We start from the raw sequence: 115,343 nt of genomic DNA on the forward strand, positions 1-115,343 counted from the left end.
CAGCCGTCACCCTGCTGGGCGATGCCGATGTTCGCGCTCTTGGATTTTTCCGGGTCCAGGGTCGGCACGCCGCTCCACGGATCGTAGAGGTCGCTGAAGGTCGGGGCCTTGAACGCGGTGCCGTAGCTGGCGTTGAGGCGGAACCCGCTGCCCAGCTCCAGGCCCCAGCCGAGGCTGCCGGTGGTGTGGTTGCCGAACTGCTCGTTGTCGTCGTTGCGCACGCTGGCCTGCAGGTGGTGCGCGCCGAAGCGGCCCTGGTACTGCGCGAACACGCCGGTGTTGTCGCGGCTGTCCACCAGATAGCCGGCACTGCTGCCATCGAGGTTGTCCTGGCTCCAGTCCACGCCGGCGCTCAGCAGCTGGCCATCGGCGATGCCGATGTCGGCCTGCACCGAGGCACTGTCGCGGTGGGTCTGTGCATTGCCCAGCCAGGTATCACCGTTGTAGTTGTCCGATTCGTTGTCGGCGCGGCCGACGTTCACGGTCAGGTTGAAACGCTCGCTCGGCGTGTAGCGCACCTTGCCGCCGAGCACCTGCTGCAGGGTCTCGGAGTAGTTGTAATAGCCGTCGTAGTGGTTCTCGCCTTCGGCACGCAGCGCGGTGCCTTCCAGGCTCAGCGTGTCGGCCAGCGCATAGCCGCCGCGCAGGCTCATCGACAGGTTGCGGTAGCCGTCGCGGTCGGGCTCATCGGCACCGCAGCCAGCGAAGGTAGCGGCGTCGCCGCGGCAGGCGTTGATGCCATCGGTGTGCTGGTAGGCGATGTCGGTGCCGAACCAGCCACGCTCCCCGCTGCCGCCGAAGCCACCGCTGGCCTCGCGCAGGCCGTTGCTGCCGCCACCAAGCTGCAGGTGCGGCGCGAACTGGCCGGCGTTGCGGCGGGTGAAGATCTGGATCACGCCACCGATCGCATCGGCGCCGTACAGGCTGGACTGCGGGCCACGCACGATTTCGATGCGTTCGATCTGCGCCAGCGGCAGGTCCTGGATCATCGCCAGGCCGAGGTCGCCGGTGTTGATGCGCACGCCATCGACCAGCACCAGGGTGTGGGCCGAGTTGGTGCCGCGCAGGAACAGCGAGCTCTGCTTGCCCAGGCCGCCGCTGTTGTTGAGGTTGATGCCGGCACGGCCGCGCAGCAGATCCTGCAGCGACGGTGCCTGGCTGCGCTCGATCTCGGCGCGGTCGATCACCTGCGCCGGTGAGATGCTGTCTTGCAGGGCGATCGGGGTGCGCGTGGCGGTGACCAGCACCTGGTCCAGCGCGGTGGCGTCGTCCTGTGCGGAGACCAGCAGGGGCAGGGCCGACAGAACGGCCAGGGAAAGAACGCGGGTTTGCAGCTTCATCGATGACTCCATGCACCGCGCACGCCCGCGCGGCAAGGGGTGGGGATGATCACGCTGCAGGGAGGTTCGACGGTGGGCGGGCGCACGCAGGCGCCTGCTTGCCGCCGCCATGCCCGCCGCATCGCAACCAGTCGTCTTCCAGGCCGGTCTCCGGGCTCGCGGGTCGATGGCCGTGCCATCGTGCCAGGCGCCTTCCCATGCCGGAGCACAGTGGCGTATTGCCTGGTGTTTCCACGCTTACCGTTGCGGGGGCAGCGCCGGAGTGGCGGCGTGGCACAGGGCCCGACGCGTCACCGGCTTCCCGTTTCAACCTGGCGGCATTGCAGCCCCAGGTCACCTGAAAGTGGGCGCAGTCTAAGCCATCGGCCGGGCCCATGGAGCGCACCGGTTAGAATGCGCCTCGCTTTTTCGATGTGATCTCCATGACCCCAACGTGGTTGCAGCACCCCGGCACCGACGCCCGTGACCCGCACCGGCCGGCCGCAGCGGGCAGCAGACGGGGCGCGGCATGATTCTCGATCTGATCCGCCACGCCAGCACCAGCCGCGACGACCATCTTGATGGCCGCACCGATCCGCCGCTGCACGAGGGTGCGACCGAGGCCCTGTGCGCGCGCTACGCCGGGCTGTCCTGGCAGCGTGTGCTGTCCTCGCCACGGCAGCGAGCGCTGTTGACCGCCGAGGCATTGGCCTTGCCCCACGCGGTGGACGTGGAGGCCGATGAGGAATGGGAAGAACTGGATTTTGGCGACTGGGACGGGCTCGCGCTGGAGGCGCTGCCGATGGCTGCGCTGTCAGCCTTCCATCTGGACCCGCATGCCAATCCACCGCCGCATGGCGAAAGCTGGGGCCATTTCGAGCGGCGCATCGCGCGCGGCCTGCATCGGTTGCTGGATGACCCTGAGCCGGTCCCGACCCTGATCGTCAGCCATGGCGGTCCGCTGCGGATGGTGCTGTCGCAGGTGTGCGGCCTGCCGATGGCGATGTGCTGGGCGCTGCGCATTGATCACGGCACACGGCTGCGCCTGCGCGTGGAGCGCGAGGATGAGCGGCTGTGGGGCGAGCTGCTGGAGCTGCAGCAGCTATGAAGCGCGCGGGTACCGACGGTGTGTCGGTACGCGTGGATCAGCGGTTGTCGTCATCCATCTCGAACGGCGGTGCTTCGTCGCCGTCATCATCGCGATGCTCCACGGTGCGGTCGTAGACCGGGCCGGAGGCGGGCGGCGCCTTCTTCAGCGGCTGGTCGGCGATGATCGCTTCATACTCGGCCACCAGTATGGTGCGGCGCGCCTCCGGCAGTTCCTGCCAGTGGCAGTCCTGCAGTGCACCCTCCAGCGAGTAGAGCAGGTTCAAGCTGGGCTTGAAGCCGGCGCGGCGCACTTTGACGAAGGCACCGACCGCGCCGACCGCCACCAGATCTTCCGGCGTACGCAGACCGACCTGGCGCAGCCATGCTGCGCTCTTCGGGCCGATGTTGCGCAGCTTGACGCCACTCATCCCAATGCCTCGATGAACACCGCGGCGATGGCTTCCAGCCCGGCCTGGTCCTCGGCATCGAAGCGCGCCAGCGAGGGGCTGTCCAGATCGAACACGCCGACCAGCTCGCCGTTGTGGACCAGCGGCACGACCAGTTCCGAGCGCGAGGCCGAGTCGCACGCGATGTGACCGGGGAACGCATCGACGTCTTCAATGCGCTGGGTCACCCGCTGCGAAGCCGCGGCGCCACACACGCCCTTGTCGAGTGGAATGCGCACGCAGGCGGGCAGACCCTGGAACGGGCCGACGACCAGCTCCTTGCCGTCGAAGAAGTAGAAGCCGACCCAGTTCAGGTGCGGCAGGGCGTGGTAGACCAGCGCCGACAGGTTGGCCGCATTGGCGATGCGGTCGCGCTCGCCATGCACCAGGGCGCGGGCCTGGGCCAGCAGCTGGCCGTACTGTTCCGGCTTGCTGCCGGTGAGCGTGGAGGTATCGAACATGGCCGCAGTCTACCAAGCGCGGCGGTTGCTTGCCCCCGGGGCTGGCGGAACGCAGCGGACCGCACCGCAATGCTGCCGGGAGGGCGGATAATGACGCGATTCCGCTCCCGGTCGTTCCCATGTCCCTGCCTGCGCCGCGCCCTGCCGCCCTGTTCGTCACCGGCACCGATACCGGCATCGGCAAGACCTTCAGCAGCTGTGTGCTGCTGCATGCCCTGCGCCGCCACGGCGGCTCCGCAGTGGGCATGAAGCCGGTCGCCAGTGGCTGCGAGCGCACGCCCGAAGGCCTGCGCAACGAGGATGCCACGGCCCTGCTGGCCGCCAGCATGCCGATGCCCGCGTATGACGACCTCAACCCGTTCGCGCTCGAGCAGCCGCTGGCGCCGGAGATCGCTGCCGCCGAGGCTGGCGTGCAACTGTCGCTGGCGCCGATCGAGGCCGCCTTCGCGCGCCTGCGCGCCAGCGCGGACACGGTGGTGGTCGAGGGCGTCGGCGGCTGGCTGGCGCCGCTGTCGGCCACGCTGGACCAGAGTGATCTGGTGCACGCGCTGGCGCTGCCGGTGGTGATGGTGGTCGGGCTGCGGCTGGGCTGTCTCAACCATGCGCGGCTGACTGCCGAGGCGATCGCGGCCCGTGGCGCGCGCTGCATCGGCTGGATCGCCAATGAGGTGGACCCCACCATGGCACGCCGCGACGAGAACGTCGCACTGCTCACCGCGCGGCTGCCGATGCCGTGCTGGGGGCGCCTGCCGTATGCGCCCGGCGCGGACCCGGCCCGCCTGGCGGACCGGCTGGTGTTCTGAGCGTCAGCCGCCTGCGCGCACCTGCAGCGCGCTGGCGAGCCGGCCGACCGTGGCAATCGCGCCGGCGAAGCGCTCGTCCAGTTCCTGGCAGCACGACAGGCGCAGGCAATGCCGGTAGCGTGCACCGCGCGAATACACCTGGCCGGGCATGAACACCACGCCCTCGGCCAAGGCCTGCTCGAACAGCTCTCCGACATCGATCGCGGCGGGCAGTTCCACCCACAGCAGGAACCCGCCGGTCGGCTGGGTGGCCGACGTGCCAGGCGGGAAGTGCTGCGCGATCAGGCCACGCACATGACTGACCTGATCGCTGTAGAGCCGACGCAACTCCCGCAGATGATGCTCGTAGTTGCCCGCTTCCAGGAACGCGGCAACCGTGTCGCCGAGCAGGCGTGATTCGGCACCGGAGGAGTGGAACTTCAGCAGCTGGATATCGGCGGCGAAGCGGCCACCGTCAAGCCAGCCGATGCGGTAGTCCGGTGCCAGCGTCTTGGAGAAGCCGCTGCAGACCATGATCCAGCCATCGCGGTCAAAGCTCTTGGCCAACGGCTCCAGCGGTTCCTTGAACTGCAGTTCGGCGTAGACCGCGTCTTCGATCAACGGCACCTGGTAATGGTTCACCAGCGCGGCAAGGCGCTGCTTGTTCGGCACCGGCATGCTGCCGCCGAGCGGATTGTGCACGGTCGGCATGGCCATGATCGCGGCGATGCCGCCGGCGGCGAGCAGCGCTTCCAGTGCGTCCAGATCGAGTCCGTCGCGCGGATGGGTGGGTAGCTCGATCGCGCGCAGGCCCAGGCTGCGCAGCAGCGGGTAGATGTTGAAATACGAGGGCGCTTCGATCGCCACCGCATCGCCGGGTTGGGTCACCACGCGCAACGCCAGTTGCAGGGCTTCCATCGCGCCATGCGTGAGCACCAGCCGGTCCGTGGTGGTGTGCAGCCCCAGCCGTGGCCCACGCTGCACGATCTGGGTCAGCAGCCGTGCCGCACCGTTGGGACGCGCGTAGGTCTCCACCGTGGTGGCGGCCCGGCGCAGTACCTGCGCGGTGGTGCGTGCCAGCTGCGCACCGGGATAGAAACGCTTGCCACGCGGGCCGGCGAACGCCAGATCGACGATGTCCGGTTGCTGCTGTGCGGCCAGCACGCGCGCCATCATCGCGTGCTGCGCGGGTGCGGTCGGAGGTGAGGGTGCCTGCCGCAGCGACTGTGTCGGTTCGGGCAGGCGTGGGCTGACCACGAAGCCGGCCTTCGGCCGCGGCAGCACCAGCCCGGCATCCTCCAGCTGCCGATAGGCGGCGATCACCGTGTTGAGGCTGAGGCTGCGCTGCGTCGCCAGGCCGCGCAGCGAGGGCAGGCGGGTGCCCACCGGCAGCCGTCCGCTGCGGATCGCATCGGCCATTTCATCGGCCAGGGATTGATAGAGGTTGCTCGCCATCGGTCTGTGCATCCACGGGCATCTGTAACCGTGCGGATGCCAGTCATCTGCATCTGTACCCGCCTCAGGACGCAGCCTACCATGGCCGTGATGACTTCCCTCGCGCACGGCAGAGCGATGTGTGCCGTGCGTCTTTTCTTTTTGTTCCCCGCGTGATCAGCGCGCCGAAATGGAGGTACTCACCAGGCGCGGCTGCTCGCGGTACAGGGCCGGATACTGCTGCTTCAGTGCGGCCACCTTGGGCAGGTCGTTGATCCGGATGTACAGCGAGTCCGGATGCAGCGTGAGGTAGTTCTGGTGATACCCCTCGGCGGCGAAGAACGGCTTGCCACCATCGACCTGGGTCACCACCGGCGCGGCGTAGGTCCTGGCCTGCTGCAGCTGGGCGATATAGGCGCGGGTGGCATCGCGCTGCGCCGCGTCGTCGGCATAGACCGCCGAGCGGTACTGCGTGCCACGGTCCGGGCCTTGCCGGTTGAGCTGGGTCGGATCATGCGCCACCGAGAAGAACACCTGCATCAGCTGGCCATAGCTGACCTGCGCCGGATCGTAGGTGACCTGCACCGCCTCGGCATGGCCGGTACCACCGCCGCCGACGCGCGGGTAAGTGGCATTCGCCGCACTGCCGCCGATGTAGCCGGAGAGCGCGTTGTCCACGCCCTTGATGTGCTGGAACACGCCCTGCACGCCCCAGAAGCAGCCACCGGCGAACACCACCTGGGCGCGCTTCACGCCGGGTTGGCGCAGGTCTGCCTTGCCGGTAGGCGCAGGCACGGCCACGGTCGTGGCGGCGGCAGCATGTGCCGGCCGATCAAGGCCGACCACCACCACGCTGGCGGTGAGTGCCGCGATGGCGACAGCGATGCCGCCTGCAACGAGTTTGTCGACTGCGATCTTCATGCGATAGCTCCTCACCCAAACGTAAAGGCGTAGGCGTGCACGCCGGGATCGAGGAACTCGATCTCGAAGGTGCGCTCCTGCACGGCGCCGGACTGGCGGATCAGCTGATACAGACGGTTTTCATCCACGCGGCCCTCGCCGTCGGCGGAGATGTCTCCACCAGCCGCAGCGCCGGGTGCCTGCCCGTCGATGCGCACGCGGAACCGGACCGGCTTGCCGTCCTCGCCCGGTGCCAGCACCAGGTGCAGGTCACGTGCATGGAAGCGGAAGGCGATACCGCCGCCGCGTGTCTCCAGCCGGGCGTCTTCGTTGCCCACGGTCCAGCGTCCGGCCAAGGCCCACTGGTTGTGTAGAAGCGTGGCAGGCACGGTGTAGTCGGCAGGCTGGTCCTGGCGTTGGCCACCGGGGGAGGCGAAGTTCTCGGCACGCGCATGGCCGAGGTAGGTCTCCGGTGATTTGAGGTTGCTCATGTCGGCCTGGCGCGCCACGCCGTCCAGCGTCATCGCGACCGGTGCATCGTCACCGGGCAGGGTGTTGCCGGCCTCGCGCAGCAGCTGGCGGATGATCTGCTCGGACTGCGCGTAGTTGCCCTCGCCGAAGTGATGCGCGCGGATCCGGCCCTGCGCATCGATGAAGTAATGCGCCGGCCAGTACTTGTTGTTGAAGCCGCGCCAGATGGCGAAGTCGTTGTCGATCGCGACCGGGTAGGTGACCTTCAGGTCCTTCACCGCCCGCTGCACGTTGGTCAGATTGCGCTCGAAGGCGAACTCCGGCGCGTGCACGCCGATCACCACCAGCCCGTGGTCGCGATAGCGCTCGGCCCACTCACGCACGTAGGGCATCGCGCGCAGGCAGTTGATGCAGGAGTAGGTCCAGAAATCGACCAGCACCACCTTGCCGCGCAGCGCCGGTGCATCCAATGGCGGGCTGTTGAGCCAGCCGGTCGCACCGGCCAGCGAGGGCAGGGTGCCCTCCACCGGCAGCGGTTGCCCGGGGGCACCGGCGGTGCTCATCATCGCCGCGCCGGCAACGGGCTGCTGCCCTGGCAGCACGTCGAGCAGGCCCTGCTCCAGCTTGGCGGTGCTGACCGTGGACAGCCGGGTCAGCACGCCGGTATCCCAGCCCATCGCGATGGCGACCACCGCCAGCAACGCGGCGATGCCGAGCCCGCGGCGCACCCACTCGCCCACGCCAAGGCGGCGCTTGAGCGCGGCGAACACCCGCCCGCCGATCCAGATCGCCAGGGCCAGCGAGGTGGCCGCGCCCAGTGCATAGGCCAGCAGCAGCCCGCTGGTGCCGACGCTGGCGCCCTGCAGCGCCGCGCCGGTGAGGATCAGGCCGAGGATCGGCCCCGCGCACGGCGCCCACAGCAGGCCGGTGGCGATGCCGATCAGCAGCGAGGTGCCCACGCCCCCCCGCCCCGCGTCACTGGCCGCATCGGCCGTGGCGCTCAGCCGCGCGCCCAGCCGCTGGAACGGCGACAGCAGGCGGTCGGCCAGCGCCGGCCACAGCAGTGCGAGTGCGAACACCGCCATCACCACCAGCGCGATCCAGCGCCCGATCTGGTTGGCCTGCGCCACCCATTGGCTGCTCACCGCCGCCAGGCTGGCGACCACGGCGAACATCAGGGCCATGCCGATCAGCAGCGGTAAACCACTGCGCAGGAACGGGCGGTCCGAGCGGGCGAACACGAACGGCAGCACCGGCAGGATGCAGGGGCTGAGGATGGTGAGCACGCCACCGAGGTAGGCCAGCACGAGCAGAAGCATGGAGAGGTCCTTCTATGACGCAGGGGAGTGCGGCGCTCAGGCCGCGACGAAAGTCATGGCCACGCCGTTCATGCAGTAGCGCAGGCCGGTGGGGCGCGGGCCGTCATCGAACACGTGGCCGAGATGACCGCCGCAGCGCCGGCAGTGCGCTTCGACACGGACCATGCCCAGGGTGGTATCGCGGTCTTCGCCGACGGCATCGTGCAGCGGCGCCCAGAAGCTGGGCCAACCGGTGCCGCTGTCGAACTTGGTGGAGGAGGAGAACAACGGCAGCGCGCAGCCGGCACAGCTGAAGGTGCCACGCCGATGCTCTTTGTTGAGGGGGCTGCTGAACGGACGCTCCGTGCTCTGCCGGCGCAGCACGCTGTACTGGGCAGGCGTGAGCTGTTCGCGCCACTGCGCATCGCTGCGCATGACCTCGAACGAGCGTGCGGGGGCGGCGGGCGCCGCCGGGGCAGGGTTGCTGCAGGCAGTCAGGCCAAACAGACCGGCGGCGGCCGTCATGCCACCCATTCCAAGCACTTTGCGACGTGTGAAGCGCATGACCGATCTCCGGGCACGGGGACGATGCGGCCATGCTGCGCCCGGCCCGGTCAACGAATCCTCACGCAGGGTTAAATTTTCCGTGACACATTCAGGTCGCGATCCGTCGACAATGCCGCCATGCCCTCCTGCCGCCCCCTGAGCCGATGAGCAGTGCCAAGCGTGTCCTGATCGTCGAAGACGATGTCCACATCGCCAATCTGCTGCGCATGCACCTGCGCGATGAAGGCTATGAGGTCACCCATGCCGCCACCGGCGACGAGGGCCTGGCCCTGCTGGAGGCGCAACCGTGGAGCGCACTGGTGCTGGACCTGATGCTGCCCGGCGTGGACGGCCTGGAGATCTGCAAGCGTGCCCGCGCGATGACGCGCTACACCCCGATCATCATCACCAGTGCGCGCGCCAGTGAAGTGCACCGCATTCTCGGTCTGGAACTGGGTGCGGACGATTACCTGGCCAAGCCCTTCTCGATGCTGGAGCTAGTGGCACGCGTGAAGGCGCTGCTGCGCCGTGTCGAGGCCATGGCCCAGAACGCACGCATCGATGCCGGCGAGATCGAGGTGGCCGGGCTGCGCATCGACCCGGTCGCCCGCACGGCGATGGTGGAGGGACGACCGCTGGAACTGACCCCACGCGAGTTCGACCTGCTGTACTTCTTCGCCCGTCATCCGGACCAGGTCTATTCGCGGATGGACCTGCTCAACCAGGTCTGGGGTTACCAGCACGACGGCTACGAGCACACCGTCAACACCCACATCAACCGGCTGCGCAACAAGATCGAGCGCGATGCGGCCAACCCGCAGCGTATCCAGACAGTATGGGGGCGCGGCTACAAACTGGTCGATGGCAACGAAGGGGCAGGCGCATGATCCGGCTCACGTTGTCCCAGCGCTTGTCGGCCGTCTTCTTCGCATTGCTGTTGCTGTGCGGCGGTGCGCTGCTGTGGATCCAGATGCGCAGCACCACCGTGCATGAGCAGGAAACCGTGCAGCGTCTCTCGCGCGGGCTGGCCGAGCACATCGCGCGTAGTGGCGAGCTGATGGATGGCCGCGGCATGCGCAATGGCGAAGTGCGTGCGCTGTTCGGCAAGCTGATGGCGGTCAACCCGAGCGTGGAGGTGTACCTGCTCGACGACCAGGGCCGCATCCTTGGGCACGACGCGCCGGAGGGGCATCTCAAACGGGCCCAGGTCGATCTGGCCCCGGTGCAGGCGCTGCTGCGCGATGAGCCGTTGCCGATCCTCGGCGACGACCCCCGTAGTGCGACCGGCCGCAAGGTGTTCAACGCGGCGCCGCTGTGGGTGCAAGGCCGGCAGGCCGGGTACATCTACGTGGTGCTGGTCGGCGAGCAGCGCGAAGCGCTCGCCGCCAATATCGCGGCCAACAGTACGCTGCGCACCACGTTGTGGTCGCTGGCGATCGTCGCCATGGTGGGGCTGCTGGCTGGTCTGGTCGCGTTCCGCTGGGTGACCCGCCCGTTGCGCCAGCTGACCCGGCGCATCCAGTCCTTCGATGTGGATAGCGCTACCCCGGACGCCGCGCCGCCACCGGCACCGGTGCGTCCCGGCGAGCGCGACGAACTGGCGATCCTGCAGCACAGCTTCGGGCACATGGCCCAGCGCCTGGGCGAGCAGTGGCAACAGTTGCGCCAGCAGGATCTGCAACGGCGCGAACTGGTCGCCAACATCTCGCACGATCTGCGCACGCCGCTGTCGTCGCTGCACGGCTACCTGGAAACCCTGGCGCTCAAGGACGCCACGCTCAGCGCCGACGAGCGCCAGCGCTATCTGTCCATTGCCCTGTCGCAGAGCCACAAGGTTGGCCGGCTTGCCCAGGCACTGTTCGAGCTGGCTCGCCTTGAACACGGCGGCGTGGTGCTGGACCGCCAGACCTTCTCGCTGCCCGATCTCGTGCAGGACGTGTTCCAGAAGTTCGAGCTGGCCGCGCAGTCGCGCCGGCAGACGTTGAGTGCCGACATTCCGCCTGGGTTGCCGCCGGTGGTTGCGGATCTGGCGTTGATCGAGCGGGTGCTGACCAACCTGCTCGACAACGCCATCCGCCACACGCCCGAAGGTGGCCGTATCGCGGTGACGCTGCACGCGGCCAGTGGCGAGGTGCAGATCGGCATCGCCGACAGTGGGCCGGGCATCGCCCCGGAGAGGCGCGACACATTGTTCACCGCCATGCCGGCACTGGGTAGCCAGCGTCCGGACAGCGGCGGGCTGGGCCTGCTGATCGTGCATCGCATCCTGCAGCTGCACGCCCGTGACATCCGTCTGCTGGAGAGCCGGGAAGGGGCGTTGTTCGTGTTCTCGCTGCCGGCCACGCGCTGAGCGCCGGCGGAAGCGCGTCAGGCATCTGGCAGCAACAGCCGGAACCTTGCACCGCCGAGAACCGAGTCGCAGACGTCCGCGCGGCCACCGTGTTTGATGGCGATGATATGGACCAGGGCCAGCCCCAGTCCGAAGCCATCGGGGTGCCGCTGCAGCTGCACGTACGGCTGGAAAATGCGTTCGCGGTCTGCCGGGGCGACGCCAGGTCCGTCATCGTCCACGGCGATGACCACCCATTGCTCGACCGTGGATGCGCTTACCACCACCTCGCTGGCCGCATGGCGGCACGCGTTGCCGATCAGGTTGCCCAGTGCCAGCAGCAGCGCATCGCGGTTGGCGACGAGGGTGCGTTGATGCGAGGGCAGGAAGCGCAGGCGCCGCACCCTGCCGCCGGGCGGAAGACGCTGGTCGAGCGCGTCGAACACCTCGGCAACCTCCAACCGTTGGGTGCTGATCCGCAGGCTGCGCCCGAACTGCGCATAGGTCACGCCAGCCGAGGCAAGTTGCTCCAACCGGGTGACATCGGCTTTCAGACCTTCGAGCAGCTCAGTGCCTTCCGGGTCCTCGTCACCTACCTGCATCATGGCCAGTGCGAAACGCATCCGCGCCAGCGGGGTGCGGGTTTCGTGCGCAACCGCCTGGGACAGGATCCGCTGCCCTTCCATGACGTCCTGCAGTTGGGTGGCCATCCTGGACAACGCTTCGCGCAGGGGTCGCACCAGGTGCGTGCCGACCGCCGGTGCACCGACGGCGAGGTCGCCCTGCTGTATCGCCAGCGCCATGTGGCCCAGCGCATAGACATCACGCCAGAGCCGATACACCAGAAAATAGAGCGGCAGTGCGATGGCGATGACGAAAATGCCGACCATTACCAGCGTGTCCACGCTCGGGCTGTCGTACCAGGCGACATCGGCCTTGTCGGGTTTGGAGAAATCGCCCAGCACCAGCACCTCGCTGGAGCCAGGCAGCCGCTGATAGCTGAAATGAGCATCGTCGGTCACCACGAGTCCCCCCTGTTCGAGATGTTGCAGCGATTGGGGATAGAGCGTGTGCGGTGCCTCGGCCATTGGTATCACGCGCACTGGGTAGGCGAACTGCGTCTGCAGCAGCCGGGTCAGTTGCGGCCACTGCGCCTGCGGGGTATCGGCATAGCGAGCCTGCAGGAGATGATGGATGCCTTGCAGCTGTGTGCGGATCTGCTGGTCTTCGCCCTGCTCGGTGAGCGCGGCCCATAGGTACAGTCCGGAGCCGATAAGGATGAGGTAGGCCAGTACGAAGCCCAGGCAATAGCGCAGGAAGAGGCGGAAATGCCCGGCGTGGTGAATGGCCGTACCAGAGGACGCCATCGGGTCAGTCCCACCCGGCCCGGTTGAACAGATAGCCCTTGCTGCGGATCGTTTTGATGCGATCCGGCACCTCGCCCAGGTCGCCGAGCTTGCGGCGCAGCCGTGAGATGCGGGCATCGATCGAGCGATCCAGTCCGTCGAATCCGATGCCGCGCAGGTCGCGCAACAGATCGTCCCGGCTGAGTATCGTTCCGGCGCTCTCGGCCAGGCACAGCAGCAGATCGAATTCGGCCGTCGTCAATTCGATGCGTTTGGACTGCAGGGTCACCTCGCGGATATCGCGCTCGATGCGCAGCTGCCCGAAGCACAGCGTCGGCCGGGTCTGTCGTTGGCCGCTGTCGCGACGCAGATGCGCGCGGATACGTGCCAGCAGCACGCGCGGCTCGATCGGCTTGCCGATGTAATCGTCGGCACCCAGCTCAAGCCCCAGGACCTGATCGATATCATCGGTACGGGCGCTCAGCATGCATATCACGCCGGGATAGCGGGGACGCAGCGCTGCGCACACCGCAAAGCCATCGATGCCCGGCAGGGTCACGTCGAGCAGCACCACGGCCGGATCCAGCGCAGGAATCCGCTCCACGGCACGCTCGCCAGTGAGTTCATGCAGTACGTCATAGCCGTGTCTGGCCAGATAGCCGCTCACCAGCCTGCCCAGACGCTCGTCATCCTCCACCAGTACGATATCGACCATCGCTGCATCGCCTGCCTGACCTGACGCGATCGTAAAGCAGTACGGCAAGGCATCGCCCGTCACACGCAGTGCGGTGGGCCGTTCGTGAGCCGTGGTGCCGCCACGCTGAAACAAAGGACGTCAATTGGTGCAGACAACGACTGCCCGTGGCGTATACAGCAGCTTCAGTGGTGCGGCGATGGATCCGGGACGGACACTGCTGCGGTGTCGCATTCTGCACGTTGTCACGCGCGGTTACACACAGTCGACAACGGTTTCGACAGGCACACGCGCACGCCACTGACATGCGGCCGGCAGGGATCCACGCTGTGTACTCCCAACCACGGAGTCACCCATGTACATCAAGCGTTCCCTCATTGCCCTGTCGCTCGCCCTGGTCGCCACCACCGCCCACGCTTCTTCCCCTGATCGCGAAGGTGCCTATGTTTACGGTGGTATCGGCAAGACGCACCTCAAGTCGAAGACCCCTGCAGCAGACGTGGTGCCCGGTGAAAAGCGCAAGCAGAGCGATTCGGGGACCAGCTACGCCAGCGGCGCCGGATATCGCTTCGGGCCATTCCTGGCCGCAGAAGCTTCGTTCGAGAACACACTCAAGAACAGCCGCAGCAAGGACGTGTCGCGACTGACGAACCGCTCGCTCAATGTCGGCGGGCTTGCATTGCTGCCGATTGGCGACCGTGTCGAAGTGTTCGGCAAGGCAGCGGTCGGCAGTCGCCAGCAGAGCTTGGCCCCGCCCAAGAACGCGGTGGGCGATACCAAGCGAATCCGCCAGAGCAAGTTCGGCGTCACGCCCAGCGTCGGCGCCAACGTGTACCTGACCGAGGCACTTGCCGTGCGTGCGGAGTACAGCATTCCACAGTCGGTCAACAAGAAGGTGACGCAGGCCGCGGGGGACGAAAAAATGCGCCTGAACACCTGGAACGTGGGTATGTCCTACCGCTTCTGATTCGAGCGACCGCCGCCGATCCGTGCGGATCGGTGGCGGCTTCCCAAAGTGAGCGGGTGCAGTGCCGCGCGCTCACATCCCGGTAGGAGAAAGACCCATGAGTGGTATCTGTGGCGCGGTCCTGCGTCCTGGACGGTGCGCAGCGGAACTGTCGCAGCACGTGCAAGCCATGAGTGTGACACCACGCCATCGTGACAGCTTGCCACCTGCGCCCTGGTGTGAAGAGGATGACGGCGTGGCACTGGCCCAGTTGCACGCCGGCCCGGCGCGGCATGGCTCGCCCCGCAGGTCCCGGTGCGGGCGCTACGTGCTGTGCATGGATGGCAGGTTGAACGTGCGCACCGCCCTTGAGCGCGAGTACGCCACGAGCGTCCATCCAGGTGCGGATGATGCGACCCTGCTGTTGCTGTCCATCGCGGCGCGCGGGGTGCAGCGTACGCTGCACGATTGCGATGGCACGCTTGCGCTGGCGGTATGGGACTGCCAGGACAAGGTGCTCTGGCTGGCCCGCGACCGGGTGGGGGCCCGTCCGCTCTATTACGGGTGGTGCCATGGCGACGTGTTGTTCGGCTCCAGTGTTACATCGCTGCACGGCTATCCCGGCTTTCAGGCGCCCATCAGTCGCGATGCACTCACCCTGTTGCTTCGCTATGGCTACATCCCCGCCCCGCACAGCATTCAACAGGGCATTTTCAAGGTTTCAGCGGGCTGCGTGGTCCGTCTCAACCTGGCCGCGCGCGAAGCCGGCGCAACTGCGCATGTCGATCACGCAGGAGGTCGCCGCTACTGGGATGCCCGAGAGGACATGTGCGCTGCGATCGACGAGCGGGCCTACTCAACACTGAGTTTCGACGATGCGACGGGAAAACTGGAGCTGCTCCTGCACCAGGCTGTCTCGCGATGCAGGCCTCACGGCGCTCCGGCGGCCGCATTTCTTTCCGGCGGGACCGATTCATCGCTGGTGACCGCCGTGCTGCAGTCCCAATCCACGCTGCCGGTGGAGACCTTCACGGTCGGCTTCGATGATCCGCGTCATGACGAATCGGACTGGGCGGATCAAGTTGCTGGACGCCTGAGGACGCGGCATACCCGGCACATCCTGCGTTGGAACGAGGCTGCGGCGCTGGTGGCGTCCCTGCCGGACGTCTGGTGTGAGCCCTTTGCCGATGCCTCCCAGATGCCGACGCTGCTCGCGTGCGCGCTGGTCGCCAAAGACCACAGCAGCGTGTTCACCGGCGATGGGGGCGATGAACTGTTCCATGGCCATGGGGCCTATCAGCGGGCCCTGCGTAATGCGGCCTGGACGGCGCGCATGCCTGCGCCCTTGCGGCGGATGCTGCAGCAATGGCCGCAGCGTGACGGCGAGCGTGCCCGGCTGGGTGGATGGCCCGCGCTGCGCTCGGAGCTGCAGGCAGACAGTCTGGAAGCACATTACCTGCTGCGCGTATCGCGTTGGCGCGATCCCTCCCGCGCCGTGCTGCATGCAAGTGAACCTCTTACGCTCTTTACCGACTGCCAGCGCTGGCTCCCTGCGGGCGATCCGGCCGACCGCGTCCAGTACCTGGATTTCATGATGGATCTCGGCAACGGGATCATGACCAAGATCGATCGTGCCGGTGCCGCGCATGGGCTGGACACGCGCTCGCCACTACTCGATGCCGCCGTCGCACGCTTTGCCTGGTCGCTCCCCAGTCCGCTCAAATACGCCGGTGGCGAGCACAAGCGCATCCTCAAGCGGCTGTTGTGCCGGCATCTGCCGGAGCACCTGGTCCACCGTCCGAAAATGGGCTTCGGGCCACCCGTGGCGGCCTGGCTGGCCGGCCCACTGCGTCCGTGGGCCGACGCGCTGCTCGATGAGGAACGCCTGCGCCGGGAGGGGTACTTCGATGCGGCCGTGGTCGGGCGTATCTGGGCCGAATTCCGTGAGGGGCGGCGCAAGTGGCACACCCACCTGTGGCCGATCCTGATGTTCCAGGCGTGGCTGGAGCGCCATCGGCGCGCCATTGCCGAGGCCTGATCGCCGGCCAAAAAAAGACCCGACAGAGGGAGGGTTCTGTCGGGTCTGGGATTGCGTGGGGGGAGGGACCCACGCAAATTCGATGTTGTCCGGCTCAGCCGCGCGTCTTGCCTGCGCTGGGCGTGGCGGCCGCGAACGGCTGCCGGGCGAGTTCGCCGAAGGCTTCGGAGGCCTTCAGCCCCAGGCCGGCCACTTCCTGGCTGGCGCTGGTCCAACGGGCGAGGTTGTCACGTGCCAGTTGCGCGCCTTTGGGCAGCAGCGACTGCAGCGTGCCAGCATCCTGTGACTGCACGATTTCACCGAAGAACCCGCTGGTGGCGGTGATGTTCTTTTCCAGCGTCTTCAACTGCACCCCGAACATGCTCTCGGCATTCTCCAGTGCGAGCCGGTTGGCACGCGTGGCCGTGGCGGCCAGCTGGCGGGTGTAGTCGCTGAAGGAATCGGTGAACGCGGACGCCATGGTCAGGACGGCTCGAGAACGTTGATGCAATGCAGCATACGCCGAAAATATTGCATTGCAACATTACGTTGCCGGGCGTTGTCCGGATTCAGTCGAATGGTTTACATATCAATGGGTTGCGCAGTGTTTCGGGCGGCAGCTTATGGCCCGGAGCCGGCCAGGGGCCGGCACTACCGCGCCGCATGATGCCCGCGCGCCATCGGATCAGCCCCGGTAGCGGCAGCCGGAGGTGCAGGTTTCGTGCACGGTGACTTCGCTCAGCGCGGGCAGGGCCGGCTTGAGTTCGTCCCAGATCCACATCGCCAGGCGCTCGCTGGTCGGGTTTTCCAGGCCGGGGATGTCGTTGAGGTAGTGGTGGTCCAGACGGTCGTAGATCGGCTGGAAGGCAGCTTTGACGTCGCCGAAGTCCATGATCCAGCCGGTCTGCTCGCCGGGCTCGCCTTCCACTTTGAGTTCCACCCGGAAGGAGTGGCCGTGCAGGCGCGCGCACTTATGGCCCACCGGGACGTTGGGGAGGTGGTGAGCGGCTTCGAGGGTAAAGACTTTGAAGATTTCCATGGCCGCATTGTAGCGGTGGGCTGGGGCTCCAGCAGGGGTCGGGCGTTAATTGTTGCTAACGAAAACATTTCCATCCGGATGAAGAGATGGTAGTTTCTCTTATATCCGTATGAAGAGATGTTATTGGCCGTGGTTCAGCCAGGCATGGACTACTGCGGAACTTGTCGTCCACCACCCCACTGAAGTTCATGCCCAAGCACACTCTTCTTGTAGCGGCGTTGTCCGTCGCTCTGGCAACGCCTTTGACCGCGTTCGCCGACGCCGCCCCCGATGCCGCCGCCGCCGGCGACAGCAAGACCCTCGCCGCCGTGCGGGTCACCGGGTCCAACATCAAGCGCACGGATACCGAGTCGGCCAACCCGGTGCAGGTGATCGAGCGCCAGCAGCTGGAGGAGACCGGCAAGGCCACCGTCGCCGACCTGCTGCGCTCGATCTCGGCCAATACCGGCAACGCCGCCAACGAAACCACCAACAACGGCTGGGCGTCCGGTTCGGCCGGCATCGGCCTGCGCGGCCTGTCGCAGAAGAACACGCTGGTGCTGCTCAACGGCCGCCGCCTGGCCAACTACGGGTTCCCGGCCGGCGGCCTGTCGGACACGTTCGTCAACCTCAACGCGCTGCCGCTGGTTGCGGTCGAACGCATCGAAGTGCTCAAGGACGGCGCCTCGGCCGTGTACGGTTCGGATGCCGTGGCCGGTGTGGTCAACATCATCACCCGGCAGAATTTCGAAGGTGCCGAACTCGGTGGCAGCCTGGGCACCGCCGATCAGGGCGGGCTGGACGAGCAGAACCTGAAGTTCATCGGCGGCATCGGTGATCTGGACACGGACGGCTACAACATCCTGGTCAGCCTGGAGGGCTACAACCGCGAGCGCCTGGACCAGGACGAGCGCGACCTGACCAAGTCCGGCATCTACACCGACAAGCCCGGCGGCCGCTGGAACGGCTGGTCGGCCAAGGGCGCACGCTATCTGGTCAACGGCACCTCGGTGCCGATGCTCGATGCCAGCGGCAACTGCCCGGACGGCACCACGCTGGTCGCCAGTGCGCCGATCGACGGCCTGGCCGGCAACACCTGCGGCTTCAACCAGGCGCCTTACACCACCCTGATCCCGTCGACCAAGCGCTACCAGGCCTACGTCAACGGCACCTTCCGGGTGAACGACAACGTCGAAGCGTTCGGCGAAGTCCTCTACAGCGACATCAAGGGCGTCTCCTGGTTCGGCAGCAGCCCGTTCTTCACCCTGGAAAGCGGCCGCTTCGCGCTCAACGCCGATACGGGGCTGGCCGAGCCGGTGTCGTCCAATCTGCCCGCCAGCAGCCCGTACAACCCGTATGGCCGCGCGGTGCCGATCGAGTACACCTTCTTCAACCTCGGTGCGACCATCAAGACCAACCGCTCGCGGGCCTACCGCGGCCTGGTCGGGCTGCGCGGCAGCCTGCAGAACTGGGATTGGGAAGTGGGTGCGTTCGGCGCACGCAGCAGCGAGCGCGAGACCGTCTCCGGCGGCTTTGCCAACCGCTATGCACTGGCCGATGCACTCGCCACCGGCAGCTACAACCTGCTCAATCCGTCGGCAACCTCGCAGGACGTGCTCAACGCGATCAACATCAGCACGCTGCGCCCGGCCGAGTCGGTGCTGCAGGGCGTGGATGCCAAGATCTCCGGTGCGATCGGCCACACCTGGGCCGGCGAGATCGGGTTCGCCGCCGGTGCCGAATGGCGCCGCGAGAAACTCGATTCCAACAACCCCTGGCAGATCGACGCGGGTCTGCAGATCCGCCCGGCGATCGCCGAGGTGCATGGTGAGCGCAAGGTCACCGCGGCCTATGCCGAAGTAAACGTGCCGCTGGCCGAGCGTCTGGAACTGCAGGCGGCTGCGCGCGCGGATCACTACAGCGACTTCGGCGATGCGTTCTCGCCCAAGCTGAGCCTGCGCTGGCAGCCGTGGGACATCCTGCTGGTGCGCGCCGCCGCCTCCAAGGGCTTCCGTGCGCCGTCGCTGTCGGAGAACTCCAACAGCACCAGCATCGCCTACGGCAGCGTGATCGATCCGCGCGACCCGGACGTGCCGGGCTCGCGGCAGAACCCGACCTTCTTCACTGTCGGCAACAACGATCTCAAGCCCGAGCGCACCAAGAGCTTCAATGCCGGCATCGTGCTCTCGCCGTGGTCCAACACCAGCCTGAGCGTGGATTACTACCGCATCGAGCTGGAAAACCTGGTGGGCACCAACAACACCCAGACCCTGGTCACCGACAACGTGCCGGGTGCGGTCAGCCGCGATGAGCGCGGCAAGCTGCTGGCGGTGTTCAACCGCTACCAGAACCTCAGCGAGCTGAAGACCTCCGGCTTCGATGTCGAACTGCGCCAGCGCTTTCCGACCACGCAGGCCGGCGACTTCGGCCTGAGCACCGCCTTCACCCACGTGCGCAACTACAGCCGCCCCACTGTGGTCGGTGGTCCGCTGGTGGACTACGCCGGCAGCAACCTCGGTGCCACCCTGCCCAAGAACAAGGCCACCACCACCGTTGAATGGAGCTACGGCGACTTCCGCACCGCGCTGACCTGGTACTACACCAGTGGGTACGACCAGAAGGCCAGCGCCGCGGCCACTGCCGTGCAGGATCGGGTGGATGCGTACAACCAGTTCGATCTGTACCTGGGCTACACCGGTATCGACAAGCTGACCGTGTACGCGAAGATCCAGAACCTGGCCGATGAGGAACCGCCGTACGACGCCTCTTTCCCGGGCATCCGCGCGCCGTATGACTTCAGTCAGTACGACCTGCGTGGTCGCTACTTCACGGTCGGCTTCGACTACCGCTTCTGACCTCATCCAGCGCATCGGAGCGTGCGTATCCACAGGGCCGGAAGGAACCGGCCCGTCTTTCGGGGAATTGCTGTGTCTTTGCAACGTCGTCTGTTCTCTCCCATCGCCTGGGTGGCGCTGGTGCTGTCTGTGTTCGCTGCGCCTGCCTCTGCGCAGAGCGCGTACTTCTTCCCGGCCGGCGGTGATTTCGATCCGGCCGTGCCCACGCCCCAACAGTTTCTCGGCTATGAGATCGGCAGCCGTTACACGCGGCACGATCAGCTGGTGGCCTACTTCAACGAACTGGCCAAGCGCTCGGACAAGATCAAGGTCGAAGAGATCGGCCGCAGCTACGAAGGCCGCCCACTGTTGATCGCCACGGTGACCTCGGCGCAGAACCTGCAGAACCTGGACACGCTGCGTCGCCAGCACGTCACCCTGGCCGATCCTGCGCAGCCGCTCTCGGCCGCCGGCAGCAGCCCGGTGGTGGTGTGGCTGGGCTACAGCGTGCATGGCAATGAAACCTCCAGCGGCGAAGCGGCGATGCTCACCGCCTACTACCTGGTCGCCAACCGCAGCACGGAGACCGCGCAGTGGCTGCAGCAGGCGGTGGTGCTGTTCGATCCGGCGCAGAATCCGGATGGGCGCGACCGCGCGGCAAGCTGGCACAACGCCTATGCATCCTCGCCTGCCTCGGCCGATCCGGCCGACAAGGAACATGTCGAACCGTTCCCGCAGGGCCGTACCAATCACTACTTCACCGATCTCAATCGCGACTGGCTGGCGCTGACCCAGCAGGACACACGGCCGAAGATCGCCTATTTCCACCAGTGGTATCCCAACGTCCAGATCGATTTCCATGAGATGGGCAAGGACAGCACTTACTACTTCGAACCGTCGCCGGCGAGCATGCACAGCCCGTTGATTCCGGCGGCGTCGTATGACTTCAACAAGACCTTGGCCAAGTACCACGCCCAGTCGCTGGATGCGCTGGGCTCGCTGTATTACACCGGGGAGAACTTCGACAACTTCTCGCCGGTGTATGGCTCGACCTACCCGGACTTCCACGGTGCGGTCGGCGTGACCGTCGAGCAGGCCAGTTCGCGCGGCCGCGTGCAGGAATCGGTCAATGGCCTGCTGACCTTCGGCTTCACCATCCGCAATCAGATTGCCACCGGACTGGGGACGGTGCGTGGTGCAGTGACCGAGCGCGACGGGCTGCTGAAGCTGCAGAAGGAGTTCTTCCAGTCCGCACTGAAGCAGGCCAACCAGCAGCCGGTGACGTCCTTCGTGTTCGGTGATGCCGCCGATCCGGGCCTCACCCAGCGGCTGCTGGATCTGCTGCTGCAGCACCAGATCACGGTGCAGGCGTTGAGCGCCCCGGTCACCGTAGATGGGCTGCGCTTCGAGCCGGGCAGCGCGTACGTCGTCCAGGCCGCGCAGCCGCAGTTCCGCCTCGTGCATTCGATCTTCGCCGACACCCCACCGATCAAGGGCGATGTGTTCTACGGCAGCACCTCCTATGCGATCGCGCCGGCCTACGGCATCGCCTTCGCCGCCAGCCGCAGCCGGATTGCCGGTGGCGAGCGCGTGGCCAGCGTACCGGCCGCCAACGGTGGCGTGGTCGGCGGTCAGGCGGGCTACGCCTACGTGTTCGATTGGCGCGATTACAACGCCAGCCGCGCGCTGTATGCGCTGCAGGCCAAGGGCGTGGTGACCCGTGCGGCCTTCCAGCCGTTCACCGCAGCCACCGCCCAGGGCGAGCAGTCATTCGGCTATGGCAGCGTGGTGGTGCCGGTCGCGGGCCAGCCGCTGGCCGGTGCCGAGCTGCTTGCCGCGGTCGATGCGGTCGCACGCAGCAGTGGGGTGCACATCCAGGCGCTGTCCAGCGGGCAGAGCCGCGGTGGCATCGATCTGGGCAGTGACAGCGTCAAGGCACTGCGCAAGCCGGCGGTGGCGCTGGTCATGGGCGAGGGCGTCAGCGCCACCGAAATCGGCTCGGCGTGGTTCCTGCTCGACCAGCACCTGCAGCTGCCGGCGAGCAAGATCGACCCGGCCCAGCTGGGCAAGATCACCCTGGATCGCTACACCACCATTGTCCTGGCCGGCGGTACCTATGCCGGCGTGGACGCCACCGCCGTGGCGGCGCTCAAGCGTTGGATCAACGCTGGTGGCTCGCTGATCACCTACGGCACGGCCGCGCGCTGGGCGATCGAGCAGAAGCTCAGCGACGAAGTGCTGGGGCCGGAGGAGAAGGAGCCGGAAGGCGCCCGACGTGCGTTTGGCGACCAGCGCGACATCGCAGCCATCGAGCGGGTGAGCGGCAATATCCTCAGCGCGGACGTGGACAACACGCATCCGCTGGGCTTCGGCGTACCGCGTCGGCAGCTGGCGGTGAACAAGGAAAACGGCCTGAGCTTCCAGCCCAGCCGCAACCCGTTCTCCACCGTGGTGCGCATCGACGAGGCGCCCAAAGTCAACGGTTACCTCTCCGAGCGCAACCGCAGCCGGGTCGCCGGTGCCGCGTGGCTGGTGGTGTCGCCGCAGGGGCAGGGCAATGTGGTGCTGTTCGCCGATGATCCGGCGCACCGCAAGTACTGGCACGGCACCGAGCGCCTGCTGTTGAACGCGATCTTCTTCGGCAACCAGCTCAACCCGACCAAGCCGCGCGGCTGACACCCCGGGTACCGGTAGTGCCGGCCGCTGGCCGGCTCCCGACCGTTCCCACCGCAACGCGCAGCTCCGCCACACTCACCTGATGGCGGGGCTTCCACCCCCAGGCAACAGCCGACCCACGTCGGCTGTTGCCGTTTGTCAGACACCCATCACACCCCCTGTGAAATTTCCGTATTGCGAATCATTCGCAATACGAATAGGATGGCGCCCGCCGGCTCGACCCGCAGCCGTCCTTCCAGGGGAACCACCATGAAGATCGTTCCGCTCACCGCTGCCCTGATGGCACTGGTGCTGGCCCCGGCCGTCCTCGCGCAGCCGTCCAGTACGACCCCCACCGCCTCGCCGACTGCGGCCGCCTTCCTCGCGCAGTTCGCCGCCGAGGGCACCGACAGCGTCAGCTGGGCGCAGTTCGAGGCCTTCCGCAAGCAGCGTTATGCCGACACCGACCGCAACCACGACGGTCATGTCGACGCACAGGAATACGTCGACGAGTACCTGCAGCGCTTTGATGTGCGCCTGGCCGACGCGCGCGCCGGTCACCTGCGCCAGACCGACACCCGCTTCAAGGCGTTGGATCGCGACAAGAACGGGGCGATCAGCCGCGCCGAGTACGATGCCGCCGGCGAACGCACCTGGGCCGGCTACGAGACGTCGCAGAACGCCACGCAGGAGACCGCCGCAGCGTCTTCGCGCGATCCACTGAAGATGCCGACGTCGCATACCGCCAACGGCATGCTCGAACTCTACGACCGCAACAAGGATGGCGCGGTTGATCGTGAGGAGTTCGATGCGGTGCGTGCTGCCAGCTTTGCGGCCACCGATACCGATGGCAACGGCAGCTTGTCGCTGGCCGAATACACCAGCGAGTTCGAAGGCCGCCTGGACCAGCAGCGCCAGCGCGTGCGCGCCGATGCCGAGCGCCAGGCCCGCGTGCGCTTCGCCTCGCTGGACAAGGACGCCGATGGCCGCATGACGTTCGCCGAGTACCAGCTCTCGGGCAAGCGCATGTTCGACCGTGCCGACAGCAACGGTGATGGTGTGGTCGATGCGCACGATCCGGAGCCGGTCGCCGGCGCGCACTCGGCCAACGGCAACCGCTAGCGGTCTCTGGGCGGCCCGGACGTGCCGTGCACGTCCCACGTATCAGCCAACGATGATTCCGGCTCGCGATTCCCCGCGGGTCCTTGCGCCTCCCAGCCCCGCTCGATCCACCGATCGCCGCAGCCAGGAACGGCCCGCCGCCAACCGCGGCGCTCACGCCATTCCCTACCTCTCCTGCGGAGCTTGATCATGAAGTCGTCCTTCACCCTGCTGGCCATGGCGGTTGCCGCCAGCCTGTCCGTCACCGTGCACGCTGAAACCATCAACGATGCCAGCACGCTCGATACCGTGCGTGTCCAGGCCGAGCGCGCCAAGAAAACGCGTTCGGCCAACCAGAATGTCACCGTGCTCACCTCGGCCGATCTCGACAACGAGATGGCCAACACCATGGAAGAAGCGATCCGCTACATCCCCGGTGTCAGCATCGTGGACATGGGCCGTTTCGGCGATAACGGCTTCAACATCCGCGGCCTGGAAAGCGATCGCGTGGCGATCACCGTCGATGGCCTGAGCCTGGGCGAATCGGTGGAAACCGCGCGTTCCTACGAGTTCTTCCGCGGTGGCCGCGGCGATGTGGACATCGATACGCTCAAGAGCCTGGCCGTGATCAAGGGCGCCGATTCGATCAGCGCCGGCAGTGGCGCGCTGGGCGGCGCGGTGGTGTTCACCACCAAGGACCCGGCCGACTATCTCAAGGCGATCGGCAACGATACCCACCTTGGATTCAAGGCGGGGTACTCCGGTGCCAACGACGAAACCATGGGCACGCTGACCTTCGCCAACCGCACCGGCATCGTCGAATCGATGCTGGTCTACACCCGTCGCGAAGGCCATGAATCCGAGTCGTGGTACGACACCACGAACGATCGCATCGGGGTCGGTCGCCGCACGCCCGATCCGGTCGACAGCGCCCGCGACAACCTGCTCGGCAAGCTCGATCTGCAGCTCGACGAGGCCAATACGTTGGGCTTCCTGTACGAGCGCGGCCGCGCCACCAACGACGTGGACAACCTGTCGCGCGTTTATGCACCGGGTTACCTGTCGCGCAAAGGCCATGACACCAACGACCGCGACCGCTACGGGGTGAACTACCAGTGGCGGGCCGACACCGCGCTGTTCGATACCCTGGATGCGCAGGTGGACCGCCAGGTCACCGACAGCCGTGGCATCACCACCATCGTGGCCGGCAGTGGCTGCCCGGGCGGCGCCACGCCGTGCCTGCGCAGCGAGAACCGCTCGACCAAGCAGACGCTGGACCGTGCCGCGGCCGATTTCAGCAAGGTGTTCGCCGCCGCGGGCGCACGCCATGATGTGGTGTACGGTCTGGCCTGGCAGCAGCGGGACATCGACTTCACCGCTGTCGATACCCGCTGGAATGCCGCCGGCGCCGTGGCGTCGGTCGAGATCGATCCGCGCCAGGTTCCCAAGACCGATGTGACCGCCTGGAACCTGTACCTGCGCGACAGCGTGCAGCTGCTGGACGAGCGCCTGACCCTCAGTGCCGGCGCCCGCTATGACCGCTACGACTATTCGCCGGAGGTGGATGCCACCTTCGTGGATCGCACCGGCAGCGTGCGTGATGTGAGTTTCGCCTCGCCGAGCTGGCAGGCCGGTGTCGAATATCGCTTCCTGCCCGACCACGCGCTGTGGGCGCAGGTGGGTCGCGGCTTCCGGGCGCCGACCGTGGCGGACATGTATTCGCCAACCAGCGCCACCCAGGTGATCAATGCGCAGAACGGCCAGCCGCTGCTGCTCAATGACACCGTGTCCAATCCAGACCTGGAGTCGGAAAAGAGCCTGAACCTGGAACTCGGTTACCGCTGGAGTACCGAGCGTGCGCAGCTGGGCCTGTCGGTGTTCCGCGACCGCTACGAGAACTTCATCGAGTACACCAACCTGGCGCAGTCGGTGCCGGGTGGCTTCCGCACGACGGCGACCGGTCCGGTGCTGTACTCGCGCAACTACACGATGCCGACCAACGCGGGCGAAGTGACGGTCAAGGGGGTGGAACTGGAAGGGCGCTGGCAGATCAGCGATGCGTGGTCCTCGCGCTTGGCGGCCTCGTACAGCGAAGGCGAGAAGCGCAACGGCGATCCGCTGGAGAGCATCGTGCCGGCCAGTGCCGTGCTGGGCGTGCGCTATGCACCGTCGCCGGTGTGGAACCTCACCGCCAGCGTGACCCACGCCGTGGCCAAGAAGGCCAAGGATGCCTACACCACCGATGCCACCACCGGCAGGGTCACCACGCCGGCCTTCGTCGACAAGGCCGACGGCTACACCGTGCTGGATCTGTACGGCACCTGGAACGTCACCCCACAGTGGAAGCTCAGTGCCGGCCTCTACAACCTGACCAACGAGGAATACTACCTCTGGCAGCGCGTACGCAACATCAACAAGGGGACCAACACGCTGTACGGCTACGTCAACGATGAAGGCATCGGCCGCTACAGCGAGCCCGGCCGCAATGCGCGGATCACGGTGGCCTACAGCTTCTGAGGCAGAGACACAAAAAAAGGGCGACGCAGATGCGTCGCCCTTTTTGCATTTCAGCGATGCCCGAAGGAATCAGCTGGCGCGACCGCCACCGCCGCCCTGGCTGCGACCGCCGCCGGTGTTGCCACCGCCACGGCGCTGGCCCTGCGGCTGGCCACCGCGCGGTGCACCGCGGCCGGCGCCATCACGCTGACCGCCACCGGCCTTCTTCGGGCCGGCATGGGCGTGGCGCGGGGCCTCGGCGTGCGGGCGACGCGCGTGCTTGCGCGGCGAACGATCGCCACCCGGCAGTTCGGCCTTGCCCGGCGCGCTGTTGCCCCAGCGGATCGGGGTCTGCGGCTCGAAGCCCGGCACGTCGCGGATGTCCATGTCCTTGTCGAGCAGGCGCACGATCTGGCGCAGCAGCTTGGCTTCGTCCTGCGCCACCAGCGAGATCGCCTGGCCGGTCGAGCCGTTACGGCCGGTACGGCCGATGCGGTGCACGTAATCCTCGGCCACCATCGGCAGGTCATAGTTGATGACCTTCGGCAGCTCGTTGATGTCGATACCACGCGCGGCGATGTCGGTGGCGACCAGCACGGTCACGCGGCCGGCCTTGAAGTCACCCAGAGCACGCAGGCGCTGGCCCTGACTCTTGTTGCCGTGGATCGCCGCGGTCTTGATGCCGGACTTGTCCAGGAACATGGCCAGCTTGTCGCAGCCGTGCTTGGTACGGCCGAACACCAGGGTCTGCTCACGGCTGTCCTGGGCCAGAAGATGCAGCAGCAGCTCGCGCTTGCGCGGGCCATCGACCGGGTGAACGCGGTGGCTGATGTTCTCGGCAACGGTGTTCTTCGGCGTGACCTGGATCTGCTCCGGGTCGCGCATGAACTCCAGCGCCAGCTGCTTGATGCTCTCTTCGAAGGTCGCCGAGAACAGCAGGGTCTGGCGGTTCTGGCGCGGCAGCTTGGCGAGGATCTTCTTGATCGACGGCAGGAAGCCCATGTCGAGCATGCGGTCGGCTTCGTCCAGCACCAGGATTTCGATGCCGGAGAGGTCGACGCTGCGACGCTCGATGTGATCGATCAGGCGGCCGGGGCAGGCGACCAGCAGGTCCACGCCACGGCGCAGCACATCGAACTGGTTGCCCATGCCGACGCCGCCGTAGATGCAGGCGCTCGGGATGCGCAGGTACTTGCTGTAGCCGCGCAGGCTGTCATGCACCTGGGTGGCCAGCTCGCGGGTCGGGGTCAGTACCAGTGCACGCGGACGGCGCGGGCCATCGACGGCCTGCGGGTTGGTGCCCAGGTGCTGCAGCAGCGGCAGGCCGAACGCGGCGGTCTTGCCGGTACCGGTCTGTGCGCCGGCCAGCAGGTCGCGGCCTTCCAGGGCGAGCGGGATGGCCTGCTCCTGGATCGGGGTGGGGGTTTCGTAGCCCTGCTCGGCCAACGCGCGCAGCAGGAACGGGGCAAGGCCCAAGGATTCAAAAGACATCGGGTGGAAGCTCCAAAGACAAAGTAACGCCAGGCCGAATGGCCGGACGCGAGGCAGATCAATGTGATCGGCTGACTCGGAGCGTTCCCGTAAACCGCGCTGCGAGAATTGGGTGCAGTCGACGCGGTGCGCAGACTGGAATGCATGACGAATGGCGTCGGAGTGGGGGCGGGCGACGGATCAATGATCCATATCGCCGGCGATCCCGAAGGGAAACGGACGGCCGCTGCAGACCCGGATAGTCTAACGGATGTTTGAGACCCATACCAAATCCCCCTGTTCAGCTTGGGAGAGGTTACGGTAAGGCGATGCGGCGGTGCAGCTGGTAGGCCAGCCAAGCATTTGATTACACTTGAAACCTATTTTCGCGATCCCGGATACCCACCCATGAAGCTTGGTTCTTTGAAGGAAGGCGGCCGCGACGGCACCCTGATCGTGGTCTCGCGCGATCTGCGCCAAGGCGTGCGCGCCACCGGCACCGCCGTGACCCTGCAGCAGGCACTGGAAGACTGGAGTCACCTGGCGCCGCGCCTGAACGCCCTGTACGAATCGCTGAACGACGGCGACGCCGACGGCGTGTTCGATATCGACCTGCAGGCACTGGCCGCCCCGTTGCCGCGTTCGTATGAGTTCGTCGACGGCAGCGCCTACCTGCCGCACGTGGCCCGCGTACGCCGCGCCCGTGGCGCCGAGGTGCCGGAGAGCTTCTACACCGATCCGCTGATGTACCAGGCCACCAGCGCCGGCTTTTACGGCCCGCGCGATGCGGTCAAGGTGGTCAGCGAGGACTACGGCATCGATCTGGAAGCCGAGCTGGTGGTGATCACCGACGACGTGCCGATGGCGGTGACTCCGGAGCAGGCCGCCGGCCACATCCAGCTGATCGGCCTGGTCAACGACGTCTCGCTGCGCAACCTGATCCCGGGCGAGCTGGCCAAGGGCTTCGGCTTCCTGCAGTCCAAGCCGCGCTCGGCGCTGTCGCCGGTGTTCGTCACCCCGGATGAGCTGGGTGATGCCTGGCAGGACAGCAAGGTCCACCTGCCGCTGGTCACGCATATCAACGGTACCTGGTTCGGCGCGCCGGAAGCCGGCGTGGACATGCAGTTCAACTTCGCCCAGCTGGTCGCGCACGCGGCCAAGACCCGCCCGCTCGGCGCCGGTGCGATCGTCGGCTCGGGCACCATCGCCAACGAGGACACCAGCAAGGGCGCCTCCTGCTTTGCCGAACAGCGCACGGTGGAAACCCTGCGCGACGGCAAGCCGAGCACCCCGTTCATGTCCTTCGGTGATGTGGTGCGGATCGAGATGTTCGACGCGGCCGGCGAAAGCATCTTCGGTGCGATCGAGCAGCGCATCGAGCAGGCGGCCAAGCCCTGATCGCGGGGGCGGAGACCGTCATGGAACCGATCGAGCTCTTCAGTTACTGGCGGTCCAGCGCCGCCTACCGCGTGCGCATCGGTCTGAATCTCAAGGGTCTGCCGCACCGGATCACCCCGGTGCACCTGGTCCGTGAGGGCGGGGAGCAGCACAGCGCGGCCTATGCCGCGCTCAACCCGCAGGAACTGGTGCCGACCCTGCGCCATGGTGATCGCGTGCTGCAGCAGTCGATGGCGATCCTGGAATATCTCGACGAGGTCTTCCCGGCTACACCGTTGCTGCCCGGCGATGCGGAGGGCAGGGCGCGCGTCCGCGCGCTGGCCCAGCTGGTGGCCTGCGACATCCACCCGCTCAACAACCTGCGGGTGATGCAGTATCTGGAGCGCACCCTGCAGGCCAGCGCCGAGGCGCGCACGCAATGGACGCTGCACTGGATGGCGGAGGGCTTGGCAGCGTTGGAAACGCTGCTGGCCGGCCATGCGGCGACCGGTACGTTCTGCCATGGCGACCAGCCCGGGCTGGCCGATGCCTGCCTGGTGCCGCAGCTGTACAACGCGCACCGGTTCGGCCTGGCGCTGGCGCCGTACCCGACCCTGCAGCGGATCGAGACGGCGTGCCTGGCGCTGCCGGCGTTCGATGCGGCGCGGCCGGAGAACCAGATCGACGCAGGGTGACGGGCAGGCATCGACCGTTGGTCGATGCGCCTGGCCCATTGCCCCCACCAACGGTGGGAGCCTACACCGTCAGAACCCGTGCGTGATCGCCGGAGCCGAGGCGGCCGAGTAATCCGCGTACGGGTCGTGCTCGTTGCCGCCCTCGGACAGGCGGAACTTCAGCGCCAGGCCATCGCGCGAATCGGCTGCGCGCAGCGCTTCTTCCTGCTCGATGATGCCGTTCTTGGCCATCCGGAACAGGCACTGGTCGAAGCTCTCCATGCCTTCTTCCAGCGAGGCTTCCATCGCGGCCTTGATCTCGTGTACCTGGCCGCGGCGCAGCAGGTCGCGGATCATCGGCGTGTTGATCAGCACTTCGGTGGCCGGCAGGCGACGCCCGTCCTTGCCCTTGACCAGGCGCTGGGACACGACCGCGCGCAGGTTCAACGAGAGGTTCATCAGCACGTTGCGGTGCGCGCTCTCGGGGAAGAAGTTGAGGATGCGCTCGATGGTCTGGTCGGCGTTGTTGGAATGCAGGGTGGCCAGGCACAGGTGCCCGGTTTCGGCGAAGGCGATCGCCGCCTCCATGGTTTCCGCATCCAGGATTTCGCCGATCAGGATCACATCGGGCGCTTCACGCATCGCGTTCTTCAACGCGTGGTGGAAGGTGTGGGTGTCCAGCCCGACCTCGCGCTGGTTCACGATCGACATCTTGTGCTTGTGCAGGTACTCGATCGGATCCTCGATGGTGAGGATGTGCCCGGTCGTGGTGCTGTTGCGGTGGTCGATCATCGAGGCCAGCGAGGTCGACTTGCCCGAGCCGGTCGAGCCGACCACCAGCACCAGCCCGCGCGGGGTCATGATGACGTCCTTGAGCACCTGCGGCAGGTTGAGCTCTTCGATGCTGGGGATCTTGCTGCGGATCGCACGGATCACCATGCCGACCTCGCCGCGCTGCTTGAACACGTTCACCCGGAAGCGCCCAGCGTCGGGCAGGGCAATGGCCATGTTGAGCTCGAGCTCGCGCTCGAACTGCGGGGCCTGGCCCTCATCCATCAACGAGTAGGCGATCTTCTTGACCATCCCGGGCGGCAAACCGGTATTGCCGAGCGGATAGAGTTTCCCCTCGATCTTGATGTATACCGGTGCTCCCGTCGTCAAGAACATGTCCGACGCGTTCTTTTCGGTCATCAGCTTCAGGAAATAGCCGATATCCATGCGAAATGTTTCCCCAACAATCAGCGGCTTGCCATTGCAAGCGCACCGCAGGCTTCCGACAATGGCCGCGCACACAACTCTGGCGACGGCACCCCCAATGAAACCTAGCTTCGCACAAATACGACGGGCCCTGTATGTGACGGTGTGCGCATTCGCGCTCTCTGGTGCCGCACAGGCGCAGGATGGCGCCCTGGAACTGATGCAGGCCCGCCAAGCGGTCGACAAGGCCACCCAGGCCGATGCCGACCAGTACGCTCCGGATCTGATCGCCGTGGCCCGCCAAGGCTTAGAGCAGGCCCAGCGCGCCGCGGGTGACCGCCGCGAGCGCAAGAACGCGCCGATGCTGGCCGTTCGCGCCACGGTCGATGCCGATCTGGCCCGCGCCCGCAGCGAGGAAGCCACCGCCACCGCGCAGCTGCAACTGCGCCGCAACGAAGTCAGCCAGCTGCAGCGCCAGCTCGCCACCGGGGAAGACCGCTGATGATGTCCACCAAGATGCGTATGCCCTGCCTGCTGCTGGTCGCCAGCCTCAGCCTGCCGCTGATGGCCCACGCCGCCGATGACCCGGCCGTGGCCCAGCTGACCCAGCGCCTGATGGCGATCCAGGCCAATCCGGATGCGGCCCAGCTGGCCGCCTTCGAGCGCCTGCAGGCCCAGCAGGCCGTGGCCGATCTGACCAAGGCCAAGCGCCGCGATCTGGACCAGGCCCGCTATCTGGCCGAGCGCCGGGTCGAGATCGCCGAGACCAGCGTGCGTGCCGCGCTGGCCCAGCGTGAGGTCGACCAGCTCGAGCGCACCCGCAGCGAGCTGCTGATCGAGGCAAGCCGCCGCGATGCCCAGCGTGCCCGCCAGGAGGCCGAGCGCCTCCGCGTGCAGGCCCAGATCCAGGCCGAGGAAAGCGAACGCCTGCGTCAGGCCGCTGAGCAGGAAGCCCTGGCCCGCCAAGACGCCGAGACCGCGCTGACCAGCGTGGCCGGCAAGCAGACCGCGCGCCTGAGCGCGGCCCAGCAGAATGCGGCCAAGCTGGCCCGCGAGGAAGCCGAGCTGGTGGCGGGCAGCAAACTGCCGGGCTCCAGGTTCGACAGCCGCGGCGAAGTGTTCACCTTCAATGGCGACGCCTTCGCTGCCGGCAAGGGCAGCCTGTCCGGCGGTGCCAAGGGCCAGGCCAAGGCCTTGGCCGAGTACCTGAACATCGGCAAGAAGGGCCGGGTCCGGATCGAGGCCTACGACGCCGCAGCCGGTGTCGGCCAGCAGCGTGCCGAGGCCCTGCGCGATGCCCTGGTGGCGGCCGGCGTGAGCAGCAGCCGGCTGCAGGTCAGCGGCAAGAAGGCGGCGGCGACCAAGGCGCGTTCGGCCGAGGTCATCATCGCGCCCTGATGCCTGATCAGGATGTGCTCATGACCGCGGGTTGTGACGCAAATCCTTGTTTTTGTTTAATTTTCGTTGTTCTGCGTGTTCAGGCTGAACCCCGCCTAGGCAGCGCCAACGATATCGTTTGAAAGGGTTGAACCGACCCCGAAGCAAGCGTAGGGTCAGTTGTCCGGGTCGCCTTCCGCAGCCCGGACGATTGGAGGGCCGGCAATGCACCAGCGCCACGAATCACCGCAGTCCCAGGTCCAGCGCGATGTGCTGGAGGGCGCTGCGGGTTCGCAGGCCAAGGATGCGCGGTACTCCGCCCCAAGCAGCGCCCCGTGCCGTCAGGCCGGGGCGTTCTTGTTTCAGCAGAAGCGATAGGAGGTTCATCATGTTTGAAGGTCAGCCCCAGAGCGATATCGACGCACGGCGCCAGCGTGATCCGGAATTCAAGGCGTTGTACGAACGGCACCAGAAGTTGAACAAAAAGTGCATGGATGCCGAGCTGGGCGTACTTCCTATAGACCGTCTCACCCTGGGACAGATGAAGCGAGAAAAGCTGTTGGCCAAGCAGAAGCTGGAACGGTTGTACGCCTCCCCCATGCATTAACCCCTTTACCACCGTACGTCGCGGGCGGTTCCGGTCTCCTCGTCGACCGGTGCCGTCCGCGCCGCTTGATGAACGCGGCAACCTGACTTTCGCCGCCAACCGTCGGATAATCACCGGTCCGGCCGCCCAGCGGCGCGAATCGATGTGAACCGATGGCAATCCACTCCTCCGTACTCGAACTCATTGGCCAGACCCCGATCGTCAAGGCCCAGCGCCTGGATACCGGTGTCTGCGAGCTTTACCTGAAGCTCGAGAGTGCCAATCCCGGAGGATCGATCAAGGACCGCATCGGCCTGTCGATGATCGAAGCCGCCGAGCAGCGTGGCGACCTGAAGCCGGGCGCGACCCTGGTCGAGGGCACCGCCGGCAACACCGGCCTGGGCCTGGCGCTGGTCGCCCAGCAGAAGGGCTACAAGCTGATCCTGGTCGTGCCGGACAAGATGAGCCGCGAGAAGATCTTCAACCTCAAGGCGATGGGTGCCGAAGTGCGCCTGACCCGTTCGGACGTGGCCAAGGGCCACCCGGAGTACTACCAGGACATGGCCAAGCGCGTGGCCGAGGAAACTCCCGGCGCGTACTTCATCAACCAGTTCGGCAACCCGGACAACCCGGCCGCCCATGAATTCGGCACCGGCCCGGAAATCCTGGCGCAGATGGACGGCGACCTGGACGCGATCGTGTTCGGCTGCGGCAGCTCCGGCACCATGACCGGCCTGTCGCGTGCCTTCTCCACCCTCTCGCCGAAGACCGAGCTGGTCCTGGCCGACCCGGTCGGCTCGATCCTGGCCGAATACATCAATGACGGCGTGCTCAACGACAAGTCGGGCAGCTGGCTGGTGGAAGGCATCGGCGAGGACTTCCTGCCCTCGATCGCCGATTTCAGCCGCGTCACCAAGGCCTACGCGATCACCGATGCCGAGAGCTTCCATACCGCGCGCGAGCTGCTGGGCAAGGAAGGCATCCTCGGCGGCTCGTCCACCGGCACCCTGCTGGCCGCGGCGCTGAAGTACTGCAAAGAGCAGACCACCCCGAAGAAGGTGCTGGTGCTGGTCTGCGACACCGGCAACAAGTACCTGTCCAAGATGTACAACGACTACTGGATGCTGGACAACGGCTTCCTGGAGCGCCCGCAGTCCGGCGACCTGCGCGACCTGATCCTGCGCCCGTACGGCCAGCGCGACACCGTTGTGATCGGCCCGAACGATCTGCTGACCACCGCCTACCAGCGCATGAAGCTGTATGACGTGTCGCAGCTGCCGGTGATGGACGGCGACCAGCTGGTCGGCATCGTGGATGAAAGCGACGTCCTGCTGCACGTCTATGGCGACGAAGCCCGCTTCCGCGACCCGGTCGCCACCGCGATGGTCAGCAAGCTGGACCGCTTGGACGTGAAATCCCCGATCGAGGCCCTGCTGCCGGTGTTCGACCGTGGCCAGGTCGCCATCGTCATGGACGGCGCCAACTTCCTCGGCCTGATCACCCGCATCGACCTGCTGAACTACCTGCGCCGCCGGGTACAGTAAGCGGCTGTGTCGCAATGAACCCATGTTTATCCGCGTCAACGGCCGATTAAGCCACCGCTGATAGACTTCCGCTCCTTTTGCGGGGGCCCCTGTGGGGGCTCCTCTTGCTGGGAAACAACATGTCCGATCACGCTTCTTCCGGGCACGGCGACCGCTCGCTCGCCCTGGCCACGCTGGCCATCCATGGCGGCCAGTCGCCGGATCCGAGCACCGGCGCGGTGATGCCGCCGATCTATGCGACCTCCACCTACGCCCAGTCCAGCCCCGGTGAGCACCAGGGCTTCGAGTACTCGCGCACCCACAATCCCACCCGCTTCGCTTACGAGCGGTGCGTGGCCTCCCTGGAAGGCGGCAGCCGCGGCTACGCGTTCGCCTCGGGCATGGCCGCCAGCTCCACCGTAATGGAACTGCTGGACGCCGGCAGCCACGTGGTGGCGATGGACGACATTTACGGCGGCACCTTCCGCCTGTTCGAGCGCGTGCGTAAGCGCACCGCCGGCCTGCAGTTCAGCTTCGTCGACCTGACCGACCTGGCCGCGTTCGAGGCCTCGATCACCCCGCAGACCAAGATGGTCTGGATCGAGACGCCGACCAACCCGATGCTGAAGATCGTCGACATTGCCGCGGTCGCTGCGATCGCCAAGCGCCACAAGCTGCTGGTGGTGGTCGACAACACCTTCGCCTCGCCGATGCTGCAGCGCCCGCTGGAGCAGGGCGCGGACCTGGTCCTGCACTCGGCCACCAAGTACCTCAACGGGCACTCGGACATGGTCGGTGGCATGGTCGTGGTCGGCGACAACGCCGAACTGGCCGAGCAGATGGCCTTCCTGCAGAACTCCATCGGCGCCGTGCAGGGCCCGTTCGACAGCTTCCTGGCGCTGCGCGGCCTGAAGACCCTGCCGCTGCGCATGAAGGCGCACTGCGCCAATGCGCTGGCCCTGGCCCAGTGGCTGGAAAAGCACCCGGCGGTGGAGAAGGTCATCTACCCCGGCCTGACCTCGCACCCGCAGCACGAGCTGGCGACCCGCCAGATGAATGGCTATGGCGGCATCGTCTCGATCGTGCTCAAGGGCGGTTACGAGGCGGCCAAGCGCTTCTGCGAGAAGACCGAACTGTTCACCCTGGCCGAGTCGCTGGGGGGCGTGGAAAGCCTGGTCAACCATCCTGCGGTGATGACGCATGCCTCGATTCCGGTGGAACGCCGGGAAAAGCTGGGGATCAGTGATGCGCTGGTGCGGCTGAGTGTGGGGGTTGAGGAGTTGGGGGATCTGCAGGTGGATCTTGAACGGGCGTTGGCGGAAGCAGCCTGATGATGGGTAGACGTCTCGAATTGATGCTGAGCCTGACCGGCCGTGACATCAAGAAGAAGTACAAAGATTCGCTGCTGGGCGCGCTGTGGGGCGTGCTCGTCCCGCTGATCATGCTGGCGATCTATACGGTCATCTTCAGTACGATCTTCAGCGCCAAGTGGAAGGGCATCGAAGTCCATACCAAGGTCGACTACGCCGTGCTGCTGTTCATCGGCTTGATCGTCTACAACTTTTTCGCCGAGTCGATCACCCGTGCGCCGACGGCGATCCTGAGCAACCCGAACCTGGTGAAAAAGGTGGTTTTCCCGCTGGAGGTGCTGCCTCCGGTCGTGGTGCTTTCGTCGCTTTACAATGCCGGTGTTGCAACGATTGCACTGGTCGCGTTCCTGATCTTCAGCAGCTTCGGATTGCACTGGCAGATCATCCTGTTGCCGATTTTGATCATCCCCATGCTCGCGCTGACCATGGGCGTCACGTATCTGTTCGCGTCGCTGGGGGTGTTCTTCCGCGACGTGGATCAGTTGGCCGGCCTGCTGGCGCGCATCCTGCAATACCTCACTCCGGTTCTGTATCCGTCGATCATCTTTCCCGATGCGATCGGTAAGTGGATGCGGTTGAGCCCTTTGGCCGTGTATGTGGAACAGACCCGCGCGCTGATCGTTGCCGGCACGCTGCCGGATTGGGGCTTGTACAGCTGGGCGGTTGCTTGGTCGTTGGCCATTTTCTTCTTTGGTTATTGGTGGTTCCAGCGTACCCGGAGGGCTTTCGCTGATGTCGTCTGAAGATCTGGTCATTGATATCGAAAATGTCAGCAAAGTTTTCAACATTTTCGACAAGCCCTCCGACCGCCTTTTGCAGATGCTGCTGCCGCGCCTTGGGCGCTTCGTGCCTGGCAGTAGCAACTGGTCGTCCCGGCAGCGCGGGCGCGAATTCTGGGCGCTGCGGGATGTAAGCCTGAAGGTGAAACGCGGTGACGCCGTCGGCATCATCGGGCGTAATGGCTCGGGCAAATCCACGCTGCTGCAGATCATTGCCGGCACCTTGGCCCCGACAAACGGCAAGGCGCAGGTCAATGGGCGCATCGCCGCCCTGCTGGAACTGGGCAGCGGATTCAATCCGGATTTCACTGGCCGCGAGAACGTCATCCTCAACGGTATGATCCTCGGGTTGACCGAGCGTGAGGTCATGCAGCGTTTCGACGCGATCGCTGCCTTCGCCGACATCGGGGACTTCATCGAGCAGCCGGTACGCACGTACTCCAGCGGAATGATGCTGCGCCTGGCATTCGCGGTGCAGACCCAGGTGGAGCCGGACATCCTGATCGTCGATGAAGCCTTGGCGGTGGGCGATGCGTTGTTCCAGAAGCGCTGCTTCCAGCAGATGGAAGCGCTCAGGGCCAACGGGTGCACGCTGCTGCTGGTGTCGCATGATCAGGAGTCCATCCGGACCTTGACCGACCACGCCATCCTGCTTCGCGATGGTGCCGTGCGCGCGGCCGGCCCTTCCTCGGAAGTGGTCCTGGAGTATCGCAAGCAGCTGCATGATGACGAGCGCGATTACTACGCTTCGCTCAGCGCGCAGCACCTGCAGCATGCGCAGAAGGTCGTGGAGGCGCAGCAGCCGACCGAAGGGCCCGCCCATGATGCATCACCGGTGCTGGGGGCACGCAGCGACAAGCTGTCGTTCGGCGACTACGATTGCGTCGTCGAGCGTGTCCGGATTTTCGATGAGCGAGGCGAGGAATGCGCGTATTTCCTGCCGGGTGAGCGTGTCGTCATCGAAGTCGTCGCGCGTCCAGTGCGTGACATGGACAAGCTCAACGTCAATCTCCGTCTACGCAACAAAGAAGGCGTCAAGCTCTATTCGTGGGGCACCTTGAACCAGGACGTGACCCGCTGGGCTGAACTGGGCCAGGCGACCCCCAGTGTCTGGGGGACTACTTTCGCGGCCGACACCCCCTTCGCGATACGCTTCTCGTTCGACTGCGACCTGGGCGTGAACTTCTATGAAGTGCAGGCCTCGGTCTCTGAAGAGGTGGAGCGTTTCGGCGGTGCGCAACGGATGCTGCACTGGCGTGATGAAGCAGCCTTCTTCCAGGTAGGCATGCGGCAGAAGGAATACACCTTTGGCGGCGTCTGCGACCTGCGCATGCATGCCGCGATTGTTGACGCCGAATAAATCAGGAAAGCCCTGCAATGGATATGAACCCGACCGCTGCCCATTCCGCACTTTCTCCCGCTGCCGTACGCGTGGCGGTGGCACGCCTTCTGGCCTGGCTGCCCGCCGGGCCGGTGGCCGTGCTCGGGGACCCCGCGCCGCCGCTGTTGCGTGCGCTGCGCCAAGCTGGGGTGGCCGTTCAAGGTGACGTCGCGGGTCGCACGACTGTGGCCGCCATCGTCGTACTGGAGCGGGCCAATGCCGCGCAGGCGAGCGAGCAGCTGCAACCGCTGCTGGCTGGCGTTGCGGGGCCGGTGTGCATCGTCGTTGCGGGCGAGGCGGCGGCCACCGGCAACCGTGCCACATGGGAGGCCGCTGTCATCAAAGCCGAGTGGCGCAAGCATCCGCTCAATGAGCGGGTCGCCCCGTACGGTGAGCTGGATCGGGTGACCGGCTTGCTGATGATCGCCTTCGAGCGCGTTCCCGAGCAGGCCCTCGCGGTGTATCCACTCAAAGCGCTGGAGGAAGAGCGCGACCTGCATACCGACATGACCCGCGAGCCGGGCCGTCGTTCCGACGCGCACATGACGCGGTATGCCCAAGCCGCCCAATTCATCCAAGCGGGTGATCGGGTCATCGATGTCGCCTGTGGTCTTGGCTACGGGTCTTACCAGCTGGCTCACAACAGTCTCGCCGTTTCTTTCACGGGGCTGGATGCCAGTGAATATGCGGTGGACTACGCCAACCTCAATTTTGCTCCGGCCTCGCCGACCGCGATGAACTTCGTCGTCGGCGATGCGCAGAACTTGTCCGACATGGCTGATGGTTCGGCCGACTTTGCCGTATCGGTGGAGACACTGGAGCACCTACCTCAGCCGGATCTGCTGCTGGCCGAGCTGCATCGCGTACTTTCTCCGCGAGGCCGCGTGTATGCCAGCGTGCCCAACGACTGGTCCGACGAAACCGGCGAAGATCCCAACCCGTTCCATTTTCATGTGTACGATTGGGCGCGTCTCGTGACGCAGTTCCAGCGCCATGGCTTTGTGATCGAGAAGGCGTGGCTGCAGGATGCCGGTGGCGGCCAGAAGCGCCACTTGTCGGTGCGCTCGATGCTGGAGATCGACCCGGTCGCGGGTCCTGCCTGCGACGGTGAATGGCTGCTGGTGCTGGCGCGCAAAGCCGGTGCGCCGCAGCAGGCCGAAGAAAATCCGCTGGCGCGCGTCCGCGCACTCCTGTCCGAGGGCCGCCGCAACGACGTTCAGGTAAATCTGGAAGCGCACTTCAACGCCGCCGCCCCGTTGCTGCGTGCACGTGCGCATGCATTAGCCGCCATCATCGCGGCCGGCGAGGGCGCCGCCGACGTCACGGGTACCCACTGGCAGCATGTGCAGACCAGCGCGCGCGAAGCCCTGTCCACGCTGTCCACCGAGGCCGATGCTGCTGGCCTGCTGCATCTTGCGGCCCGCCAGCTGGCCACCGACAACGATACGCGTCCTGGTGCGCTGCAACTGCAGTTGCGGGCGCATGCACCCGTCTTGGCTACGGTTCTGGGCGTGCAGCCGGCATTGCTGGCCGATATCGATGACCGCGCCGTGGTCTCCGGTCCCGTCGAAGGTGCCGAGCAGATCAATATCGGCGCGCGTGACGTGCGACAGCTGATCGATGCCAAGGCGTGGCTGGACGGCAAGTTCCACGAGCACATGCAGCGTATTGTTGAACTGGAACGCTACACCACTGAGCTGGAAGCGGCTCGCCTGTGGCTCGACGGTCAGTACCATGCGTTGACCGCCGAGGTGCAGCGCCTCAGCCCGCCACCCACACCGCCCTCCGACAGCGCTGCGTGACATCAGCGATGAGTGATTCTTCCCCGCCCACCACTTCGGCTCCGCTGCTGACGCCCTTGCTCGCTGCTGATCTGGCCGAGTATTGTCTGCGCGCGACGGGTCCGAGCAGCGTGCAGCTTGTTGGCGAAGCGCTGGCGCACTTGAGTACAACGCTGTTGGCGGCCGGGTGTGAGGTGTCCCGGTATGAAGCGCTCACGCCCGGTGATGCAGCGGCCGACATGGTCATTGCGTGGGCCGCCAGCGGCGAGGAATGCAGCAGGTTCCTGGCGCCGGGCGCTGCCGCCGTGGTCATTGTCGGTCCGGCAGGCGCCGTGCAGGACGCCGAGACGTGGGTCGCACAGGCGGCCAGCCTGGGCTGGCAGCAGCACCCGGCGCCATTCGCCTTGTCGGGCGCGTCGGACGACGTAACCGTTCGGATCTTCGCACGGTCCGGTGTCAGTGTGACCGACCCTGCCTCGCTGCTGCGCGCCAGTTACCATGGCTTGGCGGCCGCACTGGTACGGCCCGGTGATGCCGTGCTGGCTATGGATGCCGCAGAGGGAGATCTGTGGCGGATTGTTCTGCAACAGTCGCGTTGTAGTTGGCTAGGGGTGGTCGACGACCAGCTCCGCCCAGTGGGCGAGCCGGGTGTCGAGTGGCTCGGCAGCACCCAGTGGCAGCCGGCCCCCAGACGGATCGACGTCGTGGTAACCCGGCTCTCTCATGACGGCAGCGACTGGATACAGGAGGTGCAAGCTGCGCATGCGGCTCTGGTCCGAAGCGGCCGCTTGGTGGTTGCCGTGCCGCTCGACTCCGGCCGCAATCCGCTGCAGCGGGATCTACTAGGGCTGCTGGAGCAATCGGGGCTGGTGATTGACCGCGCATGGTGGCAGAGCCTGACGCGTCCCGCGGGCCCGGATCAGTTCATCGAGGTATCGCGCGACGCCGCCGGCCAGCTCAAGATCGATTCCGACAGCGTCGCTACAGCCGACGCGCTTGTGCTGATGGCGGTAAAGGTAGACGGCCCAGGCATCGCGCAGGACCCATCGCTGAAGGCGCCGAACCTCATCGCCTTCCATCGCGACTATCTCGATGCCAGCGTGGTGCGCCTGATCGTGGCGGTGGGCCTTCGGTTGGAATCGGCAACACTGCGGCGGCCGATAGCGCGCAAGGTGATGCATGAAGCTCCGGTAGATTCGGCAGACTACGGTGCCGCCGTGTGCGTGCTTCTTTATGACCCGGTGGCGCTGGAAGGCACTGGCCGTGCCGAGCTGCTTGCTGCCGCGCGACTTTATATTGACGCGCCCGCTGCCAACCCAACCGTACTTCGGTGGCAGGTGTCGCTGGCGTTTGCCGCCGCGTCCCTGCATCAGGCCGGCGGTGATCTTCATCAGGCCGCCGAGTTGTATGCCAGGGTTCTCGCCTTTGACGTCCTAGCCTTCAGTCCGCTGCTGGGTACCAAAACCACCACTGCCGCTGTGCGCCTGGGATGGATCTATTTCGGCCGAGGCGAACTTCCCGCGGCCCGGCAAGTGTGGGCGCGCGGTTTGGATGAAGCCCGACGCCTGGCTTCACAGCCGGATTGGTCGGCCGTCATCGGCGACTCCGACGCACCGGAAGTCTTCGCCATGCCCGAGTTTGCTGCGGTCATGGATGAGGCGGGCTGTCTGGCGTCTGCGTTGCGGCTGACCGCCGAAACGCCGCTTCGGCCGGGTTTGACCTGGCAGTGGAGCAACCGGTCATTGCGCCTGCAGTTGCTGGAAGCGCGCAACGAGCAACAGCGTCGGCAGAGCTGGCAGGAGAATTTGCAGGAGGCGAAGGATTGGTTGGATGGTCAGTACCATCAGCTGAACACCGAGCTTTCCCGTCGTGATCAGGCGATCCAGGCGTTGGACGCCACCGCCCGGAAACTGGCCATCGAGAACGACGGGGTACGCGCCGCATTCCGACTGGCGCATCGGCATGCGGCCCGCGAGAAGGAGGCGCTTTCTCAACAGTTGCATGCCATGCACTCGGAGTACGACCGACTGTTTGCCGATCATCAACACTTGATCAATGCCAACCAACAGTTGATCGGTGCGGCACAGCAACTCAGCGCAGCCACCGGTGCAATTATGTCAGGGGAGTCGCGGAATCGGCTTCCGGCCGAGTCTGTCGCAGAGGAAATGTCCCGGCTCGCGACTGCGCTCAATCGGCTGCCCTTGAAGCCGGTGGTTCGCACAGTACTGCGTGCTCTTAGCGCGCTGCTTGGCAGGAAATGATGTGATGATCTCCAAGTTGGCCGATGTCATTGATCTAGAGTGCGAAAGCGCCTTCGTTCCGTGCCGCGTTGCGCAGCCAAATTTTGGTTTCTCTGCGCAGATGACACAGAAGTCAGCTGCTTGGGTGCTTAGTAGGAAGTTGGTCCGATGAATTATGAATTGAGTGTGGTCGTAACCTTCCACCGCGAAGGAATACTTGCCCATGCGTCGCTGAGAAGCTACCTGCAGGCCAGGGAGCTCGCAGTCCGGGCGGGTATCGCCACCGAGATGGTGCTGGTGCTGGACAATGCTGACGCCGAAACCTCACGCATGATCCGAGTTCATCCGGATCTGCAGGGTGATGAGACCATTCTGGAGCTTTCATTGGGAGATGCCGCACTCGCACGGAACGCTGGGATTGGGCAGGCTCATGGCACCTACGTTTGCACGTTGGACGGTGACGATTTGGTAAGTCGCGATTACTTCGTGAGGCATGTGGAATTTGCCCGGAACGCGGATGAAAGGGTCATCCTTCACGCTGAAATCGTCATCAGCTTCGGTGCCAAGAATCTCTTCAGCTGGCAGGTTGACCAAGTCGCGATGCCATTCTCGAGGGATATGCTGATTTCCGTGAATCCTTGGGTCAGTGCTGTGTTTGCGCGCCGCGAAGTGTTCAAGGATGTTCCCTACGTGGCATGTTTCCCTGTGCAGACTGGCTTCGGCTACGAGGATTGGCACTGGAGCTGTGCAACTACTGCTGCAGGCTTTGAACACAGAGTCGTGCCTGGTACGGCTTACTTCTACAGAATCAAGGAATCCGGCTCCGTAAATTCGGTGAGTAATTCCATAGGAGTTGTAATGCCCCCCAATGACCTTTTTGGATTTGGAGGGCTGCGATGATCAGGCGTTTCTTCGCCCTTGTCCGCCGCATAAGCGTTCGTCAACTGTTCCGTAATCCACGCGCGGAACTGGGACGTATCCTTGCCTGGTTTTCGAGAAGGCTCGAAAGAGTAGCCACGGTGACGTCGCATGGGCAGCCGGAGATCCCGGCGTGGTTGCAGGAGGAAATGATTGCCCTGGCAAGCGTAGAGCCCGGGCTGCTGTCCGACAACGGCGCCCCAGACCAGTACCGGCACTATGGCATTCCCTTCATAACCAAGCCTGGCGAAATCTATCGTCAGCTCGTTTCCGAAGTGGGTGAGCGCCAGTACACCCATGTCATGATCCTGCCATGGCTGGTGCGTGGTGGAGCGGATCGTGGTGCCCTCTATCACCTCGATGCGTGGGCCGAGTCCATGCCGGCCAGCGATATCCTCGTGCTGCTGACCGAAGGAGGAGAATCCGCCTGGGCTCATCGCGTGCCCAAAGGTGTGAAGGTTGTTGAATTCGGAAAGATCGTGGGCTCGATGGGCATGGAGGGGCAAGTGCAGCTGATGACCCGTTTGCTGGTGCAGTTGAAGCCATGGGTCGTGCACAACATCAACTCGCGAACCGCTTGGGAGTCGATGAGGATGTTCGGTCTTGCATTGCGGCAGCGCTCCCGATTGTATGCGTCTCTGTTCTGCGACGACCACGACCAGAACATGGTTCCTGTTGGCTACGCACGTCGGTACCTGCGTTCCTGCTATCCGCATCTGGCCCAGGTATTCTGCGACAACTCGGTTTATCCAGAGCGGTGGTCAAGAGAGATCGGCGTTCCACGCGCCGTTTTTACCGTGATGAAATTTCCTTACGATCGTGAAGTCGTGGAAAAGGTAGATTCCTTCGACCTCCCAGAGCCCCCGCGTATCCTGTGGGCAGGACGGTTCGATCGGCAGAAGCGCCCTGATGTATTGCTTGCGATTGCCCAAGCGATGCCTGACGTGATGTTTGATGTTCACGGCGTGTCTGTGCTTGGACCTCGACATCCTGCGATGGAACAGTTGGGTGCTCTGCAAAATGTGACGTTGCACGGCCCCTTCGTTCGTTTCGAGGAGATTGTGCGATCAGACCATGCGGCCTATCTCTTCACGTCTTCGTGGGAAGGCTTGCCCACCATTCTGCTGGACGCCGCAGCTGCTGGCTTGCCAGTCGTTGCACCTGCCGTAGGGGGCGTCGTAGATCTGATAGAGAGAGACTGGCTCGTTGATGATCCTGATGATGTGGACGCACATGTTCAGCGCCTGCGTACCTTGGTTTCCGAGCCTCAACTGCGGAGGTCCCGCAGAGCCGACCAGTATCGCGCTCTTTCAACTGGACGCAGTTGGGTGGATTTCAAGAACGCCATTGGTTCGATCGAAGGCTATGCCAGGAATGCTGAGGCATGATCATTGGCCGTGGAATGGTCGCTACCGCGTTCGCCCCCGTCTGGCAGGATGATCGGGACGTATGCATCCTCGCCGCTGGCGTATCCAATTCGAGGGAAGTAGACCCGGCGCAGTTCGAGCGTGAAGAGGTCCTTGTGCGATCTGTACTGGCGTCAGATGTTCGCAGGGTCGTCTATTTCGGCAGCTGTGCTGTAGGCAACCCCAATGAGACCGAGAGCCCTTACCTTATCCACAAACGACGGATGGAGGGATTGGTCATCGAGGATCCGCGCGGACGTGTTCTGCGCTTGCCCCAAGTGGTAGGCCATGGCGGAAACCCAGGGACCCTGACCAACTTCCTGAGCGAGCGCATCTCTCTGGGGGAGTACTTCGAGGTATGGAGGAATGCAGAGCGCAATCTGATTGACGTCGATGATGTCCGCGCTCTGGCCACCCATGTCATTCGTAGTGATGGCCAGTATCCGCGGGTGGTCTCGCTGGCGGCTCCTATCTCGACCCCCATGCTTTCCATCGTGCACGCCATGGAGGAGTCCGTAGGCAAAGCCGGCAACTACGGTCTGCTTGACAAGGGAGCTCCATTTACAATTGACGCTGACGATTGCGTCCGGGCTGCAAAGGACATCGGAATCGGCTTTGACGAGAACTATTACAGGAGGGTCATTGCCAAGTATTATTCGATCTCCTAGTGTCTGCTTCTCCCTTGCCCGAAGCCGAATGTACTCGCGCTCTCCGCGGACGACTTGATTACCCCTTTTTTGGATCTCGCCATGGCAAAGCCGCATTTGAGTGCAATCGTCACTTTTCACAAGGAAGGGTTGCTCGCACATACAGCGCTGCGTTCGTACGCGCTTTCCCGTGCCGTGGCGCGAGAGGCTGGCTGGCAGGTACAGCTCGTTCTTGTGCTGGACAATGCTGACGAAACAACGAGCAGCTATGTAAAGAACCATTTTTGTCTTGACGGATCCGAATGCATGGTCGTGACCAACGTCGCCGACCTGGCGCTTGCCCGTAACGTGGGCGTAGCCAATGCGACCGGAGACTACGTCTGCACGCTCGATGGCGACGACCTAATTTCGCGGGAGTATTTCGCCCGCCATCTTCAAGAAGCGGTTCAGCGCGAGGGACGATTCATCCTGCATCCAGAGCTCGTGCTTAGCTTTGGAATGTACAACGCATTCAATTGGCAGCCTGATCAGGCCGGCCCTTACTACGATCCCAAGTCAATGCTCTCCGTCAACCCATGGATCAGTGCGGCTTTCTCGACCAGGGGGGTGTTTGAAGAGATTCCCTACGTAGCATGCTACCCCAGCACCACGGGGTTCGGATATGAGGATTGGTATTGGAACTGCGAGACCATCGCGCGCGGTGTTGTTCACGGAATTGCGCCGCACAGTGCCTACTTTTACAGGCGAAAGGTTTCGGGGTCCTTGAACCAGGCCAGCCACGCGATGAAAACAGTGATTCCAAAGACAGTCTTTTTTGAAGCACACTCTGCGGCGGCCGAAGCATGAGCACCATCCATCGCGTACTGGAGCAGATCAAACGCGCGCTTGATGCAATGATGCCCAGTCTGCCTGCTTCTACCGAGGCAGCGCGGGAGGTGTCCCGGTTGGATGTCCCCAGCACCCCCACCATGCCGAAATGGCTGCAGGATGAGATCTTCGAGATAGGACACCTGGATCCTGACCTGGTTCCTCCCGGTGACGTCCTCGACCGCTATCAGTTCTACTCTGTGCCATCGCTGCCCGCCGCAGGTGCGGCCTATGCAGAGCTGGTCACGCATTTGGATGATGCGTGCTTCACCCATGTGCTGGTGATTCCTTGGCTCAAGCAGGGCGGTGCCGATCGCGGAATTCTATACCACGCGCAGGCAATACTGGAGTCGAAGGAAGATAATCGGGTGCTCCTCCTTGGAACTGAGTCTGGGGATTCTCCATGGGCATCGCGCTTGCCCGCGTCGGCCGTATACGTCTCCTTTGGAAACATCGTGGGGCATCTGTCCCTGGATGATCAGGCGCGAGTGCTGGTGCGATTGCTTGTTCAGCAGCGGCCGCGTGTCATCCATGTCGTCAACTCGCGGGTGGGTTGGGAGGTCGTGCGTCAGTACGGGTTGGCGTTGCGGCAGCATTCGGCCCTTTTCGCCTCACTGTTCTGTGATGACTATAGCGAGAGAATGTTGCCGGTCGGGTATGCGCGCGACTACCTGCGCGATTGTCACGCTGCATTCAATACCATTTTCTGTGACAATTCGCAGTATCCAAGGATCTGGAACGAAGATCTTGGGATTCCGCAGAGAAGCTTTACAGTCCTCCCATTCCCGTACGACGGAAACGTGCCGGCTATCAATGCAAAAGCCAGGTCAGAGGATGGCGCACGCCGTGTTCTCTGGGCAGGTCGTCTTGATCGCCAGAAGCGCCCTGATGTACTGGCCGGGATTGCAGAAGCTATGCCGCACGTTGATTTCGACGTGTTCGGTGCACAGGTAATGTCCGGGGGCAACGCGGCGATTGAGCGGCTCAGGACGCTGCCGAATGTTGTGCTTCACGGCGAGTTCCAGCGTCTTGAAACAGTAGCCAGTGGAAATCACTTCGCCTACCTGCATACCAGCGCATGGGAGGGAACTCCTACGATCCTGTTCGACGTCGCATCGTCCATGCTTCCAATCTGTGCGCCCGCAGTAGGCGGAATTGTGGACTTTCTCGAACCCGAATCACTCATCGCCGATTACGAAGACGTCGCGGCCTTCGTTTCGCAGCTTGAGATATTACGCTTGTCTCCGCAGGAACGAGAGCTCCGCGTCTCGAGGCAGCTGGACATGTTGCGCCGAACCAGACAGTGGGGGGAGTTCTCTTCCAAATTGGAGGCGGCCGGCCCGTACCTACGGGGCGGGCATCAGGGTGCTGAGCTAGCTGCAGTGGAACCGTCCAGTAAGAATGGGGGCATCACGTGAAGGTCGTAGTCACTGGCGGCGCCGGGTACATCGGCTCACATACGGTTGTCGAGCTGCTGGAGCGCGGACACGATGTGCACGTTGTTGATAGCTTCTGCAACAGTGAGCGCAGCGTAATAGCCCGTATCGCAGGACTCGTCGGCAAGCCCGTGCCATTCTCCGAACTGGATATTCTTGATAGCTCAGCGCTAACGGATTGTCTGATCGAGGTCCGGCCGGACGCCGTGATCCATTTCGCCGCATTGAAATCTGTTGGCGAAAGCATCTCTATGCCACTGGAGTACTACAGGGCCAACGTTGAAGGAACTCTCTCGCTGCTGTCAGCGATGGACGCAGCTGGCTGCAGCAGGCTAGTGTTCAGCTCTACAGCGACTATCTATGGCGAGCCCGAAGAATGCCCTGTTCCGGAGACCGCTTCGTTGCGGCCCCCGACGCCTTACGGGCGCACAAAACTCGCTTCCGAATGGGTCATTCGTGATTGCGTGGATGCCCCGGACAGTAAACTCATCGCTGTGATTCTCAGGTATTTCAATCCGGTGGGCGCCCATCCGAGCGGCCTGATCGGCGAACTACCTAGGGGGCTTCCCAACAATCTTGCGCCCTACATCACGCAGACTGCGGCGGGCCTCAGGTCGCATGTCCGGGTGTTTGGCGCGGACTACCCAACCCCTGACGGGACGGGGGTGAGGGATTTCATTCACGTGGTTGATTTGGCAGTCGCCCATGTGGCGGCATTGCAGGTGCTGGAGGGCGATGATGGAAAGTCGCTGACCCTTAACCTCGGCACGGGACGGCCCTATTCGGTACTTGAAATGATCCAGGCGTTCAGTGATGTTGTCGGTCATCCTGTTCCATACGAAGTCGTTGAACGCCGTACCGGAGATATCGTTGAGTCTTGGGCCGATCCATCCCGAGCCGAGGCGCTTCTCGATTGGCGAGCTACCCGCTCGCTCAGGGATATCTGTGAAGACGCATGGCGTTGGCAGCGCAACTTGTCGTGCCGTGCTCTGGAAGACTGATCGGTACAATCCAGCCAGGTCTGTATACTCCCGCCCGAGGCTTGCGGGCAGCTGACCAGCTGCCTGCACATTCGTGGTTTGAGATCAGGGGTCTAGTGAATGCGATATGTTCTTGCCATGCGGTCCGCGATGGGGTCCGTTCCGCTGTCGGAGCTGATGCGCGGACTGTGGGGGCTTTGCGCCGCTGTAGCGGTTGCGTGCATTCTTGCGCGTCTGCCGTTCCTCATCGCCCCTGGCTTGTCCATCGACTCTTATTCCAACCTCGACGGTTGGCCGCCGATGGAACGTTTCGTAAGCCAGGGCCGCTTTGGGCAGTTCTTGATCTTCCAGGCGATGCAGGGGATGGGTGTAGATCCAGAGACCTTTGCCACGTTGTTCCAAGGTGTCGGGCTGATCTGCTTTGCCTTCACTGCTCCACTCTTCTTCGCTGCGTTCGACAAACCCTGTGAGACAAAAGCGTCTGTTGTTTGTCTTCCTGCGCTGCTGTTGGTGCTGCATCCCTTTCAGGCGGAAATCCTGACATTCTCCGAAGCGTCCTTCTCTGCGCTGCTGGCGATTGCGATGGGCATTGCTGCAGTCTTCATCACTGCGCGCGCCCTGCACTTATGGTGGTTAGGCTGCGTGCTGCTGGTCGTCGCACTTTCAATGTACCAGCTCGTATTGAACTACGTCGGCATCATGGTGCTGCTTGGGCTTGTAAGAGCGTGTCTTGACGGGCCAGGTGTTGATCGCCCACGTTGGCGGAACTATTTGCCGGCAGCCGCAGCCGGTGTAACAGCCGCGCTGGCTGTCGTTCTCTACCTGATCGTCAATAAGCTGTTCATCTCTGTGCTCGGCGTGCCGGTCGATCAGCGTGGCCAGATGATCTCTCTCGATCAGCTGGGCGCCCGAATCGGTGAGATTGGGGAGCTGGCAAAGTGGGTGTTTTCCCATCCTCTTCTTGTACCAACCGCGTCTGCCGTTCGAACCGCGTTCTGGGCCATGGTCATCGGTGGCTGGGTAGTTGTGTGCTGGTTGCTCTTGCGCAGCTGGCGCAGGGAAACGCCAATAGCGTTGCTGGTGGTGCTGATCTCACCGTTGGTTGGCTTGGGCGTTGTAGCGGTGGGTGCGACTTGGTGGCCTGTGCCGCGGGTGCTGGGCGGCCTTGTGGCGCTCTTCGCCGCGGGCTGCTTCTGGATGTGCATGTACGCAAGGAACAGCGCCACCCGTGCCTCGGTCCGCCTGCTGGCAGGCCTCCTGCTGATCTCTTCGATTGCCATCGGTCATCGTATCCACAACGACCAACGGCAATTGAATACCTTTGACGCGTTCCTGGCGGAGCAAATCATGGTGTCACTGAGGGGGCTTGACGGATACACCGAGCAGACACCCATTGCAGTGGTGAATACGAAGATGCGCTGGACACACGGCGTTACCCTTGCGACCACCTGGATGGACATGAACATCTCCGCCTTCTACGTATCCAGCGCGGTACCAGCCCGGATGACCCTTTCCACGGGCCGTAAGCTGAACTTCCGGCAGGCGGGTGAGGAGGACGTTGCTGCATGCGCAGATGCTCCTGCTTGGCCCGAAGGCGGTTTCGTGTCAATGCAGGCGGGCGGCGCACTCGTGTGCCTCTGAGTTCACTTACGAGCGTCCAGACTCCTCGACAACGCGCGCCTTGGGCATGCTGGACCTGACGTGTAGCACACCCAGCAGTATCGTCCTAGCCGGTACTTCGATAATCAGGTGAAGGCCAATACTCGCACTGATTGCCGCAAGTAGCACGGTCGCCTGTGCGACGTGAAGGCCGAATGCTTCGATCAGGGGGGGCTGAAGCACAAGTTTGAAATAGTACTGGTGAATCAGGTAGAAGGCGAACGAAGCTTCGCCCAAAAGGATCGGGATGCGCCACCGTATCCCGGCGCCGAGTTGCTCAAGACGCGCAAGCGCCACTACAGCGATCACGAACATCGCCGCATACGGCATCACCCGAATCAGCGGTGCCTTCTCTTGAATTCCCATTGTGACGACTAATGTTGCTGTGGTGAGCAGCAACACTCCCGTCCAGATCCCTTGGCTTCTCCATAGGTTGTGGCGGGCTACCAGCACGAAGCTGCCGATTCCCGCGATGAACTCGCCTAACCGGATCAATGGCGAGCGGTACAGCCACCGATGCGAGCTGTCAGGGTTCGAGGACCCAAGTGCCGCCAACTCCGGCTTGAACTCGAAGTACAGTGCCGCGATTGTTGGAATGAGCAATCCGCAGATGATCAGCACCGGCCCCAGCCATCTGCTGCGAAACGGCCCAACGGCAGCGGCAATAAATGGAAAGGTCAGATAGAAGAAGAGTTCTACCGATAGAGTCCACGCTACGGCCAGAAGTGCGAACGAGACATTGACGTTCCCGCTCCAGGCTTGGGTGAAGGTCAGATACGCCCAAAGACGAGGATCGCCTTCCTGAGCGGCTTTTATGATGAACGGCGCTGACGCGAGCAGCCAGAGTGGGAGAATGCGTGCACCGCGCTTCCAATAGAACGCGAGCGTTGATCCGAGACTCATTGTAGACAGCCGGTCCAGATTCGAGGCGGCGAGCACGAAGCCGCTCAGAACGAAAAAGAACGAGACGCCTACATGCCCATTGGATGCGAAGTTCCGAAGGAAGTCGCCCGGCATGGAAGCATACTCAATGGCGGACGAATGATGGACGTAGACCAGAAGCGCAGCAATGAAGCGGGCGGCAGTCAGATTGTTGAGCCGTTGGTTTTCCATGCATCAAGCGCGAGGATTCGCGCGCTTGGCGGAAAGCACAAGTTTCGTCAGTACATACGACAGCGGCAAGGTGGCGCAGATTGAAAGGAGTGGTGCAATCGTCTTGTTGATGCCAAATCCAGACACCGCAGTGTGCAGGACGATCGCGCCCGCCAGGTAAGTGACCAGGTAAACTAGCGGAAACAGCAGCAGCTTGCGCAGGCTGTGCTGCTCGCGGAAGACAAATCGGGTGTTGATCAGATAGCTAAGCAGGATTCCAGAGGCAAAGCTGATCGCATAGGCAATGCGGTAGTCCATGATCAGTAGCAACAACCAGTAAAGCACGAACGTGCTGCCGGTGTTGAGTGCACCGCCCGCGAGGAAGCGGGCGATGGTTGGAAGCGACGCGTGCAATGCTAGGTCGCTGCGGCAGCGGTCAGGCTGATGAATTCATCGTACTGCCTGATGTACTCATCGCCGTCGTAATTTTCGGAGGCAAAGACCAGCAGAACGGCGCCAGGGGAGTACTGGTACTGCGTGCCCCAGATCATCGGGGGAAGGTGCAGGCCTACGCTTGGCGAATCCAGGATGAATTCATCACGGCGCGTGCCGTCGTCCGCGAGAACCCGAACGCTGCCTTTGACGCAGATCAGGAACTGATGGCAGATCCGATGCGCGTGTTCGCCGCGGGTTTCCTGGCTGGGAACATCGAAGACAAGGAAGTACCGCTTCGGCTCGAAGGGCAGGTCCTTCGAGAACTCACCGACCGAAAGTGCGCCTCGGAGGTCCTGATAGCGAGGAAGCTTATGCAGCTTCACGCCTGCAACCGAACTAACCCCCGCTTCGTCCGCAGACGCCTTCGGGACACGACCCTGGGCGTGGCTATCGGTCACATACCCGACGATTCGCGCGGGATTGCCCACGACAATCGCGTTCGGCGGCACCGAGCGGGTGATGACCGCGCCAGCGCCGACCATAGCGCCGCTGCCGATCCGAATTCCGGGCAGGATCGTGGCATTTGCTCCAATGGAGGCGCCAGCCTCCACGAATGTCTCCGGATACGCCTCGGGGTGCTGACGGGAGCGGGGGAACCGGTCATTCGTGAACGTCGCATTTGGGCCCACGAATACGTCGTTAGCCAGTCTTACACCGTCCCACAGCTGTACCCCGCACTTAACGGTGACGCGGTCGCCAACAACGACATTGCCTTCAACGAAGACGCCATCGCAGATATTGCAGTCCTCACCGATCACGGCTCCGGGCAGGACATGCGCAAAGGCCCAGATTCGGGTGCCTTTGCCGATGCTCTCCGATTCACAAAGTGAATTGGGATGGCAGAAGTAGTTCATCAGTCGCGCTCCGTGAAGGTTTCCAGAGATTGCAGAATGGAAAGAGGGCGTGCCTTGGTGTTCTCGAACGTGCGCCAAGCATAAGCACCCACAACGCCCAGCCCCAGTGAGTTCAAGGCACCAAAGAACAGAATGGCTACCATCGTCCCGGCGTAACCGGGCACGGCAACAAGACCGGAGATCTTCGCAGCGAGAATAAGCATTGAAAGGCCAACGCCTGCGCCAAGTGACAGCACGCCGATACCAATGAGCAGCCGAATCGGAAGGTCGGTAAACGAGAAGACGCTGTCGGACAAGTAGCGCAACTTTTTCTTGAACGTCCACGCGCTCTTTCCGTGTTCACGGCGAAGCCGTCGGTAAGGGACGAACTGGCGTCGCCCTCCCAGCCAGAACAGTTGGGCCAGTAGGCTCGTGTTGCTTTCCTTCAACTGAAGCAAGCGGTCACGCATCAAATGGGTGACGGCAAAAATATCCACGCCTCCCTTCGGAATATCCGGCATGACGAAGCGCCGATACAGCGCCCAGAATGCTTCCGATGCCAGCTTGGAGAGGCCTGGATCATCTCGCGACTCCCGGACTCCCATCGCGATGTCCCTGTCACCAGCCGCGAGTGTCTTGAAAAGCTCAAGCACCAGTTCCGGAGGTTCCTGGAGATCGGCTGCCATGACGGCGATGATGGAGCTCTTGGCGTGCTCCAGCCCGACTCGGATGGCCGAGAACGCACCGAAATTCCTGGACAAGGCAATCAGCTGCGAATCAAATCCGGCGCTCGGCAGTTGCTCACGGAGCCGCGCATAGCTTTGATCCGGGCTGCCGTCTACGACGAAAACCGCCTCGAACGGTACCTGGGCACTCGCCTTTATGGATGCCAGTGCAGCGATGAGCTTGGCAATGGACCCTTCGTTGCCGTATACCGGGACAACGACAGTCAGCGTCGGATTTAGAAGCTGTTGCATGCTTCAATCACGCGATCTACTTCCACGTCGGTAAGCTCAGGGAAGCAGGGCAGCGTAATCACCTCAGTGCAGTCAAGCTCCGTGACAGGTAGCTCTAGGTCCGCGTAGCGCCCCCCATGGCAGGGCTGACGATGGTCGGGAATCGGGTAGTGAATGTCGGTCTGGATGCCCATGCTCGCAAGGTGCTGCTGGAGCGCGCTCCGGGCCTCACTCCGCACGACGTACAGGTGTGCAACATAGGATGTGCCACTGCTCTGGTTGACACGAATCTTCGGATTCTTGATACCAGAGCTGTAGCGCAGTGCAACCTCTCGGCGGCGTTCGTTCCACTGATCCAGATGCGGAAGCATCAGCAGCAGCATGCTAGCCTGGATTTCATCCAGCCGGCTGTTGCGACCGCCAGCCAAGCCATTGGTGTACTTCTGGGTCCAGCCGTACTGACGCAGCATACGCACCCGCTCTGCAAGGTCCTCTCTACGAGTAACCACGGCACCGCCATCGCCCAGCGCACCCAGATTCTTAGTGGGATAGAAGCTGAAACTTGCGATGTCGCCAAAGGAACCTGCCAGGCCCCCGCCGCTACGCGCCCCATGTGCCTGCGCGCAATCTTCGATCAGACCAGCGCCATGAGAGCGGCAAAGCGCCGCAATTGATTCAATCGCTGCAAGTTGCCCGTACAGATGAGTGACGATGACTGCCTTGATGACCCCAAGACCGAAGGCAGCCTCAAGTTCTGCGGGATCCATCGTTGCGGTCTCGGCCAACACGTCAATGAAGACTGGCTCAGCACCGCAAGCCAGAACGGCCGAAGTGCCGTACATGGCGGCGTTAGCGACAACCGCGACGCGATCGCCCGTTGAAATCCCGAGCGAGCGCAAGGAGAGTTCGAGTGCATCGGTGCCGTTGGCAACGCTGATGCAGTGCTCCACGCCGCAGTAATTGGCAAATGCAGATTCGAACGATCGGACATTCGGGCCTAGGACAAAATAGCCACTTCCAACCACCTCGGTCGCCGCCGCCGCGAGTGCATCCTTCAAAGGTTCGATATGACGTGACAGGGAGTTGACTGGAATGGCTTCAGGCGGCATTGGGATGGAATCTGCGTTGGATGAGAGGAATCGTCTGGGGAATCCAGAAGGGGGCGGGCGCTGAACGGACCTGTGCTAGTCGGTCAATCGCCAAAGGCACTGGAATTGTACTCACTCCTGGTGGCTGCCCCAATGCAGGCAAGGGAAAATTTGCGGTCGGTTGCCATCCGAGTGCGAATGGCAACCGTGCATCATCAAAGAGCTGCTTCCAGCTCCGGGAGCAGGGTGAACAAGTCACCGACCAGCCCGATATCGGCGATCTCGAAGATCGGCGAATCCGGGTCCTTGTTGATCGCCACGATGGTGCCGGCGTCCTTGATACCGGTCAGGTGCTGGATCGCGCCGCTGATGCCCACGGCCACGTACAGCTCCGGCGAGATGATCTTGCCGGTCTGACCGACCTGCAGGTCGCTGGGCACGTAGCCGGCGTCGACCGCGGCGCGCGAGGCGCCCACGGCGGCACCGAGCTTGTCGGCCAGCTGGAAAATCACCTTGAAGTTCTCTTCCGAGCCCACGCCACGACCGCCGGAGACCACGCGCTTGGCGCTCTGCAGGTCCGGGCGGTCGGTCGCGCCAGCGGCCAGGCCGACGAAGCGGGTGTGGGTCGGCAGAGCCGCATCCACGCTGGCCGCTTCCACAGCAGCGCTGCCGCCCTTGGCCGCTTCCGGCCAGGAGGCCGCACGCACGGTCGCCACCACGATCTGGTCGGCCGGCACCTCCACGGTGATGATGGCGTTGCCGGCGTAGATCGGGCGCTTGAAGCTGTGGCTGCCTTCGACGGTCATCAGATCGGAGACCTGGTTGACACCCAGCAGGGCGGCCACGCACGGCATCAAGTCCTTGCCGAAGGTGGTCGAGGGGCCGAATACGTGGGTGTAGCCGGTGGCCAGCTGCGCGATCTGCGGGGCCAGCACCTGGGCCAGCGCCTGGGCATTGGCGGCGTTGGTCACGGTCAGCACCTTGGCCACGCCCGCCAGCTGCGCGGCCTCGGCGGCCACGGCGGCCGGATCGGCGGCCAGCACCAGCAGGTCGATGCTGGCGCCGCTGATGGCAGCAGCCGCACTGACGGTCTTGGCGGTGGCGGCATTGAGCTTGCCATCGTGGTGTTCAGCGACAACGAGGATCTTGGTCATTACAGCAACCCCTTCTGCTTGAGTGCGGCGACCAGTTCGGCCGCGTCCTTGACCATCACGCCCTTGCTGCGCTTGACCGGCGCGGCGTACTGGGTGGTCTTGAAGGTGTCGGCTGCTTCAACACCGAGGTCGGCCAGCTGCAGGGTCTCCAGCGGCTTGGCCTTGGCCTTCATGATGTCCGGCAGCTTGATGAAGCGCGGCTCGTTCAGGCGCAGGTCGGTAGTGACCACGGCTGGCAGGTCCACTTCCAGCGTTTCCAGGCCGGCATCGACCTCACGGGTGACCGTGGCCTTGCCGTCGGCGATCTCCAGCTTGCTGGCGAAGGTCGCCTGCGGCCGGCCCCACAGCGTGGCCAGCATCTGACCGGTCTGGTTGGCGTCGTCGTCGATGGCCTGCTTGCCCAGGATCACCAGGTCCGGCTGCTCCTTCTCGACCAGCTTGAGCAGGGTGCGCGCGGCGGTGAGCGGCTGGATGGCCTGGTCGGTCACGACATGGATGGCGCGGTTGGCGCCCATGGCCAAGCCATTGCGCAGGTGCGCCTGGGCATCGGCCGGTGCGATCGTGGCGACCACGACTTCGGTGGCGATGCCCTTGTCACGCAGGCGCAGCGCTTCTTCCAGCGCGATTTCATCGAAGGGGTTGGGGGACAGCTTGACGCCGTCGGTGACCACGCCGGAACCGTCCGGCTTGACCTGAATGCGGACGTTGTAGTCCACCACGCGCTTGTACGCGACGAGGATTTTCATCTGGTGCACGATCCTTGGTAGGGCCGGCCGCTGGCCGGCTCGCAAAACTGGAGAACATCCGGCTTCCGGAAGGACGGCCGGCTCGGGGGTGGGACCTCGATTCTAACTGGCCCGGCGTCACCATGCGAATGCGTATGGTGACGCCTACTCAATCCCGCACGCGCTGCCGCCTTGCCCCACTTTCCGGTAGACGTTCCCCCCGAAAGTTCCATACGCCCGGGTGGGGTCCACCTCGACTTCGCCGACCTTTTCATAAAGGCCAGTTGCACGTACGGAAGCATCGACGATATCTGCGCCGGGGAACTCGGTGCGATTGGAGGTCAAAATGACGTCCGGCGAGCAGGCCCGAAGGGTCGCAGATAAGTGGTCCCCGTCCATTTGTCCCTTGATCAGGGCCAAGCTTAGGTCGCTCAGCGAGGGCGAAGGGGGGCGAAGATCGGTCAGTGGAAACAGCGGATACATGAAACCACTCACGCTGAGAGTCCCACCCTGTGGCGCAGCGCCGCGGATCAAGTCAGCTGCGATGAGGTAATTGGTGCCCCCATGCAGTTCTTTACTCCAACCCATCTCAGCCGTGCGCCGAGCCTCCTTCAAGCCAGCGGGCAACAGGCTGGCCATTTGCCACGCTGGCACAAGCGAAAACGCCGCCGCAACAGCCAGCGCCCCGGTTGCTACTGTTTTCCAGCGTTCGGTCGTCAATGATCTCCACGCCCAAGCGCACAAGCCGGCCATGCCTGGAAGACATGCGGAAAAATGGTAAGCAAATCCGATCTTTGAAGCAGGCTCGATCAGTGGGAGTAGTGACGCCGCCAACCAAAACCACGCTCGGCCAGAGACTGCGCGCCTGTGCGTTCCGCAGGCCCGCGTCAGCAATGCCACCACGGCAGCCGCCGTCACGAGAAGCGGAATCTTGGCCATCTGTATGGCTGTAGTGGCTCCGCTCAGAAACAACGCATTCTTCTGGCCTTGGAGCGCGGCAAAGCTGATGGCCGCGTCCTGATAAGACTCAATCAGGCCCGCCAGTCCTCCACGCGCGCTCAACACGACCAAAAGAATGATGACGGCCGCCAGCGCCGCGCCTAAGCACAGCGCGATGACGTTGCGGATACCGTGCCGGATCCAGACCGCAACTGCGGCCAGCAGGGCAAAGGGTGCAAACGACTCTCGCAGCAGTACACATGCAGCGACCAGCGCCCCTATCACAGCCCATCTGGATCGCGTAACAGTCTCGGCCTGGGAAAACGACATGGCCAGAAAAAGCGGAATATAGGCCGCGAAAAAGCTGTTCTTGAATCCGTTCTGAATGAAGGGCCCAGCACTCATCGCAAGCAGAAACGAGACCGACAAAAGAGCGGCTACGGTGAGGCTGCCGGATTCCCGCACGAGAATTCCAAATAGCAGCAATCCGGCTGCTACGGCTACCAGCAGATCCACGATCCGCAGGAGGACGAACGGGTTCTCTGGCAGGAAAAACACCCAAGACGTCAGCATCGGGTAAAGCATCAGGTAGCCGTCCCCAGGCAAACCTTGGCCGCTGGCCAATGAGTCCCCGATACGCATGGCGTAATAGGCGTAATAGCCTTCGTCAGTCAGCGGAAAGCCCGAGAGGCCTGCAATACGCGGCACGGCCACTGCGATGATCACGGTGGCAACTGCAACAAGGGATGCCCATGCGCTCCATCGTCGAGGATGATCGGGTGGTCGAGCTGGGTTCACGTACAGGATTCCGGTAGGCCAAGTAGCGGTTTTCAAAGACGCGGCGGAGCTTAACAGCGTTGGAACACGGCGGGAAAGGCGCGAACGGGAACTGCAGCCTTCGCGTCAGTGGTTAACGCAAATGTAACGCATTCCTGTCGGTGAGATGAGAGTTTCATGCAGGTTGGGCCTGCGGGCGGGCCTCCGATGTATTCTGTGTCCCCTTTCTGCGATCCCGTGCATGGCGGCCAACGCTGAAGTCGCACGCGCTTGCTACATCATCGACATAGTTAGGAGAACAGGTAGTGCCCACATGGCTTGTCACCGGCGGTGCCGGATTCATTGGCGGTAATTTCGTACTGGAAGCCGTCGCCAAGGGCGTGCGGGTCATCAACCTGGACGCGCTAACCTACGCCGGCAACCTGAAGACGCTGGCCCCGCTGGAGGGCAATCCCGACCACGTATTCGTTCATGGCGATATCGGCGACCGCGATCTGGTGGCACGCCTGCTGGCCAAACACCAGCCCGATGCGGTGCTGAATTTCGCCGCAGAAAGCCATGTGGACCGCTCCATCGACGGCCCCGGTGCCTTCATCCAGACCAACGTGGTCGGCACCTTGGGTCTGCTCGAGGCGGTGCGCGACTATTGGAAGGCGCTGCCGGCCGACAACGGCCAGGCCTTCCGCTTCCTGCATGTCTCCACCGACGAGGTGTACGGCACCTTGGGCGAGACCGGCAAGTTCAGCGAGACCACGCCGTACGCGCCCAACTCGCCGTACTCGGCGTCCAAGGCGGCCTCCGACCATCTGGTGCGCGCGTTCCACCACACCTACGGGCTGCCGGTGCTGACCACCAACTGCTCCAACAACTACGGCCCGTACCACTTCCCCGAGAAGCTGATCCCGCTGGTGATCGCCAAGGCGCTGGCCGGCGAGCCGCTGCCGGTGTATGGCGATGGGAAGCAGGTGCGCGATTGGCTGTTCGTGTCCGACCACTGCGAAGCGATCCGCACCGTGCTGGCCAAGGGCCAGGTCGGCGAGACCTACAACGTGGGCGGGAACTCCGAGAAGGAAAACATCGAAGTGGTGCACGCCATCTGCGCCCTGCTCGATGCACGCCGCCCGCGCGAAGATGGTCAGCCGCGCAGCAGCCAGATCACCTATGTCGCCGACCGTCCGGGCCATGACCGCCGCTACGCGATCGATGCAAGCAAGCTCAAGGACCAGCTGGGCTGGGAACCTGAGTACACCTTCGATCAGGGCATCGCCTTCACCGTGGACTGGTACCTGGACAACCAGGAATGGGTCAACGGCGTGCTGGACGGCAGTTATCGTCTGCAGCGCATCGGCACTGCGGATTGAATCAAGGACCCAACATGACCCAGCGTAAAGGCATCATCCTCGCCGGTGGTTCTGGCACCCGGCTGTACCCCATCACCAAGGGCGTCAGCAAGCAGTTGCTGCCGGTGTACGACAAGCCGATGATCTATTACCCGCTCAGCGTGCTGATGCTGGCCGGGATCCGCGATGTGCTGATCATCAATACTCCGCACGAGCAAGCGCTGTTCCAGGCACTGTTGGGCGATGGCTCGCAGTGGGGCATGAACATTGAGTACGCCGTACAGCCAAGTCCGGATGGCCTAGCCCAAGCCTACCTGATCGGGCGCGACTTCGTCGGTGGCAAGCCAAGCTGCTTGGTGTTGGGCGACAACATCTTCCACGGACATGGTCTACGCGAAGTGTTGCGAAATGCCGATGAGCGCGATGCGGGTGCAACCGTATTTGGCTATTGGGTAAACGATCCAGAACGGTACGGTGTGGCTGAGTTTGACAAGGACGGCAAAGTCATCGATCTCGTCGAGAAACCGGCCAATCCGCGGTCGAACTATGCTGTCACCGGCTTGTACTTCTACGATGGCAATGCCAGCGACTACGCTGCCGAGCTGAAGCCTTCGCCGCGCGGCGAGCTCGAGATCACCGATCTCAATCAGCGGTACCTGCGTGAGGGAAATCTGCACCTGGAAGCGTTGGGGCGAGGCTATGCCTGGCTGGACACGGGCACGCACCAGTCGTTGCTAGAAGCGTCAAACTTCATCGAGACCATCCAGACGCGTCAAGGCCTGCAGGTCTGCTGCCCGGAAGAGATCGCGTTTGGACAGCGTTGGATCAGCGCCGAGCAACTGGAGGCGTTGGCTGCTCCCCTTATCAAGAATGGGTACGGACAGTATCTGCACACGCTGGCGCAGCGCGGAATTGTTCCTTGAAATTGATCCCGACCAATCTTCCTGGATGCCTGTTGATAGAGCCGGCGGTTTTTGGTGATTCGCGCGGATTCTTCTTTGAAACATGGAACGCCGAGCGCTTCGCTGCCAGCGGCCTGCCAACCCAGTTCGTGCAAAGCAATGTTTCCAGCTCGGCCAAGGGCGTATTGCGAGGCTTGCACTACCAGTGGCCACGCCCGCAGGGAAAGCTGGTCAGCGTGCTGGAAGGCGAAGTCTACGATGTTGCCGTGGACATTCGCAGAGGCTCACCGACCTTCGGTCACTGGGCGGCCACTATTCTCAGTGCAGAGAATCGCAGACAGTTCTGGATACCGGAAGGATTCGCACACGGGTTTGTGGTGCTGTCCGAACGCGCTCTGTTCAATTATCTATGCACTGACGTGTACGTGAAAGAAGCGGATGCTGGCATCCGTTGGAATGATGCGGACGTCGCGGTGGACTGGCCAACTAGCGCGCCGACGTTGTCAGCAAAAGATGAAACGGCTCCGTTCCTCAAGGACATCGCTGCAGATCGGCTGCCGGTTTACTCGCCTTGAATCGTGCAACCACCGTGCTTGTGTTCGGCGGGAATGGCCAGCTGGGTTGGGAGCTGATTCGCGCCCTGCGACTTCAAGCGAATGTAGTAGCGACCACGCGCAGTGGTCGCCTCCCCGATGGCGCGCCCTGCGAAGTCGTCGATTTCGACCGGCCGGATGACCTAGTCGACGTGTTGGATCGCGTTCGTCCGGATTGGGTCATCAATGCGGCGGCTTACACAGCCGTAGATCGCGCCGAAGACGATCAAGAGGCCGCATGGCGCGCCAACGCAGAGGCGCCCGGTGTCGTGGCGAGGTGGTGCGCGGCGGCGGGCGTGCCGCTGGTCCACTACTCCACCGATTACGTGTTCGACGGTCAAGGCACCCGCCCGTACTGCGAAGATGATCCTACCCGCCCACTCGGCGTATACGGTGAAAGCAAGCTGGCCGGTGAAAACGCAGTCCGTGCTGCCGCAGGTCGTCATTTCATCTTCCGCACGGCGTGGGTGTACGCATCGCACAGCGCGAACTTCCTGCGCACGATGCTGCGGGTGGGTGCGGAACGCGACGTGCTGCGCGTGGTCGCCGACCAAGTGGGTACGCCGACGCCGGCGGCGTTGATTGCCGACGTGACCGTACAGGCACTGCAGCACGATGGCGCGCTGTCGGGTACCTGGCATCTGACGGCCACCGGTGAGACCAGCTGGCACGGTTTTGCCGAGGCCATCTTCACCGAGGCCGTCGCCGCCGGTGTGCTGGCGCGCGCACCGACCGTCGAGGCGATCACCACCGCCGAGTACCCGACACCGGCCAGGCGTCCTGCGTATTCGCACCTGGATGTGGCGAAGCTGGAGAAGGATTTCGGCGTCACCCTGCCACGCTGGCAGGACGGCCTGAAGCGGGTCATCGCGGACTGCTGACCCAGGCCTGGAGCCACGCATGGCGTGGCTCTACCGGCAACAAAAACCCGGCCTTGGCCGGGTTTTTGTTTATCTGTCTGCCGTCGATCAGGTACGACCGTACGTATCCTCGAACCGCACGATATCGTCTTCGCCCAGATAACTGCCGGACTGCACTTCGATCAGCTCCAGCGGCAGCTTGCCCGGGTTCTTCAGGCGATGGGTCACGCCCAGCGGGATGTAGGTGCTCTGGTTCTCGGTGAGCAGCAGTACCTCGTCGCCGCGCGTGACCTCGGCCGTACCGCTGACCACGATCCAATGCTCGGCGCGGTGGTGATGCATCTGCAGGCTCAGCGTTGCACCCGGCTTGACCGTGATGCGCTTGACCTGGAAGCGGGCGCCGTTGTCGATCGAGTCATACGCACCCCAAGGGCGGTACACCTTGCGATGCCAGGTCGCTTCGGGACGGCCATCGGCCTTGATCCTCGCGACGACCTGCTTGATCTCCTGCATGCGGTCGCTCTTGCCGACCATGACTGCATCGTCGGTCTCGACCACGATCACATCGTCCAGGCCGACCAGCGCGATCAGGCGCTCGCCGTAGGCGAAGGTGTTGCGGCAGTCAATCGCGATCACGTCGCCGTGGTGGGCGTTGCCATCGCCATCCTGTTCGGACACGTCACGCAGCGCGGTCCACGAACCGACGTCGTTCCAGCCGGCATCCAGCGGCACCACCACGGCATCGGCGGTCTTTTCCATCACCGCGTAGTCGATGGAGTCCGACGGCACGGCGGCGAAGGCTTCTTTGTCCAAGCGGGTGAAATCGCTGTCGCGGCGCGCCTGCTGCCAGGCAGCGCGGCTGCCAGCCAGCATCGCAGGATGGAGCGTTTCCAACTCGGCCAGGAAGCGGGAGGCCTTGAACAGGAACATGCCGCTGTTCCAGAAGTACTCACCCGACTGCACGTAAGCGCTCGCCGTCTCCGCATCGGGTTTCTCGACAAACCGGTCCACGGCGCGGACATCGCCGCCGGAGGCCGCCTTGATATAGCCGTAGCCGGTTTCCGGGCCGGTCGGCACGATACCGAAGGTCACCAGCTTGCCGGACTCCGCGGCCGGTACCGCGCGCAGCACAGCGGCGCGGAACGCATCCTCATCTGCGATCACGTGATCCGAGGGCAGCACCAGCAGCAGTGCATCATCGCCATCCCGGGTGGCTTCCAGTGCGGCCACCGCGATCGCCGGTGCGGTGTTGCGACCGACCGGCTCCAGCAGGATCGCCTGCGGTTCCACGCCGAGCTGCTGCAGCTGCTCGGCGGCGACGAAGCGATGTTCCTCGTTGGCGACAATCAGCGGCGCACGGCCGGCGATCGGCGCAACGCGCTGCCACGTGGCCTGCAGCATGGTCTGTTCGCCGGCCAGGGCCAGGAACTGCTTGGGGTAGGACTCGCGCGACAGCGGCCACAGGCGGGTGCCGGAGCCACCAGAAAGGATGACGGGAAGAAGAGTCTGCATGGTGGAGGGCTCGCCTCAGGCGTCCTTGATCAACTGGGAGAGCTCATCAGTGCGTGCCCGCAGCAGTGCCGCGTCGCCCCGGGTCTCGACATTCAAACGGAGCAGCGGCTCGGTGTTGGAGCTGCGCAGGTTGAAACGCCAGTCGCCAAAATCGGCACTGATCCCATCGGTGTGATCCAGCGACGGCGACTGCGCGGCAAAGTGCTCCATCACGCGGGCGACGGAACGCTTGGCGTCGGTGACCTTGAAGTTGATCTCGCCGCTGCACGGGAACTTCTGCATGCGGGCCTCGACCAGATCGGCCAGCGAACGGCCGGACTCGGATACCAGCGCCGCAATCAGCAGCCACGGGATCATGCCGGAATCGGCGTAGGCGAATTCGCGGAAATAATGGTGCGCACTCATCTCGCCACCGTAGACGGCGTTTTCCGAGCGCATCTTTTCCTTGATGAAGGCGTGGCCGCTCTTGCACAGCACCGGCTGGCCACCGGCTTCCTCGACCATCTCCACCGTGTTCCAGGTCAGGCGCGGGTCGTGCACGATCTTGCCGCCGGGCTGGCGTGCCAGGATCGCCTGGGCGAGCAGGCCGACCAGGTAATAGCCTTCGATGAAACGGCCGTTATGATCAAAGAAGAAGCAGCGGTCGAAATCGCCATCCCAGGCGATACCGAAATCCGCGCCATGCTCGCGCACGGCCTGCGCGGTGAGCTCGCGGTTTTCCGTCAGCAGCGGGTTGGGAATGCCGTTCGGGAAGCTGCCATCGGGCTCATGGCAGATGCGGACGAACTCCAGTGGCAGGTGCGGGGCGAGCAGGTCCACGATCGTACCGGCGCCGCCATTGCCGGCGTTGACCACCAGCTTCAGCGGCTTGAGGGCCTTGGGCTCGATGTAGCTCAGCAGATGCGCGATGTAGGCGCTCTTGTCCGGATGCGACTGCAGGCCGGCACGCGGCGCGGCGGCGGGCGTCTGGTCGGCTTCGACCGCGTCGGAGATGGCGAACAGGCCGGTATCGGAGCTGATCGGGCGGGCCTGCTCTTTGACCAGCTTCATCCCGTTGTAATCCATCGGATTGTGGCTGGCGGTGACCATCACGCCACCGGCGGCCTTCAGATGATCCACCTGGAAGTAGACCTCCTCGGTCCCACACAGGCCGATATCGAGCACTTCACGGCCGGCGCCGCGAAGGCCTGCGGCCAGGGCGTCTTGCAGGGCCTGGCTGGTCAGGCGGATGTCATGACCGACCACCACGGTGCCTGGGGAGAGTTGGGCATCCAGCGCCACGCCGATACGGCGGGCCAGGTCTTCGTTCAGTTCATCCGGCACGCGGCCGCGGATGTCGTATGCCTTGAATGCGGGGAGCGTCATCTATTCCAGTCCTTCTGACAGTCAGATTATCAGTGTAGCCGTACCCATGTATGGGAATCGTTTTCACCTAACGGAAGGACAGGAACTTGTGGCCGAAGTAGCTCGAAAACACCGGAACGGCCACGCCCACCGCATGGGCGATCTCCAGCCGGAACTGGTCCACCCCCAGCCACGGCAGCAGGTGGAAGGCCAGCAGGGTAGAGACGATCCAGGTCTGCAGCACGGCGAGCAGGTTTACCAGGGCGAAATAGACCGCCGAATGGTGGAGCGGGCGGGCACTGTCCTTGAACACGAACAGGCGGGCCAGTGCGAAGGCCGTCACCATGCCCGTCAGGTAGGCCAGCACGATGGCCGGGGTGAAACCCAGCCAATGGCTGTAGCCGATCCGGGAAAGCACGTTGACCAGCGCGGCCAACCCACCGACCAGCAGGAACAACAGGAACTGCCGCGAGGCCAGCGCCTGGATCATGCCACCACTTCCCTGGCCAGCATCCGGCCGAAGCCGATGCTCTCGGAGATGCCACGGTCTTCGGGGTAATAGTGGGAGGTATCGGCCACCCACAGGCCCTCCACCGGCAGCTTGCGCGGCGGCAGGCGGTCAAGGAAGCCCGGTTCGCAGATGGGCTGGGCGTGCCGATAACGGCTGGCGCGGATATCGATGAAGTCGTCCTCGACCAGCGTTGGATTGATCTGCATGAGGTAGCGGCGCACCTTGTCGATGAACACCGCATCCGGCTCGGCGTACTTGGGGTGTTCGCCGGGCATGTAGAACGGCACATAGACGATGTGCGCGTCCATCGGCCGCAGGTTGGTGTACTCGACGATGCCGGGGATATCCATGTCCGGGTCGTTGGTGTTGACCCAGAAATTCTCCGACACGCGACGGCGCAGCTTGGCGATCACGCACACCACCGCGATGTTGTTCAGTGCGCGGAATCTGGCAAGGATGTCTTCGGGAAGGTCGGGGGCCAGCCGCGGCACGAACGGCAGCGGTATGGTCGACACCACCTTGTCGAAGGCCAGGCGCTCGCCATTGACCTCCAGGCCACGCACCTTGCCCTGCTCGATCACGATGCGCTGTACCGGCGAGGACAGCCGCACCTGTCCACCGTGTTGGACGATGTCGGCATGCAGTCCCGTCAGCAACGTCGACGAGCCACCGTCAAGGTAGCCCAGCTTCTCTCGCATCAGGCTGTATCGCGAGCGACCGATGCGACGGATGCGGCTCCAGATCCACGCCGCGGAGAGGTTGTCGGCGTAGTGGTAGAACTTGTAGTCGAACAGCTTGCGCCACAGCACCTCGTAGGCGTCCGCGCCCACCCAGCGACGGATCCAGCCGCTGGCGTCGACATGGTCCAGGGGGGCCCAGTCCGTGCGCCGGGTACACAGGAAGGCGTGCAGGCCGTAGCGGAACTTGGCCACCAGACCCAGCCCCTTGAAACGCAGGAGGGCGACGGGATTGCCCCACGCCTGCAGGCGCTTGTTGAACCAATAGCCCATCCGGGTCTGGGTCCAGTGCATCTTCGAGGCCAGGCCGAGCTCGTCCAGCACGGTCAGGAAGTCCGCATCGGAGGTGCAGTGGAAATGGTAGTAGCGCTCGATCTGGATGCCACCGAAATCGAAGCTGGCGGTCATGCCGCCAACGCGGTCGTCGGCTTCAAAGATGACCGGCTGATGGCCATCGCGGGCCAGCTGGTAGGCCACGGCCAGGCCCATCGGGCCGGCGCCGAGGACGGCGATGCGTTCGCTCACGATCAGAACTCCAGGGTGATGTCGCCGTACTCGGGATCGTTGAAGGTCGCCTCGATCGCCTCGGCGAACGGGGTCGGCTGCACGCCGAAGATGCCCGGCCAGTCGATCACCTCGAACTCATCGTGCGCGACCAGGGCCTTCAATTGGGCCGCAGTGAACGGCGGGTCGCGGTCGAACAGCGCCCAGGTTTTCAGCAACACGTGGAACAGGCCGTAGGGGATGTGCAGCAGGATCGACCGTGCACCGGTGCTGCGTTTGATCTGCGCGATGATGTCCACATAGTCGACCTTCTCCAGGCCGGTGATGTTGTAGCGCTGGCCGGCCATCCGCGAGCGCAGGCAGCTGGCGATGATGGCGGCGAAATCGCCCGCATACAGCGGCTGGCGCATGAAGCGGCCGTCGCCGGGGATGGGGAAAACCGGTACCTTGCGCATGAAGCGCGACAACCAGCCCAGGTGCTTGCGATCAAACCAGCCGAACATCAGCGTCGGTCGCAGGATCACTGCGGCGATGCCGCTGCCGGCGACCAACTGCTCCTGCTCGCGCTTGGTACGGGTGTAGTCATCCTCTGCCACCGAGCACACCACGGACGAACTGACATGCACGGTGTAGGGCACGGCATGACGTTGGATCGCGCTGAGGATGTTGTGGGTTGCCGTGATGTTGTTGCGCACGAACGGCAGGGGATCGGTGCCGCCGATCTGTGCCTGCAGCATCACCACCGCATCGGCGCCGACGAAGTGCTCTTCCCATGCGCCGGGATCGGCCAGGTCGGCCAGCGCGGTCACCAGTGCCGGGTGCATGCGGCGCAGGATCGCGAGGTTCGCCTCGTGCTTATCGATCACCACCAGGTTGCGGTAGCCCTGGCGCAGGAGAATGGCCACCAGATTCTGTCCGACCAGGCCGGCGCCACCAGGAATGACGATCTTCTGGTCAAACACATTGGACATGGCAGTACTCACAGCGAGATCCGGTTGAACACGGCCTGCGGCAGCAGGCGGATCACCAGCATGATCAGACGCCAGAAGCCGGGTGCATACAACACCGGTGTGCCACGCCCGATGCCGCCGATGATGCGCTTGGCTACCTGGTCGGGGCTCGCCCATAGCGGGCCCTTTCGCAGGTGTGCGGTCATCGGCGTATCCACGAAGCCCGGGCGGATATCCACTACGGCCACGCCGCGTTTGTGCAGTCGCTGGCGCAGGCCGCTGAGGAAGGCACTGGTCGCCGCCTTGGCCGCGCCATAGGCATAGTTGCTCTGGCGTCCCCGGTCACCCGCCACCGACGTGATCACCGCCAGTGTGCCGGCGCCGGCCTCGTCCAAGCGGTTGGCGACCGGTCCCAGCAGCGCCATGGTGGCGCCGCCGTTGGTGGAGAATTCCGAGAGGAATACCTCCACCGAGGCTTCGCACTCGGCCTGGTCGGGCAGGGTGCCGTGAGCAACCAGCACCACGTCCGGACGCCCCAGTGACGTCCAGGCCTGTTCGATCATGCCGGCGTGCCCGGCCAGGTCATTGATGTCCAGCGCGTACTCGTGGACCTGCGCCGCACCGCGCACGGCAAGATCGGCGCTGATCACTGATAGCCGCGCGGTGTTGCGTGCCACCAGGAACAGCGTCGCACCCCGGGCGGCATAGCGCCGGGCGACCGCTTCGGCGATGGCGGACGTCGCGCCGATGATGAGGATCTTCTGCATGCTTACTCCGTGACCCGGCGCCAGAAGCCGGATGAAAAACGCGGATCGATGAAACGCGAAAATGCCTGCCAGTGCGGATAGGCGTGCTGGAAAGCGTGGGCCGACATGCGCGCATCCTTTGCGGGATACAGAGCGCCGCCGGCGGCATCGACGATCCGGTCCAGGCGGTCCAGCAGCTGAAACACCGCAGGCCCACTGTTGGGGAAATCGAGGGCCAGTGTGGTGCCCGGGCGCGGGAAGGACAGCATGCCGCGCGATGGCGTGTCGCCGAACTGTTTGAGCACGGCCAGGAACGAGCCGTGGCCGCTGCGGGCGATATCCTGCAACAGCGCCGCCACCCCATCAGCCGCGGTGGCCGGTGGCAGCACGCACTGATACTGCAGGAAACCCGCCGGACCGTACATGCGGTTCCAATGGCCGATGCTGTCCAGCGGATGGAAGAACGGCAGCAGGTGCGCTACCGAGCGCTTGCGCCGGGCCGGCTGGCGCCAGTAGTACAAGGCATTGAACGGACGCAGGGTGAGTCGATTGACCAGCGAAATCGGCGGCGTCAGGGGCATTGCCGGCCGACGGCGCGGCGCCGTCGGCCGTTCCTCCGCGCGCTGCGCCGCATGGTCGGCGCGGGTGAAATGGCCTCGCCCCAGGCTGCGCCCGCGTGCCAGGCAGTCGATCCACGCCACCGTGTACTCGTGGGTAAGCGCCGACGCCTGGGACAGCGAGAAGAACTCGGCCAGCGACCCGAAACGGATGTTCTCCACCTCCAGGCTGGTGCCCGGCACGCGGCGCAGCTGCAGTTCGGCCCAGGTCACCAGGCCGGTCAGGCCCAGCCCCCCCACGGTCGCCGCGAACCAGCCCTCGGCGTCGTCGTCGGCACGGCACACGCGGCGACTGCCGTCGCTGCGCAGCAGCTCGAAAGCGACCACGTGATGGCCGAAGTTTCCGCAGCGGTGATGATTCTTGCCGTGCACATCATTGGCGATCGCACCACCGACCGTGACCTGGGACGTGCCTGGCGTCACCGGCAGGAACCACCCCTGTGGCAGCACTAGCGAGATGATGTCCTCAAGCGTGGCACCGGCTTCGCATTGGAGGCGGCCGGATACCGGATCGAACGCGATGAATCGGTCAAGCCCGCGTGTGCGCAGCAATGTGCCGCCCGGGTTCTGGCAGCTGTCGCCGTAGCTGCGGCCGTTGCCATAGGGCAGCGCGCTGCCGGCGATTTCCGGCAATGCGTGCAGACGATCATGCAGCGAGACACGGGTGTGCTCGGCGCGTGGGTAGCGCCCCCAGGAATCGCCGTCGTCGCGCATCAGATCGCCACCAGCGCGAACAGCGCGCACAGCAGGGCGACCACCTGGCTGGGGCGGTCGGTGGCTGCGAACACGATCGGATCGTCGTGCATGTCACCACGATGCGCGATCACCCAGGCCCGGCTGACCCAATACAGCAGCACCGGGCAGATGAACCACAGCAGTTTGGGATTGCGGTACAGCTCGATGCTCTCGGGGCTGTTGATATAGAGCGCCATCACCATCACTGCGATGTAACCGGCGGCGGCCCCGAGCGATTGCAGCAAAGGCAGGTCATCCACCCCGTAGCCACGCCCGCTTGCCATGGTCTTCCCACGAGCCAGCATGGCGTGCAGTTCGGTGTAGCGCTTGAGCAGCGCCAGCGAGAGAAAAATGAACATGCTGAAGGCCAGCAGCCAGAACGACAGTTCGGCATTGATGGCAATCGTGCCGCCAATGATCCGCACCGTATACAGGCCGGCGAGCAGCACCACGTCAAGCATGACGACGCGCTTGAGTCGCAGCGAGTAAGCCAGGGTGGCTGCGTAGTATATGAGCAGCACAGCGGCGAAGCCCGGGCTGCAGGCCAGCGCCACCAGCAACCCGGCCGCGGTCAGCAGCGGGGCGACCAGCAGCCCATGCAGCAGCGGCAGCCGGCCGGCGGCAAAGGGGCGCCTGCGCTTGCGCTGGTGCTCCCGGTCCGCGCCCAGGTCGAGCAGGTCATTGAGTACGTACACGCCGGAGGCGCACAGACTGAACGCGACGAACGCCAACAGTGACTGCACCACCGCCTGCGGCTCCAGGAAGCGGTGCGCGGTCAGCAGCGGGACGAACACCAGCAGGTTCTTGAGCCATTGGTGCAGGCGCAGCGCCTTGACCCAGGCACCTGCACGCGGCGGCGCGGGCCAATGCGCGTGCACAGGGGTGTGCTCCGCAGCAGCGCGGGCCAAACGGTCGTCATTGTTGACGACCCAGGCACCGGCGGCCCGCCGCCACACGGCCAGGTCGACCTTGCCGTTCCCGACGTAATCGAAGCCGCGTTCGCCGAATGCGTCGACCAGCGCCTTCGCCTTCCGCGTCCCGGACAGATTGTGCTCGCCATCGCTGGCCATGACGCGTTCAAACAGGCCCAGGTGCGCGGCGATGGGCGCGACAAGCAGCGCATCGGAGGCCGTGCACAGCACCCGCGGTCGCTGCGTCGTGTTGCGCAGCAGTTCCAGCACCTGCGGGTTGTAGGGCAGGTGTTCCGGCGCCAAGGTGACCCGCGCTGCGATCTGACGTTTCAGGGCGGCCTTGCCCTGGATCAGCCAGAACGGCAGCAGGAACAGGTACAGCGGCTGCCGCGCCAGCAGGGCCAGCAGCGACTCATACAGGATGTCCGAGTCCAGCAACGTACCGTCCAGATCCACGCACAGCGCGAGGTCCGGTGCGTCGGCAACGGGGGAGGAAGGCATCAGGGACATGAGCAGGGCAGGAGAACGTGCATGGGGGAATTGTAGCTGCCCCGCCAAGCCGAGCCGTGTGCGGCGCTGGCTAAGGTGCTCCATGCTCTGTCGGCGGGGTGCTTTGCTGCGGTGCAGCCGAGCCAACGCCAGAGCTCCCGGTAGAATGGGCGTTTGTTCACCAGCAGGGCGCAACCATGGAAAACACCAGTGCCGCCAAGCGGCGCGGAAAGCAATACGCCAGTGCGGCGGAAGCGCTGCAGGGCGCTGTCGCCGATGGTCAGACCCTGGCGGTCGGCGGGTTCGGCCTATGCGGTATCCCCGAAGCACTGATCGCCGCGCTGCGCGATACCGGTGCCAAGGATCTGACCGTGATCTCCAACAATGCGGGCGTCGATGGCTTTGGCCTCGGCCAGCTGCTGACCACCCGCCAGATCCGGAAAATGATCTCGTCCTATGTGGGTGAGAACAAGGAATTCGAACGCCAGTACCTGGCCGGTGAGCTCGAACTGGAGTTCAACCCGCAGGGCACCCTGGCCGAGCGGTTGCGCGCCGGTGGCGCCGGCATCCCGGCGTTCTTCACTGCCACCGGCTACGGCACGGTGGTGGCCGAGGGCAAGGAAACCCGCGAGTTCGACGGCAAGCACTATGTGATGGAGACCGCGCTGCGCGCGGACATCGCACTGGTCAAGGCGTGGAAGGCCGACGAGGCCGGCAACCTGGTGTTCCGCAAGACCGCGCGCAACTTCAACCCGGCCTGCGCGATGGCCGGCAAGCTGTGCATCGTGGAAGTGGAAGAGGTGGTGCCGGTGGGCAGCATAGATCCGGATCAGGTGCATCTGCCGGGCATCTACGTGCACCGCATCGTGCACAACCCGCATCCCGAGAAGCGTATCGAACAGCGAACCGTGCGCCAGGAGGCGAACTGAGATGGCCTGGACCCGCGATGAAATGGCACAACGCGCCGCGCGCGAACTGACCGACGGCGCTTACGTGAACCTGGGTATCGGCCTGCCGACCTTGGTCGCCAACCACATTCCCGACGGTGTGGATGTCTGGCTGCAGTCCGAAAATGGCCTGCTCGGCATCGGCCCGTTCCCGACCGAGGCAGAGGTCGACGCAGACCTGATCAATGCTGGCAAGCAGACGGTGACCGCGCGTGCGGGTGCCAGCTACTTCGGCAGCCACGACAGCTTCGCGATGATCCGCGGCGGCCACATCAACCTGGCCATCCTCGGCGCGATGCAGGTGACCGACAAGGGCGACCTGGCCAACTGGATGGTGCCTGGCAAGATGGTCAAGGGCATGGGTGGGGCGATGGATCTGGTCGCCGGCGTGCAGCGCGTGGTGGTGCTGATGGAGCACACCGCCAAGAGCGGCGAGCACAAGATTCTGCCCGAGTGCACGCTGCCGCTGACCGGTGTGGGCGTGGTCGATCGCATCATCACCGAGCTGGCCGTGTTCGATGTCACCGACAAGGGCTTGGTGCTGGTCGAAGCAGCCCCGGGCGTGGGTATCGAGGAGTTGAAGGAAAAGACCGGCGTGGCGTTCCACGGCGGGTAACCCGGTGGGCGATCCTGGCAATCAGCCAGGATCGTTCTGCCCGGTGGACTGGCTCTGCTGGGTGAGGCAGGTGAAGCCCGCGTAGGCCACCACCTCGTGCAGCATGACCTCCAGAACCTGGGCGAACATGGCAGGTGAGCCTGTCCGAAACGCTTGAAGTTCGCTCGGCAGCAGATGAGCGTCCAGGATCGGCCGCAAGGCCTGCAGCCTGATCCAGTAATGCAATGGCGCACGGGTACGCGCCCGGCTGGGAGGGGCAGCCGTGATCCCAAGACGTGCGCGGACGCGCGACCATTCAATGGCCTCCGCGTGCGGTTGCCCGGCCTCGCTCGTGCCGATCCACAACAGGCCGAGAGAGGTATCGCTGGCGAGTGCAGCCAAAGCGCGCTCGATCGCAGACCCGGACAATGCGGTCAACGTACTCTGGAGTGCGCCGTCCTGCGCCAATGTTTCCTTGTCCAACTGCAGCCGGAGCACCGAGGCGTGCTGCTGCCCAGGCAGGCGATCCACGATCTGCAGGAACGACACCAGTGGCAGCGCGTCCGAAACCACCAGTTCGATTCTCCCTGGTGGCTGCTTTCCGGTGAGGAGAGACGCCAGTGCCGGGCTTGCTGCTCGCGTAGTGACGACGAAGATCCGCCGGATGCTCAGGCTCTCGCCCAACTGCTCCAATGCGCTTGAAAGCCGAGCTGGATTGATCGTCTCAATCACGGCATAGGCCTCGGTCGCCATAGGCGCTTGCAGCTCTATCAATGCGCGCCGTGTTGCATCGAGATATGCATGCCCTAGCCGTGCATCCGGCTCCAGCACCGCGCCCTCGGCCCACTCATTCCACGCGTTGATGAACACCATCCGCCGGTCGGCCGGCACCGCGGCCAGACGTGTGTGCACGGTGGCCGACAACCAGTCGCCATAACCGCGTGGTGAGGCATGCAGATAGACGCGGCCTTTGCCGGAACGGCGCGCTTCATTGTCCCAGCCCGGATTGACCCCGGGGTAAAGCGTGTAGGGCGGCAGCGGACGCGCGGCGATCTCTGCGGCCAGCTCGCGCCAGTCGCGCACATCACCTTCAAAATCCGGATTGATCAGATACTGGTCGGCCGTTAGCGAGCGCGGGTTGCTCATGTTCGGCGGGAACTCGACAGCCGCGTCGAATCCGATGTCGCGTGGATCCGGGCGTTCAAAGCCCTGTACATACGCCAGATGAATCTCGCCGATGCCGTTGTCCAGGCACCACTGCCGCCAGCGCTGGGCGGTCGCGCGAGCATCGGGTAGCAGGTGCGGACGGTAGACCAGCAGCATGGGCTTACCGTCGACTTTCAATGCACGGCGGTCACGCAGGTAGTCGGCGACGTGGGCGATGAAGGCCAGGTCATCTTCGGCGCTGTGCTGCTGCCCGATCAGGATGTCCTCGTCGCGACCGTCCCAGCGCCGGGCCCAGTTCTCGTTGGCCCAACACAGGCAGAACGGCAGGTCGATGCTGTCATCGGCCAGCCACTGGCGCAGAGGTGCTTCCATCAACGTGGTGCCGCTGAACCAGTAGTAGTAGAAGCAGAACGCGCCGATGCCGTACTCGCCGGCCAGCTGCGCCTGGTCGCGCATGATCTGCGGGTTGCGCAGATCATAGAATCCCAGGTCAGCAGGCAGGCGCGGCTGGATGTGGCCCTCGAACTGGGGCAGGGCGCGGGTGACATTGCGCCATTCGGTGAAGCCCTTGCCCCACCACGCATCGTTTTCGGCGAACGGATGGAACTGCGGCAGGTAGAACGCCACGAGTGTGGCGGGCAGCTGCGCGGGCAAGGCCTCCACCCGATGCGGTACATGGCCGATTGCGGGCTCATCGGCGCGCTGCGGAGGACGATGGGCGGTAGCGGCCGCAGCAGCGCTGCGGCCGCGGGGCGGTGGCGGGACCCAGTCGCCGTGGTCGCGCAGGAAGCGTGCGCGAAGCCGATCACGCTGACCATCGGTCAGCGGCAATGCCCGGAATCCGGCGCGCAGCGCGACGAAGACCACTTGGCGCAGCCTGGCCTTGATCGTGCTCACGCGCGACGGGCCTCGATCCAGGGGAAAACAACAGCAGGCATGCAGGCTCCAGCGGTACAACGGGTTGGTCGCCATTCTCGGGGTTTGCCTGCGCATGGGCAAATCCCGGCGTGCTAGCGTCACCCCATGGATCTCCACCTCCCCGACGCCCAGGTGCACTGGCACCGCCACTGGCTGCCCCACGCCGCCGCCGACACCCTCCAGCGCGCCCTCCGCGACGACGTCCCGTGGGAGGTGCACAAGATCCGCATGTTCGGCCGCCAGGTCGATTCCCCGCGGCTGAGCTGCTGGATGGGCGACCCGGCGGCGCGCTACCGCTATTCCGGTACCGAATTCGTGCCGCAGCCCTGGCATCCGGCGCTGCTGCCGCTGCGCGATCAGCTGGCGACCTTCTGTGGCCACGCGTTCAACAGCGTGCTGCTCAACCGCTACCGCGATGGCGATGATGGGATGGGCTGGCACAGCGACAACGAACCCGAACTGGGGCCGGCCCCGGTGATCGCGTCACTGACTCTGGGCGCGGCGCGGCGGTTCCTGCTGCGGCGTCGGGACGACCATGCGAAGAAGGCCGAGGTGCTGCTCGACCATGGCGATCTGCTGGTGATGGGCGGGCAGACCCAGCGCCTTTACCAGCATTCCCTGCCCAAGAGCGCCCGGCCGCTGGCCGAGCGCCTCAATCTCACGTTCCGCTGGATCAACGCACCCGGGCAGGGGTGACCGCACTGCGGGCGTGATCCTGCTCACCGGTGACCAGCGTCCAGCCCACCACGTTCGTGGTCAGCGTCTGCAGCCCCTGTTCCAGCGCGGTGGTGACCTGGGCGACGTCGGTGCTGCCGACCGGGTTTTCCTGGCGGAAGGTGCGGTCGGCGACCACGCGCTGGTCGATCACGTGAATCAGCTTGGCGTTGACCTCGATCAGCGCGGTCGGCGTGGCCTGGCCGCGGTAGTCGGCTTCGAAGCGACGCACGTCCATCGCCAGTTTGTAGTCGGCGCGGATGCCGGTGGTGACGCGGGCGACGCCGTTGATACGGCCCGAGTCCTCGAAGCCGCGCACCAGCGCGTCATCGAGCATGTCGGTGGCCGGCTGGGCCCAGCTCACGCCCTTGTAGACCTCCAGCTCGGAGGGGGTCGGGCGCACGTTGATGCGCGGGCTGTCGACCACCCGCGCGGCGCTGGGCTTGACCAGTACCAGCTGCCAGTCGACGGTCGGCCAGCTCGGGTCGGCCTGGATGCGGACCACGGGCGAATAGATGGTCACCGCACTGCGTTCGTTGCTGCCCAGCAGCGAGCAGCCGCCGAGCGCGGCGATCAGGGCGATCGGCAGCAGGGGCCGGAAGAAGGTCGGGCGGCTCATTTGGGTTCGAACTCCTTGGGTGCGTCACGGCCGAGCAGGTAGCGTGCCGGGTTGTTGTCCAGGCGGTCGCTGACCCGGCGCAGGTCGCGGATCAGTCCACGCAGCTCGGTCAGGGTCGGGCCGAGCTGGGCCAGGCCATCGTTGGCGAAGCTGTTGATCGCGGCGCGGTTCTCGCCAAGGATCGAGTCGGCGTTGCCGGCGGCCGAGTCCAGCTTGCTCAGCGTGGTCTCCAGCTTGTCCAGGATCGGCGGCAACTGCTGCACCAGATTCTTGTCCAGCCGCTGGATGGTGCCGTTGGTGCTCTTCAGGGTGACATCCAGGCTGCGCGCGGCATCGCGCGCGCTGAGCAGCAGCGCCTGGGTGCCCTGGTCACGGTCGGCCAGGCCGCCGCTGATGGTTTCCAGATTGGCCAGGGTCGCGTTGATGCTGGCCACATTGCGGTCGCTGAGCACCTGGTCCATGCGCTCGACGATGCGGTTGGCTACGTCGGTGATGTTCTGCAGCGCCGACGGGGTGGTCGGGATGATCGGGGCCGGGTCCTTGTTGACGGCGGTCAGCGCGGGGGACTGGGGCGTACCGCCGCTGAGCTGGATGATCGACGGACCGGTCAGGCTGGTGATCGCCAGCTTGGCGCGGGTGTCGGTCTTGACCGGGGTATTGGAGTTCAGGCGGATCCGCGCGACGACCTGGCGCGGATCATCCGGCACCAGGTTCAACTCGGTGATCGAGCCGACCGCGATGCCGTTGTATTGCACCGGGCTGCCCACCGACAGGCCGGTGACGGCCTCGCGGAAGACCACGCGGTACTCGGTCCAGGTGCGGTCTGAAGAGTACTTGGCGGCCCACAGGCCGAAGGCCAGCAGCGCCAGGCCCACTATCAGGGTGAAGGCGCCGATCAGGACGTAATTGGCTTTGGTTTCCATGGCTTACTCGCTCTCGTGCTTTGCATCGCGCGCAGCACGCGCGCGCGGTCCGTGGAAGTACTCCTGGATCCACGGGTGGTCCAGTTGTTCGATCTCGTGCAGCGGGGCATTGGCGATGACTTTCCTGTCGGCCAGCACCGCCACCCGGTCACAGATCGCATACAGCGTGTCCAGATCATGTGTGATCAGGAAGACAGTCAGGCCCAGCGCTTCCTGCAGGGTCTTGATCAGGCGGTCGAAGGCGGCCGCGCCGATCGGGTCCAGCCCGGCGGTGGGCTCATCCAGGAACAGCAGCGGCGGGTCCAGCGCCAGCGCCCGGGCCAGGCCAGCGCGTTTGCGCATGCCGCCGGACAACTGCGAGGGCAGCTTGTTGATCGCATCGGCCGGCAGGCCGGCCAGCTTGACCTTGAGCAGGGCCAGTTCGTAATGCCAGCGCTCGGGCAGCTCGCCGTGATGTTCCTTCAACGGCACCTGCACGTTCTCGCCCACGGTCAGCGAGGAGAACAGCGCACCATCCTGGAACAACACGCCGGTGTTGCGTTCGATATGCAGGCGGTTGGCCGGATCGCTGGAGCGGGCATCGACGCCCAGCACCTCGATCTGGCCATCGTCCGGCGTGCGCAGGCCGAGGATGCTGCGCATCAACACCGATTTGCCGGTCCCCGAGCCGCCGACCACGCCGAGAATCTCGCCGCGGCGCACATCCAGGTCCAGCCCGTCGTGTACCACCTGGGCGCCGAAACGGTTGGTCAGCCCACGCACGCGGATCAGCAGTTCACCGTCATCGGTGGCGGCGTCATCGCGCTCAGGGGCCGGGGCGGTATCGGTGATCATCGGTTACCAGCCCATCTTCATGAACCACAGCGCGGCGAACGCGTCGAGGATGATCACCAGGGAAATGGCCTGCACCACGCTGGAGGTGGTGCGCTCGCCGACCGACTGCGCGGTACCCTCGACTTTCAGGCCTTCCAGGCAGCCGATCAGGCCGATCACCAGCGCGAACACCGGCGCCTTGGACAGGCCCACCAGCATGTTGCGTACTTCCATGGTGTCGTGCATCCGCGCGATGTACATCTGCGGCGGGATATCCAGATCGAACGCGCCCACGGTGATGCCACCGGCCAGGCCGGCGACCATGGCAATGAAGGTCAGCAGCGGCAGGGTGATCAGCAGGGCGATCAACCGCGGCAGCACCAGCAGATCGACCGGGTCCAGGCCCAGCGTCTTCATCGCGTCGATTTCTTCGCGCGCCTTCATCGCACCGATCTGCGCGGTGAACGCACTGGCGGTCCGGCCGGCCAGCACGATGGCGGTCAACAGCACGGCGAACTCGCGCAGGAAGGCGATGCTGACCAGTTCGACCACATAGATCTCGGCGCCGAAGTCGCGCAGGATCGTCGAGCCGAGGAAGGCGATCACCGCGCCCACCAGATAGGACAGCAGGGCCACCAGCGGCACCGCATCCAGGCCGACCTGTTCCATCTGGGCCACGGTGGCGGTGAGACGGAATCGGCGCGGTTCCTTGATCAGGCGCGCACCCTTGACCAGGTTCTCGCCCAGGAAACTGGCCAGGGCCACGATGTTGTGGCCCATGCCATGCACGCTGACACCCAGCCGTTCCAGTGCGGCCAGCACACCGAAGTCGCGCTTGGCCTTGGGCCGGTCGTCGGCGACTTCCTCGATGGTCGAGACCAGCGCACGATGCTCCTCGCGGAACGTCACCGCGTCTTCGCCGAGATCGGCGCGGTGCGCGACGCGCAGCAGCTGCAGCACGCCGGCCGAGTCGAGCGCGGTGATCCCGCTGGCATCCAGACCGGTCACCTTCTCCGGAAGGCCACGCAGCACTTCGGCCGCGTCCAGCGCGGTGCGTAAAGTCCAATGACCAGACAACCGGATCAGACCGGGGTCCTGGGCATCCTGCTCGAGATGGGGGGCTTGGTCTGAGGTCATGTAGGCGTCCTGCGCGCAGCATAACCTGTCCGGGTGCATGGCTCGCGTATGCGCCGGACGGGGCTGAACGCGTCGCTCGGCCACACCGCGGGCGCCATGCCGCGATGCGATGACACCGGGATTCTTCAGGCCGGGGCGTGTTCGGGTAATACTACGCCGCATGTCTGCCGACGCCCCCACCATCGTTGCACCACCGGCCACCTACGCACAGCGCGTGGCCTTCGTTTCGGAAATGGCCGGGCGCCTGCACAGCTATGGCACCACCGCGCAGCGGCTGGAAGCGGCCGTGGTCGCGCTGGCGCAGCGTCTGGACCTGGATTGTGAGCCGTGGTCTAACCCGACCGGCCTGATCCTGAGTTTCAGCGACCCTACCAAGGCGATCGGTTCATCGGACATCACCCGCGTGATCCGGCTGGCACCGGGCGAGAACGACCTGCATAAACTCAGCATCGCCGATCAGATCACTGATGCGGTGGCCAATGGCACCATGAGCATCGCGCAGGGCCACACCGCGCTGCGCCAGCTGGACAAGGATCCGGGCCGCTGGGGCAAGATCCGCACCATTCTTTCCTACAGCCTGGGCGCGGCAGGCGTGGCCGGCCTGTGGAAGCTGCCGTGGCTGGACATCGCCACCGCCGGCGTGATCGGCCTGCTGATCGGCGTCATGGGCATGTATACCGACCGCCGCCCGGCCACGCGCGAGGCCAATGAAGCATTGGCGGCGCTGCTGGCCGGCTCGGTGGCGACCCTGGTGGCTTCCTTCATCGGGGCGCTCAACCTCAACACGGTGATCATCGCCTCGCTGGTGGTGCTGCTGCCCGGGATGTCGCTGACCAATGCGGTCAACGAGCTGGCCAGCCAGCACTGGGTCTCCGGCACGGCACGGTTTGCCGGTGCGGTGACCACGATTCTGAAACTGACAGTGGGCGCGGTGATCGCAGTGACGCTGTCGGGCATCGTCGGGCTGGAGCCGCTGGTGCGCGCCTCGCGGCCGCAGGCCGATTGGGTCGAATGGGGCGCGTTGCTGCTGGCCGCGTTCGCGTTCGCGATGTTGTTCAAGGCCAACCGTCGCGATTTTCCGTGGGTGATGGCGGCGGCCGTCGCCGGCTATGCGATCTCCAAATTCGCCGGACAGGCGTGGGGCATCCCGGCCGGCATTTTCATGTCCGCGATGCTGCTCACCGCCGCAGGCAATCTGTTTGGTCGGCTGGCGCAGCGCCCGGGCGCGATCATCCGCTTGCCTGGCATCATCATGCTGGTGCCCGGCAGTACCAGCCTGCGCGGCGTGCTGACCCTGGTCCAGCAGCAGGACATGAGCGCTGGCCAGACCGTGCTGATGACGGTGCTCAACGTGGTGATGGCGCTGGTGGCCGGCCTGCTGTTCGGCAATCTGCTGATCCCGGCGCGCAAGAATCTCTGACGCCCCGATCACCGCGCGCTCGATCAACGGGTACGAAAACGCCGGCGCGAGGCCGGCGTTTTCATGTGCAGCAGTGACTGACCGGCTTACTTCTTGATCAGGAACTCTTCGACCTTCTTGCCCTTGGCGGTATGCGCGGCCAGCCAGCGCGGCTGCTTGCCACGGCCGGTCCAGGTTTCCTTCGGGTTGGCCGGGTTGCGGTACTTCGGGGCGACCTTGCCGAGCTTGCGTACGGCCTTGGCCGGGGCCTTGGTCGCCTTGCTCGCGGCACGGCCACGTGCGGCCGGGGCGGCGCCGCCGAACAGCTCTTCCACCGAATAGCCCTGGGCCTTGGCCAGCTTGGTCAGCTGCGCGCGGACCTTGGTGATCGCCGGACGCTTGGCGACGATGGTCTGCTGCTTCTTGGCGTTCTTGATCAGCGCGCCCAGCTCTTTGGCGGACAGGCCGCTCAGGTCGATACTCATCTACTACTCCGCAATGTATTAAGGACAGGGTGAGCCGGTCCTTGGCATCGGAAACAGCATACATTCTCTTTTGCGAAATACACAAACAAACCGGACATATTGAAACCGGCGGCACCATTGAAAAGGCCGGGATATTGCACCCGGCCCTGTCATCACTTCGTCAATTTTGCCAGCAGTGCGTCCCGGTCGAGGACCTCCGCTTCGGCCGCGCTGCGCGCGCGGTATTCGAAGGTACCGGCGGCGACGCCGCGCTCGGACACCACGATCCGGTGCGGCACGCCGATCAGTTCCATGTCGGCGAACATCGCGCCCGGGCGCAGGCCGCGATCATCCAGCGCCACATCCAGGCCGGCCGCCTGCAGCTGCGCCAGCAGGTCAGAGGCGGTGGACGACACCGTTTCGTCCTGCTTGGGGTTGATCATGCAGACCACGACCTGCCACGGCGCCATCGCATCCGGCCAGATAATGCCGGCGTCGTCGTGATTCTGTTCGATCGCCGCGGCGACGATGCGCGAAATGCCGATGCCGTAGCAGCCCATCGCCAGTACTGCGGCCTTGCCGTTTTCATCAAGCACGGTTGCATTCAAGGCCTGTGCATATTGGCGGCCGAGCTGGAATACGTGGCCGACTTCGATGCCGCGCGCGACTTTCAGTTCACCGCCATCGGCGGCGCGGTCACCGGCCTTGGCGTTGCGGATATCCGCTACCTCCGGCTCGGGCAGGTCACGGCCCCAGTTGACGCCGGCGATGTGGAAACCGGCTTCATTGGCACCGATGACGAAATCGGCCAGCGCGGCGACGTCACGGTCGGCCACGATGCGGATCGGCTGTGCCGGGTTGAGCGGGCCGAGGAAGCCCGGCTCGCTGCCCAGATGCGTGGCGATCTCCGCCTCGCTGGCCATGCGGTAGCCCTGCAGGCCCTCGACCTTGCCGAGTTTGATTTCATTGACGTCGTGATCGCCGCGCACCAGCGCCAGCACGAAACCGGCCTCGCTCATGATCGCGATCGACTTGACCGTGCGCTCCAGCCCCAGGCCGAGCAGGGCGGCCACGGCCTCGCAGGTTTTCTGCGTGGGTGTATCGATTTTGCGCAGCGCTTCGCTGGCGGCCGGGCGCTCGCCCGGGGCCGCGGCGATGGCCGCTTCCATATTGGCCGCGTAATCCGAGCCGGTGGAAAACACCAGCGCGTCTTCGCCCGAATCGGCGATCACGTGGAATTCCTGCGATGCATCGCCACCGATGGCACCGGAGTCGGCCTGCACCATGCGGAAATCCAGACCCAGGCGGCTGAAGATGCGGCTATAGGCCGACTTCATGTTCTCGTATTCGCGCACCAGGCACTCATCGTGCAGGTGGAAGGAATAGGCATCCTTCATCAGGAATTCGCGCGAGCGCATCACGCCGAAGCGCGGCCGGATCTCATCGCGGAACTTGGTCTGGATCTGGAAGAAATTGACCGGCAGTTGCTTGTAGCTGGACAGCTCCTGGCGTGCAAAGTCGGCGGCGGCTTCTTCAGCGGTCGGGCTGTAGCAGAACACCTGCTCCTTGCGATCCTTGATCTTCAGCAGCTGCGGGCCGAACTTTTCCCAACGGCCGGTGGCTTCCCACAGTTCCTTGGGCTGGATCGTCGGGATCTGGAATTCCACCGCACCGGCACGCTCCATTTCCTCACGCACGATGCGCTCGACCTTGCGCAGCACGCGCAGTCCCAGCGGCGACCAGGTGTACAGCCCCGAGGCCAGCTTGCGGATCATGCCCGCGCGCAGCATCAAGCGGTGGCTGGTCAGCTCCGCGTCGCTGGGGGTTTCCTTGGTGGTGTGCAGGTGGAACTGGGAGAGGCGCATCGTCGGCTTCGCTGAACGGCAGAAGCCGATATTCTGCCAGTCCGGCCGCCGCGATGGGTGTTGCGGGCAGTTTTGGCCCCTTCACCCGGTTCAGCGGCTCAGGCCTTGGGCGTGCAGTAGGCCTGGATGGCGGCCTCGGCCAGGGTTTTCTGGGCGCTGCGCTGCGCCTCGGTCAGCGCGGTATCGGCCTTGCCGTCACCATCGGTGTCCTGCATGACCTTGCCCGACCCGTTGAGCAGGGTGAGGTTGCCGCGGGCGTCGGTGCAGGCCTTGTTCTCCGCCGGGGCGGCGGCGGTCTCGCGCGGGACCGGGTCGCGGGCCTGGACCTCGCGGGCCTCGTACTTCTGCCCGGCCGGCGGTTTCTCCGAGTACTGGGTCACGCCGTTGGCGTCTTTCCACTTGTAGACGGTGCCGGCGCTGGCCGTGGCACTGGCGAGCAGCAGCAGGGCGGTCAGACGGGACAGGGCACGCATGGCAACTCCGGGAACGGGGCAGAACCGCGATTGCAGCACCCCGGGGCAGGTGCTGGCAAGCTAAACTCCCCGCATGGATCAGATGAAACCCCCGCCGCGCTCGCGCAGCATTTACCTGCTGCCCAACCTGTTCACCACCGCAGGCCTGTTCGCCGGCTTCTACGCGATCATCGCCGCGGCCAACGGCGACTTCGTCAATGCCGCCATCGCGGTGTTCGTCGCGGCGGTCATGGATGGCCTGGACGGCCGCGTGGCCCGCCTGACCGGCACCAGCAGCGAATTCGGTGTGCAGTACGACTCGCTGGCCGACCTGGTCAGCTTCGGCATGGCCCCGGCCCTGGTGATGTACCACTGGTCGCTGTCGTGGCTGAAATTCGACGATCCGGTGCTTGGCCGGGTGGGCTGGGCGGTCGCCTTCCTCTACGCCGCCTGCGCCGCGCTGCGCCTGGCCCGCTTCAATACCCAGGTCACCGTGGTCGACAAGCGCTGGTTCATCGGCCTGGCGAGCCCGGCCGCGGCCGGCCTGATGATGTCCTTCGTCTGGGCCTTCGCCGATGGCAACCTCGGCTGGGACGGCAACCAGCTGCGCTATGTCGCCCTGGGCGTGACCCTGGTGTCGGCGCTGCTGATGGTCAGCCGGATCCGCTTCTGGAGCTTCAAGGGCAGTGGCGAGCGGGGGCCGCGCGCCGACCGCGTGCCGTTCCTGGCGCTGGCCCTGGTACCGATCGCCATCGCGATCATGGTCATTGATCTGCCGCGCGTGCTGTTCGCGGTGGGCGTGGTGTATGCCTTGTCCGGCCCGTGTTACTGGGTGTGGCAGCGCACCCGCAAGACGGTCGAGCCGAACGCGTGAGCGGGCAGGCGCTGCCGCCATTGTGGTCGCCGGCGCAGCAGTCCTGGCTGCAGGCGATGGGGTATACGGTGTTCGTCGACGGCAGTGTCGAGCCGGAGGCCGCTGCGGTACCTGACGTCCAGCTCAGCGCGGCGCCGCTCGCCGAGTCGGCCGCGCCCGTGCGCCAGTCGCGGCCGGCACCGGCGATGGATGCGCCCGCACCGGTGCGCCGAAGCGCGCCGCGCACGGTCGAAGAAGGCGCGCCGGCGCCCGTCCCGGCGGCCACGCCGGCACGCGCAGGCGGAGGCCGCCGCGCCGCAGTGCGGATGCCCGATCGCCTGCAGATCGCCCTGTTGCGCGCCTCCGGCTGCAACCCGGCCGAGCCGGACACCCAGGCCTTGATGGCCAGCTGGAACCTGGATGACCTGCGCAGCAGTGCCGCCGCCAAGCGCGCGTTGTGGCCGCAGCTGCGCGCCCTGCGCAAGCGGGGCCGCCCGTGAGCGCGGTGAGCTCGCCGCGGCCGTTGTCGTTGCGCGCGCTGCGCGAAAGCGACCTCAATGCGGTGATGGCCATCGAGGTGCGCGGTTACCCGTACCCGTGGACCCGCGGCATCTTCCAGGACTGCCTGCGTGCCGGTTATCCCGGCCTGGCGATGGAAGAGGATGGCCTGCTGATGGGCTATGGCCTGCTCAGCATCGCCGCCGATGAAGCGCATATCCTCAACATCTGCGTGGACCCGCTGTGCCAATCGCGCGGTCACGGCCGCTACCTGCTGCGCGCGCTGGTGAAGCTGGCGCGTGACCACGGTGCGCACCGGGTGTTCCTGGAAGTGCGCCCGTCCAATACCTCGGCGGTGGCGCTGTACCACAGCGAAGGGTTCAACGAGATCGGCCGCCGGCCGCGCTATTACCCTGCCCGCGACGGGCGCGAGGATGCGCTGGTGATGGCCATCGAGCTGGTCGACGACGACATCCAGGTGATGCCGCCGCTCTGACAGCGTGGTGTAGAGCCACCCATGGGGGGGCTCTACGCCATCCGCAGCACTATCGCCCCGAGCACGATCAGGCCGGCGGCGATCCAGCGTTGGCGGGTAACGCGTTCGCGCAGGAGCCAGGCCGAGATCAGGATGCCGAACAGGATCGAGGTTTCGCGCAGTGCGGCGATCATCGCGATCGGCGCGACCGTCATGGCCCACATCGCCAGCCCGTAGGAGACCAGCGTGCCGATGCCGCCGGTGATGCCGTAGCCCCAGTTGCGGCGCGCATAGTCACGCAGCGCGCTGGCGCGTGTGCACAACGCCCACAGTGGCAAAGGCAGGCCGGAAAGCAGGAACAGCCACAACGTGTAGCTCACCGCGGCGCCGGAGTGACGAGCGCCCCAACCATCGACCAAGGTGTAGGTGGCGATGACACCGGCATTGAGCAGCGGCAGCCACAGATGCTGGCGCGAGGTGCCGCGGGTCATGCACAGGATGCCCAGGCAGATCAGCCCGATGCCGGCCCACGCGATCCATGCCAGGCGCTCACCCAGAAACAGCGTGCTGATCAGCGCGACCAGGATCGGCGCGCAGCCGCGCATCAGCGGGTAGGACGCGCTCATGTCGGTCAATTGGTAAGTACGCGCGACAAGCACGTAATACCCGGTTTGGAGCAGGGTCGAGGCAGCCAGCCATGGCCAGCTCTGCGCGGCGGGTGTGGGCACGAACGGCAGCGCGATCGCGGCGATCACCGCCGCCGAGCCGGTGACCAGGATCGTGGTCAACAGCGTGTCGGTGCCGCGTTTGACGATCGCGTTCCAGCTGGCATGCAGCAGGGCGGCGAACAGCACGATGCAGAAGAGGGACAGCGACATCGTGTCGGCGGTCATTCAATCCGTGGACGAACCCGCATCATGCCGCAGATGGGCAGGCATCGGGCCCGTAACCGCGCGGGCGGGCCCTGCCTACGTTATCGGCCCAGGGTAGAGCCACCCCATGGGTGGCTACACGCCATCCCGCCCCGGAAGGCAGCCACCCATGGCGTGGCTCTACCCGTGCGCTTACAGCTTCGCGCGCTGCGACCGCAGACCGTCCAACTGGGCAGTCCATTCGGCCAGGCGCACGCGCTCCTGCTCGACCACGGCCGCCGGCACCTTGTCGGTGAACTTGGCCAGCTTGGTCTCGCTCTTTTCCTTCTCCGATTCCACCCGGGCGATTTCCTTGTCCAGGCGCGCGCGCTCGGCACCCAGATCGACCAGGCCCTCCAGCGGCACCAGCAAGGTGAGATCGCCCACGATCGCGGCGGCGGCCGGCGGCGTGTCGCTGCCGTTGGCCAGCCACTCGATGCGCTCCAGCTTGAGCAGGAACGACAGCGAGGAGGTGAAGCGGGTCATGCGCGCGCGGTCGTCGTCGCTGCCACCCTGCAGCAGCAGCGGCACCAGCTTGGACGGCGGCACGTTCAACTCGCTGCGCACGCGGCGCAGGGCGTTGACCATCGACTTCAGCCATTCCACGTCGGCTTCGGCGCGGGCGAAATCACCGGCGAACTCCCCGGCGGTCGGGTACGGCCGCAGCGAAATGGTGTCGTCGGTGATGCCCAGGCGCGGGGCGACCTGGCGCCACAGCTGCTCGGTGACGAACGGGGTCAGCGGGTGCAGCAGGCGCAGCAGCGCTTCGAGCACGTACAGCAGGGTGTGGCGGGTGCTGTTGGCATCGTCGGCATCGGAGCCGTTGAGGGCCGGCTTGGTCAGCTCCAGGAACCAATCGCAGAACTCGTTCCAGGCGAATTCGTACAGGCACTGCGCCAGCAGATCGAATCGGTAGTTGGCGTAATGCGTCTGCGCTTCGGCCGAGACCGCGGCCAGGCGCGCGAGGATCCAGCGCTCGGCATCGGTGCGCGGCTGCGGCACGCCGGTGAAGCTGCTGCCCTCGGTGTTCATCAGGGTGAAGCGGCTGGCGTTCCACAGCTTGTTGCAGAAGTTCTTGTAGCCCTCGGCGCGGTTCATGTCGAACTTGATATCGCGGCCGTGAGTGGCCAGCGCGGCGATGGTGAAGCGCAGCGCATCGGCACCGTGGGCGATGATGCCCTCCGGGAATTCGCGTCGCGTCGCCTTCTCGATCTTAGGCGCGTCCTTGGGCTTCATCAGGCCGGTGGTGCGCTTGGCAACCAGGTCCTCGATGGAGATGCCGTCGATGATGTCCAGCGGATCCAGCACGTTGCCTTTGGACTTGGACATCTTCTGGCCCTGCGCATCGCGGATCAGGCCGGTGATGTAGACGTCCTTGAACGGAATCTTCCCGGTGAAGCTGTCGGTGGCCATGATCATGCGGGCCACCCAGAAGAAGATGATGTCGAACCCGGTGATCAGCACCGACGACGGCAGGTAGCGCTCGAAACCGCGCGCGTCCATTGCCTGCTCGTTCGGCCAGCCCAGCGTGGAGAACGGCCACAGCTGCGAGGAGAACCAGGTTTCCAGCACGTCGCTGTCCTGGTGCAGGGCGAGGTCGGCGGCGAGGGTGTTCTTCGCGCGCGCTTCGGCTTCATCACGGCCGACATAGCAGTTGCCCGCATCGTCGAACCACGCCGGAATGCGGTGGCCCCACCACAGCTGGCGGCTGATGCACCAATCCTGGATGTTCTCCATCCAGTGGCGGTAGGTGTTGATCCAGTTGGCCGGGACGAACTGGATGCTGCCGTTCTCGACCAGCTCCAGGCCGCGTTTGGCCAGCACGTCCATCTTCACGAACCACTGGTCGGTCAGGTACGGCTCGATCACCTGCTGGGTGCGATCGCCACGCGGCACCTGCAGCTTGTGTGCCTTGGTTTCGACCAGGATGCCCAGGTCTTCCAGCTCGGCCAGGATCACCTTGCGCGCTTCGTAACGGTCCAGCCCGCGGTACTTCTCCGGGGCGTTGTCGTTGATCGCCGCCACCGGGGTGAACAGGTTGATCATCGGCAGGTTGTGGCGCAGGCCGACCTGGTAATCGTTGAAATCGTGCGCGGGGGTGACCTTGACCACGCCGGTACCGAACTCGCGGTCGACGTAATCATCGGCGATCACCGGGATCTCCCGATCGGTCAGCGGCAGCTTGACCATTTTGCCGATCAGGTGCGCATAGCGCTCGTCTTCGGGGTGCACCATCACGGCGGTGTCGCCGAGCATGGTTTCCGGGCGAGTGGTGGCCACGGTCAGGGTGCCGCTGCCATCGGCCAGCGGGTAGCTGATCGACCACAGGAAGCCGTCTTCCTCCACGCTCTCCACTTCCAGATCGGAGATGGCGGTCTTCAGCACCGGATCCCAGTTGACCAGGCGCTGGCCACGGTAGATCAGGCCCTGCTCGTGCCAGCGCACGAACGCCTCGACCACCGCTTCGGACGGCTGCGGGTCCATGGTGAAGGTGCTGCGCGACCAGTCGCTGGAGGTGCCCAGGCGGCGCATCTGGCGCTCGATGGTGTCACCGGACTGCGCCTTCCACTCCCACACCTTCTCGATGAAGCCGTCGCGGCCCAGCGAATCGCGGGTCTCACCGGTGTTGGCCAACGCCAGGTTGCGCGACACCACCATCTCGGTGGCGATGCCGGCGTGGTCGGTGCCGACCTGCCACAACGTGTCGTAGCCGCGCATCCGGTGGTAGCGCACCAGTGCATCCATCAGGGTCTGCTGGAAGGCATGGCCCATGTGCAGCGTGCCGGTCACGTTCGGCGGCGGCAGCAGGATGGTGTACGGCTCGCCCTTGCCGGACGGCTTGAAATGGCCGGCCTTCTCCCACGCGTCGTACAGCGCGGTTTCAAAGGTTTTCGGGTCGTAGCTGGAGGCGAGTTGGGTCATGCGGGAACCAGGATCGAATACGGAAGGTGGGGGTGCCGGAAGCTCAGCGCCCTAAGGCGCGGCGGATCTTCTGGTCGGTATGGAATTGTGAGACCGCGTAGGCGGCCCAGATCGCGGCGGGCAGCCAGCCGATCAGTGTGATCTGCAGGATCAGGCAGAGGATGCCTGCGATCGGGCGGCCGATGGTGAAGAAGGCGAACCAGGGAAAGATCAGGGCGATCAACAGGCGCATCAAGGGTCTCCGGGGGCGGCGGCGACCAGACGGCGCCGCGCGGGTTACATGTCGTACTTGTTCAGGTCAAAGCCCAGCGCCTTGTACTGGCGCCAGCGCTCGCGCAGCGGTTCGCGCGCCTCCGGGTCGGCCGGGACCACTTCCAGCACGCGGTCGCAGGCCGCCAGATAGGGATCGTCGCGCAGGTTGATCACCAGCGGCCGGGCCGGGGCCTCGGTGCCGGGAACGGCGATCAGCACCAGCGCCTCTTCCTCGTCCATGTCTTCGCCGGCGATCTGGTGCGGGATGTAGGCATCGTTGTCGAACGCCCACAGCAGCTCGTCCAGCTCTTCGGCCTGGGCCTGGTCGCGTGCCAGCACCAGGGTGAACAACCCGGCGTCATTGGCCTTGCGGGCCAGTTCGCAGACCAGGCGCAATGGCTCGGTCAGGAAGCGGGGCTTGGCGATCAGGTAGAAATCAGCACGGGACATGGCAGGGCCTGGAGCGGAGGGAGAACCCGGCGCCAGGCCGGGCGGGATCGCGGCCACCGTGGGGCGGCCGCGATCGGGCAGGGCATCAGGCGCGGGCGACCTGGTCCAGCAGCCACTGGCTCAGCAGGCCGACCGGGCGGCCGGTGGCCATGCCGCGCTTGCCTTCGTCGCTGGCCACGCCGGCGATGTCCAGATGCGCCCAGCGCTGGCCTTCGGCGAAGCGCGACAGGAAGCAGCCGGCGGTGATCGCACCGGCCCAGCGGCCGCCGATGTTGTAGATATCGGCGAAGCTGGAATCCAGCATCGGCTGGTACTCGTCCCACAGCGGCAGGCGCCAGGCGCGGTCGAACACGTGCTCACCGGCGGCCAGCAGCTCGTTGGCCAGGTCGTCGTGCTTGGTCATCAGGCCGGCGGTCTGGTGGCCCAGGGCGACCAGGCAGGCACCGGTCAGGGTGGCCACGTCGATCAGCGCGGCCGGCTCGAAGCGCTGCGCGTAGGTCAGGGCGTCGCACAGGATCAGGCGGCCTTCGGCGTCGGTGTTGCCCACTTCGATGGTCTTGCCCGACATCGAGGTGATCACGTCCGAGGGGCGGTACGCGTTGCCGTCGATGGCGTTCTCGACCGCCGGCACCACCACCACCAGGTTCAGCGGCAGCTTGGCCGTCACGGCGGCGACAAAGGTGCCGATGACGTTGGCGCCACCGCACATGTCGTACTTCATCTCTTCGATGCCGCCCTGGGTCTTCAGGTTGACGCCACCGGTATCGAAGGTGATGCCCTTGCCGACCAGCACGTAGGGCTTGGCGTCGCCGCCGTTGTTCCACTTCAGCACGACCAGATGCGGGCGATTGGCCGAACCACGGGCCACGGCCAGCAGCGAACCCATGCCCAGCGCTTCCATCTGCTGCTCGTCCAGCACCTCCGCTTCGGCGCCTTCATGCGCCTGCGCGAACGCAACCGAGGACTCGGCCAGGTAGGCCGGGGTGCAGACGTTCGGCGGGAGGTTGCCCAGCTCGCGGGCGTACTGCACGCCGGCGGCGATGGCCTGGCCCTGGGCCAGCGCCTGGGTGTCGGTGCCGGCGATGGCCAGCGTGGTCAGGCCCGGCTCGTCGGCCTTCTTCTTGCCCAGCGTGGCGCTGTAGCGGTAGGCGGCGTGGTCGGCGGTGATGATGGCCTGGCGGATGTTCCAGGCGGCATCGCGGCCCTTGACCTCGATCTCGGTCAGGGTGAACAGCGCATGGTGGTTGACCCCGCTCTTCAGGGCGCGGCTGGCATCGCCGACCGCCTTGAGGTACTGCGGGACGCCGAACTTGGCCGGCTCGCCCAGCCCGACCACCAGCACGCGTGCGGCGGTGACGCCGGGCAGATCGTGCAGCAGGGTCGTGTTGCCGGTCTTGCCGCCCACGTCGCCGCGGGCGATCAGGGCCGACAGGCGGCCGCCGGACGCAGTGTCCAGGGCCTGTGCCGCCGGGCTCAGGGTCTGGTCGGCGTAGGCGCCGACGATGACGCAATCGCACTCGGCCGAGGCCGGCGATGCGTGGTTCAGGGTGAATTCCAGGGCCATTGATCAGATTCCGTTGGCAAATCCGTACAATCGCGAGCTGTTTACGTCCCGTCAGTAGACTGGGCAGCACCGCGAACGAATCCGAGAGTTTAAACCACCGCCCCATGTCGAAGCTCGATCGCTATCTCCTGCGTGATTTCGTCCAGAGTTTCCTGGCCACCCTGATCGTGTTGCTGGTGGTGAGCGTCGGCGGTGTCCTGGTGGACATCCTCGGCAACATCGCCGACGGCCGCCTGCCTGCCCGCCTGCTGTTCTCACAGCTGGGCCTGCAGTTCATCGTCTATATGCCGCTGATCCTGCCGCTGGCGCTGATGCTGGGCCTGCTGCTGGCCACGGCCCGGCTCTACCGGGATTCGGAAATGGCGGTCATCACCGCCATCGGCGTCGGCCCCAAGCGCCTGCTGCGCCCCCTGCTGATGCTGGTGGTGCCGGTGGTCGGCCTGATCGGGCTGTGCTCGCTGTGGCTGGGCCCCTGGGCCGACCGTACCGGTGAGAAGATGATCGACGAGGCCAACCGCAGCGTGGTCATGGCCGGCCTGGAGGCAGGCAAGTTCACCTCCCTGCCCAATGGTGGCGTGGTCTACCTGTCCTCGGTCTCGCCCGACGGTACCCAGCTGGGCAAGGTCTTCATGCAGCGCCAGAAGGACGACACCATCGAGGTGATCTCCGCCGATCGTGGCCGGATGTACTTCGAAGGGGCCAAGCAGCGGTACCTGGAGCTCGACGAGGGTCATCAGGTGCAGGGCCCGGCAAACGGTGCGCTGGACTACAAGCTGATGACGTTCGCCCGCAACGACGTGGCGATGCCCGACGGTGCCGAGACCCGCAAGGACGACGATCCCGAGCTGCTGCCGACCACGCAGCTGTTCGGCGATGCGCGCCCGGAGGCCCAGGCGCAGCTGCACTCGCGCATCGCCCCGCCGCTGATCGCGCTGGCCTTCGCCCTGATGACCCTGCCGCTGGCCCGCAGCTCGCCGCGTCAGCAGCGCTACGGCCGGATGATGCTGGCCTTCCTGGCCTACATGGTGGGCATGAACCTGATGTTCATCGGCACCCGCTGGATCGCCGATGGCAAGCTGCCCGGCGCGGCGGGCCTGTGGTGGCTGACCCTGCCACTGCTGGCGCTCGCGCTGTGGATGTATTTCCGCGACGGCAAACTGTCGCGTCCCCGGAGGACCGCATGACCCTGTTCCGCCCCATGCGGTTTGATCTGTATCTGGGCCGTGCCGTGTTCGGCACTGTCCTGCTGACCTGGGCCGTTCTGGTCGGCCTGGACGTGGTGATGGCCTTCTCCGGCGAGTTCAAGGATGTCGGCAAAGGCAGTTACACCCTCGGCCATGCCGCGGCCTGGGTGCTCTACACCGTGCCCCGCCGCGCCTATACCTTCTTCCCGACCGCCGCCGTGATCGGTGCGCTGATGGGCCTGGGCCAGTTGGCCGCCACCTCCGAACTGACCGCGCTGCGTGCGCTGGGCCTGTCGCGCAAGCGGCTGAGTGCTTCGGTGGCGATCGCGCTGTCGCTGATGACCGCGGTGATGGTGTTCAGTGGCGAGACGATCGGCCCCTGGGGACAGAGCAAGGCCGATGAGATCAAGGCCAGTGCCAAGTGGGGCAACAGCCTGAGTGCAGCCCGCTACTCGGGGGTGTGGGCACGCGAAGGCGACACCTTCCTCAATGCACAGAGCGGCGACGAGCAGCTGGAGTCCGGTGGCGGCACGCGGCTGGTGCTGCACGATGTGCGTCTGTACAAGATCGCCGATGATGGGCGTCTGGCCTCGCTGACCTATGCCACCACGGCCGAGCATGGCAAGAATGGTTGGGTGTTGAACAAGGTCCGCCGTGACACCTTCGGTGAGCGGTCGGCGACGCGCGAGAGTGTCGAGTCGGAGCCGTGGGCATCGCGCCTGGATGCGGCGGCGTTGGCCAGTGGTATTTCCAAGCCGCGCAATCTGACGGCGTCGGATCTGCGGACCAGTATCGAGTACCGCAAGCGCAATGGTCTGGATTCGCGCGATTACGAGGATGTGTACTGGAGCCGGTGGTTCTATCCGCTCAATGTGCTGGCGCTGTGTCTGGCGGCGGTGCCGTTCGCGTTCGGTTCGTTGCGCAGCGGTGGCATGGGCAAGCGGTTGTTCCTGGGCATTCTGTTCGCGTTGGGGTTCTGGTTGTTGCAGTTGTTCTTCGGGCGTATGGCGGGTGCGTTGAAGTTCGATTACCGGATTGCGTATGCGTTGCCGCCGATTGTGATGATGGTGGTGTCCGGGTTGTTGTTCCGACGTAAGTCGGGCTGATTCATCTGCTCAAACTCCAAATCCAAAGCCGAAGCCGAAGCCGAAGCCGAAGCCGAAGCCGAAGCCGAAGCGGCCTCCATGTGCTCTCGAGCTAGGCGCGACGGGCTCGCCATTCCGGGACCCGCCGCAAGTACGTCCATGTAGGCTCGTGTGCTGCCATCCATGGCAGCACACGGTCCCGGCCTGGCAATCCCGCCGCGCCTCCGACAGTGTGCTGGTGGGGGAGGGAGAGCAGCCGGGCATGGCCCGGCTCTACCGTTCTGATGGGTTGGCGAAGTGTCGCTGTTCGTATTGAATCTTGGTGACTGAGCGACTGAGCGACTGAGCGACTGAGCGACTGAGCGACTGAGCAGTTAATCGACGAAGGGATTGATCGATTGAGCGAAGGTTCGACTTCGCTATGAAGGTTGCGTTCCTTAGGCGTCTTGTGCGCGAGAGCCGGTGCTCGAAGCTAGACGTCAGCTGCGCAACAATTCCGCTTTTACCAGCCGCACTTCGCAATCTGTCAATGCGGAGAGGCGCAGCCCATTTCAGGGCCGTAGTGCGCCATGGATGGCGCACTACGAGCTTACATGGGTGAGGGCGGATCGCTTGCGAGGCACTGCCTCGTATCCGACCGAACGCACAGCCGCCAGCGGCTGGGCCGGGCCGCGGAGCGGGACTTGCAGCGGGCCCAGAAATGGGTTGCGCCTCTCCGCAAACGCACAGAAAACAGAGGCGCTGCTTTCAGCGCTGTTCTGGAAGGCGTTAGAGCGTCAGTGCGTGAGCGCGTCAGTACTTCGGCAGCCGCACGACCCGCGTCCTGCTGGCCCGGTCATGCCAGGTCAACCGCTGCCGATCCAGCAGCGCCCACCAGAACCCCAGGCCGGCTGCCAACACCGACAGCGTCCCCATCGCATACCGCCGCCACAACTGCCTGCGCGTCGGCAGCGTGCCGTCCAGCGACACCACCTGCAACCGCCAGGGCCGCATTCCCAGCGTCTGTCCACCGCGGCGCCAACTCATCGTCGCGTACAGGCCCGTCACGACCCAGCAGCATGCCCACAACGCCCACTGCCACGCACTGAACGGGGCGATGTTCTCCCGCTCTGCGTGACCGCTCACCGTGTAGATCGCCACGAACACCGCCCCCAGCAACATCCACAGCGCCAGCGCGGGGAAGACGTCGTATAACAGGGACAACAGCCGCCACAGCAGCAACGAGGCAGGGCGATCAGCAGCGGGGGACGACAGCGCGGTATCGGTCATGACCCGGAGCATACCCGGCCCGCTGCCCGCGTTCGATGGCCCACGCACGGTCTGCTCCGTATGCTGTGCGAATGTCCGATGCCACCACCCCCGCGCTGCGCCGCCAGCTCATCCAGCACCTGCCCGAGCTGCGCGATGACGACAACGTGCGGATCCAGCGCTTCCTTGACACGGCCTGGGCCGAGCACGGCCTGGCGCGGGCCAGTCTGGACAGTTACCGGCGCGATCTCGAAGGCCTCGCGCGCTGGCGTGATGGCGCTGCCGGGGGGCTGCCCGGTCTGGATCGCGCCGGGCTGTTCGATTACCTGGCCTGGCGCTCGCGCCATGGCTGGTCGCCGCGTAGCAACGCCCGCCTGCTGTCCGCGCTGCGGGCCTTCTTCGCCGATGCGGTCCGCCGCGGCGAGCGCAGCGATGACCCTAGCGCCTTGCTCGATCCGCCGAAGCTGCCCCGCCTGCTGCCCAAGGCGCTGGCCGAAAGCCAGATCGATGCGCTCTTGGCCAGTCCCGACATCGAGACGCCGCTCGGGCTGCGCGACCGCGCCATGCTGGAGTTGATGTATGCCGCGGGTCTGCGCGTCAGCGAACTGGTCAACCTGCCGGCCAATGCCGTGAACCTGCGCCAAGGTGTGCTGCGCGTGACCGGCAAGGGCAGCAAGGAACGGCTGGTTCCGCTGGGGGAAGAATCCCAGCACTGGCTCGAACGTTATCTGGCTGAATCGCGCCCGCAGCTCACCGGCAAGCGCAACGTGCCGACGCCACAGGACGGCGCCGTGCCGATGTTCCTGGAGCCTTCCCTGCATCCCTTGAGCCGCCAGCAGTTCTGGGGGCTGGTGAAGAAGTACGCAGTGCTGGCCGGGATCGACCCCGCCCGGATCAGTCCCCACGGCCTGCGCCACAGCTTCGCCACCCACCTGCTCAACCGGGGCGCCGATCTGCGCGCCCTGCAGATGCTGCTCGGCCACAGTTCGCTGTCCACCACCCAGATCTACACGCTGGTCGCCCGCGAACACCTGCAGAAGCTGCACGCCAAGCACCACCCGCGCGGCTGAGAGGGTGTCCAACCCGGCCGCGCGTCACCGTTCCACTGCGGTCCAGCTGTGTGAGCAGGCAGCTGTGCGAGAATCCAGCCTGACTCCTTACACCGGAATGCTCGATGCTCCGTGTTGCCATTGCGGCGCTCTTCGGCGCGCTCAGCCTGACTGCCTGCGCGCAGCAACCGTCCGCCCCGGCGGCCAAATCCACTGCCGCGGCCCCGGCCGCTGCCGGCGATGCCGACCAGCGCGTGCGCGCCGCGCTCCAGCAGCTGGACCCCAACTTCAAGCCCGACTTCATCGGCGCGGCGCCGTTCCCCGGTTTCCGCGAGGTGTTGGTGGGTGGTCAGGTGCTGTACGTCTCCGATGACGGCCGCTACCTGATGCAGTCCCAGCCGTATGACATCCAGAACAAGGCGCCGGTCAGCAGCCAGGGCCTGCTCAGCTACCGCCGCAAGCTGCTTGACGGCGTGCCGCACAACGAGCGCATCGTGTTCGCTGCGCCGAATGCCAAGTACACCGTCAGCGTCTTCACCGACATCGAGTGCGGCTACTGCCGCAAGCTGCACCAGGACATCGCCGAGCTCAACCGCAACGGCATCACGGTGGAATACCTGGCATTTCCGCGCATGGGGCTGGGCAGCCAGGACTACACCGACATGATCTCGGTCTGGTGCGCGGCCGACCGCAAGCAGGCCCTGACCGCCGCCAAGACCGGCAAGGCCGTCCCCCCGAAGAACTGCACCAACCCGGTGGCCATGCAGTACAAGCTCGGCCAGCAGATGGGCGTCAACGGCACCCCGGCGATCTTCGCCGCCGACGGCACCCAGCTCGGTGGCTACCTGCCGCCGGCGCAGCTCAAGGCTGCGCTGGAGCGCATCTCGGCAGGCGGCAGCCGCTGAAAACAGAACGCCCCGGCCAGGCCGGGGCGTTTTTCTGTCAGCGGAGGAGCGGCCTGCTCGATCAGCGAGGCAGCGTCCCGCGCGACGGTGTCACTTCAAGCCGTCACTGATCGCCTTGGTCAGGGTGCCCTGCGCATCATCGCCGCTGAACTCCCAGAAGAATGCGCCGCCCAGGCCCTGTGCTTTCACATAGCCCATCTTCTCGGTGACCATCGTGGGCGTATCCAGACTCCAGAACGTGGTGCCGTTGGAGATCCACGTGGCCTTGGCAACGTTGTCGGTGTACACCGGCCAGTTGAGGTTCTTCAGCACCTTCCAGTCTTCGATACCGGCTTCGTACGTGCCCGGTGCCGCGCCGCTGGCGCTCTTGTAGAGCCCGTTGTTGCCGCTGGCCACGCCGGTCCAGCCACGCCCGTAGTAGCCGATGCCCAGGTTCAACTTGTTGGCCGGCACCCCGCGGCTGAGGAAGGCTTCCATCGCATCGTTGCTGTTGTAGAGCTTCTGGTCGCCGGTGGAGGGATCAGACGGTGAATCGAACAGTGCCGAGTGATGGTTGGTCTGCGGATCCCACGCGCCGTGGAAGTCGTAGGTCATCACGTTGATGAAATCCAGGTACGGGTGGTAGCTGGCCGGATCGGTCACACGGATCTTGTCCACGCCGGCACCGACCGCCACCGTCAGCAGCAGGCCGGGTCGCACCGCATCCAGCTGGCGGCGGAATTCGGCCAGCAGCGCGGTGAAGTTGGCATTGTCGGCCGGCGTGCCGCAGCTCAGCCCGCACGCCACCGGGTACTCCCAGTCGATGTCGATGCCGTCGAACACGCCGAGCGCTGCGCCCGTGCCACCCGCGCCGTCGGCCACCGGCAGGTTGCCCTTGATGTACGCATCAATGCACGAGGCCACGAACGCCTGCCGGTTGGCCGGCTGCGCCGCGCTGGAGAAGCCGCGCGACCAGGTCCAGCCGCCCAGCGAGATCAGCACTTTCACGTTCGGGTGCTTGGCTTTGAGCTGCTTGAGCTGGTTCCAGTTGCCCCGCAGCGGCTGGTCCCAGGTGTCGGCGACGCCGCTCACGCTGGCACCGGCAGCGAAGGACTTGCCGTAATCGGCGTAGGCATCGCCGCCCACGCCGGTGTTCGGGTCGGAGGCCTGGGTCACGCCGACTTCGCAGCGGTTGTTGCGCACGTTGCCGAAGGCGTAATTGATGTGGGTCAGCTTCGCCGCCGAACCGCTGGTGTCGATGTTCTTGACCTGGTAGTTGCGGCCGTAGATGCCCCATTGGGTGAAGTAGCCGATCACCCGTTTGGTGCCCCCTCCGCCGCCACCGGCGGCTGTGGTCACGCTGATCGAGCCGCTCTGCGCCGAGGCATTGCCGGCGTTGTCGCGTGCCCGCACCGTGTAGGTATAGGCCGTGCTCGCGGCAAGACCGCCATCGGTGTACTGGGTGGCGCTGGGCGAGCCGACCAGGCTGCCGTTGCGGTACACGTCGTAGCCGGCCACACCGCTGCCACCGCTGTTGTCGGTGGCGGCGTTCCAGGCCAAATTCACCGTCGTCGCAGTCCTGGACGGGGACGCCAGTCCGCCCGGGACGCTGGGTGGCGTGGTGTCGTTGCTGGCCGCGGTGACGGTCACATTGACCGTGGCCGAGGAGGTCACGGCGTTGTTGTTGTCGGTGGCCACCGCCTTGAAGGTGTGGCTGCCGGCCGAGGCATTGCTCCAGACCGCGCTGTAGGGCGCGCTGGTGTCGATGCCCAGCGAGGTGCCGCCGCGGAAGAACTCGACCTTGCTGATGCTGCCATCGGTGTCACTGGCCGTGGCGCTCACCGTGATGCTGCTGCCGGCGGTGAAACTGGCCCCGGCGGCCGGGGAGGTCAGTGCGACGCTGGGTGGCTGGTTGCTGCCGCTCCCATCGCAGGGGCCGAGGTTGGTGTAGTAGGGCGCGCCGGCCGGGTGGTCGGGCGGGGCGTTCCAGATGTCCTGGTTGGCGCGGTACAGCACGCCGCCTTTCTGCAGGGTCTGGCCGGCCAGATAGATGGCCGCGCCATTCCATTCGGGCGCCCCGGTACAGTTCGCGGCCTGCACCAGCGTGGGCGTGCCGGCAGCGGCGGCCAAGGCCAGCGCCAGCAACCAGCGCCGTCGGCGCGGAAGCGGGGCGGGGGAGGAAAACGATGTCACTGCACGGCGCGCAATCGGGTCTGGCATGGTCGGTCTCCGATCAGGTGGGCGCATGCCGCCGGGATGGCGGCATGCGTGCAGCAGGTCCGGGCGCCGGTGAGAGAGGCCGGCAACGACATGGGGGACGGACAGCACCGGGCGCTGGGCCAGGTGGTGATAACGTTGTCATGTAATCCGCACGCAATCCGTGAACCAGCGCATGGTTCGGGTGTGAACACGCCTTGCCGCCTTCCAGGCAGGCCGATCCCCTGGGCCGGGCCGCGGCGGCCGACTTGGGTACAATAGTGGGCCCCGTTCCCAACCACGGTTCCCCGGACATGATGGTCCTCGAGGGCGCATCCGCCCTTTCGCCGTTCCGCCGCGAACGTCTTGAATCCCGCCTGCAGTCCCTGGCCGCCGATCTGCGCATCACCGGTGCCTGGCATGTCTACTTCATCCAGACCGAGGGCGATGCGGCCCCGGACCCGGTGATCCTGAGCCGGATCCTGGAAGCCCAGCCGACCCTGGCCGGGCGTGAGGACGGGGCGGTCTCGCGCTTCGTGGTGCCGCGGTTGGGCACGCTGTCGCCGTGGTCGAGCAAGGCCACCGAGCTGGTCCGCGGTGCCGGGCAACCGATCCGCCGGGTCGAACGTGGCCTGCGCATCGATCTGGCTGGCTGGCCGGCCGACGCCGCCGCGCAGGAAGCGGTGATCCGCGCGCTGCACGACCCGATGACCCAGTCCGTGCTGGCCGAGACCGCCCAGGCGCAGGCGCTGTTCAGCGCCCCGGCGCGCGGTGAGCTGGAACGGATCGCCCTGGAGGATCTGGAAGCAGCCAACAGCCGCCTCGGCCTGGCCATGGCCCAGGATGAGATCGACTACCTGCGCCAGCGCTTCGGCGAACTGGGCCGCAAGCCGTCGGACGTGGAACTGATGATGTTCGCGCAGGCCAACTCCGAGCACTGCCGCCACAAGATCTTCAATGCCAGCTGGACCATCGACGGTGCCGACCAGTCGCACTCGCTGTTCCGGATGATCAAGAACACCCACCAGCAGACCCCGCAGCACACGTTGAGCGCCTACAGCGACAACGCCGCGGTGGTGGCCGGCTTCCCGGCCGCGCGCTATCGCCCGGATCCGGCCACCGGCCAGTACCGCAGCGAGGCCGTGGTCGATTCGGCGTTCTGCATCAAGGTGGAAACGCACAACCACCCGACCGCGATCGCCCCGTTCCCGGGTGCGGCCACCGGTGCGGGCGGTGAGATCCGCGATGAAGGCGCGACCGGCCGCGGCGGCAAGCCCAAGGCCGGCCTGACCGGTTTCTCGGTCTCGCACCTGCGCATCCCGACCCTGCCGCAGCCGTGGGAAGCGCCGCGCGCGCTGAACCCGCGCATGGCCCCGGCGCTGGACATCATGCTGGACGGTCCGCTCGGCGGCGCCGCGTTCAACAACGAGTTCGGCCGCCCGAACCTGCTCGGCTACTTCCGCAGCTTCGAACTGCCCGAAGGCGAGGGCCTGACCCGCGCCTACGACAAGCCGATCATGCTGGCCGGTGGCCTCGGCGCGATCGACCAGAACCAGGTCGAGAAGCTGCGCCTGCAGCCCGGCGATGCGGTGATCGTGCTGGGTGGCCCGGCGATGCTGATCGGTCTCGGCGGCGGTGCTGCCAGTTCGGTGGCCTCCGGTGAGAGCGCCGAAGACCTCGATTTCGCCAGCGTGCAGCGCGACAACCCGGAAATGGAGCGTCGCTGCCAGGAAGTGATCGACCGCTGCGTCGCGCTCGGTCTGGACAACCCGATCCGCTGGTTCCATGACGTGGGCGCCGGTGGCCTGTCCAACGCGATTCCCGAGTTGCTGCATGACTCCGGCGTCGGCGGTGTGATCGATCTGGGCAAGGTGCCCGCCGATGACCCGTCGCTGTCGCCGATGCAGCTGTGGTGCAACGAATCGCAGGAACGCTACGTGCTCGGTGTGCCGCAGGCACGCCTGGCCGAGTTCGCCGCGCTGTGCGCGCGCGAACGTTGCCCGTTCGCCGCCGTTGGTGTCGCCACCGCTGAAGAGCGGCTCGTCGTGGCGTACGGCGCCACCGTGGGCAATACCCCGGTGGATGCCCCGATCGATCTGCCGATGGACGTGCTGTTCGGCAAGGCGCCGAAGATGCACCGCGACACCGTGCACCCGGCGGCACCGCGCTGGCCGGCGCTGAAGACCGCCGGGCTGGACCTGCATGAAGCCGGTCTGCGCGTGCTGGCCCATCCCTCGGTGGCCTCGAAGAACTTCCTGGTCACCATCGGTGACCGCAGCGTCGGTGGCCTGACCGCACGCGAACAGATGATCGGACCGTGGCAGCTGCCGCTGGCCAACGTCGCCATCACCCTGGCCGGGTTCGACACCGTCGCCGGTGAAGCGATGTCGATCGGCGAGCGCACCCCGCTGGCGCTGCTGGATGCCGCCGCGTCGGCGCGCATGGCGGTCGGTGAAGCGATCACCAACCTCTGTGCGGCGCCGGTGGATGCACTGGAAACGGTGAAGCTGTCTGCCAACTGGATGGCCGCGGCTGGCCATCACGGCGAAGACGCGCTGCTGTATGACGCGGTGCGTGCGGTCGGCATGGAGCTGTGCCCGCAACTGGACCTGAGCATTCCGGTCGGCAAGGACTCGCTCTCCATGCAGGCGCAGTGGCAGGACAACGGCCAGGCGCACAAGTCGGTGTCGCCGGTGTCGCTGGTGATCTCGGCGTTCGCGCCGGTGGCCGATGCGAGCGGCCAGCTGACCCCGCTGCTGGACCGTGACGCGGACAGCGAGTTGTGGCTGATCGGCCTGGGCGCCGGCAAGCAGCGCCTGGGCGGCTCGATCCTGGCCCAGGTGCACGCCGACCATTCCGCGCTGCCGGCCTTCGCCGGTGCCGTGCCGGATCTGGACGATGCCCAGCGCCTGCGCGCTTTCTTCGAACTGATCCGCGATGCGCGGCAGTCTGGCCTGCTGTTGGCCTACCACGACCGCAGCGATGGCGGTGCGTTCGCCGCGCTGTGCGAAATGGCCTTCGCCTCGCGCCTGGGCCTGGACATCACGCTGGATGCCTGGGGCGATGATCCGTTCCGCAGCCTGTTCAATGAAGAGCTGGGTGCGGTGGTGCAGATCGCCAAGGAAGACCGCGCCGCGTTCGCCGATCTGGTCGAACGTCATGCACTGACCGAATGCGCGCAGCGCATCGCGCGTCCGACCACCGCCCCGGTGGTGCGTGTCTCGCTGCAGGGCGAAAGCCTGGTCGAGTGGCGCTGGGAAGCGCTGTTCGATGCCTGGTGGTCGGTCACCCATGCCATGCAGAAGCTGCGCGACAACCCGGACAACGCCGACCAGGAGCGTGCGATCGCGCGCAACTTCAACGCGCCGGGCCTGAAGCCCAAGCTGACCTTCGATATCAACGAAGACGTGGCGATGCCCTTCATCAATACCGGCGCGCGTCCGCGCGTGGCGGTGCTGCGCGAGCAGGGCGTCAACGGCCAGATCGAAATGGCGAACATCTTCGAACGTGCCGGCTTCAGTTCGTTCGACGTGCACATGAGTGATCTGATCGAAGGCCGTGTCGCACTGTCCGATTTCACTGGTCTGGTGGCCTGTGGCGGCTTCAGCTACGGCGACGTGCTGGGTGCCGGCCGCGGCTGGGCCACCTCGGTGCTGGAGCGCAGCGCGCTGCGGGATGCCTTCGCCGCGTTCTTTGCCCGCGAAGACAGCTTCGCCTTGGGCGTGTGCAACGGCTGCCAGATGATGAGCCAGCTCAAGGACATCATCCCCGGTGCCGAGCACTGGCCGCAGTTCCGTCGCAACCGCAGCGAGCAGTTCGAAGCGCGCACCGCGTTGCTGGAAGTCGTGGAATCGCCGTCGATCCTGCTGCGTGGCATGGCCGGCTCGCGCCTGCCGGTCGCGGTGGCGCATGGCGAAGGCCAGGCGGTGTTCGCCACGGCGGTCGATCAGGCTGCGGCGCGCGTGTCGCTGCGTTACATCGATGGCGATGGCAACGTGGCCAGCCAGTACCCGCTGAATCCCAACGGCTCGCCTGATGGCATCACCGGCCTGACCACCACCGATGGCCGCACCACGATCATGATGCCGCACCCGGAACGTACCCCGCGTGCGATCAACCACAGCTGGCATCCGGACGATTGGAACGGCGATTCGCCGTGGCTGCGGATGTTCCGCAACGCAAGAGTATGGTGCGGCTGATACTGCGCACCGCATCGAAATCGGCGCGGTGAAAATCGCGTGAAGAAACCGCCGGCCTGTCCGGCGGTTTTCTTTTATGCGGTGCACAAACTGATCGGGAGCAATGAGTTACACGGCGTTACAACGTGAAAATCCGTTATATCGTTTGCTCACATGCAGCTAACAAAAAGGCGCAATAACGCGGCGGTTTTGTGACGCGTGACACGGTCATATGAAAATCAACGTCAAAGTCTTGACGTCATTGAACCTGTACGTTAACACTGCATCCTCATTTCGACAGCGTTCAGTTCCACAGTAACCGCATGGATGGCGAGCACGCTGTAGGTATCTGCCAGCCATTGCGCACAACGCAGTAAATCAAGCGAAAAAACGCCCCCAGGGGACGTTGGACCACGCGGTCCGGCGTTGGCGTCGCTTTGCCTAAAACCAGCCTAATCAGGAGCCGCATCGATGAATCGGATTTATCGCAAGGTCTGGAACAAAGCACTGGGGCAGATGGTCGTCGCCTCGGAATTGGCCAGCAGCCAGTCCTCGGGTGTCGTCATCGATCAACGCCGAACCGCTGGCGGACGCAACACCGCACTGCTCTCGGCCGCCATCGCGTTGACGCTGGGATTGGGCGTGGCAGGCGCCACGCAGACAGCGCACGCGCAGTCGGTGGAAGTGGGTGGGAATGCGAACTGCGTGGTCCTGAACAGCAAGGTCATCGACAGCTGCGTGGTCGATGGCAACGCCACGGCCTCGGGCACCAACGCGGTCGCCATCGGCAGCAACAGCACCGCCTCCGGCGCCAACAGCGTGGCGCTCGGCGCCGGCTCCAAAACCAACCGCGCCAACACCGTGTCGGTGGGTGATGCCGGCAAGGAGCGCCAGGTCACCAACGTCGCCGCCGGCACCGCCGCTACGGATGCGGTGAACAAGGCGCAGCTGGACAAGGTGGCGGTCGCCGCCGAAGGCGCGACCCGCTATTTCAAGGCCGATGGTGACGGCACCGGCGCCGATGCGGCGACGATCGATGGCGAGGGTGCACTGGCCGCAGGTTCCAGCGCCAACGCCGACGGCGACGGCGCAACGGCCCTGGGCAACAGCAGCCAGGCGATCGGCAATGCCACCACTGCCGTTGGCAACCAGGCACTCGCGGTTGGCCTCGGTGCAAGTTCGTTCGGCCAGGGCAGCATGGCCTTCGGTGATGCCAGCATCGCGCTCGGCCAGAGCGCGGCGGCATTTGGTCTGGGCGATGTCGCCCTGGGTGCATCAGCGGTAGCGGCCAGTGAGAACGGTGCGGCAACGGCGATCGGTGGTCTGGCCGAAGCCAGCGCCGATGGTGCGACCGCGATCGGCGGTGGCGCACTGGCCATCGGGCCGGGCAGCACCTCGCTGGGCCGTGGTGCGGCCAGTGCCGGTGAGGCCTCCGTGGCGGTCGGCGCCTTCAGCGTTGCGGTGGCGGATTTCAGTGCAACGCTCGGCGCGAATTCTGCGGCCGTCGCGGTGGGCAGCGTGGCGCTCGGCGCCGGCTCCTACGCCGACCGCGTCGATACCGTGTCGGTCGGCAATGCCGAGAACGGCCTGCGTCGCCAGATCACCAATCTTGCCGATGGCACCGAAGACAGCGATGCGGTGAACAAGGCCCAGCTCGACGCGGTTGGCGCGGTTGCCGCCAACACGGACACGTATTTCCAGGCCACCGGCAGCAGCGACAGCGATGCCGGTGCGCTTGCGGCAGGCGACAACGCGACCGCGATCGGCGAGGCGTCCAACGCGCTGGCCAACGGTGCGACCGCGCTTGGCAGCGGCGCCACGGTCACCGCGCAGAACGCGACGGCCGTCGGCTACAACGCCAGCGCTACCGGTCAGAACAGCGCCGCCTTCGGCACCAACGCGCAGGCCAACGGCCCGGGCAGCGTGGCCGTGGGCGGGGCCGCAGTGGATGCCGATGGCAACCCGCTGATCACCAACGGCGGTGTGCCGGTCGATACCGGTGCAACCAGCGCCGGCGTCGGTGGCACGGCAGTGGGCGCGAGTGCGGAAGCCGCAGGCTTCGCGTCGTCGTCGTACGGTGTGGGTGCGTATGCCTCAGGTGCACAGGCGTCGGCATTCGGTGCGGTCTCCAATGCCACCGGCGACTACGCCACGGCGGTCGGTACGCAGAGCGTGGCGACCGGCAACAGCAGTGCCGCCATTGGCGGTCCGGCGGATCTTCTGCCGGGGCTGGGCTTCTTCGTGCAGACCCAGGCCAGTGGCGAAGCAGCCACGGCGGTCGGTGCTGGCGCGATCGCCAGTGGCGATTACGCCGTGGCCAACGGCACGTTGAGCGAAGCTTCCGGCACGGAAGCCACGGCCGTGGGCTACTTCGCCTACGCCCCGGGCGACGGTGCCACCGCACTCGGTGCGGAAACCTGGGCCAGCGGTGAGTTGAGTACGGCGGTCGGTTTCTACAGCACCGCACGCGGCGCCAATAGTGTCGCCCTGGGCGCCAATTCCACCGCCACCCGTGCCAACACGGTCTCGGTGGGTGACGTCGGCAACGAGCGCCAGATCACCAGCGTCGCGGCCGGTACCGAAGCCACGGATGCGGTCAACAAGGCGCAGCTTGATGCGGTTGCGACCTCGGCCTCGGCAACCTCGGCGCAGTTCAAGGCGAACGGTGCGGCCAGTGGTGCGGTCGGTGCCTTCGCCGAGGGCGAGGATGCATTGGCAGCCGGTGAAGCGAGCAATGCGCTGGGCGCCGGTGCCACCGCTGTGGGTGGTGGTGCAACCGCGATCGGCGACGACACGGTGGCCTTGGGCCGCAACAGCAGCGCCACCGGCAACGGCAGCGTCGCCATTGGTGGCCTCGGCCAGGCGTATGACGAATACAACCAGCCGCTGATCGATGACCAGGGCAACGCGATCCTGATCGGTGCCACCGCGGCGCCGGACAGCGTGGCGGTCGGTGCCGGTGCACAGGCTACCGGCACGACCAGCAATGCGTTCGGCAGTGGCGCGCAGGCCACCGGCAGCAACAGCCTGGCCAGTGGCTACAAGGCACGCGCCACCGGCGATTACAGTGTGGCGCAGGGCGACAACGCCTTCGCCAGCGGTGAAGAAACCACCGCAACCGGCGCATATGCGTGGGCCACCGCGGATGGCGCCACCGCCTTCGGTTCCAGTGCGTGGGCCACCGAGGCCAACGCCACGGCGGTGGGTCAGTCAGCGTGGGCCAGCGGTACCGGGTCCACCTCGATCGGCTACAACAGCTGGGCACGCGGCAGCAGTTCCACCGCGCTTGGCCGCGGTGCCTTCGGCTACGGCGACAACAGCGTCGCCGTCGGCTTCCAGGCGCTCGGCAACAGCATCAACAGCATCGCCATCGGCACCAACGTGGTGGCCGGCGGTGAAAGCGCGATCGGTATCGGTGCGGGCAGCAATGCCAGTGCGTCCAATACCGTGGCGCTCGGCGCGGGTTCGGTCGCCGACCGTGCCTACACCGTCTCGGTCGGCAACGATGGCCGGCAGCGCCAGATCACCCAGGTTGCCGCCGGGACCGAGGGCAGCGATGCCGTCAATCTGGACCAGCTGACCGCCGCGACGGACCAGTTCCAGGCCAGCGGTGACGGTGTTGCCGTCGCAGGTGGCGAGGAGAGTGTGGCCGCCGGTGCAAACGCGGCGACCGACGGCGATTACGCCACTGCGGTCGGTTCGAGCAGCTTCGCAGCCGGCACCGGTGCATCGGCGATCGGCAGCGGCGCCTTTGCCTTGGCCGACAACGCCAGTGCCGTCGGCTTCAATGCCGTCGCCAGCGGTGCCAACGCAAGCGCTACGGGCGCCAACGCACAGGCGACCGCCGAGTACGCGACGGCAAGCGGTGCGGAAAGCCTGGCTTCCGGCGAGCAGAGCACCGCGACCGGTGCGGCCAGCGTCGCCTCCGGTGCCGGCAGCCTGGCCGGTGGCGCGCTGTCCGATGCGGCCGGTGAGGAGTCGGTGGCCTTGGGTTACTTCAGCAGCGCCAGCGGTGATGGTGCGACGGCTGTCGGTGCCGAAAGCGTGGTCAGCGGCACCCTCTCGGCTGGTTACGGCTTCGCCTCCGAAGCGACGGCCAGCTACACCACCGCGATCGGCGGTTATGCGGTGGCCTCGGCCTTCAACGCGACCGCGTTGGGCAGCTTCGCGCAGGCGACCGGCTCCAACAGCGTGGCGCTCGGCGGTGATGCCGAAGCCTCCGGTGCGTACAGCACCGCCACCGGCCAGGGCAGCCTGGCCAGCGGTACCAACAGCGTGGCCGTCGGTGGTGCGCTGTTCGGCCTGCTGCCTACTGAAGCCTCGGGCAATTACTCCACGGCCGTTGGCGGCGGTGCATGGTCACCGGGCGTGAACAGCACCGCGCTCGGCAATGCGGCCACTTCCAGCGGTGCGAACAGCGTGGCGCTCGGTGCGGACTCGATCGCCGATCGCGATGACAGCGTGTCGGTGGGCAGTGCCGATGCGCAGCGCCAGATCACCAACGTCGCGGCCGGCACCGACGGCACCGATGCGGTGAACGTGAATCAGTTGAATGCAGTAGCCGATGCGGCCGCGACGACCAGCAAGTACTTCCAGGCCAGCGGCAGCGATGACAGCGACGCCGGTGCCTACGTGGAGGGCGACAATGCGCTGGCTGCTGGTGAGGCTTCCAATGCCATCGGCAACGGCGCCAGTGCGCTGGGCAGCGGCGCCACTGCCGTTGCCGACAACGCGACAGCCGTGGGCTTCAATGCGCTGGCAAGCGCTGAGGGGGCCGCAGCACTGGGCAGCGATGCGCAGGCGACCGGCGAAGACAGCGTGGCCGTCGGCAACGGCGCCAGCGCCAGCGAGATCGGTGCCAGCGCCACGGGTGCCGGCGCGCAGGCCGCAGGGGCCTACGCCACGGCCACCGGCAGCCAGGCCACCGCAGCGGGCCAGCAGGCGACCGCCAATGGCTTCCGCGCCAGTGCGTCCGAAGCCGGTGCATCGGCCTTCGGCAGCTACAGCGAGGCGACGGGCCAGCTGTCCTCCGCGCTGGGCTACGGCGCGGTTGCCTCCAACGCCTACGCCGTCGCGGTGGGTGCAGCATCCACCGCGTCCGGCTCGGGGGCGGTGGCGGTCGGTGAATACTCCGAAGCCACCGGCGATGAGAGCGTGGCGATCGGTGGCACGACCTTCTTCGGTCTGCTGCCGTCGCGCGCCTCAGGTACGGGGGCATCGGCCTTCGGTGCAGGCGCCTGGGCGACCGATGACTACGCCACCGCGATCGGCTGGAACTCGTGGGCCGATGCAGGCAATACCACCGCACTGGGCGCCAGTGCCAGCGCAGAAGGCGTGAACAGCGTCGCACTGGGTGCCGGGTCCGTCGCCGACCGTGACAATTCCGTCTCGGTCGGCACGGCCACCGCACAACGCCAGATCACCAACGTCGCCGCCGGCACCGAAGGCACGGATGCGGTGAATGTCGATCAGCTCAATGCGGTCGCCGATGTGGCTGAAACCACCAGTCGCTTCTTCCAGGCGTCGGGCAGCGGTAATGGCGATGACGTCGGCAGCTACGTCGACGGTGCGTATGCCACCGCCGCGGGTGAGGCCGCCAACGCGTTCGGTACCGGCGCATCGGCCTATGGCAGCGGCGCGCTGGCCTCCGGCCGCAATGCGTCTGCGTCGGGCTTCAATGCGTCGGCAACGGCGGACTCGGCGACTGCGATCGGCGGTGCGCTGTACTACGAAGACGACAACGGCAACGTCCTGCTCGACCAGGCCACCAGCGCCAATGGCGTGGGCGCCACTGCACTGGGCGCCGGCGCACAGGCCGAGGGCAGCTTCAGCACCGCCACCGGCGCCGGTGCCACTGCGGCAGGACTGCAGTCCTCGGCCTTCGGCTACAGCGCCGAGGCCGGCAGTGACTACAGCACGGCGGTGGGTACCTTCAGCGCGGCCAGTGGGGTACGCACCACGGCGCTGGGCTACGGGGCCGAAGCCAGTGGTGATTACGCCTCCGCACTGGGCTGGGGCAGTGCCGCGTCTGGCAGCTACGCCAATGCGATCGGCTACGCATCGCAGGCCAGTGGCGACAACAGCGTCGCGGCCGGTTCCAATGCTTGGGCCACCGCTGCACGCACCACTGCGGTAGGGCAGCTGGCATGGGCGACCTCGCAGGGTGCGACGGCCATCGGCCAGGACAGCTACGCCTACAGCGGCATCAATGCCACGGCCTTGGGCAGCAGTTCGTCGGCCAGTGGCGCAGGCAGCGTCGCGCTCGGCGCCGGTGCCCGCACCAGCGAGGCCAATGTGGTCTCGGTCGGTGGCGGCAACGGCACCACCGGCCCGGCGACGCGCCGGATCACCAATGTCGGTGACGCGGTCAATGCCAGCGATGCGGTGACCAAGTCGCAGCTCGATTCGGTCGCGGCCACCGCCGATGCGGTCGGCAAGCACTTCCAGGCCAGCGGTACCGGCGTGGCCACGGCAAGCGGCAGCGATGCCCTCGCCGCCGGTTCCGGCGCCACCGCCAGCGCAACCCGCAGCAGTGCGCTGGGTACCGCAGCCGTCGCCTCGGCGACCGGGGCCACGGCGGTCGGTGCCGATGCCTCGGCCCGCGGTGCCAACAGCACCGTGCTGGGGCGCCAGGCCTCGACCAATGCCACCAACGGTGTGGCGATCGGCAACGGTGCATTCGCCAGCAACGGGGCCAACAGCATCGCGATCGGTTCAGCGGCGGGTGTCTCCGGTGCCAACGCGGTGGCGCTGGGTGCCGGCTCGCGCGCGGTCGAAGCCAATGTGGTGTCGGTCGGTGGCGGCAACGGGACGGACGGTCCGGCCACGCGCCGCATCGTCAACGTCGGGGCCGGCCGTGTTGCCGCGGGCAGCACCGACGCGGTGACCGGCGGCCAGCTCAACACCACCAACCAGCGTGTGGGGGCAGTGGAAACCCAGGTCGGTGAGTTCGATTCCCGTATCGGCTCGGTCGAGAACGTCACCGCCAATGCGCTGACCTACGACGACAGCAGCCGCGACACGCTGACCCTGTCCGGGCTGCAGGGCACCACACTGGACAATGTCGGCAGCGGTTCCATCGCCTCCGGCAGCCGCCAGGCGATCAACGGTGGCCAGCTGTTCCAATCGCTGACCGATGTCGCCACCTTCCTCGGCGGCGGCGCCAGCGTGGGCATGCAGGGTGTGTTCGTGGCGCCGAACTATGTAATCCAGGGCGCGACGTACAGCAATGTCGGCGATGCACTTGGCGCACTGGACCGCAAGGTCAGCGATCTCGATCAGCGGGTTGCTGGCGGCAGCAGCAGTGCGCGTGCACGCACGGCGTCGCTGTCGACCGCCAGGGTGGCAGCGGACACCAGCGCAGCATCGGACACCGGTGCTGCGCCGGAGGCCAGCGTCGTCACTGCCGCCAGCGACACCGCCGTCGCCAGCGTGCAAGGGGCGCCGACCGCTGCGAGTGTCGGCAGCAGTCAGCCGATCAACGTGCCGACTGCCGCACCTGCCGCCGTCAATGCGGTGGTGATGGGGGACGGTGCGGTAGCCAGCGGCGCATCGGCCACAGCGATCGGCCAGGGCGCCACCGCGTCAGCCGCCAACTCGGTCGCGCTGGGCCAGGGCTCGGTCGCCGACCGCGCCGACACGGTCTCGGTCGGCAGTGCCGGCAACGAGCGGCAGGTCGCCAACGTCGCCGCCGGTACGCAGGCCACCGATGCGGTCAACAAGGGCCAGCTGGATGGCGGCATCGCGACCGCCAACAGCTACACCGACCAGCGCTTCACCTCGATGGCCGACAGCTTCGACATCTACAAGGGCGAGATCGATCAGCGCCTGCGTCACCAGGACCGTCGCATTGATCGCCAGGGCGCGATGAGCGCGGCCATGCTCAACATGGCCACCAGTGCCGCCGGCGTGCGTACCCAGAACCGCGTCGGTGTCGGCGTCGGCTTCCAGGGCGGCGAATCGGCGCTCTCGTTGGGCTACCAGCGCGCCCTCAGCGAGCGCGCCACGGTGACCCTGGGCGGTGCCTTCAGCAGTGATGACAGCTCGGTCGGCGTGGGCGCCGGCTTTGGCTGGTAAGCCGTTCCAACGCGGGGCCGTGCGCGGCCCCGCTGCAACGCAATGCAAGGCCTGAGGGGGCGGGTCACGGGAACCCTGGCCAGGGCCGGCCAGGGAGCTCGCATGGAGTGTTGGCCTGAACAGTCGTTTGATCCATGACCTTGAAGAGGACGTCAACGTGACCAGTAAGCAGAACCTTCGCATCAATGTGCTGGCAGCCGCCGTGCTGTCGTTGTCCGCAGGCGCCAGCGCCTATGCAGCCGGTCTGCCGGCCAAGGAACCGGTGCGCCAACCAGCCTCCGCCCAGGGCGCAGAGCGGATCATCGTCAAATACCGTGCCGGCACCGCAGCGGCCACGGACCGTTCGGCCAAGCTGACCACCGTGCAGTCGGCGGTTGCCCGCGCCAGTGTCGGTGGCTCCGCCGCCGGCCGTGCCAGTGCGGTGAACCCGCAGATCGTGCGCAAGCTCGGTGTCGGTGCTGATCTGATCCGCCTGCAGGGCCGGTTGAGCCCGGCCGAACTGCAGAAGGTGCTGGCCGAAATCAAGGCCGATCCTTCCGTGCAGTACGCCGAAGTGGACGTGAAGCTGCAGCGCACCGACGTGCGCCCGCGCGACGCGACCCCGCAGCTGGTGCCGAACGATCCGTATTACGCGCAGTACCAGTGGCATCTGAACAGCGCCACCGGCGGCATCAACGCGCCCGCCGCGTGGGATATCGCCCAGGGCGAGGGCGTGGTGGTGGCGGTGCTCGATACCGGCATCCTGCCGCAGCATCCGGATTTCTCCGGCAATCTGCTGGCCGGTTACGACTTCATCAGCGATGCGGAAACGTCGCGCCGCCCGACCGATGAGCGGGTCCCGGGTGCGCTGGATTACGGCGATTGGGTCGAGAACGACAACGAGTGCTATGCCGGCTCGCTGGCCGATGACAGCTCCTGGCACGGTACCCACGTCGCCGGCACGATCGCCGAGTCGACCAACAACGGTGTCGGCATGGCCGGTGTGGCATACAAGGCGCGCGTCCTGCCGGTCCGCGTCCTCGGCAAGTGCGGTGGCTATCTGTCCGACATCGCCGACGCGATCACCTGGGCCTCCGGTGGCACGGTGGCCGGCATCCCGGCCAACGCCAATCCGGCCGAGGTCATCAACATGAGCCTGGGCGGCGGCGGCGCGTGTGATGCGCTGTACCAGGACGCCATCAACGGCGCCGTGTCGCGCGGTACCACCGTGGTGGTCGCGGCCGGCAACTCTGCCTCCAACGCGGCCAACTTCCGTCCGGCCAGCTGCGCCAACGTGGTGTCCGTCGGTGCGACCCGCATCACCGGTGGCATCGCCTATTACTCCAACTTCGGCACGGCGGTGGACCTGTCCGGTCCGGGCGGCGGTGGCAGCGTGGACGGCAATCCGGGCGGCTACGTGTGGCAGTCCGGCTACAACGGCCTGACCACACCGACCTCCGGTGCCTACAGCTACATGGGCATGGCCGGTACCTCGATGGCGTCCCCACATGTGGCGGCGGTGGCGGCCCTGGTGCAGGGCGCGGTCGCGGCGGCCGGCAAGGATCCACTCACCCCGGCTGCGCTGGAAGCCCTGCTCAAGCAGACGGCACGGGCCTTCCCGGTCACCATTCCGACCGCCACGCCGATCGGCACCGGCATCGTGGATGCCAAGGCCGCCCTCGACAAGGCGCTGGAAGAAGAGTGCACCGAGAACTGCGGCCCGGTGGCCACGCCGCTGACCAACAAGGTCGCCGTCGGTGGCCTGAGCGGCGCCGGTGGCAGCGAAGTGCTGTACAGCTTCGAGGCGCAGGCCGGCAAGGTGCTGAGCCTGCTCACCTACGGTGGCAGCGGCAATGTGTCGGTGTACGTGAGCCAGGGCAAGGAGCCGACCGCGACCGCGTTCGATGCCAAGTCCTCGCGTCCGGGCAACAGTGAAACCGTGCGCTTCACCGCGCCGGTGGCCGGCACGTATTACATCAAGGTGGTCGGCGAGTCCGCGTTCAGCGGTGTGAGCATTCTTGCCAACCAGTAACTGAGCACTACCGCGAACGGGAGTCCGTCATGTGACGGGCTCCCGTTTTTACGTCTGGACCGCGGGCAATACCGCGTAGCATCGCAACGAACTGCTAAAGTCGCAGGGGTTGCCAGGAGAACATTCTTGAACGCGGTTGCCCAGGATCCCACTGCAGCATCTACAGCTGAATCGCGCATTGTTGCGGTATTGCTGGAGAAAGGTCGGCTGAAGGACAGCGACCTGGCACGCGCACGACCGCTGCACCGCGAATCCGGCGGCAGCCTGCTCGGTCTGCTGGTGCGGCTGGGGCTGGTCTCCGAGCGTGACCATGCACAGACCTGTGCCGAGGTGCTCGGCCTGCCGTTGCTCGATGCCAAGGCCGTGCCGGAAGCGCCGCCCGAAGCGCTGCTTGATGGGTTGCCGCTGACGCTGCGTTTCCTCAAACAATTCCATGTCTGTCCGCTGGCGCTGCAGGACGGCCTGCTGGATCTGTGGCTGTCCGATCCGCAGGATCCGTACGCGGCCGACGCGGTGCGGCTGGCGATGAGCCTGCCGGTGCGCCTGCACGTGGGTCTGCGCTCGGAGATCGATGATCTGATCGAGCGCTGGTTCGGCCAGGGCCGCAGCGCGATGGGCGCGATCATCGAAACTGCCGATGGGGAAGGTGCCGCCGTTGACGACATCGAGCACCTGCGGGATCTGGCCTCCGAAGCGCCGGTCATCCGGCTGGTCAATCTCATCATCCAGCGAGCGGTGGAACTGCGTGCGTCGGACATCCATATCGAGCCGTTCGAGAATCGCCTGAAGGTGCGTTACCGCGTGGATGGTGTGCTGATCGAAGGCGAAAGCCCGCCGGTCAATCTCACCGCCGCGGTGATCAGCCGCATCAAGATCATGGCGCGGCTCAACATCGCCGAACGCCGCCTGCCACAGGACGGCCGCATCATGCTGCGCGTGCAGGGCAAGGAGCTGGATCTGCGCGTGAGCACGGTGCCCACCGCGCATGGCGAAAGCGTAGTGATGCGTCTGCTTGATCGCGACACCGTGGTGTTCGATTTCCACCGGCTGGGCTTTACCGATGCGTTCCTGCCGCAGTTCCGCAAGGTGCTCGAGCAGCCGCACGGCATTCTGCTGGTGACCGGCCCGACCGGCTCGGGCAAGACCACCACGCTGTACACCGCACTGAGCCAGCTCAACACCGCCGACGTCAAGATCATCACCGTCGAAGACCCGGTCGAGTACCAGATCGAAGGCATCAACCAGATCCAGGCCAAGCCGCAGATCGGGCTGGATTTCGCCAATGCGCTGCGCAGCATCGTGCGCCAGGATCCGGACATCATCATGATCGGCGAAATGCGCGATCTGGAAACCGCGCGCATCGCGATCCAGTCCGCACTCACCGGCCACCTGGTGCTCTCCACGCTGCATACCAACAACGCCGCCGGTGGCATCACCCGCCTGCTGGACATGGGCGTGGAGGATTATCTGCTGACCTCCACCATCAACGGCATCCTTGCCCAGCGCCTGGTACGCCGCCTGGAGCCGCAGCATGCACAGCGCTATCCCGCCTCGCCGGAGGAGATCGAGAAGTTCGGCCTGCGCCGGCTGCAGCCGGAGGGCGAGATCTTCCTGTACCGCGCGCAACCCTCGGCGATCGCGCCGACCGGCTATCTCGGCCGGACCACCATCGTCGAGTTCCTGGTGATGAACGATGCGCTGCGCAGCGCGGTGATGCGTCGTGCCGGGATGGGCGAGATCGAGCAGATCGCGCGCGCGGCCGGCATGCGCACCATGTATGAGGATGGCCTGTCCAAAGCGCTGCAGGGCCACACCACGCTGGAAGAAGTGCTGCGCGTGACGGAGGAATCCTGATGCGTGCCTGCGGCCGGCACCCGGTGAGCGGCTGAGCATGGCCCAGTACCGCTACAAGGCGCTCAACGCCCATGGCGAACTGTTCGATGGCCAGATGGATGCAGCCAGCGAAGCCGAGGTGGTCGCGCGCCTGCAGGACCAGGGCCACATGCCGATGGAAGCGCGACTGGCCAGCGAGGGCGTGGCCGGTGCCTCGTCCTGGGCGGCGCTGCTGCGCCGGAAGCCGTTCGACGGCGGTGGGCTGGTGCAGTTCACCCAGCAACTGGCCACGCTGCTCGGCGCGGGGCAGCCGCTGGACCGCGCGCTGAGCATCCTGCTCGAGCTGCCCGAAGACGAACGCACACGCCGGGTGGTCACCGACATCCGCGACATCGTGCGCGGCGGCGCGCCGCTCTCCACCGCGCTGGAGCGCCAGCACGGGCTGTTCTCGCGGCTGTACATCAACATGGTGCGCGCCGGTGAAGCCGGTGGCAGCCTGCACGACACCCTGCAGCGGCTGTCGGATTACCTGGAGCGCAGCGCTGAGCTGAAAGGGCGCGTCATCAATGCGCTGATCTACCCGGCGATCCTGCTGGCGGTGGTCGGCGGCGCGCTGCTGTTCCTGCTCGGCTACGTGGTGCCGCAGTTCGCGCTGATGTACGAAAGCCTGGACGTCGCGCTGCCGTGGTTCACCCAGTGGGTGCTCACCGCTGGCCTGATCGTGCGCGAAGGCTGGATCATCATGATCGTGGTACCGGCCGTGATCGCGCTGGTGGTAGAGCGGCGGCTGCGGCAACCGGCCACGCGCCTGGCCATGGATGGCTGGCTGCTGCAGCGCAAGGGCATCGGCCCGCTGCTGGCCAAGCTGGAAACCGCGCGCCTGGCCCGTACCCTGGGCACGTTGTTGCGCAATGGCGTGCCGCTGCTGTCCGGCCTGGGCATCGCGCGCAACGTGCTGAGCAACCGCGCGCTGGCCGCCGATGTGGACGCAGCCAGTGACG

Annotated in this window: 91 protein-coding genes, 1 pseudogene and 1 riboswitch (2 of these 93 only partly in view); of the genes and pseudogenes, 48 read left to right on the plus strand and 44 right to left on the minus strand. The window is 65.5% G+C overall.

Translation table 11 applies throughout. The features are described 5' to 3' along the window. Nucleotides 1–1,340 carry the 5' portion of a TonB-dependent vitamin B12 receptor gene (gene btuB / locus ABE463_RS03420; protein ID WP_346467258.1) on the minus strand. Its footprint begins 502 nt before the window's first position, so the window shows 1,340 of its 1,842 coding nt (coding positions 1–1,340); its start codon is at nt 1,338–1,340; the stop codon falls past the left edge of the window. Nucleotides 1,341–1,463: 123 nt separating this feature from the next. After that, a riboswitch (cobalamin riboswitch) is annotated at nt 1,464–1,696 on the minus strand. Between the two features lie 152 nt (nt 1,697–1,848). Between btuB and ABE463_RS03425 the strand changes: the two genes are divergently transcribed. Continuing rightward, nucleotides 1,849–2,427 (plus strand): histidine phosphatase family protein, encoded by a 579-nt coding sequence (locus ABE463_RS03425; RefSeq protein ID WP_346467259.1) that lies wholly within the window; start codon nt 1,849–1,851, stop codon nt 2,425–2,427. Between the two features lie 37 nt (nt 2,428–2,464). On the opposite strand, the gene ABE463_RS03430 is transcribed toward ABE463_RS03425, so the two are convergent. Together ABE463_RS03430 and ABE463_RS03435 are read right to left on the minus strand one after the other, a co-directional pair. Next, the gene (locus tag ABE463_RS03430; RefSeq protein ID WP_346467260.1) at nt 2,465–2,836 is read right to left on the minus strand and encodes a TfoX/Sxy family protein; all 372 of its coding nucleotides are present in this window, start codon (nt 2,834–2,836) and stop codon (nt 2,465–2,467) included. Then, nucleotides 2,833–3,315, minus strand: a complete 483-nt coding sequence (locus ABE463_RS03435; protein WP_346467261.1) for a GAF domain-containing protein — start codon at nt 3,313–3,315, stop codon at nt 2,833–2,835. The genes ABE463_RS03430 and ABE463_RS03435 overlap by 4 nt, the downstream gene beginning before the upstream one ends. Nucleotides 3,316–3,434: 119 nt before the next feature. Between ABE463_RS03435 and bioD the strand changes: the two genes are divergently transcribed. Beyond that, a complete protein-coding gene (gene bioD / locus ABE463_RS03440; protein ID WP_346467262.1) occupies nt 3,435–4,118 on the plus strand; it encodes a dethiobiotin synthase in 684 nt (227 codons plus the stop codon). Nucleotides 4,119–4,121: 3 nt separating this feature from the next. Here bioD and ABE463_RS03445 read toward each other — a convergent pair whose 3' ends face one another. The 4 genes from ABE463_RS03445 to msrB form a co-directional block, all read right to left on the minus strand. Then, nucleotides 4,122–5,552 (minus strand): PLP-dependent aminotransferase family protein, encoded by a 1,431-nt coding sequence (locus ABE463_RS03445; protein ID WP_346467263.1) that lies wholly within the window; start codon nt 5,550–5,552, stop codon nt 4,122–4,124. Nucleotides 5,553–5,708: 156 nt separating this feature from the next. After that, the gene (msrA, locus tag ABE463_RS03450; protein ID WP_346467264.1) at nt 5,709–6,452 is read right to left on the minus strand and encodes a peptide-methionine (S)-S-oxide reductase MsrA; all 744 of its coding nucleotides are present in this window, start codon (nt 6,450–6,452) and stop codon (nt 5,709–5,711) included. Nucleotides 6,453–6,463: 11 nt separating this feature from the next. Then, on the minus strand, nt 6,464–8,221 hold the full coding sequence (locus ABE463_RS03455) for a cytochrome c biogenesis protein DipZ (protein ID WP_346467265.1): 1,758 nt from the start codon (nt 8,219–8,221) through the stop codon (nt 6,464–6,466). Between the two features lie 36 nt (nt 8,222–8,257). Next, entirely contained in the window at nt 8,258–8,764 is a 507-nt protein-coding gene (gene msrB, locus ABE463_RS03460; protein ID WP_259261736.1) for a peptide-methionine (R)-S-oxide reductase MsrB, read from the minus strand. A 146-nt stretch (nt 8,765–8,910) separates the two neighbouring features. Between msrB and ABE463_RS03465 the strand changes: the two genes are divergently transcribed. Next, nucleotides 8,911–9,633, plus strand: a complete 723-nt coding sequence (locus ABE463_RS03465; protein WP_346467266.1) for a response regulator transcription factor — start codon at nt 8,911–8,913, stop codon at nt 9,631–9,633. Beyond that, on the plus strand, nt 9,630–11,096 hold the full coding sequence (locus ABE463_RS03470; RefSeq protein ID WP_346467267.1) for a HAMP domain-containing sensor histidine kinase: 1,467 nt from the start codon (nt 9,630–9,632) through the stop codon (nt 11,094–11,096). The genes ABE463_RS03465 and ABE463_RS03470 overlap by 4 nt, the downstream gene beginning before the upstream one ends. Nucleotides 11,097–11,113: 17 nt before the next feature. Here the strand turns inward: ABE463_RS03470 and ABE463_RS03475 are convergent, their stop codons facing one another. Both ABE463_RS03475 and ABE463_RS03480 read right to left on the minus strand, forming a co-directional pair. Continuing rightward, the gene (locus tag ABE463_RS03475) at nt 11,114–12,559 is read right to left on the minus strand and encodes an ATP-binding protein (RefSeq protein ID WP_346467268.1); all 1,446 of its coding nucleotides are present in this window, start codon (nt 12,557–12,559) and stop codon (nt 11,114–11,116) included. Continuing rightward, nucleotides 12,447–13,136, minus strand: a complete 690-nt coding sequence (locus ABE463_RS03480) for a winged helix-turn-helix domain-containing protein (RefSeq protein ID WP_121042503.1) — start codon at nt 13,134–13,136, stop codon at nt 12,447–12,449. The genes ABE463_RS03475 and ABE463_RS03480 overlap by 113 nt, the downstream gene beginning before the upstream one ends. 334 nt (nt 13,137–13,470) lie before the next feature. Between ABE463_RS03480 and ABE463_RS03485 the strand changes: the two genes are divergently transcribed. After that, entirely contained in the window at nt 13,471–14,082 is a 612-nt protein-coding gene (locus ABE463_RS03485) for a porin family protein (RefSeq protein ID WP_346467269.1), read from the plus strand. A gap of 235 nt (nt 14,083–14,317) precedes the next feature. Further along, entirely contained in the window at nt 14,318–16,099 is a 1,782-nt protein-coding gene (locus tag ABE463_RS03490; protein WP_346467270.1) for an asparagine synthase C-terminal domain-containing protein, read from the plus strand. 94 nt (nt 16,100–16,193) lie between these two features. Here the strand turns inward: ABE463_RS03490 and ABE463_RS03495 are convergent, their stop codons facing one another. Together ABE463_RS03495 and queD are read right to left on the minus strand one after the other, a co-directional pair. After that, nucleotides 16,194–16,559 (minus strand): phasin family protein, encoded by a 366-nt coding sequence (locus ABE463_RS03495; RefSeq protein ID WP_088432036.1) that lies wholly within the window; start codon nt 16,557–16,559, stop codon nt 16,194–16,196. A 204-nt stretch (nt 16,560–16,763) separates the two neighbouring features. Further along, nucleotides 16,764–17,117: a 6-carboxytetrahydropterin synthase QueD gene (queD, locus tag ABE463_RS03500; RefSeq protein ID WP_259261742.1), complete on the minus strand. Its 354-nt coding sequence runs from the start codon at nt 17,115–17,117 to the stop codon at nt 16,764–16,766. A gap of 188 nt (nt 17,118–17,305) precedes the next feature. On the opposite strand from queD, the gene ABE463_RS03505 reads away from it, so the two are divergent. The 4 genes from ABE463_RS03505 (at nt 17,306) to ABE463_RS03520 (ending at nt 26,203) form a co-directional block, all read left to right on the plus strand. Continuing rightward, nucleotides 17,306–19,951: a TonB-dependent receptor gene (locus tag ABE463_RS03505; RefSeq protein ID WP_346467411.1), complete on the plus strand. Its 2,646-nt coding sequence runs from the start codon at nt 17,306–17,308 to the stop codon at nt 19,949–19,951. Between the two features lie 90 nt (nt 19,952–20,041). Next, the gene (locus tag ABE463_RS03510; RefSeq protein ID WP_346467412.1) at nt 20,042–22,606 is read left to right on the plus strand and encodes a M14 family zinc carboxypeptidase; all 2,565 of its coding nucleotides are present in this window, start codon (nt 20,042–20,044) and stop codon (nt 22,604–22,606) included. Between the two features lie 249 nt (nt 22,607–22,855). After that, nucleotides 22,856–23,707: an EF-hand domain-containing protein gene (locus tag ABE463_RS03515; protein WP_346467271.1), complete on the plus strand. Its 852-nt coding sequence runs from the start codon at nt 22,856–22,858 to the stop codon at nt 23,705–23,707. Between the two features lie 189 nt (nt 23,708–23,896). Continuing rightward, on the plus strand, nt 23,897–26,203 hold the full coding sequence (locus ABE463_RS03520) for a TonB-dependent hemoglobin/transferrin/lactoferrin family receptor (protein WP_346467272.1): 2,307 nt from the start codon (nt 23,897–23,899) through the stop codon (nt 26,201–26,203). 69 nt (nt 26,204–26,272) lie between these two features. On the opposite strand, the gene ABE463_RS03525 is transcribed toward ABE463_RS03520, so the two are convergent. After that, nucleotides 26,273–27,673: a DEAD/DEAH box helicase gene (locus ABE463_RS03525; RefSeq protein WP_346467273.1), complete on the minus strand. Its 1,401-nt coding sequence runs from the start codon at nt 27,671–27,673 to the stop codon at nt 26,273–26,275. Nucleotides 27,674–28,060: 387 nt separating this feature from the next. Here ABE463_RS03525 and ABE463_RS03530 point away from each other — a divergent pair, with 387 nt between their 5' ends. Together ABE463_RS03530 and maiA are read left to right on the plus strand one after the other, a co-directional pair. Continuing rightward, entirely contained in the window at nt 28,061–29,050 is a 990-nt protein-coding gene (locus ABE463_RS03530; protein WP_346467274.1) for a fumarylacetoacetate hydrolase family protein, read from the plus strand. Between the two features lie 20 nt (nt 29,051–29,070). After that, complete coding sequence (gene maiA, locus ABE463_RS03535) at nt 29,071–29,724, plus strand: maleylacetoacetate isomerase (protein WP_346467275.1); 654 nt, start codon at nt 29,071–29,073, stop codon at nt 29,722–29,724. A 69-nt stretch (nt 29,725–29,793) separates the two neighbouring features. Here the strand turns inward: maiA and ABE463_RS03540 are convergent, their stop codons facing one another. Continuing rightward, a complete protein-coding gene (locus ABE463_RS03540; RefSeq protein ID WP_123731257.1) occupies nt 29,794–30,921 on the minus strand; it encodes a PilT/PilU family type 4a pilus ATPase in 1,128 nt (375 codons plus the stop codon). Between the two features lie 97 nt (nt 30,922–31,018). On the opposite strand from ABE463_RS03540, the gene ABE463_RS03545 reads away from it, so the two are divergent. The 16 genes from ABE463_RS03545 to ABE463_RS03620 all read left to right on the plus strand — a co-directional run bounded on the left by ABE463_RS03545 (nt 31,019) and on the right by ABE463_RS03620 (nt 49,832). Next, nucleotides 31,019–31,402: a DUF4398 domain-containing protein gene (locus ABE463_RS03545; protein ID WP_183073797.1), complete on the plus strand. Its 384-nt coding sequence runs from the start codon at nt 31,019–31,021 to the stop codon at nt 31,400–31,402. Nucleotides 31,403–31,416: 14 nt separating this feature from the next. After that, nucleotides 31,417–32,298 (plus strand): hypothetical protein, encoded by an 882-nt coding sequence (locus ABE463_RS03550; RefSeq protein WP_184997363.1) that lies wholly within the window; start codon nt 31,417–31,419, stop codon nt 32,296–32,298. Nucleotides 32,299–32,665: 367 nt separating this feature from the next. After that, the gene (locus ABE463_RS03555; RefSeq protein ID WP_259261749.1) at nt 32,666–32,884 is read left to right on the plus strand and encodes a YdcH family protein; all 219 of its coding nucleotides are present in this window, start codon (nt 32,666–32,668) and stop codon (nt 32,882–32,884) included. Between the two features lie 152 nt (nt 32,885–33,036). Continuing rightward, nucleotides 33,037–34,407 carry a pyridoxal-phosphate dependent enzyme gene (locus ABE463_RS03560; RefSeq protein WP_152153085.1) on the plus strand — a complete coding sequence of 457 codons (1,371 nt, stop codon included), beginning with the start codon at nt 33,037–33,039 and terminating at the stop codon, nt 34,405–34,407. Nucleotides 34,408–34,526: 119 nt separating this feature from the next. Then, nucleotides 34,527–35,717, plus strand: a complete 1,191-nt coding sequence (locus tag ABE463_RS03565) for a cystathionine gamma-synthase (RefSeq protein ID WP_346467276.1) — start codon at nt 34,527–34,529, stop codon at nt 35,715–35,717. A gap of 23 nt (nt 35,718–35,740) precedes the next feature. After that, complete coding sequence (locus ABE463_RS03570; protein WP_265309709.1) at nt 35,741–36,499, plus strand: ABC transporter permease; 759 nt, start codon at nt 35,741–35,743, stop codon at nt 36,497–36,499. Between the two features lie 76 nt (nt 36,500–36,575). Further along, on the plus strand, nt 36,576–37,895 hold the full coding sequence (locus tag ABE463_RS03575) for an ABC transporter ATP-binding protein (RefSeq protein WP_346467413.1): 1,320 nt from the start codon (nt 36,576–36,578) through the stop codon (nt 37,893–37,895). A 17-nt stretch (nt 37,896–37,912) separates the two neighbouring features. Continuing rightward, nucleotides 37,913–39,718 carry a class I SAM-dependent methyltransferase gene (locus tag ABE463_RS03580; protein ID WP_346467277.1) on the plus strand — a complete coding sequence of 602 codons (1,806 nt, stop codon included), beginning with the start codon at nt 37,913–37,915 and terminating at the stop codon, nt 39,716–39,718. 8 nt (nt 39,719–39,726) lie between these two features. Then, nucleotides 39,727–41,958 carry a hypothetical protein gene (locus tag ABE463_RS03585; protein WP_346467278.1) on the plus strand — a complete coding sequence of 744 codons (2,232 nt, stop codon included), beginning with the start codon at nt 39,727–39,729 and terminating at the stop codon, nt 41,956–41,958. Between the two features lie 147 nt (nt 41,959–42,105). Further along, a complete protein-coding gene (locus ABE463_RS03590; protein ID WP_346467279.1) occupies nt 42,106–42,837 on the plus strand; it encodes a glycosyltransferase in 732 nt (243 codons plus the stop codon). Further along, nucleotides 42,834–44,243: a glycosyltransferase gene (locus ABE463_RS03595; RefSeq protein WP_346467280.1), complete on the plus strand. Its 1,410-nt coding sequence runs from the start codon at nt 42,834–42,836 to the stop codon at nt 44,241–44,243. The genes ABE463_RS03590 and ABE463_RS03595 overlap by 4 nt, the downstream gene beginning before the upstream one ends. After that, nucleotides 44,240–44,929 carry an NAD-dependent epimerase/dehydratase family protein gene (locus tag ABE463_RS03600; protein WP_346467281.1) on the plus strand — a complete coding sequence of 230 codons (690 nt, stop codon included), beginning with the start codon at nt 44,240–44,242 and terminating at the stop codon, nt 44,927–44,929. The genes ABE463_RS03595 and ABE463_RS03600 overlap by 4 nt, the downstream gene beginning before the upstream one ends. Before the next feature lie 81 nt (nt 44,930–45,010). Continuing rightward, nucleotides 45,011–45,754: a glycosyltransferase family A protein gene (locus ABE463_RS03605; protein WP_346467282.1), complete on the plus strand. Its 744-nt coding sequence runs from the start codon at nt 45,011–45,013 to the stop codon at nt 45,752–45,754. Beyond that, the gene (locus ABE463_RS03610; protein WP_346467283.1) at nt 45,751–47,193 is read left to right on the plus strand and encodes a glycosyltransferase; all 1,443 of its coding nucleotides are present in this window, start codon (nt 45,751–45,753) and stop codon (nt 47,191–47,193) included. The genes ABE463_RS03605 and ABE463_RS03610 overlap by 4 nt, the downstream gene beginning before the upstream one ends. Then, nucleotides 47,190–48,212, plus strand: coding sequence for a UDP-glucose 4-epimerase GalE (galE, locus tag ABE463_RS03615; RefSeq protein ID WP_346467284.1), 1,023 nt, complete (start codon nt 47,190–47,192; stop codon nt 48,210–48,212). Before ABE463_RS03610 ends, galE begins: the two co-directional genes overlap by 4 nt. A gap of 99 nt (nt 48,213–48,311) precedes the next feature. Continuing rightward, nucleotides 48,312–49,832 carry a glucosyltransferase domain-containing protein gene (locus ABE463_RS03620; RefSeq protein WP_346467285.1) on the plus strand — a complete coding sequence of 507 codons (1,521 nt, stop codon included), beginning with the start codon at nt 48,312–48,314 and terminating at the stop codon, nt 49,830–49,832. A gap of 6 nt (nt 49,833–49,838) precedes the next feature. Here the strand turns inward: ABE463_RS03620 and ABE463_RS03625 are convergent, their stop codons facing one another. The 8 genes from ABE463_RS03625 to ABE463_RS03660 all read right to left on the minus strand — a co-directional run bounded on the left by ABE463_RS03625 (nt 49,839) and on the right by ABE463_RS03660 (nt 57,858). After that, nucleotides 49,839–50,963 (minus strand): acyltransferase, encoded by a 1,125-nt coding sequence (locus ABE463_RS03625; protein WP_346467286.1) that lies wholly within the window; start codon nt 50,961–50,963, stop codon nt 49,839–49,841. A 3-nt stretch (nt 50,964–50,966) separates the two neighbouring features. Then, nucleotides 50,967–51,356, minus strand: coding sequence for a GtrA family protein (locus ABE463_RS03630; protein WP_346467287.1), 390 nt, complete (start codon nt 51,354–51,356; stop codon nt 50,967–50,969). A 2-nt stretch (nt 51,357–51,358) separates the two neighbouring features. Continuing rightward, entirely contained in the window at nt 51,359–52,291 is a 933-nt protein-coding gene (locus ABE463_RS03635) for a WxcM-like domain-containing protein (protein ID WP_346467288.1), read from the minus strand. After that, nucleotides 52,291–53,247, minus strand: coding sequence for a glycosyltransferase family 2 protein (locus ABE463_RS03640; protein WP_346467289.1), 957 nt, complete (start codon nt 53,245–53,247; stop codon nt 52,291–52,293). The genes ABE463_RS03635 and ABE463_RS03640 overlap by 1 nt, the downstream gene beginning before the upstream one ends. Beyond that, nucleotides 53,232–54,335 carry a DegT/DnrJ/EryC1/StrS family aminotransferase gene (locus ABE463_RS03645; RefSeq protein ID WP_346467290.1) on the minus strand — a complete coding sequence of 368 codons (1,104 nt, stop codon included), beginning with the start codon at nt 54,333–54,335 and terminating at the stop codon, nt 53,232–53,234. Before ABE463_RS03645 ends, ABE463_RS03640 begins: the two co-directional genes overlap by 16 nt. Nucleotides 54,336–54,529: 194 nt before the next feature. Next, complete coding sequence (locus tag ABE463_RS03650) at nt 54,530–55,468, minus strand: electron transfer flavoprotein subunit alpha/FixB family protein (RefSeq protein WP_346467291.1); 939 nt, start codon at nt 55,466–55,468, stop codon at nt 54,530–54,532. Then, nucleotides 55,468–56,214: an electron transfer flavoprotein subunit beta/FixA family protein gene (locus ABE463_RS03655; RefSeq protein WP_070426566.1), complete on the minus strand. Its 747-nt coding sequence runs from the start codon at nt 56,212–56,214 to the stop codon at nt 55,468–55,470. The genes ABE463_RS03650 and ABE463_RS03655 overlap by 1 nt, the downstream gene beginning before the upstream one ends. Before the next feature lie 144 nt (nt 56,215–56,358). Further along, the gene (locus tag ABE463_RS03660) at nt 56,359–57,858 is read right to left on the minus strand and encodes a hypothetical protein (protein WP_346467292.1); all 1,500 of its coding nucleotides are present in this window, start codon (nt 57,856–57,858) and stop codon (nt 56,359–56,361) included. Nucleotides 57,859–58,214: 356 nt separating this feature from the next. On the opposite strand from ABE463_RS03660, the gene rfbB reads away from it, so the two are divergent. From rfbB to rfbD, 4 genes are read left to right on the plus strand one after another with little or no spacing between them, the layout of a single operon-like run. Continuing rightward, nucleotides 58,215–59,270 carry a dTDP-glucose 4,6-dehydratase gene (gene rfbB, locus ABE463_RS03665; RefSeq protein WP_346467293.1) on the plus strand — a complete coding sequence of 352 codons (1,056 nt, stop codon included), beginning with the start codon at nt 58,215–58,217 and terminating at the stop codon, nt 59,268–59,270. A 14-nt stretch (nt 59,271–59,284) separates the two neighbouring features. Further along, nucleotides 59,285–60,172: a glucose-1-phosphate thymidylyltransferase RfbA gene (gene rfbA / locus ABE463_RS03670; protein WP_346467294.1), complete on the plus strand. Its 888-nt coding sequence runs from the start codon at nt 59,285–59,287 to the stop codon at nt 60,170–60,172. Next, on the plus strand, nt 60,169–60,726 hold the full coding sequence (rfbC, locus tag ABE463_RS03675; RefSeq protein ID WP_346467295.1) for a dTDP-4-dehydrorhamnose 3,5-epimerase: 558 nt from the start codon (nt 60,169–60,171) through the stop codon (nt 60,724–60,726). The genes rfbA and rfbC overlap by 4 nt, the downstream gene beginning before the upstream one ends. Then, nucleotides 60,723–61,625: a dTDP-4-dehydrorhamnose reductase gene (gene rfbD, locus ABE463_RS03680; RefSeq protein WP_346467296.1), complete on the plus strand. Its 903-nt coding sequence runs from the start codon at nt 60,723–60,725 to the stop codon at nt 61,623–61,625. The genes rfbC and rfbD overlap by 4 nt, the downstream gene beginning before the upstream one ends. Before the next feature lie 87 nt (nt 61,626–61,712). Here the strand turns inward: rfbD and ABE463_RS03685 are convergent, their stop codons facing one another. The 8 genes from ABE463_RS03685 to ABE463_RS03720 form a co-directional block, all read right to left on the minus strand. After that, on the minus strand, nt 61,713–63,116 hold the full coding sequence (locus ABE463_RS03685) for a mannose-1-phosphate guanylyltransferase/mannose-6-phosphate isomerase (RefSeq protein WP_346467297.1): 1,404 nt from the start codon (nt 63,114–63,116) through the stop codon (nt 61,713–61,715). A gap of 15 nt (nt 63,117–63,131) precedes the next feature. Then, nucleotides 63,132–64,481 (minus strand): phosphomannomutase, encoded by a 1,350-nt coding sequence (locus tag ABE463_RS03690; protein WP_346467298.1) that lies wholly within the window; start codon nt 64,479–64,481, stop codon nt 63,132–63,134. A gap of 67 nt (nt 64,482–64,548) precedes the next feature. After that, a complete protein-coding gene (locus ABE463_RS03695) occupies nt 64,549–64,950 on the minus strand; it encodes a GtrA family protein (RefSeq protein ID WP_346467299.1) in 402 nt (133 codons plus the stop codon). Further along, complete coding sequence (locus ABE463_RS03700; protein WP_346467300.1) at nt 64,947–66,233, minus strand: NAD(P)/FAD-dependent oxidoreductase; 1,287 nt, start codon at nt 66,231–66,233, stop codon at nt 64,947–64,949. Before ABE463_RS03700 ends, ABE463_RS03695 begins: the two co-directional genes overlap by 4 nt. 2 nt (nt 66,234–66,235) lie before the next feature. Beyond that, complete coding sequence (locus ABE463_RS03705) at nt 66,236–67,183, minus strand: NAD-dependent epimerase/dehydratase family protein (RefSeq protein WP_346467301.1); 948 nt, start codon at nt 67,181–67,183, stop codon at nt 66,236–66,238. Nucleotides 67,184–67,191: 8 nt separating this feature from the next. Further along, a complete protein-coding gene (locus ABE463_RS03710; RefSeq protein WP_346467302.1) occupies nt 67,192–67,929 on the minus strand; it encodes an SDR family oxidoreductase in 738 nt (245 codons plus the stop codon). Nucleotides 67,930–67,931: 2 nt separating this feature from the next. After that, nucleotides 67,932–69,239, minus strand: a complete 1,308-nt coding sequence (locus ABE463_RS03715) for an FAD-binding oxidoreductase (protein WP_346467303.1) — start codon at nt 69,237–69,239, stop codon at nt 67,932–67,934. Further along, nucleotides 69,239–70,672 (minus strand): UbiA family prenyltransferase, encoded by a 1,434-nt coding sequence (locus ABE463_RS03720; RefSeq protein ID WP_346467304.1) that lies wholly within the window; start codon nt 70,670–70,672, stop codon nt 69,239–69,241. Before ABE463_RS03720 ends, ABE463_RS03715 begins: the two co-directional genes overlap by 1 nt. Nucleotides 70,673–70,857: 185 nt before the next feature. Between ABE463_RS03720 and ABE463_RS03725 the strand changes: the two genes are divergently transcribed. Together ABE463_RS03725 and ABE463_RS03730 are read left to right on the plus strand one after the other, a co-directional pair. Next, nucleotides 70,858–71,589: a CoA transferase subunit A gene (locus ABE463_RS03725; protein ID WP_265309678.1), complete on the plus strand. Its 732-nt coding sequence runs from the start codon at nt 70,858–70,860 to the stop codon at nt 71,587–71,589. Nucleotide 71,590: 1 nt separating this feature from the next. After that, complete coding sequence (locus ABE463_RS03730) at nt 71,591–72,223, plus strand: CoA transferase subunit B (RefSeq protein ID WP_346467305.1); 633 nt, start codon at nt 71,591–71,593, stop codon at nt 72,221–72,223. Nucleotides 72,224–72,244: 21 nt separating this feature from the next. Here ABE463_RS03730 and ABE463_RS03735 read toward each other — a convergent pair whose 3' ends face one another. Then, on the minus strand, nt 72,245–74,266 hold the full coding sequence (locus ABE463_RS03735) for a glycoside hydrolase family 99-like domain-containing protein (RefSeq protein WP_346467306.1): 2,022 nt from the start codon (nt 74,264–74,266) through the stop codon (nt 72,245–72,247). 126 nt (nt 74,267–74,392) lie between these two features. Between ABE463_RS03735 and ABE463_RS03740 the strand changes: the two genes are divergently transcribed. After that, nucleotides 74,393–74,983 carry an alpha-ketoglutarate-dependent dioxygenase AlkB gene (locus tag ABE463_RS03740; RefSeq protein WP_346467307.1) on the plus strand — a complete coding sequence of 197 codons (591 nt, stop codon included), beginning with the start codon at nt 74,393–74,395 and terminating at the stop codon, nt 74,981–74,983. Here the strand turns inward: ABE463_RS03740 and ABE463_RS03745 are convergent. The 4 genes from ABE463_RS03745 to ABE463_RS03760 are packed head-to-tail and all read right to left on the minus strand — an operon-like array spanning nt 74,961 to nt 78,493. After that, nucleotides 74,961–75,620, minus strand: coding sequence for an ABC-type transport auxiliary lipoprotein family protein (locus ABE463_RS03745; RefSeq protein WP_346467308.1), 660 nt, complete (start codon nt 75,618–75,620; stop codon nt 74,961–74,963). The genes ABE463_RS03740 and ABE463_RS03745 overlap by 23 nt on opposite strands. Then, nucleotides 75,617–76,543: an MlaD family protein gene (locus ABE463_RS03750; protein WP_019182569.1), complete on the minus strand. Its 927-nt coding sequence runs from the start codon at nt 76,541–76,543 to the stop codon at nt 75,617–75,619. Before ABE463_RS03750 ends, ABE463_RS03745 begins: the two co-directional genes overlap by 4 nt. Before the next feature lie 3 nt (nt 76,544–76,546). Then, nucleotides 76,547–77,377 (minus strand): ABC transporter ATP-binding protein, encoded by an 831-nt coding sequence (locus ABE463_RS03755; protein ID WP_346467309.1) that lies wholly within the window; start codon nt 77,375–77,377, stop codon nt 76,547–76,549. A gap of 3 nt (nt 77,378–77,380) precedes the next feature. After that, nucleotides 77,381–78,493, minus strand: a complete 1,113-nt coding sequence (locus tag ABE463_RS03760) for an ABC transporter permease (protein WP_259261782.1) — start codon at nt 78,491–78,493, stop codon at nt 77,381–77,383. 160 nt (nt 78,494–78,653) lie between these two features. On the opposite strand from ABE463_RS03760, the gene ABE463_RS03765 reads away from it, so the two are divergent. After that, nucleotides 78,654–79,913 carry a threonine/serine exporter family protein gene (locus ABE463_RS03765; protein WP_088432072.1) on the plus strand — a complete coding sequence of 420 codons (1,260 nt, stop codon included), beginning with the start codon at nt 78,654–78,656 and terminating at the stop codon, nt 79,911–79,913. 89 nt (nt 79,914–80,002) lie between these two features. On the opposite strand, the pseudogene ABE463_RS03770 reads toward ABE463_RS03765, so the two are convergent. The 3 genes and pseudogenes from ABE463_RS03770 to ABE463_RS03780 form a co-directional block, all read right to left on the minus strand. Continuing rightward, nucleotides 80,003–80,377: pseudogene (locus tag ABE463_RS03770) on the minus strand (H-NS histone family protein); the annotation flags it as partial. A gap of 152 nt (nt 80,378–80,529) precedes the next feature. After that, entirely contained in the window at nt 80,530–82,221 is a 1,692-nt protein-coding gene (locus tag ABE463_RS03775; protein ID WP_346467310.1) for a proline--tRNA ligase, read from the minus strand. A gap of 98 nt (nt 82,222–82,319) precedes the next feature. Beyond that, entirely contained in the window at nt 82,320–82,694 is a 375-nt protein-coding gene (locus ABE463_RS03780) for a DUF4124 domain-containing protein (protein ID WP_346467311.1), read from the minus strand. A gap of 73 nt (nt 82,695–82,767) precedes the next feature. On the opposite strand from ABE463_RS03780, the gene pssA reads away from it, so the two are divergent. From pssA to rimI, 3 genes are read left to right on the plus strand one after another with little or no spacing between them, the layout of a single operon-like run. Continuing rightward, a complete protein-coding gene (gene pssA, locus ABE463_RS03785; protein WP_346467312.1) occupies nt 82,768–83,547 on the plus strand; it encodes a CDP-diacylglycerol--serine O-phosphatidyltransferase in 780 nt (259 codons plus the stop codon). Beyond that, on the plus strand, nt 83,544–84,026 hold the full coding sequence (locus tag ABE463_RS03790) for a hypothetical protein (protein WP_259261786.1): 483 nt from the start codon (nt 83,544–83,546) through the stop codon (nt 84,024–84,026). Before pssA ends, ABE463_RS03790 begins: the two co-directional genes overlap by 4 nt. Next, nucleotides 84,023–84,520, plus strand: a complete 498-nt coding sequence (rimI, locus tag ABE463_RS03795) for a ribosomal protein S18-alanine N-acetyltransferase (protein ID WP_121042847.1) — start codon at nt 84,023–84,025, stop codon at nt 84,518–84,520. Before ABE463_RS03790 ends, rimI begins: the two co-directional genes overlap by 4 nt. A gap of 32 nt (nt 84,521–84,552) precedes the next feature. Here rimI and ABE463_RS03800 read toward each other — a convergent pair whose 3' ends face one another. The 5 genes from ABE463_RS03800 to ABE463_RS03820 all read right to left on the minus strand — a co-directional run bounded on the left by ABE463_RS03800 (nt 84,553) and on the right by ABE463_RS03820 (nt 90,598). Then, nucleotides 84,553–85,377: a DMT family transporter gene (locus ABE463_RS03800; RefSeq protein ID WP_346467313.1), complete on the minus strand. Its 825-nt coding sequence runs from the start codon at nt 85,375–85,377 to the stop codon at nt 84,553–84,555. Nucleotides 85,378–85,563: 186 nt separating this feature from the next. Beyond that, a complete protein-coding gene (locus ABE463_RS03805; protein WP_346467314.1) occupies nt 85,564–88,332 on the minus strand; it encodes a valine--tRNA ligase in 2,769 nt (922 codons plus the stop codon). Nucleotides 88,333–88,375: 43 nt separating this feature from the next. Continuing rightward, a complete protein-coding gene (locus tag ABE463_RS03810; RefSeq protein WP_088432079.1) occupies nt 88,376–88,564 on the minus strand; it encodes a YqaE/Pmp3 family membrane protein in 189 nt (62 codons plus the stop codon). A 44-nt stretch (nt 88,565–88,608) separates the two neighbouring features. Further along, entirely contained in the window at nt 88,609–89,034 is a 426-nt protein-coding gene (locus ABE463_RS03815) for a DNA polymerase III subunit chi (RefSeq protein WP_019182556.1), read from the minus strand. Nucleotides 89,035–89,119: 85 nt separating this feature from the next. Then, nucleotides 89,120–90,598 carry a leucyl aminopeptidase gene (locus ABE463_RS03820; protein ID WP_259261789.1) on the minus strand — a complete coding sequence of 493 codons (1,479 nt, stop codon included), beginning with the start codon at nt 90,596–90,598 and terminating at the stop codon, nt 89,120–89,122. Nucleotides 90,599–90,702: 104 nt separating this feature from the next. Here ABE463_RS03820 and lptF point away from each other — a divergent pair, with 104 nt between their 5' ends. Then, nucleotides 90,703–91,782 (plus strand): LPS export ABC transporter permease LptF, encoded by a 1,080-nt coding sequence (gene lptF / locus ABE463_RS03825; RefSeq protein ID WP_346467315.1) that lies wholly within the window; start codon nt 90,703–90,705, stop codon nt 91,780–91,782. Next, nucleotides 91,779–92,888: an LPS export ABC transporter permease LptG gene (lptG, locus tag ABE463_RS03830; protein ID WP_259261790.1), complete on the plus strand. Its 1,110-nt coding sequence runs from the start codon at nt 91,779–91,781 to the stop codon at nt 92,886–92,888. The genes lptF and lptG overlap by 4 nt, the downstream gene beginning before the upstream one ends. A 771-nt stretch (nt 92,889–93,659) precedes the next feature. Here the strand turns inward: lptG and ABE463_RS03835 are convergent. Further along, on the minus strand, nt 93,660–94,136 hold the full coding sequence (locus ABE463_RS03835; protein WP_346467316.1) for an RDD family protein: 477 nt from the start codon (nt 94,134–94,136) through the stop codon (nt 93,660–93,662). Nucleotides 94,137–94,207: 71 nt separating this feature from the next. Here ABE463_RS03835 and xerD point away from each other — a divergent pair, with 71 nt between their 5' ends. Both xerD and ABE463_RS03845 read left to right on the plus strand, forming a co-directional pair. Next, entirely contained in the window at nt 94,208–95,185 is a 978-nt protein-coding gene (xerD, locus tag ABE463_RS03840) for a site-specific tyrosine recombinase XerD (RefSeq protein WP_259261792.1), read from the plus strand. Nucleotides 95,186–95,289: 104 nt separating this feature from the next. Then, nucleotides 95,290–96,069: a thioredoxin fold domain-containing protein gene (locus tag ABE463_RS03845; protein ID WP_346467317.1), complete on the plus strand. Its 780-nt coding sequence runs from the start codon at nt 95,290–95,292 to the stop codon at nt 96,067–96,069. A 90-nt stretch (nt 96,070–96,159) separates the two neighbouring features. Here ABE463_RS03845 and ABE463_RS03850 read toward each other — a convergent pair whose 3' ends face one another. Further along, nucleotides 96,160–98,268, minus strand: a complete 2,109-nt coding sequence (locus tag ABE463_RS03850) for a glycosyl hydrolase family 18 protein (RefSeq protein WP_346467318.1) — start codon at nt 98,266–98,268, stop codon at nt 96,160–96,162. A 290-nt stretch (nt 98,269–98,558) separates the two neighbouring features. Here ABE463_RS03850 and purL point away from each other — a divergent pair, with 290 nt between their 5' ends. From purL to ABE463_RS03875, 5 genes are all read left to right on the plus strand, one after another. Next, entirely contained in the window at nt 98,559–102,443 is a 3,885-nt protein-coding gene (purL, locus tag ABE463_RS03855) for a phosphoribosylformylglycinamidine synthase (protein ID WP_346467319.1), read from the plus strand. Between the two features lie 450 nt (nt 102,444–102,893). Then, nucleotides 102,894–110,498 carry an ESPR-type extended signal peptide-containing protein gene (locus ABE463_RS03860; RefSeq protein WP_346467320.1) on the plus strand — a complete coding sequence of 2,535 codons (7,605 nt, stop codon included), beginning with the start codon at nt 102,894–102,896 and terminating at the stop codon, nt 110,496–110,498. 157 nt (nt 110,499–110,655) lie between these two features. Next, a complete protein-coding gene (locus ABE463_RS03865) occupies nt 110,656–112,509 on the plus strand; it encodes a S8 family peptidase (protein ID WP_259261797.1) in 1,854 nt (617 codons plus the stop codon). 126 nt (nt 112,510–112,635) lie between these two features. Continuing rightward, entirely contained in the window at nt 112,636–114,363 is a 1,728-nt protein-coding gene (gene gspE, locus ABE463_RS03870) for a type II secretion system ATPase GspE (RefSeq protein ID WP_346467321.1), read from the plus strand. Nucleotides 114,364–114,400: 37 nt separating this feature from the next. Next, on the plus strand, nt 114,401–115,343 hold the 5' portion of the coding sequence (locus ABE463_RS03875; protein WP_259261799.1) for a type II secretion system F family protein. It continues 278 nt past the right edge of the window; only the first 943 of its 1,221 coding nucleotides appear in the window; its start codon is at nt 114,401–114,403; the stop codon falls past the right edge of the window.

Source organism: Stenotrophomonas sp. TWI819, from assembly GCF_039673075.1.
In the GTDB taxonomy this organism is placed as follows: Bacteria; Pseudomonadota; Gammaproteobacteria; order Xanthomonadales; family Xanthomonadaceae; genus Stenotrophomonas; species Stenotrophomonas rhizophila_B.

What these genes read in the sequence shown, in the direction of transcription:
- ABE463_RS03425 (WP_346467259.1), top strand. Translation starts at nt 1,849, where the DNA reads ATGATTCTCGATCTGATCCGCCACGCCAGCACCAGCCGCGACGACCAT.
- ABE463_RS03430 (WP_346467260.1), bottom strand. Translation starts at nt 2,836, where the DNA reads ATGAGTGGCGTCAAGCTGCGCAACATCGGCCCGAAGAGCGCAGCATGG.
- ABE463_RS03435 (WP_346467261.1), bottom strand. Translation starts at nt 3,315, where the DNA reads ATGTTCGATACCTCCACGCTCACCGGCAGCAAGCCGGAACAGTACGGC.
- bioD (WP_346467262.1), top strand. Translation starts at nt 3,435, where the DNA reads ATGTCCCTGCCTGCGCCGCGCCCTGCCGCCCTGTTCGTCACCGGCACC.
- ABE463_RS03445 (WP_346467263.1), bottom strand. Translation starts at nt 5,552, where the DNA reads ATGGCGAGCAACCTCTATCAATCCCTGGCCGATGAAATGGCCGATGCG.
- msrA (WP_346467264.1), bottom strand. Translation starts at nt 6,452, where the DNA reads ATGAAGATCGCAGTCGACAAACTCGTTGCAGGCGGCATCGCTGTCGCC.
- ABE463_RS03455 (WP_346467265.1), bottom strand. Translation starts at nt 8,221, where the DNA reads ATGCTTCTGCTCGTGCTGGCCTACCTCGGTGGCGTGCTCACCATCCTC.
- msrB (WP_259261736.1), bottom strand. Translation starts at nt 8,764, where the DNA reads ATGCGCTTCACACGTCGCAAAGTGCTTGGAATGGGTGGCATGACGGCC.
- ABE463_RS03465 (WP_346467266.1), top strand. Translation starts at nt 8,911, where the DNA reads ATGAGCAGTGCCAAGCGTGTCCTGATCGTCGAAGACGATGTCCACATC.
- ABE463_RS03470 (WP_346467267.1), top strand. Translation starts at nt 9,630, where the DNA reads ATGATCCGGCTCACGTTGTCCCAGCGCTTGTCGGCCGTCTTCTTCGCA.
- ABE463_RS03475 (WP_346467268.1), bottom strand. Translation starts at nt 12,559, where the DNA reads ATGCCCGCATCTCACGGCTGCGCCGCAAGCTCGGCGACCTGGGCGAGG.
- ABE463_RS03480 (WP_121042503.1), bottom strand. Translation starts at nt 13,136, where the DNA reads ATGGTCGATATCGTACTGGTGGAGGATGACGAGCGTCTGGGCAGGCTG.
- ABE463_RS03485 (WP_346467269.1), top strand. Translation starts at nt 13,471, where the DNA reads ATGTACATCAAGCGTTCCCTCATTGCCCTGTCGCTCGCCCTGGTCGCC.
- ABE463_RS03495 (WP_088432036.1), bottom strand. Translation starts at nt 16,559, where the DNA reads ATGGCGTCCGCGTTCACCGATTCCTTCAGCGACTACACCCGCCAGCTG.
- queD (WP_259261742.1), bottom strand. Translation starts at nt 17,117, where the DNA reads ATGGAAATCTTCAAAGTCTTTACCCTCGAAGCCGCTCACCACCTCCCC.
- ABE463_RS03505 (WP_346467411.1), top strand. Translation starts at nt 17,306, where the DNA reads ATGCCCAAGCACACTCTTCTTGTAGCGGCGTTGTCCGTCGCTCTGGCA.
- ABE463_RS03515 (WP_346467271.1), top strand. Translation starts at nt 22,856, where the DNA reads ATGAAGATCGTTCCGCTCACCGCTGCCCTGATGGCACTGGTGCTGGCC.
- ABE463_RS03520 (WP_346467272.1), top strand. Translation starts at nt 23,897, where the DNA reads ATGAAGTCGTCCTTCACCCTGCTGGCCATGGCGGTTGCCGCCAGCCTG.
- ABE463_RS03525 (WP_346467273.1), bottom strand. Translation starts at nt 27,673, where the DNA reads ATGTCTTTTGAATCCTTGGGCCTTGCCCCGTTCCTGCTGCGCGCGTTG.
- ABE463_RS03530 (WP_346467274.1), top strand. Translation starts at nt 28,061, where the DNA reads ATGAAGCTTGGTTCTTTGAAGGAAGGCGGCCGCGACGGCACCCTGATC.
- maiA (WP_346467275.1), top strand. Translation starts at nt 29,071, where the DNA reads ATGGAACCGATCGAGCTCTTCAGTTACTGGCGGTCCAGCGCCGCCTAC.
- ABE463_RS03540 (WP_123731257.1), bottom strand. Translation starts at nt 30,921, where the DNA reads ATGGATATCGGCTATTTCCTGAAGCTGATGACCGAAAAGAACGCGTCG.
- ABE463_RS03545 (WP_183073797.1), top strand. Translation starts at nt 31,019, where the DNA reads ATGAAACCTAGCTTCGCACAAATACGACGGGCCCTGTATGTGACGGTG.
- ABE463_RS03550 (WP_184997363.1), top strand. Translation starts at nt 31,417, where the DNA reads ATGCGTATGCCCTGCCTGCTGCTGGTCGCCAGCCTCAGCCTGCCGCTG.
- ABE463_RS03555 (WP_259261749.1), top strand. Translation starts at nt 32,666, where the DNA reads ATGTTTGAAGGTCAGCCCCAGAGCGATATCGACGCACGGCGCCAGCGT.
- ABE463_RS03560 (WP_152153085.1), top strand. Translation starts at nt 33,037, where the DNA reads ATGGCAATCCACTCCTCCGTACTCGAACTCATTGGCCAGACCCCGATC.
- ABE463_RS03565 (WP_346467276.1), top strand. Translation starts at nt 34,527, where the DNA reads ATGTCCGATCACGCTTCTTCCGGGCACGGCGACCGCTCGCTCGCCCTG.
- ABE463_RS03570 (WP_265309709.1), top strand. Translation starts at nt 35,741, where the DNA reads ATGCTGAGCCTGACCGGCCGTGACATCAAGAAGAAGTACAAAGATTCG.
- ABE463_RS03575 (WP_346467413.1), top strand. Translation starts at nt 36,576, where the DNA reads ATGCTGCTGCCGCGCCTTGGGCGCTTCGTGCCTGGCAGTAGCAACTGG.
- ABE463_RS03580 (WP_346467277.1), top strand. Translation starts at nt 37,913, where the DNA reads ATGGATATGAACCCGACCGCTGCCCATTCCGCACTTTCTCCCGCTGCC.
- ABE463_RS03585 (WP_346467278.1), top strand. Translation starts at nt 39,727, where the DNA reads ATGAGTGATTCTTCCCCGCCCACCACTTCGGCTCCGCTGCTGACGCCC.
- ABE463_RS03590 (WP_346467279.1), top strand. Translation starts at nt 42,106, where the DNA reads ATGAATTATGAATTGAGTGTGGTCGTAACCTTCCACCGCGAAGGAATA.
- ABE463_RS03595 (WP_346467280.1), top strand. Translation starts at nt 42,834, where the DNA reads ATGATCAGGCGTTTCTTCGCCCTTGTCCGCCGCATAAGCGTTCGTCAA.
- ABE463_RS03600 (WP_346467281.1), top strand. Translation starts at nt 44,240, where the DNA reads ATGATCATTGGCCGTGGAATGGTCGCTACCGCGTTCGCCCCCGTCTGG.
- ABE463_RS03605 (WP_346467282.1), top strand. Translation starts at nt 45,011, where the DNA reads ATGGCAAAGCCGCATTTGAGTGCAATCGTCACTTTTCACAAGGAAGGG.
- ABE463_RS03610 (WP_346467283.1), top strand. Translation starts at nt 45,751, where the DNA reads ATGAGCACCATCCATCGCGTACTGGAGCAGATCAAACGCGCGCTTGAT.
- ABE463_RS03620 (WP_346467285.1), top strand. Translation starts at nt 48,312, where the DNA reads ATGCGATATGTTCTTGCCATGCGGTCCGCGATGGGGTCCGTTCCGCTG.
- ABE463_RS03625 (WP_346467286.1), bottom strand. Translation starts at nt 50,963, where the DNA reads ATGGAAAACCAACGGCTCAACAATCTGACTGCCGCCCGCTTCATTGCT.
- ABE463_RS03635 (WP_346467288.1), bottom strand. Translation starts at nt 52,291, where the DNA reads ATGAACTACTTCTGCCATCCCAATTCACTTTGTGAATCGGAGAGCATC.
- ABE463_RS03640 (WP_346467289.1), bottom strand. Translation starts at nt 53,247, where the DNA reads ATGCAACAGCTTCTAAATCCGACGCTGACTGTCGTTGTCCCGGTATAC.
- ABE463_RS03645 (WP_346467290.1), bottom strand. Translation starts at nt 54,335, where the DNA reads ATGCCGCCTGAAGCCATTCCAGTCAACTCCCTGTCACGTCATATCGAA.
- ABE463_RS03650 (WP_346467291.1), bottom strand. Translation starts at nt 55,468, where the DNA reads ATGACCAAGATCCTCGTTGTCGCTGAACACCACGATGGCAAGCTCAAT.
- ABE463_RS03655 (WP_070426566.1), bottom strand. Translation starts at nt 56,214, where the DNA reads ATGAAAATCCTCGTCGCGTACAAGCGCGTGGTGGACTACAACGTCCGC.
- rfbA (WP_346467294.1), top strand. Translation starts at nt 59,285, where the DNA reads ATGACCCAGCGTAAAGGCATCATCCTCGCCGGTGGTTCTGGCACCCGG.
- ABE463_RS03685 (WP_346467297.1), bottom strand. Translation starts at nt 63,116, where the DNA reads ATGCAGACTCTTCTTCCCGTCATCCTTTCTGGTGGCTCCGGCACCCGC.
- ABE463_RS03690 (WP_346467298.1), bottom strand. Translation starts at nt 64,481, where the DNA reads ATGACGCTCCCCGCATTCAAGGCATACGACATCCGCGGCCGCGTGCCG.
- ABE463_RS03695 (WP_346467299.1), bottom strand. Translation starts at nt 64,950, where the DNA reads ATGATCCAGGCGCTGGCCTCGCGGCAGTTCCTGTTGTTCCTGCTGGTC.
- ABE463_RS03705 (WP_346467301.1), bottom strand. Translation starts at nt 67,183, where the DNA reads ATGTCCAATGTGTTTGACCAGAAGATCGTCATTCCTGGTGGCGCCGGC.
- ABE463_RS03710 (WP_346467302.1), bottom strand. Translation starts at nt 67,929, where the DNA reads ATGCAGAAGATCCTCATCATCGGCGCGACGTCCGCCATCGCCGAAGCG.
- ABE463_RS03715 (WP_346467303.1), bottom strand. Translation starts at nt 69,239, where the DNA reads ATGCGCGACGACGGCGATTCCTGGGGGCGCTACCCACGCGCCGAGCAC.
- ABE463_RS03720 (WP_346467304.1), bottom strand. Translation starts at nt 70,672, where the DNA reads ATGCCTTCCTCCCCCGTTGCCGACGCACCGGACCTCGCGCTGTGCGTG.
- ABE463_RS03725 (WP_265309678.1), top strand. Translation starts at nt 70,858, where the DNA reads ATGGAAAACACCAGTGCCGCCAAGCGGCGCGGAAAGCAATACGCCAGT.
- ABE463_RS03730 (WP_346467305.1), top strand. Translation starts at nt 71,591, where the DNA reads ATGGCCTGGACCCGCGATGAAATGGCACAACGCGCCGCGCGCGAACTG.
- ABE463_RS03740 (WP_346467307.1), top strand. Translation starts at nt 74,393, where the DNA reads ATGGATCTCCACCTCCCCGACGCCCAGGTGCACTGGCACCGCCACTGG.
- ABE463_RS03745 (WP_346467308.1), bottom strand. Translation starts at nt 75,620, where the DNA reads ATGAGCCGCCCGACCTTCTTCCGGCCCCTGCTGCCGATCGCCCTGATC.
- ABE463_RS03750 (WP_019182569.1), bottom strand. Translation starts at nt 76,543, where the DNA reads ATGGAAACCAAAGCCAATTACGTCCTGATCGGCGCCTTCACCCTGATA.
- ABE463_RS03755 (WP_346467309.1), bottom strand. Translation starts at nt 77,377, where the DNA reads ATGATCACCGATACCGCCCCGGCCCCTGAGCGCGATGACGCCGCCACC.
- ABE463_RS03760 (WP_259261782.1), bottom strand. Translation starts at nt 78,493, where the DNA reads ATGACCTCAGACCAAGCCCCCCATCTCGAGCAGGATGCCCAGGACCCC.
- ABE463_RS03765 (WP_088432072.1), top strand. Translation starts at nt 78,654, where the DNA reads ATGTCTGCCGACGCCCCCACCATCGTTGCACCACCGGCCACCTACGCA.
- ABE463_RS03775 (WP_346467310.1), bottom strand. Translation starts at nt 82,221, where the DNA reads ATGCGCCTCTCCCAGTTCCACCTGCACACCACCAAGGAAACCCCCAGC.
- ABE463_RS03780 (WP_346467311.1), bottom strand. Translation starts at nt 82,694, where the DNA reads ATGCGTGCCCTGTCCCGTCTGACCGCCCTGCTGCTGCTCGCCAGTGCC.
- pssA (WP_346467312.1), top strand. Translation starts at nt 82,768, where the DNA reads ATGGATCAGATGAAACCCCCGCCGCGCTCGCGCAGCATTTACCTGCTG.
- ABE463_RS03800 (WP_346467313.1), bottom strand. Translation starts at nt 85,377, where the DNA reads ATGTCGCTGTCCCTCTTCTGCATCGTGCTGTTCGCCGCCCTGCTGCAT.
- ABE463_RS03805 (WP_346467314.1), bottom strand. Translation starts at nt 88,332, where the DNA reads ATGACCCAACTCGCCTCCAGCTACGACCCGAAAACCTTTGAAACCGCG.
- ABE463_RS03810 (WP_088432079.1), bottom strand. Translation starts at nt 88,564, where the DNA reads ATGCGCCTGTTGATCGCCCTGATCTTTCCCTGGTTCGCCTTCTTCACC.
- ABE463_RS03815 (WP_019182556.1), bottom strand. Translation starts at nt 89,034, where the DNA reads ATGTCCCGTGCTGATTTCTACCTGATCGCCAAGCCCCGCTTCCTGACC.
- ABE463_RS03820 (WP_259261789.1), bottom strand. Translation starts at nt 90,598, where the DNA reads ATGGCCCTGGAATTCACCCTGAACCACGCATCGCCGGCCTCGGCCGAG.
- lptF (WP_346467315.1), top strand. Translation starts at nt 90,703, where the DNA reads ATGTCGAAGCTCGATCGCTATCTCCTGCGTGATTTCGTCCAGAGTTTC.
- lptG (WP_259261790.1), top strand. Translation starts at nt 91,779, where the DNA reads ATGACCCTGTTCCGCCCCATGCGGTTTGATCTGTATCTGGGCCGTGCC.
- ABE463_RS03835 (WP_346467316.1), bottom strand. Translation starts at nt 94,136, where the DNA reads ATGACCGATACCGCGCTGTCGTCCCCCGCTGCTGATCGCCCTGCCTCG.
- xerD (WP_259261792.1), top strand. Translation starts at nt 94,208, where the DNA reads ATGTCCGATGCCACCACCCCCGCGCTGCGCCGCCAGCTCATCCAGCAC.
- ABE463_RS03845 (WP_346467317.1), top strand. Translation starts at nt 95,290, where the DNA reads ATGCTCCGTGTTGCCATTGCGGCGCTCTTCGGCGCGCTCAGCCTGACT.
- ABE463_RS03850 (WP_346467318.1), bottom strand. Translation starts at nt 98,268, where the DNA reads ATGCCAGACCCGATTGCGCGCCGTGCAGTGACATCGTTTTCCTCCCCC.
- purL (WP_346467319.1), top strand. Translation starts at nt 98,559, where the DNA reads ATGATGGTCCTCGAGGGCGCATCCGCCCTTTCGCCGTTCCGCCGCGAA.
- ABE463_RS03860 (WP_346467320.1), top strand. Translation starts at nt 102,894, where the DNA reads ATGAATCGGATTTATCGCAAGGTCTGGAACAAAGCACTGGGGCAGATG.